Genomic DNA, 109,437 nt, shown 5'->3' with positions numbered 1-109,437 from the left:
CGGGCACTTGCATAGACTCCGCCGGTCAACCCCGCCAAAACAGCAATTTCCGGGGCCGAACGGGCGACCGCCGAGGGGGCCGGTTTGCCGCCGGAAAACAGGCTGGCCGCCAGTTGCCGCTTCGCCGCCGCGTCGAGCAGCACCCCGCCCTGCCCCTGCAAGGCTGCGCGCAGCGCCGGCCAGGCCGCTTCGATAACGACCAGGCTGTTTTCTGACGAGCAACTGGTCGCATTGTCGAAGGTCTTCGAGGCGGCGATGCGTTCGGCCGCCAGCGCCGGGTCGGCCGCCGCCGTCACGATCACCGCGACATTGCCGGCACCGACGCCAAGGGCCGGCGTGCCGCTGGCGTAGGCGGCGCGGACATTGGCCTGCGAACCGGTGGCGACGACCAGGTCGGCCTGCCGCATCAGCGCCTGGACCAGGCTTTTCGAACCGGGTGGCGGCAACTGCTGGACGAGATCGAGCGGCGCCCCGACTTTCCGCAATTCGGCATGGACGAATTCGAGCAGCCGGCGACAGGTCGAGGCGCCCTTCGGCGACGGCGCCAGGATGATCGCATTGCGTCCCTTGAGCGCGTTGATAATGTTGTTGGCCGGCGTCGCCCCGGGGTTGGTCGAGGGCGTGATCGCCGCGACGACGCCGACCGGCCGGGCGACCTCGGTGATGCCGCTGAGCGGGTCGTCGGCGATGATGCCGACCGTGCGCCGGCCCTTCAGGTCGCCGAGCAGGCCCAGCGTCTTGCGATGATTTTTCCGGAACTTGTCCTCGACGACGCCGAGACCGGTATCGCGCACCGCCAGTTCGGCCAGTTCCCGGTTGCGCCGGGGTTCGAGAATGGCCCAGGCAGCAGCGTCTACCGCAGCATCGACCTGGCCCTGCGTCCATCGCTCGAAGACGGCCTGGGCTTGGCGCGCCCGCTCGACCAGGCTGTTGACGACATCTTCTGCATTGTTCCCGCTCACGTCGCCAGCACCACCTCGTTGGACTTGAAAGTGGCCAGCACCTCGGCCCCGATTTCCAGCGGCTGTTCGCTCAGTGAGCGGGTCAGCACGGTCGAGGTGACCAGCCCGGAGGCGGTCAGGATGCGGACTTCGGAGAGCACGCTGTCGACGACGATTTCGCTGATCCGGCCGCGAATCTGGTTGCGGTTGTTGATCGCCTCGACCGTCATCAGGCGTTTCAGGACGCGGCTTTCGCGCTGCGCAAACAGCGCTTCGCCGTGCTCGCGCGGCCGGGCCAGCGCCACCGCTTCATCGAGCGTGATCCGGCCATCCTCGACCAGCACGATGCGGTCGCCGAGCGCCACCGCTTCCGAGACGTCGTGCGTAACCAGCAGCGCCGTAAAGCGGTGCTGCTTCCAGATGCTTTCGATCAGGCGCTGCATCTCGATCCGGGTCAGCGCATCGAGCGCGCCGAGCGGTTCGTCGAGCAGCAGCAGGCGCGGCCGGTGGATCAGCGCCCGGGCCAGGGCGACGCGCTGCCGCTGACCGCCGGACAGGCGGCTTGGCCATTCGTCGGCGCGATCCGCCAGGCCGACCTGGCCGAGCACTTCGAGCGCCCGTTCGCGAATTTCCCGTTGCGAGCCGTCGAGGCCGATGGCGATATTCTGGATCACCGTCCGCCAGGGCAGCAGGCGGGCGTCCTGGAACATCATCCGGACATCGTCCTTGAGCACCTCGGCCGGCTGGCCGTCGAGCAGGATGCCGCCGCTGCTCGCCGTATCCAGCCCGGCCAGCAGGCGCAGCAAGGTGCTCTTGCCGCAGCCGCTGCGGCCGACGATGGCGATGAATTCGCCGGCTGCGATGTCGAGATCCAGGCCGTGCAGCACCTGCCGCTCGCCGAAACGCTTGATCAGCTGGCGGACGCCGATGCTCAGGCCGGGCGCCTGCACTTTCTCCTTGCCCTGGGCCGAGCGGACTTCATTCAATTCACGGTGGTCGATTTGCATGTCTGTTCCGATCAGGCGGCGCTGTAAGAGTTGTTCCACTTCAGCCAGTGGCGTTCGAGGAGCCGGGCGGCAACGTCGGCCAGCTTGCCGAGCACTGCATAGAGCAGGATGCCGAGCAGCACGACGTCGGTCTGCAGGAACTCGCGGGCATTCATCGTCATGTAGCCGATGCCGGCCTGGGCCGAGATGGTCTCGGCGACGATCAGGATCACCCACATGAAGCCGAGGGCGTAGCGCACGCCGACCAGGATGGAGGCCAGCGCCCCGGGCAGGATGACTTCGCGGTACAGCGACCAGCCCGTCAGGCCGTAGCTCCTGCCCATCTCGATCAGCGCCGGATCGACCGAGCGGATGCCGTGGAAGGTGTTGATATAGACCGAGAAGAAAACGCCGAGCGAGATCAGGAAGAGCTTGGCCATCTCGTCGATGCCGAACCACAGGATGACCAGCGGGATCAGCGCCAGCGGCGGAATGTTGCGGATCATCTGCAAGGTGGTGTCGAGGGCGATCTCGACCTTGCGGAACGACCCGGTGAGCAGGCCGAGCAGCAGCCCGAGGCCGCCGCCGATGGCGAACCCGGTCAACGCGCGCAGCGAACTGACCTTGACGTGCTGCCACAGTTCGCCCGTCGCCGCCAGCGCCACACCGGCCTTGAGGACCGCGAACGGCTCGGGCAGGATGCGGCTGGACAGCCAGCCGACGCGGGCGGCAATTTCCCAGGCTGCCAGAATGGCGACCGGCAGCAGCCAGGGAATCAAGGCGCCACGCAGGCGGTTCAGGAGGGTGCTTTTCTGACTCATCATTCAGCTCCGGAAAAGCGCCCGCCTCAGGCCGGCGGCTTCCACAAGGTGACCGCGATCTCGACCTTGCGCGGTAGCAGGCCCTGCGCGTGGAAGGTATCGGCGATCTTTTGTTGTTCGACCAGCGACTCGGCGCTGACTGCGCGCACGTCGTAGCTGCGCCGGGCATTGGCCGCCTCGACCGTGCCGGCATCCAGGCCCCAGACCGGTGCCAGCTGGGCGGCGGCCTCCTTCGGGTTCTGCTTGACCCAGCGCCCGGCCTTCTTCAACTCGTCGTAGAAGACGGCGACGAGGTTGGCCCGCTTGTTGTAGAAGTCGAGCGAGGCCAGGTAGTAGCGCTGGTAATCGGCGACGCCCTTGCCGTCGGCCAGGACGCGTGCCTGCGACTGGCGCTGGACGGCGGCGAGGAACGGGTCCCAGATCACCCAGGCATCGACGCTGCCGCGCTCGAAGGCGGCGCGACCATCGGCTGGCGTCAAGTAAGCCGGCTCGATATCCTTGAAGCTCAGGCCATGCTTTTCGAGCAGCGCGATCAGCAGGTAATGAGCCCCGGCCGCCTTGGCGACGGCCACCCGCTTGCCCTTCAGATCGGCCACCGAACGGATCGGCGAATCGGCCCGGACGACGATGCTCTGCGCCGTCGGCGACGGCGCTTCCTGCGCGACATAGGCTAGTTTGGCACCGGCTGCCAGCGCGAAAACCGGCACCGTATCGGCGACGTCGGCCGAGAAATCGACGCTGCCGACGTTCAGGGCTTCAAGCAAAGGCAGGCCGGAGGCGAATTCGTGCCAGGTGACCTTGGCGCCCAGCGGTTCCAGGCGCTTTTCCAGCGTACCGTTGGCCTTGAGCAGCGTGATCAGGGTCGAGGATTTCTGGTAACCGATGCGCACCGTCACCTCCTCCGCGGCGCGGGCGAAGCCCGGCAACAGCGAGGCAGCGCCGGTGGCGGCGGCCAGGGCAAGCAGTTTCCGGCGTTGGCTGTCGATCGACATGATGCCTCCCTTACAGCTTTGCGATGGAAACTTCGGTCGCCTTGACCAGCGCCAGCACCTCGACGCCGACCTTGAGCTGCAGCTCCTTGACCGAGCGCGTCGTGATCACCGAGGTGACGATGCCGAAAGGCGTATCGACATCGACTTCCGAAACGACCGGCCCTTCGATGATTTCCTTGATCTTGCCCTTGAACTGGTTGCGGGCGTTGATGGACTGGATGGTCATGATGTATTCCTCATTGAATGGATGCGATGGGGAAATTATGCGGACCAGCCCGGCCCTGACTAACGACGAATCCCTTAGAAGCTTATGCGGCGGCTCGTCTAATTAAATAAGCTTGAGGTTGTGGCGAGCTGAATCGGGCTGGATAGCCTCACCAAGGGGCCAGAAAAATAGCCAGGAGCCCTGCCGCAGCAGGGTTCCTGGCCTTGAGACAGCCTCCGGCAAGCTCGTTTAACGGACCAGCGTCCCGTTAAACGAGGTGTCGATCACCTTGCGCACATCGAGCGCCACCGGCAGCACGTTCACCTTGTGCAGGAAATCCGCGGTTACCTGCAGGTCGGCCGTCGCCTTGGCGTCGACCGGGACGACGGTGAGTTTGGCCTGGCCGAGCCAGTGACGGGACACTTCGCGGTCGAGCGCGGCACGGGCGGCCCAGGCGTCGGCGTAGGTGTCGATGTTGGCCTCGACCCAGGCCCGCGCCTTCTTCAGGCGCAGCAGGAAGTCCTCGATCGCTGCACGTTTCTCGGCGACGGACGTAGCATTGGCCGCGATGGCGCTTTGCGCCGGAATGATGCCTTCTGCGGTGAACAGCACGCGGGCGCCGTTTTTCACCACTTGCTGCGAGATGTAGGGTTCCCAGACCGGAAAGGCGTCGATGCTGCCGGTCGGCAAGGCATTGGCGGCATCGAGCGGCATCAGCTTGACGAAATCGACGTGGTTGCTCGGCAGGCCCGCCTTGTCGAGGGCCCCCAGCGCCAGTTGCTGGCTCCAGGCACCCGGCCAGTAGGCGACCTTCTTGCCCTTGAGGTCGGCAATGCTCTTCGCAGTGGATTCCTTCGGCACCAGCAGGCCGACTGTTTTCTGGTTCTGGCGAGTGATGCCGATCAGCTTGGCATTCGAACTCTTGGCGGCGAGGAACAGGAAGCCCGAATCGCCGAGGAAACCGATGTCGATGGCCCCGGCGTTGAGCGCCTCGGCGAGCGGCGCGGCCGCCTGGAACGGCGCCCATTCGACCTTGTAGGGCGCGCCTTCGAGGGCCTTGGAGAGTTCGAGCGAAGCACGGATGTTGTAGTAGTTCTGGTCGCCGATGCGCAGGACCACGGGATCTGCCGCGTTGGCCGTTGCGGCGAAAACCGACAGGCTGGCCAGGGCGAGGACGACGGAGCGGCGAATCTGATTGAAGCGTTTCATGGTGTTCCGATAAAAATGGTTGGGAGGCACATTTTTCAGCGCCGACGCAGCCGGCGAAACGAATTAATCCTGCATTTGATATATGGCCGCGCCCCATAAAAAAAGACCCCGCCGCAGCGGGGTCTCATTACCGACTGGCGCCATCAAGCCGCCAGCAGCTGTTGCGGCCCGCGTCGCCATTGCCATTTTTCCGGCAAGCGCAAGGCATAGGCCCCATTGCCGAGCAGCGACTGGCTGACGGCGATCAGCACCAGAACGAGCGGAAACTCCCAGCCGCCACCGTTCGACGAAAACAGCCAGCCATTGCCAGCATGCACCCACAGCGCCCCGAACAGGATGGGCAGGACGGCCAGCGCCACCCATCGTGACAAGACGCCGAGGATCAGCAGCAGGCCGCCACCGATTTCACCGGCCACCACCGGGTAGGCCAGATAGCCGGGGAAGCCGAGCGAAGCGAAAAAATCCACCGTTCCCGGCAAGGAAAAACCGAGCAGCTTGAGCAGGCCATGCGACAACAGCACGCCACCCAGCGTCAGGCGCAGCAACAAGGCGCCATACCCGGCCAACCGATCTTCAGACGCAGCACTCATGGATAGTTCTCCTGAAAAGACAATGAATGAAAAACCGCGTTTTCAGTTTAGGAGGCTGCGCCCCGGCGACAACGATTGTTTGCCGATATCGACATCGGCCGGCCCGCCATGTCCTTATCCTGCCCGGCTGGAAAAGCTCATTCCGGCGCGGTGCGAATGAAGAACAGCGCCGTCAGGGCGAGCAGCGAGACGGCAAACGACAAGGCGATGCCGCGGACGGCGCCGCCGGCTTCGAGCAGCAGTGCTAACAGGAAAGGCGCCGCAGCCTGCGTCAAGCGCTGGGCGACGGCCAGTCGGCCCTGCAACAGCCCGTAGCCGGCCGGCCCGAAGAGGAACAGCGGTAGCGTCCCCTTGGCGATGGTGATCATGCCGTTGCCGGCACCGTGCAGCAGCGCCAGAGCCACCGCCCCGGGCGGGCCGCCAAGCAGCAGCAGGCCGAGCCCGCCCAGCGGATGCAGGGCGGTCGCCAGTCGTGCGGTGGACAGTGGATTTGTCCGCAATTTGTGGGCGGCGACCAGCTCGGCCAGCCGGGCCGCCACCTGGGCCGGGCCGACGAGGGCTGCCGCAGCAATGGCGACGGTGAGCGGCAGGCCGCTGGCCAGCAACAGGCCAGGCAGATGGGCGGCCATCGCCGAGGTGACGAAGGCCGTCGCCGCCCCGAAGACGAGCAGCGCCAGGAAATTGCGCCGGTTGGCGACCGGCGGCGCCTGTCCGGTTCCGGCCGGCGAGGCGCCGCCAGCCTTTGCCGCCAACCGCAGGGCGGACGGCATGAACCGGTAATTTAGCGGCAAGGCCAGCAGCAGGTTGGCGCCGGCCCAGGCCAGACAGGCCGTCCGCCAATCCCAGTGAGCGACCAGCCAGGCGGTCAACGGCCAGCCGATGGTGCTGGCAAAGCCGCCGAGCAGTGTGATGCCGGTGATCGGCAGGCGGGCCGCCAAGCCATGCTCGCGGACCAGTGCGGCAAAGGCTGCATCGTAGAGGCCAAGGGCCATGCCGACGCCGATCAGTGCCCAGGCCGCGAATACCCCGGCCAGACTGTCAGCCATGCCGAGCAGGCCGAGACCGGCGGCCAGGATCAGGCTGGAAAGGCAGAGCACGCCCTGCCCGCCGCGCCGGTCGATGTGCCGCCCGACGGCCGGCCCCAGCGCCGCCATCAGCAGCAGCGCAACCGAAAAGGCAGCGAAGACCAGCGCGGAATCGAAACCCAGTTCGGCGGCCAGCGGTCGGGCGAGCAGTGCCGGCAGGTAGGTCGACGAAGCCCAGGCAACGGTCTGGACCAGGCCGAGCGCCAGGACTTGCGGCGTTCTAGCCGACACGCTCGAGCCAGACCGCGGTGTCGTGATAGGCCACCCCGGCTGCCGGCCAACCCGGTTCGGCGCTGACCAGAGCGTTGATGCCGATGCCCTCGATGAAGGCTGCGTTCGGCCACTGGCTTTCGACGACCACGGTCTCCGGCTGCAGGCCGGCGACCGGCCTGGCATGCAGGGCGACGCTGCCCTGCGCATTGCCGAGGCGAACGACATCGCCCTCGGCGATGCCCAGGCGGGCGCAGGTATCGCGGTGGATCAGCACGGTCGGCCGCCCCTCGCCATCGCGCGAGCTTGCCGTCTCGGTAAAGGTCGTATTCAGGAAATGGCGGGCCGGTGCGGCAACCAGCCGGAAAGGCTGGGCCGCGGTCGGCGTGTCGATGACGGCCTGGTGGTCGGGGAAAGCCGGCATCGCGGCATGCCCTTCGCCGCGCTGCGCCCAGTCCGGCACGAAGCGGAAGCGCCCGTCCGGGTGGCCGAAGCCGTCGAGAAAATGCGCCTGCTCGAAAGGCTGGGCGCAATCGAGCCAGCCAGCCGCCAACAGTTCGTCCGCCCCGGGCTTGCCGGAAGCGCGCAGTACGCTATCGACCACCTGCCATTCGCTCAGTGCGAATGCCGGGTGCTCGATGCCCAGGCGTTTTGCTAGCTGGCCAATGAAGTCGTGGTTGGAGCGGCATTCGCCGAGGGCCGGGACGAGCGCCCGCGACGCCTGCAGGAAGCTGTGGCCGGAGGCCTGGTAGAGATCATCGTGTTCGACGAAGGTCGTCGCCGGCAGCACGAGGTCGGCCAGTTGCGCCGTCTCGGTCATGAACTGTTCATGGACGCAGACGAAGAGATCCTCGCGCAGCAGGCCCTGGCGAACGCGCCGGCTGTCGGGTGCGACCACGGCCGGATTGGTGCTCTGGATCAGCATGGCGCTGACCGGCGGGCCATCGCCGATGTCGCGCCGGTCGCCGGCCAGCACGGCGCCGAGGCGTCCCATGTCGAGCTGGCGTGCCGGCGGCGGACTGGCATCAAGACCATAAAGGAGGCGCGTGTCCAGCCCGTACAAGCCGCCATTGCTGTACAGCGCGCCGCCACCCCGGTGCTGCCAGGCACCGGTCAACACCGGCAGGCAACTGACCGCATGCATGGCCGCCGAGCCGTTGCGCTGGCGGGTAAAGCCGTAGCCGAGGCGCAGGTAGCTGCGCCCGGTCGAACCGTAAAGGCGGGCAAAGCGGGTTATTTCCTCGACCGACAGCCCAGTGATCTCGGCCGCCCAGGCCGGCGTCCGGCTGGCCAGGTGGGCCTCGACGGCCGGCGAGAAATCGCTCAGGCGGGCCAGATAGCTGCGGTCGACGAGGTTTTCGGCCAATAAAACGTGCATCAACGCGCAAGCCAGCGCGCCATCGGTGCCCGGCTTCAACGCCAGGTGCAGGTCGGCCTTGGCGGCCGTTGCCGTCCGGTAGGGATCGATCACGACCAACGGCACATCGCGCTCGCGCCGAGCCTTCTGCACCCAGTGCATGAAATTGACCTGGGTGTGCACCGGGTTGCCGCCCCAGATGACAATCAGTTCGGATTCGAGCATTTCACGTGGATCGACGCCGCGCTTGGCGCCGACGCCAGCCAGCCAGCCGGCATCGGACAGGGCGACGCAGAAAGTCTCGCGCTGCCGCGACCAGCCGGCCAGATGGCCGAGCCGGCGAATGGCGCCGCGCTGGACGAAGCCCATCGTGCCGGCATAGTGGTAAGGCCAGACCGTTTCCGGGCCGTGGCGGTCGATAGCCTGTTGCAGCCGCCCGGCCAGCAGGTCGAGTGCTTCATCCCAGCCAATCGGCGCAAACTGGCCGCTGCCCTTGGCGCCGACCCGCAGCAGGGGCAGGGTCAGGCGCTGCGGATGGTTGCTCCGCTCGGCGTAGCGCGCCACCTTGGCGCAGATCACGCCGTCGGTATAGGGCTGCGCGGCACCGCGCAGGCGGCCGATACGGCGCTCGGCGGTGATCTCGACGTTGAGGGCGCAGACGCTGGGGCAATCGTGCGGACAGACACTGGGACGAAAATACGAAGACATGCGGTGCGCCAGCAAATGGGGATGGCGCCTATTGTCGCGCCGCAGCCGAGGCCCTGCCAAACCCCTTTGTTATTTTCTTAGAAGGATTTTGTCCTTCCCCGCTGCCGGGCGAATGAATAAGGTCTCGGGCTGCGCAGCACAAGGGGGAAACCATGCCAATAGAGGAGCTTCTGGATTATTTCGTCGAACGGGAGAAAATTCCGTCGACGCCGGTATCGCATCTGCACATCGGCGAGAGCGGTGCCTCCGGGCTTTATCGCGGCCTGCACCTGACCAGCGTTTTTCAGCCGCTATTCGATGCCCGCAGCCTGAAAGCCAAGGCGCACGAAGCCCTGCTCCGCGTCCACAACAATGCCGGCCACAGCCTGTCGCCGGCCGCTGCCTTTGCCCTGCCGGCAACCAGCAGCGAAGTCGTCTATTTCGACCGGCTGTGTCGCATCGTCCATGCCTTGAATTTCGTCCGCCAGGCCGGTTCGGGGGCCGAACTCTTCGTCAATGTCAGCGGCCGCCACCTGCTTGGCGTCAGCAATCGCGGCCACGGCGAAATCTTCGAGCGCCTGCTCCACATGTGCGGCCTGAAGCCCCGCCAGGTCATCCTTGAAGTGCTGGAAGCCAAAGTGGACGACATCTCCCGCCTGAACGAGGCGGTGGCCGCCTATCGCGAACGCGGCTATCGCGTCGCCATCGACGACTTCGGCTGCGAACATTCCAATTTCGACCGCCTGTGGCGCCTGACACCGGATATCGTCAAGCTCGATCGTTCGCTGATCCTGCAAGGGACCAGCAACGAGCGGGCGCGGCGCATCCTGCCCAAGCTTGTCGACATCATCCATGAACTGGGCGCCGAGGTCGTCTGCGAAGGCATCGAGACGCCTGAGCAGCACGCGCTGGCCATTGATGCCGGTGCCGACCTCGTCCAAGGCTATTACTATGCCCGACCATCGGCCAAACTGTTCGCCCAGCTGCCCGCTTCCATCAAGGAAAAGACATGCGTCGCGGCCTGAAAGCTCGAAGGGAGGAGCGCAACATCGCCGAACCCGAACTGCTGCCGGAATTCAACCAGCAGCCCTTGCCGGTGGTCAGTTTTCGCGACCAGATCGCCCAGCTTGGCGTCATCGCCGGCCTGCTCAGTCTGGCCTGTCTGGCCTGGCGCTACCTGCCCTGAGCAGTTGAATGACTCCCCGTTCCCGGAACGGGGAGCTGCGCCTTAGAGCTTGAGCAGGCGCCGGGCGTTGCCGTGCAGCACCTTGTCGAGCACCCCATCCTTCCAGCCGAGCCGGACGAAATCGTCGACCGTCTGGCGCATCGGCCGGAACGGATAGGAGGTGCCGAACAGGAACTGCTCGCGCAGCACGCCGTTGGCCGCCTCGACATAGGTCGTGCTGCCCGGCGCAAACAGGTACATGTCCGGACAGAGATGGACATTCTCGTAGCGGAAGGCGACGCCGACGATCTCGTTCACCCGCGGCCAGAAGCCGTGGTAGCAAACGATGGCGAGCCGGGGAAAAGCCCGCGCCACCCGGCCGACGGCAGCCGGATCGTTATAGGCGAGATCGGGCGTGGTCGGCCCCGACATCAGGCAGACCGGCACCCCGAGTTCCTGGCAAAGATCGTAGACCGGGAAAAACACGGGGTTATCAGCATGCAGGGCCGGCGAACCGAAGCCGGGTTCGAGATTGATCGCCCGCTGGCCGAGCCCCTTGACCGAATGCTCGACGCCGGCCAAGGCCGCCTCGATGCCCCGCCCTTGCGGATCGACCGAACCGAGGCCGATCAGTTCGGGGGTGCCGGCGGTCAACTCGGCAATTTGCTGATTACTGACCACCAGTCCCGGCGTGTCGCGGCCGACCAGCACCGCCCGCGTGATACCGCTGCGGCGGATTTCGTCGAGATAGCCGGCCAGCGTGAAGGAAGCGTGGAAGTGCGTATCGTCCAGCGCACCGGTGCGCCGGCTCAGCCACTTGGCGGTCTCGTAGCCGGCCGTGCCGGGCGTCGAACCGTAGAATTCGGCCAGGAAGGCCGGGCGACTGCGAAAGTCGATGATTTGATCGGGAATATTGCTCATGGTGCTTTCCATCAAGATAAAAAAACGCCCCGCCGTTTGAGCAGGGCGAGGCGTCTGGCCGATTTGCCGGCTTATTGCCGGGCGGCCTGCTTGCCCACCGGGTTCCATGCGGCATCGGCGATGCGCACCTGCTTCGGCACCAGCTTCAGCTCGAAGAACTTGTCGGCAATCTTCTGCTGGGCGGCCAGCACCTCGGCCGTCACCGGCTTGACGCCGTAGCTCAGGCGGCCGGTCGCCACTTCGACGACGGGCAGTTCGATCCCGATCAGCGGCGAAATGAACTTGGCCACTTCCTGCGGATTCTGCTTGCCCCACTGGTCGATCTTGTCGATTTCCTCAAGCAGGATATGGACGATCTCCGGGTACTTCTCGGCATAGGGCCGAGCTGACAGGTAGAACTGGTGGTTGGCGACCGCGCCCTTGCCATCGGCCAGCGCCCGGGCATTCAACTGCTTCTCGGCGGCGGCCAGGAACGGGTCCCAGATCGACCATGCATCGACGCGGCCACTTTCGAAGGCGGCGCGGGCATCGGCCGGCGGCAGGTAGGAGACCTCGACATCCGAATACTTCAGGCCGGCGTTTTCGAGTACCCGGACCAGCAGGAAGTTGGCGTTGGAACCCTTGGCCACCGCGATCCGCTTGCCCTTCAGCTCGGCAACGCTCTTGATCGGCGAATCCTTGGGCACGATCAGCGCTTCGGCCGCCGGAGCCGGCGGTTCGTTGCCGATATAGACGAGGTCGGCACCGGCCGCCTGGGCAAAGATTGGTGGCGACTCGCCGACTGTGCCGACGTCGATGCTGCCGACGTTGATCGCTTCGAGCAGCGGCGGTCCGAACGGGAACTCCGTCCATTTCACCGCGACGCCCTTGTCGGCCAGCCGCTTCTCCAGCGTGCCGCGGGCTTTCAGGATGACCAGCGTGCCGTACTTCTGGTAACCGATGCGCAGTTCCTTCGGCCCGTTGCCTGCCGTCTGCGCCCCGGCCTGGCCGACCAGCGCCCCGCTCGCCGCAGCCGCCAGCGCGAGCAGCGTGCCGATCCGCCGCAGGCCGCGCCACAGGCGGCCCGGTTTCGATACTTGAATTTCGCTCATCGCGCTCGCTCCTCAGAAAGTCCGGTCTTCGCCAAAGGTGACGCGATGCAGCAGGCGATGCTGGTTGTCGTAGTCGGCCGTGGCGTAATGGACGGTGGCGCGGTTGTCCCAGATCGCCACTGTATTTTCTTCCCAGCGCAGGCGAGCCTGGAATTCGGGACGCTGGAACTGCGCGAAGATGAAGGCGAGCAGCGCATCGCTTTGCTGGCGCGAAATGCCCTTGATGCGGTCGGTAAAGTTGGGATTGACGTAGACGATTTTCTTCCCGGTCACCGGATGCGTCTGGATCACCGGATGCACGACCGGCAGATGATCGGCCCGGGCCTTGCGGTAGATCGCCTGGCCGTCTTCCAGTTGTTCAAAATACTGCGGCCAGCCGCTGTGCTCGAAGCTGTGCACCGCCTGCAGCTCTTCGAGATAGAGTTGCAGATGTTTCGGCAGCGAGTCGTACACGGCCGTGGCGCTGGCCCACAGCGTGTCGCCGCCGGCCGGTGGGATGACGTGGGAATAGAGGACGGTACCGGTCGGTGGATTGGCCGAGAAGGTGATGTCGGCATGCCACTGGTCGGTCCCGTAGCGATGGCCGGCTGGTTTGGCTTCCAGCACTTCGATCACGCTGTGCTTTTCATGGCGCGGGAAGAAGGCCTTGGCCTTGTCCGGGTCGCCGAAGACCTTGGCGACTTCGATCTGCTGCTCCGGGCTCAAGGTCTGCTGGCGGAAGAAGAGCACCTGATATTCGGCCAGCGCCTTGCGCAGTTCGCCGCGCAGGCTTTCGTCGGCGACATTCGCCAGGTCGATATCACGAATGGTCGCCCCGATATTCGGAGTATAGGGTTCGATAACCAGGTGTTTGTAGCCGGGAACGGCATTTTCGAGCTTGGACATGCGAGGAATCTCCCTGAAAGATTGGCCGGCGACTGCCGGGGTTCGTCAAATCTAGGGAGTGCCGCCAGCGCTGCCAACGACCGGTTTTTTCTTTGCTTATCAAGCCGGCACCGACAAGCTAATAAACAGGCTTCGCGCATAAGCTTCTAATTTTTTCGTCGTTTAGCCTGCGCTGGCGCCTCGCTAACATGCCGCCCATGAGCGATATCAACACCCTGCGCCGCGTCCTGCGCGAAAGCCGCACCATGGCTGTGGTCGGCCTTTCCGCCGACTGGTTCCGACCCTCCAACTTTGCCGCCAAGTACATGCAGGCGCACGGCTACCGGATCATTCCGGTCAACCCGAAATACGACGAGATTCTCGGCGAGAAGTGCTACCCCAATCTCGCCGCGATCCCGGAGCCGGTCGACCTGGTCGACGTCTTCCGCAAACCGGCCGACGCCTCGGCCATCGCCCGGGAAGCCGTCGCCATCGGCGCCCGGACCCTGTGGCTGCAGATCGGCGTGATCAATGACGAGGCGGTGAAAATTGCCGAATCCGGCGGGTTGTCCGTCGTCATGGACCGCTGCGTCAAGATCGAATATGCCCGCCTGTTCGGCGGCCTCAACTGGTTCGGGGTCAATACCCGGCTGATTTCCTCCCGCCGGCCGACCTGGCTGCCCTACTGAAAGTTTTCCATGGCTGATCACGATTACGGGTTCGACACCCTCTGCCTGCACGCCGGCCAGATTCCCGACGCCGCCACCGGCAGCCGCGCCGTTCCCATCTACCAGACCTCGTCCTACGTCTTCGACAGTCCGGAGCACGCCGCCAGCCTGTTCAACCTGCAGACCTTCGGCAATGTCTATTCGCGGCTCTCCAACCCGACCGTCGCCGTCCTCGAAGAGCGCATCGCGGCGCTCGAAAACGGCCGCGCAGCAGTCGCCACCGGCAGCGGCATGGCGGCCCAGATGATCGCCCTGCTCAACATCTGCGAAGCCGGCGACGAGATCGTCGCGGCACGCACGCTGTACGGCGGCACGCATACCCAGCTCGACGTCAATTTCAGGAAGCTCGGCATCAACACCGTCTTCGTCGATTCCGACGACCCGGAGAACTTTGCCCGCGCCATCACGCCGAAAACCAAAGTGCTCTATGCCGAAACGCTGGGCAACCCGTCGCTCAACGTGCTCGATCTCGAAGCGATCGGCCGCATCGCCGACCAGGCCGGCCTGCCGCTGTTCATCGACAACACTTTCGCCAGCCCCTACCTGTGCCAGCCTTTCAAGTGGGGGGCTGCGGTCAACGTCCATTCGGCGACCAAATTCATCGGCGGCCACGGCACGACGATGGGCGGCATCATCGTCGAATCCGGCAAGTTCCCGTGGGACAACGGCAAGTTCGCGACGATGACCGAGCCTTCGCCGGGCTATCACGGCGTCCGCTTCTACGAGACTTTCGGCGATTTCGGCTTCACGATGAAATGCCGCATGGAAGGCCTGCGCACCTTCGGCCCCGCGCTCTCCCCGTTCAACGCCTTCCTGCTGCTGCAAGGCGTCGAGACCCTGCCGCTGCGCATGGAACGGCACTGCACGAACGCGCAGGCCGTTGCCCGCTTCCTGCAGGATCACCCGAAAGTGGCCTGGGTCAATTACCCCGGGCTGGCCGGCAACCGCTATTACGATCTGGCGGAAAAATATCTGCCGAAAGGCGCCGGCGCCGTGCTCAGTTTCGGCATCAAGGGCGGCGCCGCGGCCGGTCAGCGCTTCATCGACAGCGTCGAGTTCCTGTCACACTTGGCCAACATCGGTGACGCCAAGACCCTGGTCATCCACCCGGCCTCGACCACCCACCGCCAACTGTCGGAAGAACAGCAGATCGCCGCCGGGGTCCCACCCGACCTGATCCGCCTGTCGGTCGGCCTGGAAACGCTAGACGACATCCTGTGGGACATCGACCAGGCGTTGGGCAAAAGCTGAAGTTCATATCCTTCGAAGCCCGCCGCTTCGAAGGATATGAAAACAATGTCATTCCCTCCGCCGGATGCGATCAACAGAATGAGGGTGCATGAACGGTGTCGTCACCACGGGCGGCACCACCATCAAGCCCCCTCATCCCTTCCGGAGATCATCATGGCAAATCCATCCATCGAGCACATTACCGCCGCCAGCGCGGCCAGCCTGGAAACGCTGCAGAGCGCCATCAACCTTACGCTGAACAGCTTCGAGAAACTCGCCTCACACCAGCTGTCGAGCACCCGGAACGTACTGCTGGAACAGCTGGACGGTGTCCGTAACCTGCTCGGCACCAAAACGCCGCAAGAAGCCTTTTCGCTTAACGGCGCCTACTTTCAGCCGCAGGTCGAACAGGCCATCGCCTACTATCGCGGCCTCCACGACATTTCCGCCAACACCCAGGAGGAATACGTCAAATTGCTGGAACAGGGCCATGCCGAACTGAACAAGTCGCTGTCCTCGGCGCTCGACTGGTACGCCAAGTCGGCCGGCAATTCCGAGCTGGCCGTCACCGCGGTCAAGTCGGCCATTTCGGCGGCCAATTCGGCTTTTGAGAACGCCAACAAGGCCGCCCGCCAGGTTGCCAACATCACCGAAGCCAGCGTCAGTGCCGCCAGCAAGGCGACCTCGCGCGCCGTCGAGGCGGTCAATTCCTCAACCCGCCGCAAGGCCGCTTGATCGAACAAGCCCCGGCGCGCTGCCGGGGCGCCAGTGCCGGTTAAAGATAATTTTCTGATAGCCAAATAATCGGTGATGAATTTGGATCGAAACTTTAAGTCGTATGACAGCAGGCGCTCGCCGCCTATAGTCTGCCGACAGCAACCAGGCCGGAACGCATGCATACGGGCCGCCTCTCATCAGGATTCCCCATGCCGCTTAGCGATTTAGTCAGAACGCTCAACCACCCGAAGTCCGGTCTGCCGGCCCACTACTCGCGCTCCGGGCTCGACCAGCCTTTCGTTGCCGCCGATGGCCGCGTCTTTCTGCATTTCGCCAACATCCGGCTCGAATCGCAGTTCCTGCCCATCGTCGAGACCGCCAGCGGCAAGCTGCACGGCCATGCCGCGTCGCTGCAGGCCTTCGGCCTCTCCAACCGCATTCCGCTGCTGCCCGAGTCGGTCTTCGTGCTGCCGACCGACAACGAGGAATTCGTCTATCTCGATCGCCTGGTCCGCACGCTGCACGCCCTGAATTACCTGACCCAGCCGGAACGCGGCAACCTGCTGCTCAAGGTCCATGCCCGCCATATCCTCAGCGTCTCGTCCCAGCACGGCCTCGCCTTCGAGGAAATCCTCAAGCCCTGCGGCCTGCTGCCGGAACAGATCACGCTGGAAATGGACATCAACGGCATCAATGACGCCGAACACCTGATCCGGGCCGTCAACAGCTACCGCTCACGCGGCTACGGCATCGCCATCGGGCAGTTTGGCCGCAAGAAGCTGGATTTCGGACTGCTCCGCGAATTGCAGCCCGATATCGTCAAACTCGATCAGAGCCTGCTCTCGTCAGATCGGCCAATTGCCAGAATCATCGAGACCATCCAGCAGTTGCCGGCCCGGGTCATGGTCGACAACATCGAGCTGACGGCACTGCGCAAACCGATCCTGGCAAGCGGCATCGATCTGCTCGGGGTGAGTTCCAGCTCGAAGATAGGCCTTGATCTTGAGTCGAGACAGGCTGATTTTCGATGTGCCAGCAACAGAAGTGCCGCTTAAAAAAACTAAAAATTGGGGCAACTACTGGGGTCAATGTGAATCACCCCGGAACTCGTTTTGTCGGTTGGGGATTTTTCATGCGCTTGTGTGAAAAACAATCGAACCACTAAGCTATTGATTTTATTGGCGTGCCCGGAGGGACTCGAACCCCCGACCTGCTGCTTAGAAGGCAGCTGCTCTATCCAGTTGAGCTACGGGCACGTGTGCTTGAAGCAAGGAGAAGCGTGGCTCCCTTTCAAACCTTGGCGCAAAGCGTATGCAGGAACATCGGCAAACTGTTTGCGCTGCTTCAAGAATGCTGCTTTGAGGATCACCGCCAGCCATCAGGCAAGCGGTGAAAAAGCTGCAGCGCGGATTTTACAGGGTAATTCTCAAGAACAAGAAGCCGAGGTGATCTCCGGCGCCAATCCGTCCTGAAAATGTGCCAAAAAAGAGCCCCGGAATTTCTTCCAGGGCTAACCGAGGTTACTGCAGAGAGAGACGGTTTGCCGTCAGGCGTAAGTCGGGGCGAAAGCGGCTTCCGGATTGGTGGCCGGGCCCTTGTCGTTCCAGTACGGCGAAAGCTTGCGCAGTTGGGCGATGATCGGCGGTACGGCCTCGATCACCCGGTCGACTTCGGCTTCGGTGTTGTAGCGGGACAGCGAGAAGCGGATGGTGCCGTGGGCTGCGGTATAGGGAATGCCCATGGCGCGCATGACGTGCGAGGGCTCCAACGAACCGGAGGTACAGGCCGAACCGGAGCTGCCGGCAATCCCCATCTTGTTTAAGAGCAGCAGGATGGCCTCGCCCTCGATATATTCGAAGGCGATATTGCTGGTGTTGGGCAGCCGGTTGCTGACGTCGCCGGTTGGGAAGCAATGCGTGATCTGGCTCAGGATGCCGGTTTCCAGCTTGTCGCGCAGGCGCTTGACCGTGGTGTTCTCCTCGGCCATATGCTGCATGGCCAATTCGCAGGCCATGCCGAGGCCGACGATGGAGGCCGAATTCTCGGTACCGGCCCGCCGACCGCGTTCCTGATGACCGCCGCGCAACAGCGGGCGGAAGCGGCAACCGCGACGCAGGTAGAGCACGCCGATCCCTTTCGGCGCATGCAGCTTGTGCCCGGAAAGCGAGAGCATGTCGATCTTGGTGTTCTTCAGATCGATGGGGATCTTGCCGACGGCCTGTACCGCATCGGTGTGGAACATGATGCCCTTGGCTGCCGCCATTTCGGCCATCTGCTCGACCGGGAAGATGGTGCCGGTTTCGTTGTTGGCCCACATCACCGAAACGATGGCGACCCGGTCGTTCAACAGGGAACGATACTCGTCGATATCGATGCGGCCCTTCTTGTCCACCTTCAGCTTGTGGACGATGTAGCCTTCCTTTTCCAGCCATTCGCACAGCGTCAGGATGGCCGGATGCTCGACGACGGTGGTGATCACTGTATTGCGGTCCGGCTGCGCCTTCAGCGCCGACAGGATGGCGGTCGAGTCGGACTCGGTGCCGCAAGAGGTGAAGATGATTTCCGAGTCATGCTCGGCGCCGAGCAGCGCCTGCACCTGGCCCCGGGCCTTCTTCAGGGCCTTGCCGACTTCGCTGCCGAAGGCATGAATCGACGAGGCGTTGCCGAAATGCTCCGTGAAGAACGGGAGCATGGCTTCCACCACTGCAGGGTCGCAGCGCGTGGTGGCGTTGTTGTCCAGATAGATGGGGTCCATGGCGCTGTCCTTTGCGTTTTCGGTCGGGATTGGGGGCTTGCTGGTCAGACTTCGGCCGGCATGTGCGATGACGGCAGCACCTGAACCAGTTCGCCCAGGGTTTCGATCATCTTCTGCTGGATACCGCCCAGGGTCGCTGCTTCCATCATGCAACCGGAGCAGGCGCCCTTCAGATGGACGTAGATTTTCTTGCCCTGCACGTCGGCCAGTTCGACATCGCCGTGGTCGCGCTGCAGCATCGGGCGGACCGACTCCAGCACTTCCTCGATCTTCTTGATCTTCTCGACGATCGACAGCTTCTTGGCCGGCGGCTTCGGGGCTTCCGGCGTCGCCGGGCAGGCTGGTGGCGGCGAGACTTCGCCCGGGCCGGCACGGTCGGCCATGACCTTGGCGAGAATTTCCTCGATCCCCTCGTGGCATGCCGCACAACCGCCGCCCGCCTTGGTGTAGAAGGTCACTTCCTCGACCGTGTTCAGGTTGTTGGCCTTGACCACGTCCTCGATCATCACCGCGTCGATGGCGAAACACTTGCAGATCAGCGCGCCCTCTTCGTGATCGTCCGACCACTCCTCGCCACGGTAGTTGGCGATGGCGGCCTGCAGGGCTTCACGGCCCATTACCGAACAGTGCATCTTTTCCGGCGGCAGACCGTCGAGGTAGTCGGCGATGTTCTGGTTCGAGACTTCGAGCGCCTGATCCAGCGTCATGCCCTTGATCATCTCGGTCAGCGCCGACGAAGAGGCAATGGCCGAGCCGCAGCCGAAAGTCTGGAAGTGCGCATCCTGGATGATCTCGGTCTCCGGCTCGACCTTGAGCATCAGGCGCAGCGCATCGCCGCACTGGATGGAACCGACATCACCGATGCCGTTCGCCTCTTCCAGCGGGCCGGAGTTGCGCGGATTGAAGAAATGTTCACGAACCTTGTCAGAGTATTCCCACATGGCGTGCGCTCCTTAGACCGAGAATGAAGAGCCGCAGGAACACTGCGAGCTGGCGTTGGGGTTGTCGAACTTGAAACCGGTGTGGGTCAGCGTATCGACGAAGTCGATATTGACGTTGTCGATCATCGGGAAAGTCATCGGGTCAACCAGCAGCTTGACACCTTCGACTTCCAGCTCCCAGTCGTCGTCTGCCTTCTCGGCTTCGAGCTTCATGCCGTACTGCAGGCCGGAGCAGCCGCCACCGGAAATGACCAGGCGCAAGCCGGCAACCGGCGTTTCGGAACCACGGATAAAGCGTTGAACAGCTTTTACAGCAGCGGGGGTCAGATTGATCATGGCGATTCTCCCAGAGTAGATGGGCTATTCATTGCAAGCCCTGTGCCATGTTCCAGGAAACAACTAAGCTACTGAATTCATTGAATTGTTGCAGCGCAACGCTTTGTCGCTTTTGCGACAATCACCCCAAAGCGTGTTGGTAGGCCCGACGCAGCAGATTGCGTTCGAGCTCGCTCAACTGACGGGATTCGGTAATCGCGATGAAGCGGCTGCCGATTCGCTCGGCCGCCGCAAAAGGCGGGTCGATACCGGTAAAGGCAGCGAGCAGCACCGGCACATCGCCGGCCGGGGTATCGACCCAGGCCTGGAACTCGGCGATCGGCTCGATGCCGCCTTCCGGCAGCCCGAGATGGATTTCCGCCTGGCGGACAAGCGCCGTCGGATGGAACTGCAGCGTCGGCGAATAGTCCTCGTCGCGCAGCGCCGCCAAGGCCGGCAGCGGCTGAAAAGCAACGACGCCCGAACTCAGGCAGAGGAAACGGAGACGACCGCTGGTGCCATGTTTATGGAGCAGGATCAGGCGGGGCGAGGCGGGCATCGCTTAGGTCGCGTACTCGGCCAGCACGGCCTCGCCGCGCAATTGCTGCGGTCGCCCCCAGATTTGCACGGAATCCACGTAACTGCCCGCCTTTTCAGGATGTGGCAACAAGACCTGGTACTCGGCAAAGATTCGACCATCGGGAAAGAAGGTCGCCTTGCCGAAACGCGCCCCGCCGCGCCAGTAGGCGATCACGCTGATCTCCTGCGAAAACGGGTCGGTCGTTTCCTCGAAGGCCGCCTCGGCCCAGACCGGCTCGTCGCCGATGCTCAGTCCGAGCTTGCTCACCTGGCTGCGCAGCGCATTACAGACCGCTTCGCCGATCGATGAATCAGGAATCCCTGGGTTCATATTTGCTTCCCTTCGCCATTCATCAGGCACCGCCAACGCCGAGGCCCGGGGCGTTCCAAGCGAGCGGAAACCCCGAAACCCCAGTGCCGAACAGCGCCCGCCGACTCAGGCCGGCGCGTAGGTGTAGCAGTCTTTTGGACAGACGCGACCGCAGGAGCCGCAGCCGATGCAATCCATCGCATTGGCCAGCGACATCACCATCATGTTGTCGTCTTCGTCATCGTTGTCATCATCGAGTTCGCGCTCGACCAGATCGAGGACATTGCGCGGGCAGACCTTGTAGCAGCGGCCGCAGCCGATGCACTTGGACTGGTCGAGATGGGTGGCGAATTGCGGCGTCCATTCGGCGCCGCCGCGGGTGAGTCCGGTAATCATGCGGGGAGTCCTTTCTGCGCGGCGGCCAGGCGCTTGTTGGCCTCGGCCCAGGCCTTGCAGGCGTCAAAGGTGGATTGGGAAAGTTCGGGAATCTCGTGGTAGGCCGCCGGCAGGCGGTCCTCCACCAAATCGTGCATTTGCGAGGCCCATTCGGAAGCGATGCGCTTCAACTTCTTCACTTCCTTGTCGAGGGCGGCGAGCTCTTCATCGGTCATGCCGCCCTCCCCTTACAGACCGGCGACGGCCGAGTTCTGGCCGATGCGTTCGATGGCGACGCCGAGGATCTTGTCGGCTTCGTCCTTCATCTTGGAGAGGCTGGCAAAGCCGAAGCGATGCACGTCGCGCAGGGTGCGATCGACGGCGACCAGCTTGCCGACGGTGATCAGCGCCCGACCGAAACCTTCGTGGGTCAGATGGACCAGCGGCACCGCCAGCAGCTTGCATTCCTTCTCGATCAGCACGGCGATGGCGTTGTAGAACGCCTTGACGCGGGAAATGGTTTCATCGTCCGGGTCGCCGATCAGCGGAATTTCCGCCTTGCGTTCCTTGGTCAGGACATACGGATCGAGGATTTTCTCGACCGTCCAGCCGGTGTAGGTGCCGTAGGTGTCCAGCGCGCGCATCTGGCGGGCCATTTCCTTGACGAAGTCGGTTTCGAAGATGGGATCAGCGCTCATGGTGGAACTCCTGTTGTGAAGCATTGGATTGGTTTGAAACGGGAATGAGTTGCGGCGCCGGCAAAAGCCCGGGAATCAGGCCGATGACGACCCGGGCGATGGCCAAGGCCCCGAGGAAGCCGGCAATGCCGCCGACTGCCGTCGCCGCGTCGCTGCCTTGCAGCGTCGCGCCGAGTCCGGCGCCGAGCAGCATGGCAAAGGCCGGGAAGAGATAGCCGAGCAGCGCGGAAAGGGTCAGCCGGCTTTGCGGCAAGCTGATGCAGACGACGTCGCCAGCCTTCAGATTGGCCGTCGTCGGCAGCGACAGCAAGGTGGCGGCGCGGCCGCTGGCCATCTTGCCGATGCCGCAGTTGCCGCCCTGGCCGCAGGACGAGCAGCCGGCCGTTTCCATGGCGACAATCGCCTTGCCGCCTTCGATACGCTGGACGATGCCGCGGTGTTCGATCAGATGGGCGCTCATCCTTCCCACCCCTCTTCTTCCATACTGGCGAAGCGGTCCTCGGTCTTGGCCTTGGTCTGGGCGGCAATAGCGCGGTCGATCCAGGCCACGCCACCTTCGCTCATCGCCTTGGAAATCTCGCCCAGCAGGTCGTCGACCGCATCAACCTCGTTGATCCGGATCGGCTGCACGCCCTTGGCCATCAATTTCTTGATCGCCGAGGCGCCAATCGCCATGACATAGACGGCGGCGCAGCCTTCGAGAAAATCGACTTTGACGGCGAGCTTGTCTTCGTTGCCATCCATCGCCTCTTCGGCGAATTCAGCGACGCCGACCAGCGTCGCCTTTTCCGGTGTCACGTCATAGACGACAAACCCCTCGGCGGCACCGAAGTGCTGATTGACCCGGGTCCGGTCGGTCGAGGCGAAAGCGACCTTGATCACGGCTTCCGGCTCCTGCTTAATGGACCAGACCAGTTGCAGACGACGAGAGGACATGTTGTTTGCCGGCGCCGAGTTCATCCCGGTCAGCGGCCCAGTAGATTGATCGATAGGGTTCGAGTTCATGGTGTTGTCCCAGCATCAGGTTGGCGAGATCGAACAGGGCTTGCCGCGTGCCGCGGTAACCCACCCAGGTGCGGGCATAACCGCCCACGTGGTCGTACTGCGGGAAGCCGGCGCGCAGCAGCGGCAGGCCGAGTCGGTGCGCCGTTTCGGCGGCGTGCGAGTTGGCGATGATGAATTGCGCATCAGCCGCCCTCGCCTGCTTTTCCATGTCTTCCAGATCGCCGATGACGACTTTCTCGATCGGCAGGCTGGCCAGGCTTTCGTGTTTGTGCGGGCTGACCGCGCTGACCACTTCGGCTCCCATGCCGGTCAGAAAACGAACCTGCATGCCGAGCAGATCGGGGTCAGCGGCCAGCGCAACGCGGGCGAAACCGACCATGAAATGGCAATCGACCATCGCATCCTGCAACTGGGCACGATGGCGCTCGACCTTCGCCGGCACCGGCTTGCCGGAAATCTCGGCCAGTGCCTGCGTGAAGGCGTCGCAATCGTCGAGGCCGAGCAGGCCGGCGAAACGGTAGTCGGGCACCCCGGTCCGCTTCTTCAGGATGTCGGCCGCCTTGTTCAGGGAGGGGCCGACCACCAGGCTGGCGGTCGACTCGCCCATGATCTCGATTTCCGAGCGTGGCGTCCCGCCGAGGGTCAGCGAAGAGGTCTCGGCTTCGACCAGATGACCATCGAGCGAATCGCCGATGTCCGGCACGACGATCGGACGCAGGCCGAAAGCCTCGACCCACTCCTTGATCGCCTCGATATCGCCCGGCGTCAGCATGGCCGAGGCCAGTACATTGACCTGCTTCGGCCGCTTGCCGACGCAATTGCTTTCCGGGACCAGCGTTTCGATCAGCGATTCGATGGCCAGCGCATAGCCGCTCTCCAGGCAACCTACATAATCCGGCGTATTGACCGGGACGACGGCGACGTGGGCGAATTCCGGGTGCGCCGTGCGGAAGTCGCGCAGTGCCCGGCGAATGTCGGTGCCCTGGGTTTCCGAGAGACCGGTGGTGACCAGACCGATGATGTCCGGCTTGCTCTTGTCGGACAGCGTGCGCAGCGCCTCGATGATGTTCTCGTCGGCGCCCATGATGGTCGATACCTGATCCATCGCCGTCGTCTGCAGCGGAATCGGTTCGCGGAAGTGGCGCACGAAGAAGACCTTGCCGAAGGCGGTGCAGCCCTGCGAACCATGCATCAGCGGCAGGCTGCGGGCGAGGCCGAGGAAGGCGAGCGAAGCACCGATCGGCTGGCTGACCTTGAGCGGATTGACCGCCAGCGCTTTCTTGGATTGGACGATTTCTGCCATGTCGTTCTCCTCAAGCCGCCAGCACGCTGCCTGGACCGCTCTGCTTGGCCCACGGTGCCGGTTTGCGCACCGCCTGCCAGACCGGGCTTTCCATCGACAGGGCCAGTTGCCGTGCCAGTTCGACCATGCCGCTGTAGCCGGCGTAGCCGAATTCGCGCTCCTGGTTGATGTCGAGGAAGGGAATCCGCGCCTTGAGCGCCGTATAGAGATTGCGGCCACCGGCGATCAGGATGTCAGCCTGGTACTCGTGGTAGGTCGCCAGCAAGGCTTTCGGGCTACCGTCGGTAATCATCTTGGTTTCCTCGCCCATCAGCTCGCGGATGCGCGCCTTGTCCTCTTCGGTTGACTTGTTGGTGCCGGTGGCGACGACTTTCAGACCGAGATCCTGCAAGGCCGAAACGATGGACCACGACTTGACGCCGCCGGTGTAGAGCAGCACGCGCTTGTCTTTTAGGCGGGCGCGCCAGGGTTCGAGGGCGGCGTGCGCCCTGGCTTCCTCGCGGGCGATCACCGCCTCGGTCCGCGCCGTCAGATCCGGGTCGCCGATCAGGCGGGCGAAGTCGCGCAGCGCGTTGGAAACGTCCTGCACGCCGTAGAAACTGCCTTCGAAGAAAGGAATGCCGAAGCTGTCTTCCATCTTGCGCGCCACGTTGAGCAGCGCCTTGGCGCAGACCACCATATTGACCCGGGCCCGATGCATGGTCTGCACTTCATGGAAGCGCGAGTCGCCGGACAGCGTGCAGAGGATGCGCAGGCCGAGTTCGTCGAAGAGCGGCGCCACGTGCCAGAACTCGCCGGCAATGTTGTACTCGCCGATCAGATTGACATCGTAGGTCGGCAGGCCGTCGGCACGCGGTGCGGCCGGGGCCGGTTCGGCGGTGCCGATGACGTGCTTGAACATCGCCTCGCCGGCCAGCCGGTTGCCGAGATTCTTGGTGCCGTAGAAACCGGCTGCATCGACCGGCACGACCGGGATGCCGCTCCGTTCAGTGGATGCGCGGCAGACGGCCTCGACGTCATCGCCGATCAGCGCGGTGACGCAGGTGTTATAGACGAAGACTGCGGCCGGCGAATAGCTGTCGATGGCCTGCTTGATGGCATGGAACAGCCGCTTCTCGCCGCGCCCCATGACGACATCGGTTTCCGAGAGGTCGGTAGTCATGCCGATGCGGTACAGGGTGGCGCCGGAAGAGCGCGTGCCGCGGTTGTCCCAGGAGGAACCGGCACAGGCGATCGGGCCATGGACGATGTGGGCCACGTCGGCAATCGGCAGCAGCGCGATCTGCGCGCCGTCGAAGGAGCAGCCACCGGCCGTGGCACCGGGTTTGGGCTTGGCGCACCCGGACTTTTCCTTCTTGTTGTGGCTACAGGCTGGCTCGTCGAGCAGAGCCTGGATTTCGCTGGCTTTCATGCTGTTCTCCAGAGGTCTGGTTAGCAATTAGCAAGACGAGTGCCACCTTTAATTCATTGTTTTATTGGAATAAAAATAAGAAAAAGTTTGTCGCAAAGGCGACAAGCGCCGCTCTCCCCCGACAATTGCCCCCTGCCGACTGGCGTTCTACAGTGAAAGCAAGGGCTGGCAGATTTGCCGCCACGCCCGAACCAGGAGGAGGACATGCGCAAGGTGCTATTACCGGTCGATGGCTCAAAGCACTCGTTTGCCGCCGCCCGTTACCTGATCGATTTCGTCCAGATGCACGGGCCGCTGGAGGTGCATGTCGCCAATATCGAGCCCGAACCGCTCAAAGGCCAAGCCCACGGCCTGGAACCCGAAGCGATCGAAACCCGGCTGGCAGCCCGGGCCAACATGGCCATGAACAGCGTGCGGCACGCCCTCACAGCAGCCGGCATCGCCCACCATGTCCATGTCAGGCTGGGCGATACGGCACGGAGCATCGTTGCGCTGGCCAATGAACTCGGCTGCGACAGCATCGTGATGGGGACGCGAGGCCTGGGCGGCATTGCCGGGCTGGCGCTTGGCTCGGTGACCCGAAAAGTGCTGCAAATGACCAGTGTCCCGGTCATTTGCGTGCAAGCCGACAATCCATGATTCACCCTGCCCCGCTACGCCGTGCAGCCAGGCCGGGCATTTCAGCCAGCGCCTAGAGCACCAGCAGGTCACGCAGCTTGGCCAGCATCTTCGGCCCCATGCCCTTGGCCTTGCACACCTCGTCCAGCGAGGCGAACGGGCGGGCGGCGATGATGGCGCGGGCAACGCTGGGCGGCAGGCCCTTGACGGCAAGCAGTTCGGCCTCGCTGGCGCGGTTGACCGAGACTGCCTTGGCCGCCGGCTTGCTGGCCGCGACTTTGCGGGCCGGCTTCTTGACGGCTTCCTGAGCTGGCTTTTCCGGCTTGGCCGCTGGGGCCGGGGCCTTCGCCGCCGCCTTCTCGACCGGTTGCGGTTTGGTTTTTGCCGTTTCGGCGATGTCGACCGCAGGCATCACCGTTTTTTCGACTTGAAGCGACGGCGCAGCGATATTGCGGTAATCGCGCGTCACGTAGCCGGCCGGCGTCCATTCGCGCAGCATCACGGTCAGCGCAGCCCCCGCCGCAGGCAGCGCGGCCGGGACGTTGAACAGGCAGTTCGTCCACTCGTTGCCACCAGCCAGCACGCCGACAATGAGGCTGGCGACCGGGCTGCCTGCCCAGGCGCCGCCGGCATAAGGCGCTTCCAGCGCCCAGACTTCCAGGGCCAGCGTACCGCTCAGGTTGTCGGCGGCGCGCGGGTTGGCGATCGCGTCAATAGCGATGACCGCCGCCCCATCGGCCAGCGTGCAACTGACATGGCCACTCAGGCGCGGCTGGTAAAAGCTTTCGCGCGTCGCGTAAACCGCCAGATCGCGGACTTGCGGCGGCGCCTCGGCCGCGTAACTGACCAGCGCCAGCGCCAGCGTCTGATCGACTGCCCCGGCTGGCGGCATGGCATTGCAGCACGCTGTCGCCAGCAGCCCCGCCTGCGGCCGAATCGCCATTTCGGCCACCTTGACACCGTTCAGTTCGCCACTGGCGAAACCGTTGTCGCTCGCCCACAACTGCAAGGCCCACGCCTGGCCGGCACCCAGATCGGCGGCAGAAAAATCGACCTCGGCATTGAGATGAACGAAATCGCCGTCGAAGCGGTAACCATGGTTGGTACCGAGACGGCTGGAAGTAGGAGCGGGGGAAATGGATGTCATGAACGCGGCCTGTTTTTCGGTAGGAAAGGCGCGCATTATATGAGTTATTTTTCGTTCTTTATCATACAGTTAGTTAACATTCTCAGGGCACCGTCATGGTGCAAAAACACGTCGTTTTTTGTCGTAAACCCGACATGAAAAAGGGGCTCTGACGAGCCCCTTTTTGTGATTCCGAAGAAAAATCGATTTAGTGCGCTGGCGCCCCGACCGCAGCCGGTGCGGCGACCGTCTTGTGTGCCGCTTCCGGATGCCAGCCCAGCGTGCCCAGCAACACGGCGAAACCAACGACATAGGCCAGCACAACGTGCCAGCCATGGCGCAGCCATTGCACCGCGGACTTGGCTTCCGGGAACATGCTGGACAGCGCAACACCGGCCGACGAACCGAACCACAGCATCGAACCGCCAAAACCGACGGCATAGGCCAGGAAGCCCCAGTCGTAGCCGCCCTGACGCAAGGCCAGCGCAGTCAGCGGAATGTTGTCGAAAATGGCGGAAATGAAGCCGAGGGCCAGGGCCGACTGCCACGAGGCTTGCGGCAACTGCTCGACCGGCATCATCGACGCGCAGAGCACGAGCGAGAGCAGGAAGACCGAGCCCTTGATGGTTTCCGGCAACAACTCCCAATCATGACGGCGCACCGGAATGGTCAGGATGATCGCTACCCAGACCGCCACGCCGATGAAGGGGAAATGTTCAGCCAGTTCCGGAAACTTCAGATTGATGGTGACATTGGTCGCCACGGCGAAGACCAGCATCAGGCCGACGATTAAAATACGGCCCCAGTCTATATGGGTATGGGCGTGTGCATTCTTGATGATCGGCGAGTAGGCATGCTGCTGCTTGGCCGCAAAGTAACCAATGATCAGCAAGGCAACGAAGGCAGCGACGTAGGCGTCAAGCACGACCAGCGGGCTGATGCCGTCGATCCACATCATCGTCGTCGTCGTGTCGCCGACCACCGACCCCGAACCACCGGCATTCGAGGCGGCAACGATAGCTGCCAGATAACCGATATGCACCTTGGCCTTGAACAATTGGTGCGCCATCGCGCCACCGATCAGCGCCGCGGCGATGTTGTCGAGGAAACTGGAGAGAAAGAAGACCATCACCAGCATCAGGAAGCCGCCCTTCCAGTCGTCCGGCAGGAACTTGGGCAGGATGACCGGGACATGGCTCTTTTCGAAATGCCGGGCAAGCAGCGCAAAGCCGGTCAGCAGGCAGAACAGGTTGGCCAGCGTCACCCACTCATGGCCGAGATGGCCGGCAAAGCCGGCGAAGCCGAGTCCGGTCTTGAACCCGGTGAACAGAATTTTGTACAGGCTGATCGTCGCCAGACCAGTCAGGGCGACATACAAGGTCGCATTGTGAAAGAGAGCGACACCGAGCAGGGTCAGGCCGAAAAGAATGAAATCGACGGGAATGCCGCCAACCATGGGCAGTGTTTCGGCAGCCTGAGCGACGGCTGGAAACAGGACAAGCAAGGGCAATAAGCGATACATGCTGGATGATCCACAAAAAGAAAATCTGAAAAAAGCCCGGCTAGGCCGGGCTTTTCGAGGGGCCGGAGTTTAGCCCATGGCCTTCAATTGCTGAATGATTTCCCCGGCCATAGGCTGGGCATCGCCATACAACATCCGGCAATTGTCCGTGTAGAACAGCGCATTCTCAACCCCGGAATAACCCGTACCCTTGCCGCGCTTGATGACGATGACGTTTTGCGCCATGTCGGCATTGAGGATGGGCATGCCGTAGATCGGGCTCGACTTGTCGGTACGCGCCGTCGGATTGACCACGTCGTTGGCGCCGATGATCAGCGCAACGTCGGCCTGACCGAATTCGCCGTTGATTTCCTCAAGGTCGAAAATCTTGTCGTAGGGCACGCCGGCTTCGGCCAGCAGCACGTTCATGTGACCCGGCATCCGCCCCGCCACCGGGTGAATGGCGAACTTCACCTCGACCCCGGCTTCTTCAAGCAGCGCCGTCATTTCCCAGACCTTGTGCTGGGCATGCGCCACCGCCATACCGTAGCCCGGCACGATGATGACTTTGCTGGCGTAACGCATCATCGCCGCCGCGTCGATCGCGCCGACTTCCTTCATCGAGCCGGAGATCGCCTCGCCGGGACCGCTCGCCACCATCGGCGTAAACAGGATGTTGCTCAGCGGGCGGTTCATCGCCTTGGCCATCAGTTGGGTGAGCAGCGTACCGGCCGCACCGACGACGATACCGGCGATGATCAGCGCCGGATTACCGAGTACGTAGCCTTCGAAACCCACCGCCAGGCCGGTAAAGGCGTTGAACAGCGAGATCACCACCGGCATGTCGGCGCCGCCGATCGGCAGCGTGACGATCAGGCCGAGCACCAGCGCAATGGCAAAGAAACCGAAGATCAGTTCGGGTTGCGCCGGGGCGAGCACGACCATGGCTGCGCCCAGACCGACAGCAACCAGCGCCAGCACGACATTGACCGCATTCTGCGCCGGCAGCCGGTGCGCCTTCTTCAGCACGCCCTGCAGCTTGGCCCAGGCGACGCAGGAGCCGGTGAAGGACACGGCACCGATCAGTGCGCCAAGCACCGCCAGGATGGTGGTGACGACGCTGTGCGCGTCGCCCTTGGCGAACTCGATGGCCGCAATCGCCGCCGCTGCACCGCCGCCCATGCCGTTGTAGATGGCGACCATCTGCGGCATATCGGTCATTTTGACCTTCTTGCCGGAGATCCAGGCCACCGCCCCGCCGACAACCAGCGCCAGAGCCATCAGCGCCAGGTTCTGCAGGCCGGGAATCAGGAAAGTGGCGGCAATCGCCAGCAGCATGCCGTAGCCGGCGATGACGATGCCCTTGCGGGCGCTGGCCGGCGAGCCCATGCCTTTCAAACCGAAGATGAAAAGCAGTGCGCCGAGGTACCAGGCGCCTTGAACGTAGATCGGCAACGTCATGATCAAGCCTCCTTCTTCTTGAACATGGCGAGCATGCGCTCGGTGACCACGTAGCCGCCAGCCGCATTGGCCGCGCCAAGGGCAACGGCGAAGAAGCCGATGGCTTGCTGGACGACGGTGTCGGCGGTGCCGAGCATCAGCATGGCGCCGACCACGACGACGCCGTGCACGAAGTTGGAACCGGACATCAGCGGCGTGTGCAGGATGACCGGCACCTTGGCGATGATCTCGTAGCCGGTGAAGGCGGCGAGCGTGAAGATATATAAAGCGAGCAAACCGTCCATCATGCGTCTCCCAGAACCTGTTTCACGGTGGCATGCACCGTCGCGCCGTCCTTGCACAGCAAGGTGCCGGCCACCACTTCGTCGCTCCAGTCGAACTCGAGCTGGCCGTCCTTGATCCACGGCGACAGGAAGTTGTAGAGGTTCTTGGCGTACAGCTCGGAAGCATGCGTCGGCATGCGCGAAGGGAGATTCAACGGGCCGTGGATATTCACGTCGTTGGCGACGACATGCTCACCGGGCTGGGTCAGCGCGCAGTTGCCGCCGGATTCGGCGGCCATGTCGACGATGATGGCGCCGTATTTCATGCGTTTGATCATGTCGACCGTAATGATCACCGGTGCCTTCTTGCCGGGAATGGCCGCCGTGGTGATCACGACATCGGCCATGGCGACCGCCTTGGCCAGCTTCTCGGCCTGCTGCGCCTTTTCCTCGGCGGATAGTTCGCGGGCATAACCCCCTGCCCCGTCGGCCGAGACACCGGTATCGACGAACTTGGCGCCGAGCGATTCGATCTGCTCCTTGGCGGCGGCCCGCACGTCGTAGGCTTCGACCATGGCGCCGAGGCGCTTGCAGGTGGCGATCGCCTGCAGGCCGGCGACGCCGGCCCCAATCACCAGCACGCGGGCCGGCCGGATGGTGCCGGCGGCGGTGGTCAGCATCGGGAAGAACTTGGTGCAGCGGGCCGCAGCGATCAGGCCGCACTGGTAGCCGGCGCACGAGCCCTGTGACGACAAGGCATCCATGCTCTGGGCGCGCGAGATGCGCGGTAGCAGTTCGAGGGCGAAGGCAGTGATCTTGCGGGCATTGAGCGCGGCAAGACGGGCCTTGTCTTCAAACGGCTTGAGCAGGCCGATCAAAACCGAGCCTTCCGGCATTTCGGCGATTTCTTCCGGCGTCGGCGGGGCGACGCGCAGAATCAGGTTTGAATTACGGTAAATCCCCGATTTTTCCTGGTCGAAAGTCGCGCCTTCATAGGTTGAATCCATGAAGTGGCTTTCCAGCCCCAGGGTGTTCTCAAGGACGAGTTTGGCCCCGAGGGCCTGAAACTTCTTGGCCGTTTCCGGCACAAGCGCGACGCGATGTTCTCCTGGCGCGCTTTCGCGCACCACACCTATCGTTAAAGACATATTGTTTATTCTTCATCATCCATGTCCCGACGCGGGACGGTTGCTGGGTCGGCAATGATTGCCCGGTATATTTCAATACGGTCGCCCGGTTTCAAGGCGGCTTCCAACTTTACCAGACGACCGAAGACTCCGACTTTCTGTGTTGACAGATCAATATGTGGAAACTGTTTGAGCAAGCCTGACCGCTCGATGCCGTCTGCTACGGTCGACTCGTCAGGAACCTCGATATTCAGCCAGATCTGTTGTCCCGGCTCGGAATAGGCGATACCAATCTGCACGGTTTTCTCCTTAGGCGGCGACAGGTGCTGCATCACCCGTCTGTTGCTTTGCTCGTTCGTCCAGCCTCCTTTCCATGACACGCTTGCCGGCCAGCAGGAAGCCGAGAATGGCGAAGCCGCCCGGCGGCAAAATCATCAGCAAGGCGCCGCCGTAGCCGGGCACCTTCATTTCGAGAAAGGCGAAGGACGGCCCAAGCAGGTTGGAAGCCTGGGCAAACAAGGTGCCGGACCCAAGAAACTCACGGATCAGACCGATGAAGGTCAGCGCTCCGGTAAAGCCGAGGCCCATCGCCAGCCCATCGACCGCCGACGCGGCCACCCCCGACTTCACGGCAAAGGCCTCGGCCCGCCCGAGAATGGCGCAGTTGACCACGATCAGCGCGATGAACAGGCCGAGTACCTTGTACAGATCATGCAGCCAGGCATTCATCGCCATATCGACGACGGTGACCAAGGTCGCAATCAGCACGACGAAGACCGGAATCCGCACCTGCGAGCTGACCGTATGGCGGATCATCGAGACCAGGATATTGGAAACGATAAGCACTGCCGTCGTGGCCAGCCCCATGCCAAGGCCGTTGGTGCCGCTGGTGGTAACCGCCATCGTCGGACACATGGCGAGCAGTTGCGAGAAGACGACGTTCTGCTCCCACAGGCCTTCCTTCATGATGTTGCCGTAGTTGTTCCCCGAGGGGACTTCTTTCAGGGCGCCCCCCAAGGGGACTTCTTTCAGGGCGTCGCTCATGACTTGTCTCCGAGAATTTCCTTGCGATGCGCGGCATAGAAATCCAGCCCGCCCTTGACTGCCTTGACCACGGCACGTGGCGTGATGGTCGCCCCGGCGAACTGGTCGAAAATACCGCCATCTTTCTTGACGCCCCATTTCTCGGGGGCCGGATTGCCCAGTCCCTTGCCGTCGAAATCCTTGATCCACGGATCTTTCTTGACTTCGATCTTGTCGCCCAGGCCGGGCGTTTCGGCATGCTTGATGACACGGACGCCCAGGGTTTTCCCCTCGGCATCGACCGCCATCAAGACCTGGATTTCCGCCGCATAGCCACGCTCGCCGACCTTGAAGACGGCCCCCTTGACTGTCTCGCCCTGGCGGGCGCGGTAAATGGTGACCATTTTTCCGTCACGCTCGATTTCCAGCTTGTCGTTGAGAAAATCGTTATCGGCGAAACCTTGTGGCAGCACTTCCGACAGCGAGTCGCGCAAGTCCTTGGCTTCGGCGGCGGCAATCGCGCCGCCGGTGGCATTCGAGGCCCAGGCCAGCGCGCCGCTGGCGAGCAGCGCGAAGGTGCCGAGCAGGATGGGCTGGTAGCCCATCTTTTCGCGGAAGGATTCAAAGTTCATCTCAGGCTCCCTTGTTTTCCGGAATATCGAGCGGCTTGCCCTTGCGGTCGCGGCCGAGGATGCGCGGCTTGGCGAAACGGTCGATGACCGGGGTCAGCGCATTCATCAGCAGCACGGCGAAGGCCATGCCCTCCGGGTAGCCGCCGTAGCTGCGGATGATCCAGGTCAGCAGGCCGACGCCCAGGCCGAAGACGATCTGCCCGCTGCCGGTATTCGGCGAAGTGACGTAATCGGTGGCGATGAAGAAAGCGCCGAGCATCGCCGCCCCGGACAACAGGTGGGCGGAAACGCTCAGGTAATGCGCCGGATCGACGGCATGGCCGATCGCCGCCGGGATCGCCAGGCCGGCCAGCACCGCCAGCGGGGTGTGCCAAGTGATGATGCCGCTGACCAGCAGGTACAGGCCGCCGCCGAGGATCAGCAGTGAGGCCGATTCGCCCAGGCTGCCCGAGCGGGCGCCGATCCACGACATGGCCGGGGCATGGGCGCCGGCCAGCGAATTGAGCAGGTCGATGCCGCGCGACATTTCGGTCTTGGTATAACCGAGCAGCGAGGCGCTGGCCATCGCATCCGGCAGCGGCAGACTGGTCAGGAAGATGCGCAGGCCATGAACAAAATCAGGCGCCCCGACCGACATCAGCGGCAATGGTGTCACCCACTGGGTCAGCGGCACCGGGAACGAGACCAGCAGCGCCACCCGCGCCACCATCGCCGGGTTGAAGACGTTCTGCCCCACTCCGCCAAAAACCTGCTTGCCGATCACGATCGCGATGAAAGCGCCGATCACGGCCACCCACCATGGCGCCCAGGGTGGCAGCGTCAGGGCCAGCAACCAGCCGGTGAGCAGCGCCGAGCCATCCCACAAGGTGCCCTTGATGCGCCGGCTCCCCATCAGCTTCAGCGATAGCAGCTCGAAACCGAGGCAGGAAAGAATGGTCAGCAGCCAGAGAAAGAAGGCCGGCCAACCGAACAGCCAGAAACCGAAGGCGGTGGCCGGGACCAGTGCCATCTGGACCCGGAACATCGTCCGCGCCACCGAATTGCCGCCATGGGCATGCGGCGAGGCAATTGTTTCGACAGCGAGCGTCGCGCTATTCATGCCGATTCTCCTTGTTTTACGGTGTCGACCGTAGCAGTGGTGGTTGCCTGGGCTGCCGCCGCAGCAGCCGCCTGTTGCGCGGCCCGTTCCGCCTTGCGCTTGGCGGCAGCCTCGGCCTTTTCACGGGCTTCGCGCTCCAGCCGTTCCTGGCGTTGGGTGGCGAGTTTCTTGGTTGCCTCGGTACGCAACTGGGTGCGCTGCCGCGCCGAGAGTTCGCCCTTGGCGTGATAGAAATACTGGACCAACGGGATGTGCGATGGACAGACGTAGGCGCAGCAGCCGCAGGCGATGCAATCGGAAAGCCCGAGATCGACCGCGGCATCCATGTCGTCGTTGCGGATGCGGGCGCTCATTTCGAGCGGCAGCAGCCCCATCGGGCAGGCCTTGACGCAACTGCCGCAACGGATGCAGGCCTCCGGCTCCAGTTCCGCCGCCTCGCCGGCATCGAGCAGCAGAATGCCGCTGGTGCCCTTGATCACCGGCACCCGCAGATGCGGCAGCACGGTGCCCATCATCGGGCCGCCCATCACCAGCTTGGCAGCCGAAGTCTTGAGGCCGCCAGTGAAGGCCACCAGATCGCTGATCAAGGTACCGAGCGGCACCTCGTAATTGCCGGGCATCGCCGCCGCCCCGCCGTTCAGCGTCATCAGCCGGCTGACCAGCGGCCGGCCGAGACAGACAGCCTGCTGTACCGCGTAGGCGGTGCCGACGTTATGAACGATCACGCCGACATCGGCGGCACGGGCATCGGACGGCACCTCGCGGCCAGTCAGTTCGACGATCAACTGGCGGTCGGATCCCATCGGATAACGAGCCGGCACCGGCACGATGCTGACCTTGTCGAAGCGCGCCGCCGCCTCCTGCATCGCGGCAATCGCTTCCGGCTTGTTGTCCTCGATACCGACCTTGGCGACCTGGGCGCCGGTCGAGATCAGCATCAGCCGGATGCCGGTCACGATATCGGCGGCGCGGTCGCGCATCAGGCGATCGTCGCAGGAAAGATAGGGTTCGCACTCGCTGCCGTTCATGATCAGCGTGTCGATTTTCGAACGGCGCCCAAGGTTGAGCTTGACCGATGAGGGGAAGGTCGCTCCCCCCAACCCGACCACCCCGGCCGCCGCGACGCGATTGGCGATTTCCTCGGGGCTCAGGGCAAAGGGATCGGCGACCGGCTCGCTGTCCAGCCAGGCATCTTCACCGTCGCTATCGATCGAAATCGCCATGCCGGGCAAACCGGAGGTATGCGGCGCGGTGATTTCGCCGATGGCGCTGATCGTGCCGGAGGTCGAGGCATGCAGCGGCGCCGAGATATTGCCGTGGGCTGCGGCGATCAGCTCGCCCTTCTTCACCTTCTGACCAACCAGCACGACTGGCCGCGACGGCGCCCCGACGTGCTGCGACAACATCAGATGGAGCCGCGGCGGAATCGGCAGCTTGCGGGTCGGTGCAGCGGCGGCCGGGTGCTTGTGGTCGGCCGGATGCACGCCCCAGTCGTTACCGAGGAAGTGCTTGAAGAGGTTCATGAATCCCATGGTGATCTCACGCGGCAAGAGGTTTGGGCATGACCCAGTGTTGCAGGGTGACCGGCACCGGCGTCATGACCAGCGCCTCGGTCGGGCATTTTTCGACGCAACTGCTGCAGCCGGTACAGGCTTCGCGCAGCACGTTGTGGATCTGCTTGGCGGCACCGAGGATGGCATCGGTCGGACAGACTTTGCTGCACCGGCAGCAGCCGATGCACAGCTCTTCAGCCACTGTGGCGATCTTCGGACCATCATCGGCCAGGGCCGAAAGGTCGATGGTGATGCCGAGCTTGGCGGCAATCGCCGTCGCCAGTGTCTTGCCGCCCGGCGGGCAGCAGGCCGGCGACGCGGAACCATCGGCAATCGCCGAGGCGGCGCCGGAACAGCCGGGGAAACCGCATTGCCCGCAGTTGGAGCCGGGCATCATGGCGATCAGTTCGTCGACCAGCGGGTTGCCTTCGACCTGCAGGAACTTGTTGGCAACGCCAAGGATGATACCGAGCGCGGCACCGAGAATGGTCAGACTAAGAATGGCGGCGATCATCGTTTCTCCCCTTAAACGTTGAGGCCCGAGAAGCCCATGAAGGACAGCGCGAGCAGGCTGATGGTGATGAAGGCGATCGGCGCCCCGGCGAAGGCGGCGGGCACGCGGGCCAGCGCCACCCGTTCGCGCAGGCCGGCGAAGATGAGCAGCACGATGGTGAAGCCGAGCGCCGAGCCGAAACCGTAGAGCAGGCTCTTGAACAGGCTGAACTTCTGTTCGACGTTGAGCAGCGCAACGCCGAGCACGGCGCAGTTGGTGGTGATCAGCGGCAGGTAGATGCCGAGCGACTGGTAAAGGCCGGGGCTGGCCTTCTTGATGAACATCTCGGTGAATTGGACGACGGCGGCGATGACCAGGATAAAGGTCAGGATGCGCAGGTAGCCCAGGCCGAACGGGGCGAGCAACCAGTTGTCGAGCATCCACGAGGCACCGGCGGCGAGCGTGATGACGAAGGTGGTGGCCAGGCCCATGCCGAAGGCGCTGTCGACGCTCTTCGACACGCCCATCACCGGGCAGAGGCCGAGGAACTTGATCAACACCACGTTATTGACCAGCGCAGTGGAGAGAAGCAGCAGGATAAATTCGCTCATGGCGGTAAGGAGTTCGAGTTGACCTGCCGCCTTCACTGCACAAGCCGTGCCAAACCGGGCGAACACCCGGCAAACCCGCATCGATGCACGCTCCGGCGGTCGACGCACCAAAACAGGGCAAAACCAGGAGTAGCGCAATGTCGCAAACGCGACAGAAATTTCGTCGCATTTGCCCCGAAAGCCTGACGGCTGGCCGCCGCCGTCTGGTCATTCGGCAAAAGGCACGGAAGCTGCTTTAACCAGACACAAGGAACTACCGCAACCCGCCCAACGTACTACTCAGGAGCAAGTCCATGTCGGCTGTTAACCGCGCCCCGGCGCCCACTGTTCAGCAGAAAACAGAGCTGCCATCCGAAGCCTACCGCCAGGCGGTAGACCAGGCCGACCTGGCGATCTCGATCACCGACCCCAAGGCGAACATCCTGTTTGCCAACGAAGCCTTCACCCGCGTCACCGGTTACGCGGCGGATGAAATCATCGGCCAGAACGAAGCGGTACTCTCCAACCACACGACGCCCGACGAGCTCTACCGGACGATGTGGGGCGAACTGTCGAGCCAGCGGCCGTGGTCGGGCAAGCTGCTCAACCGCAAGAAGGACGGCGATCTCTACCTGGCCGAACTGACCATCTCGCCGGTCGTCGACAGCACAGGCAAGACCACGCACTTCCTCGGCATGCATCGCGACGTGACCGAGATGCACCGCCTGGAACGCGTCGTCCGCAACCAGAAACACCTGATCGAGTCGGTCGTCGATGCGGCGCCGATGGCCTTCGCACTGCTCGACCGGAACGGCCGCCTGGTCCTCGACAACCAGGAATACAAGAAGCTGGTCAGCGACCTGCACCTGAAGGAACCGGCCCACACGCTGCTCGACAGCCTGTTGCCGGCCTGGGCCAGGACACTGGCTGAAACACCGGAGAAATGCAGCTTTACCAACCGCGAAGCGCGCATCGACCGCGCCGCCGGGCGGCCGCGCTGGCTGTCGGTCAGCGCCTCGCTGATCGACATGCACAGCGACTGCGCCGACAGCTATTTCTGCGCCGAGGGCCAGCCCGGCCTGCTGCTCGCCATCGCCGACATCAGCTCCCTGCGCGAGGAACAGGAACGGGCCCGGGCCGCTGCCCTGCAGGCGGTGCTGGCCGACGAGGAACGTACCGCGGCGATCCGCGAGGGGCTGTCGGCCGCCATTTTCCGGCTGGAAGAGCCGATGAACGTGATGGCTTCGGCCGCCTCGGTACTGCAACGGCGCGACCCGGCCAGTGCCGGCGTGCTGACGCAGGCGCTGGCGGCTAGTCGCGAGCACATGGAAGCGCTGCGCCAAGTCATTCCGCAAAGCCCGCAGGAAATCGTCGTCAGCATCAATCTCAACGAAATCCTCCGTGACGTGCTGGAAATCTGCACGCCGCGCCTGCTCGCCGCCGGCATCGTCGTCGACTGGCAGCCGGCCGCCACCCTGCCGGCTATCCTCGGCCGACCGCTGCAACTGCGCATGCTGTTCAAGGCCCTGGTCGATAACGCCATCGAAGCAATGAACATCAAGGGCTGGAAGCGTCGGGAATTGAGCCTGACCAGCGCGGTCGACCACGACTGCATCATCGTTTCGGTGCTCGACAGCGGCCCCGGCATTCCGCCGGACTGGCGACACAAGGCTTTCGAGCCTTTCTTCACGGCCAAGAACGGCAGCGGCCGCCATATCGGCACCGGCCTGTCGCGCGCCCAGCAGGTGGTGGCCGACCACGGCGGCATCATCGACCTTGAAGAAAGCCCGAGCGGCGGCTGCGCGGCGATCGTCGAATTCCGCCTCGACGGCGACCCGATCTAAGAACAAGACGAGAACAGCATGCACGAACACATCATCCATTCCGCAGACGAGTGCGTTCCGGCCAACGGCTACTGCCGAACACATGAGTTGAACATCCTGCTGCTCGCCGCTTTGTACGCGGTCAGCCGCGTCCTCAGCCGCTCGCTTGCCTTCAATGAGACGCTGCGCGACGTGCTGCGCGTCCTGCACGACGAAGCCGGCCTGAGCCGCGGCCTGATCGGTGTCGTCGACGCCGAGACCGGCAAGCTGGCCATCCACACCATCTACAACCCGGACGGCCCGAACTCGGACGACGCCCAGTACGGCCCGGGCGAAGGGGTGATCGGTCTGATCCTAGAAAAACCACGCACCATCAAGCTGCCGCGCGTCGCCGACGAGCCGCGCTTCCTGAACCGAACCCAGCTTTATGACCCTGAACTGCCCTTCATCGCCGTGCCGATCAAGGTCGGCGGCAACCTGCAGGGCGTCCTCGCCGTCCAGCCGGAAGGACCGGAGGACGGCCTGCTCGAAGAGCGCGCCCAGTTCGTCGAAATGGTCGCCAACCTGATCGGCCAGAGCCTGCGCCTGTCGCTCGAAGTGGCGCAGGAAAAATCGACCCTGCTCGAAGAGCGCGACTTGCTGCGCCGCACCGTCCGCCACCAGTTCGGCTTCGACAGCATGGTCGGCCGCTCGGCGGTGATGCGACGCGTTTTCGATCAGGCCCGCTTGGTCGCCAAGTGGAACACCACAGTGCTGATCCGCGGCGAAACCGGCACCGGCAAGGAGCTGATCGCCAACGCCATCCACTACAACTCGCCGCGCGCCAGGAATGCGATGGTGCGCCTGAACTGTGCGGCGCTGCCGGAAAACCTGCTCGAATCGGAACTCTTCGGCCACGAACGCGGCGCCTTCACCGGCGCCGTCGAGTCGCGCAAGGGGCGTTTCGAGCAGGCCCATGGCGGCACGCTGTTCCTCGACGAAATCGGCGAAGTCTCGGCCCCCTTCCAGGCCAAGCTGCTGCGCATCCTGCAGGAAGGCGAATTCGAGCGGGTCGGCGGCAGCAAGACGATCAAGGTCGATGTGCGGATCATCGCCGCCACCCACCGCGATCTGGAAACCGCCGTCGATATGGGCGATTTCCGCGAGGATTTGTTCTACCGCCTGAACGTCATGCCCCTCTTCCTGCCGCCGCTGCGCGAGCGGATCGAGGACATCCCGGAAATTGCCCGCCACCTGCTCGGCAAGATCGGCAACGATCAGAAACGCAAGCTGAGCCTGACTGACATGGCGCAACGCCGGCTGGCCAATCACGACTGGCCGGGCAATGTCCGCGAACTGGAAAACTGCCTGGAGCGCGCCGCCGTCCTCTCCGAAGACGGCAAGATCGACGTCGATCTGATCCGCTTTCCGAGCGCCCGTGAGCGGACGCCGCCACGCGCCCAGCGCAGCCTGGCCAATCCGGCGGTCAACCCGGTTTTCAGCCCACTTTCCGGAACGACGCCCGGCGCGCTGTCCGAAGTGGATATCGACGATCCCAACCTGTCGGAAAAGGAACGGGTCATCGCCGCCCTCGAACAGGCGGGCTGGGTGCAGGCCAAGGCGGCCCGCATCCTCGGCATGACGCCGCGCCAGATCGCCTACCGGATCCAGACCCTGAATATCGAGGTCAAGCAGTTCTGAGCCGTCATTCGCCGCTGTTTGCCTACTGGCCAGGCGAACAGCGGCAAAGACGAAGGAGAGTTGTCGCGGACAGCGCCAAAGCCCGATATTCGCCATAAATCCCTAAAAACCGGTATTCGAAACCGCATGCTTGCGGTGCACACTGCCCCCTGCTGCCGACCAAACAAGGCGGAACTCGACAACCCGGGAGACGGAGTGTGGCGCCATGCACAGGACGATCAAAGGATTCGACGGAATACGCGGGCTGGCGGTGATTGCCGTCGTGCTGACCCATCTCGGGGTGTTTGGCGCGCTGCTTGAGCAGAAGCTGCTCCCCCCGGCAATACTTCCGATGATCCATGGCGGCACCGGCGTCCTGGCCTTCTTCGTGCTGTCGGGCTTCCTGATCACGACGCTGCTGATCAACGAGTTCAATCACACGAGCAGCATCTCGATCCGGCATTTCATCCTGCGCCGGACACTGCGGATCTTCCCGCTCTACATACTTTTTCTGATCGTCGTCAGCCTGCTCCACATCGCCGTGCCCAATCTCACCTCGTGGGATTCGCTGTTCTACGCCTACATCTACTCCTACAACTTCATCCCGACCGACATCTACACCTCCTTGATCGGCCACACCTGGTCGCTGGCCGTCGAAGAACACTTCTATCTGGTCTGGCCCACGGTCTTTCTGCTGCTCTTCGGCCAATACCGATTCGCCCTGCTCGGGCTGCTCCTGACTTTCATCGTCAGCGCCCCGCTCCTACATCTCTATCTGGTCAGGGCAGGCCTGGCGGCCGGCTATTTCGTCGAGCGCTGGTCCTTCATCGCTGGCTACGCCATCGCCATCGGCTGCCTGAGCGCCCTCCTGATCGGCAGCCAGCGGACTGCCCGAACGGCCCGCCGGCTGGCCCAACATCCGGCCTGCCTGGCCCTCGCCGCCCTGTTTTACGCCAACTCACTGTATCTGACGGGCGACTCGTGGTTCCTGCACAACATCGGGGCTCATTTTCTGCGCACCATCGGCATCGCACTGGCCCTGACCTGGCTCTACTTCAACCAGGACAGCCGCCTGGCCAAGGGTCTGGAGTTTCCGCCGCTCAAGTACATCGGGCTGATTTCCTACGGCATCTACATGTATCAGGGCCTTTTCCTCGACACCGGCCCCGATCGTGTCCCCGGTCAGATCTGGCCGCCGTCCCCGGGGATCGGCCTCGCACTGCTGGTGCTGGTCGCGCCGCTTTCCTATCATTTTTTCGAAAAACCTTTTCTCCGCCTGAAGAATCGCTACTCGCCGTCGAAAGGCGAGACAATTCTGGCAACCGGCAAGGCCCCCGCCTGAACACAGCGGCATAAATGTTCGAATGGCATTTTTTTCACCTGGCAATTTGTCGTCCGATCTCTATACTGGAGAATCAGAACTTGCCATCGCACGACCGGAACTCGCCCGTTGACTGAAAAGGAGCCATTGATGAACCAAGAAACCGCTGCCTTCCTGCCCAGCGCCCTGGTCGTCAATATTCAGGAAATTGACGACCAGCATGCCGCCCTCTTCTCCCGGTTAGCCGCACTCAAAGAGCTCTGTCTCGACACCACGGACCTGCCGCTGGCCGAGGCCGAGGCTTTGATGAACCAGTTGCGCGAGCATTGCGCCACCGAAGAGCGCCTGGCCGGCGAAAACGGGCTGATTTTTTCCGCCCATGCCCGCAAGCACCAAATGATGCTCAAGTCCATCGCCAAGGCCATCGACGAGGTGCATCACCAAAAAATCGATGTCTTCGGCGTCCTGCGCTATATCGAATACTGGTTTGAACGGCATATCCGCGAAGAAGACCTGAACCTCGGCCGCGACCTGCAACAGGTGTCGTCCAGCCTCTACGATCCGGAAAAGCCGTTCACGCTAGCGCGCGCTGCAGCAGCGTAGCGACGTGCATCGCCTGGCGGCCGGTGCCGTCGAGGATCTGGTGACGGCAGGAAAAACCGTCGGCGATGATCGGCGCGTCGCTCGCCGCGGCCCGCACCGCCGGCAGCAAAGCCAGTTCGCCCATGCATACCGAGGCTGCGTAGTGTTCGGCCTCCAGCCCGAAACTGCCGGACATGCCGCAGCAACTGGCATCGACAATCTCGAACTCGAAATCCGGAATCCAGCCCAGCACCTTCTTCACTGACTTCATCGCCCCGAAGGCTTTCTGGTGGCAGTGGCCATGCACCACCGCCTTGCCGCCGGGCAGCGGCTTCAGGTTCAGCTGCAAGCCCTTGTTCGCCTCGCGCATCAGGAATTCCTCGAACAGGAAGGCCTGCTTGCCCAGTTGCCCAACCGCCGGGCCCAGCCCCAGGCTGTAGAACTCGTCGCGCAAGGCGAGCAGACAGGACGGTTCGAGACCGACGATGGGCGTCCCTTCGGCCAGCGCCGGCCCGAGCGCCGCCATCACCCGCCGCGCCTCGACTTTGGCCGCCTCGACCTGGCCCTGCGACAGGTAGGTTCGACCACAACAGAGGGGCCGCGCCGGTTCGGCAGCGCCCGCCGCCGGGCGCAGCACCTCGACGCGGTAGCCGCCGGCTTCGAGCACGGCAATCGCGTCCTCGGCCACTTCCGGCGTGTAGTAATGGCTGAAGGTATCGACAAAAAGGGCCACTTTGCCGCGTTGACCGGCGGACTCGGCTTTCGCCTCGCGAAACGGCCGGCTGACGATCTCCGGAATCGGCCGCCGGGCTGAGATGCCCAGCCAGCGTTCGACCAGCGCGGCCAGCCACGGCGAGGCATTGCGCCAGCGGACCAGTACGGCCAGTGACTGGCGGTATTGGTGCAGCCAGGCCGGCAGCGCGGCAAACAGCCGGGTCCGGCGCGAGATGCCGAGGCGCTCGTTTTTCTGGGCCAGATACTCGGTCTTGATCAGCGTCATGTCGACGGCGCTCGGGCATTCCTTCTTGCAGCCCTTGCAGGAGACGCAAAGATCCATCGCCCGCGCCAGGTCAGGATGGGCGAAGGGATCGTCGCCCAATTCCCCGTTCAGCGCCGCCTTGAACGCCTTGACCCGGGCCCCGGTCGAATGGGCCGGGTCGTGCGTGATGCGGTAACTCGGGCACATCACGCCCTTGCCGTCGCGCTGGCACTGGTGATTGTTCATGCAGACGGCAACCGCCTTGGCGTAGTTGCCGCCGGTGGCGGGAATGCCGGCGTAGGCATCGCCCACGCCATAGGTGTCGTAAGCCGACCAGTCGAGATGGGTTTTCATGGTCTAGCCCTAGCAAGAGCGGCGCCAGAAAAACCTGCTTAATTATCAACACCTTGAAAAAGCCTGCTTTGTCGCAAGCCCGACAAGCCGGCAGTTCGGCGACACTTAGGGCCGGGCCGCCGGCCCCAGCACCAGGACGCGGCCCTGGGTCGCCGCATTGAAGCCGATCCGTTGATAATTGACCGGCCAGTCGAGCCCGCCCTGCGCCCAGCGATGTTCACCGACTGCGCCGCCGATGATGTCGAGCAGGGCCGGCGGCAGCACGGCCTGGGCAAACGAGCCGATCAGCGGCGCGCCCTGGCCGAACAGCCGGTCGGCCTCGGCGTTGGCGAAAACGACCATGTCGTCATCGTCCAGACCGATGATCGGCAGCGGCACCAGTTGCAGGATTTCCTGGCCGATACCGAGCACGACTTCGTCGCGCTGCAACTGGCGCTGCTTCTCGTCGAGCACGACGCGCAACTGCTGGTTGGCGAGCAGCAACTCGTCGCTCAGGCGCCGGTTCTCGTCGGCCAGCGCCTTGATCCGGAAGGCTTCCAGGATGCTGGCCCGCAACTGCTCGTCGTCCCACGGCTTGGTCAGGAACTTGTAGATCGCCCCTTCGTTGATGGCGTCGGTAATCGACTGGAACTCGGTGTAGCCGGAGAGAACGAGGCGCACCGTATCGGGGTAAAGCGTCTTCACCCGGCGCAGAAATTCGACCCCAGTCATGTTCGGCATGCGCTGGTCCGAGATGATCACATCGACCGCGTTGGCCGCCAGGATCTCCAGCCCGGCCTCGCCGCCGCTGGCGGTCAGGATGCGATAGCCGTCCCGCCGCAACAAGCGCTTCAGCGACGACAGGATGTTCTCTTCGTCATCGACCAGCAGGATGGTGCGCGAATCGGGCGACTCCGGTAGCGGCGTGTTCAGGTTTTCATTCATGGTGCTCTCCCCGTCTGCTTCCCAGTTTAGTGCCAGCCAAGGCCGGGAGCCACTCCCCGTGTGAAACAGTGCCTTGTCGAGTTCACGACAAGCCACCAACAAGAGCCCGGCCAAAAACCGACAAGCGCTTGTTTTAACAAGACTTTAGCCCCTGGCATACCGATTGCTGAAAAGACCCCGCACAGCTATCGAGGAGCCTTCATCGTGGAACTTCCAGTCATCAGCAACACCCCGTCGGAATCGGAAGGCGGCGGCTGCTCATCCAGCGGCTGCGGTACGGCCCCGGATGCATTGGGCCATCTGCCGGACCACATCCGCGCCAAGGTGCAGGACCACCCCTGCTATTCGGAAGAAGCGCACCACTACTTCGCCCGCATGCACGTCGCCGTGGCGCCCGCCTGCAACATCCAGTGCAACTACTGCAACCGCAAGTACGACTGTTCGAACGAATCCCGCCCGGGCGTCGTTTCCGAACTGCTGACGCCGGACCAGGCGATCAAGAAGGTCCTTGCCGTCGCCGCCGAGATTCCGCAGATGACGGTGCTCGGTATCGCCGGCCCCGGCGACCCCCTGGCCAACCCGGGCCGCACTTTTGAAACCTTCGAACAGCTCTCCGCGCGCGCCCCGGACATCAAGCTGTGCGTGTCGACCAACGGCCTCAGCCTGCCGCAGTACGTCGACGAAATCGCCAAGCACAACATCGATCACGTGACGATCACCATCAACTGTGTCGATCCCGAAGTCGGCGCCAAAATCTATCCGTGGATCTACTGGGAAAACAAGCGCATCTTCGGCATCGAAGGCGCGAAGATCCTGATCGAGCAGCAGCAGAAGGGTCTGCAGATGCTGACCGACCGCGGCATCCTGGTCAAAGTGAATTCGGTGCTGATCCCCGGCGTCAATGACGAGCATCTCAAGGAAGTCTCGAAGATCGTCAAGGCCAAGGGTGCCTTCCTGCACAACGTCATGCCGCTGATCGCCGAGCCGGAACACGGCACCTACTACGGCATCATGGAACAGCCGGAACCGACCCCGGAAATGCTGCAGGACCTGCAGGACGCGTGTGCCGGCGACATGGCGATGATGCGCCACTGCCGCCAGTGCCGGGCCGATGCGGTCGGCCTGCTGGGCGAAGATCGCGGCGACGAGTTCACGCTCGACAAGATCGACGTCATGGATGTCGATTATGAAGCCGCCATGGTCCGCCGCAAGGAAGTGCACGACTCGATCATCGAGCAGCTCGAAGCCAAGCGCGGCAACGCCAAGCCGAAGGTCGAGGACCTCGGCATTCCGGCCGAATCGCGGCCGGTGCTGATGGCGGTGGCCGGCAAGAACGGCGTCGTCGCCGAGCACTTCGGTCATGCCAAGGAGTTCCTGATCTACGAAGCCTCGCCAGCCGGCGTTCGCTTCATCAGCCACCGCAAGACCGAGCTGTACTGCGGCGGCATGGACTCCTGCGGCGATGGCGACGTGGTCGATGCAGGGGCGACGGAATCCCTGCTCGACAGGAATATCCGCATCCTCGAAGGCTGCGAGGTCGTTCTCTGCTCGAAGATCGGTTACGAGCCCTGGGCCAAGCTGGAAGCCGCAGGCATCGCGCCGAACGGCGAACATGCGATGGAGCCGATCGAGGACGCCGTGCTGGCGGTGTACAAGGAAATCGCGGCGACCGGCAAGTTGCTGCCCGCGGTCGACAGCAAAAAGGTGGCATAAATGGCTCTGCAAATCACCCAATCCTGTGTCAATTGCTGGGCCTGCGTTGATGTCTGTCCGAACGACGCGATCTTCCAGGACACCCCGCATTTCCTGATCGACGACGGCAAATGCACCGAGTGTCTGGGCGATCACGGCGTGCCGCAGTGCGCCGCGATCTGCCCGATCGAAATGGCCATCGTCGATGAACTGGGCGAGTTCCTGAACCCGCCCGGCCGCTGAGTCAGCGGTTCCGACTGGCCAGCAGGGCCGGCACCTGCGCCGCCGGCAGCGCCGGGCTGCAGTAGAAGCCCTGATATTCGTCGCACTGGTGGCGTTGGAGGAATTCCAGCTGTTCGATGGTTTCAACGCCCTCGGCAATCACCTTGTGCTCCAGTTCGGCCGCAATGCCGATCACCATGCGAATGATTGCCGCATCATTGACGTTGCGTTCGAGGTCGCGAACAAAGGAGCGATCGATCTTGATCTTGTCGATCGGGAAGCGTTTCAGGTACGACAGGCTGGAATAACCGGTGCCGAAATCGTCGATCGACAAGCTGACCCCAATCGCCTTCAGCTCCTCCATGATCCGGATCACCCGCTCCGGGTCTTCGACAATCACGCTCTCGGTAATTTCCAGCTCCAGATAGCGCGCCTCCAAACCGCTGAGGCGAAGTGCCTGCGACACGGTCGCCACGACATCGCTGCCGTGGAACTGCACGGCCGACAGATTGACGGCGACAACTTTCGGCGCCATGCCGGCATCCTGCCAGGCCTTGTTCTGGCGGCAGGCCTCTTCCAGTACCCAGATGCCGATCGGCAGGATCAACCGGCTCTCTTCAGCCAACGGAATGAACTTGACCGGCGACACCATGCCCAGTTCCGGGTGCTGCCAGCGCAACAGGCTCTCGAAACCGACAACCTCGCCACTCGGAATATCGACCTGCGGCTGGTAGTGCAGCGCCAGTTCGCTGCGCGTCAGCGCCCAGCGCAAATCGCTCTCCAGGCGCAAACTCTCGGCCATCCGTACATTCATGTCGGCCGAAAAGAAACGGAAAAGATTCTGCCCGGCATTCTTGGCGTTATGCAGCGCCGCATCGGCATTGCGCAGCAGGGTCGCGACATCACCGCCATCCTGGCTGAGCAGACAGATGCCGGCGCAGGCGGTGGTCACGACATCGCTGCCTTCGATCGTCACCGGCCGGGCTATGCTGTCGAGCAGCTTGCGGGCAAACGCTTCCGCACTTACCGGCACAGCCCCCTGGGCGATCAGCACCCCGAATTGGTCGCCGCCGAGGCGGCCGAGTGCATCCTCCTGACGCACAGCCTTGCGCAGCCGGGTACCGATCCGGCGCAGCATGGTATCGCCGGCAACGTGGCCGAAGGCATCGTTGATGCGGCTGAGTTGATCAAGGTCGATGACGATCAGCACCCCTGGCTGGCCGGAGGCCAGCCATTCGGCAACAATCCGGGCAAACCCCGGGCGATTCGGCAACTCGGTCAGCTGATCGACGTGGGTCAACGATTCGATGCGAGCCTCCGCCGCCTTGCGCTCGGAAAGGTCGGTGACGAAGACCGCCCAGTTGAGCGCCCGCCCGGCATCGTCACAAATCGCGCTGACGTTGCAGTAGATCGGCAACTGCTGGCCATTTTTGCTCATCGCCAGCAGTTCACCGCGCCACACGCCCTGCTCCTCCAGCGTCTGGACGATACCGTCGAGCATTTGCGGGTCGTGACAGGCCTCGACCATGAAACGCGGCAACTTGCCCTTGAGATCGGCGATTTCGTAACCGCTGATCGCCGTCACCGCTTTGTTCAGGGTGACGACGCGACGCTCGGCATCGAGGATCAACACGGCATCGTTGGCGTGATCAAAAAAGTGCGTGATCAGGCGCTGCCGTTCCTCAGCCTCGTAACGCTCGCTCATATCCCAGGCCACCCCGGCCAGCCCGTTTGCCTGCCCGGCTTCGCCATAGACCGGTACGCGCAGGAATTCGAACGGACGTTGCCGCCCGCTCAGATCCAGCCAGACCAGTTGGCGAACCGGCTCGCCCTTGCGGTAAACCTCGAGTTGCCCGGCACGCAGACGCTGGGCTTCCTCGGCCGGGAAAAGATCGTCGACCGTACGCTCCAGAACCTGCTCCATCGGTAAGTTTCGGAGACGGCAAAAGGCTTCATTGACCGCCAGGAAGCGACCGTCGTTATCGAGCAACCAGGCCGGGTCGGGAATGGAGTCGAGCAGAGCCCGGCCCTGACGCGATTTCTCGGCAAAAGCCCGCGTCATCTTCTCGGCCAGCGTCTCGGCCTGACGATAGCCCCGCGACCAGGAGCGGATCAGGGCAATCAGGGCGACGATCAGCACGAGGCCGAGTACGCCATAGATCAGGGCGCGATGCTGCCACTCGGCCAGCACGTCGCTTTCGGCAAAGCCTACCGAAACGACAAAGGGAAACTCATCGACGGCGCGAAAGACGAACAGGCGCTGCTCGCCATCCAGGCCACCGGCCCGCCGGAAGCTGCCGGCCGTTTGCCCAGCCTGCAAACGCTCCGGAATCGGGCTGTCATCGAGCTTCTTCCCCTGCCACGCCGGCAACTGCGGCCAGCGGGCGAACAGTTCCAGATCGCGGCTCCATAAAGCAATGACCCCGTGCTGCCCAACATCCAGGCTGCGGTAATAGCGCTCGAAATAATCGGCCCGCAAGGTGCCCAGCACGATGCCGCCGAAATTGCCGAGCCGGTCCTGTAGGCGACGGGCAAAGACGATCACGACATCGTTGGTCACACGGGAAATCAACGGCGGCGAAATAACCAATTGAGCTGCCGGGTCGTCGCGTAGGCGGGTGAAATACGGGCGATCGCTGATATTGGCTTCGCCCAGCAAGCCGCTGGCGTCGTAGAGGTAGTTGCCCAGGGCATCGGCCACGCGGAAACTGTGGGCTTCGGGAAAACTGTTCAGATAGTGCTGCAGTTCAGCCTCGATACCAGCCCGCGGAACACGGTCGGCCACGTCGAACTGGAAACGCTGCACAAACTCGAACAGACGCTGATCGACCTTGCGCGCCGCTCCCTGCATGTGCCCTTCGAGCAATTTGACCAGCGTCCCGCCGGCCCGCTCGGCGGCCTGCAGTTCGCGCTCGCGCGAGTGCTGCAAGTCGAGGCCGACCCAGCCGAACAGGCATAGGCACAACAACATGACCAGCAACGCCCCGAAACGCATCGACCATTTCGTCGCCACGACTTCCCCCCTGCGAGTTTATGCTTGTTTTCTCGCAGTCTAACACGGCGAAATATCGGCTTTCCGCTTGAAAGCCCCTGTTTACGCGGCTTTACAAGCGGGCCGACAGGAAATCAGGCGGGCATTTTCTGCTTCAGGCAAGCGGCCAGTGCCGAATCCATCGTCGCCAGATGGCTGCCAAACCAGTCCGGCAAGCCCTTGGCGTAGGCCCGGGCACTGCCCAGGCGACCGGCGGCCACGCCGCGGGCAAAGTGCGCCAGTTCGCCGAGCACGCGCAGGTGTTCGCTGTTGTGCTCGCCGATGGCGGGAAAACGGCAGGCTTTCATCAGCTTGCCTTCATGCTCGAAATGCAGCCGGGTATGCTCGTGCAGCTTGGCGAAAAGCGTCGGGAACTCGTCGTCGCTGGCCGCCTGCAGGGCATCGGCCAGCGCGACGAATTCCTGATGGGTGGCATCCATCTCCGCCACCCCGAGCGTATAGCGCTCGTTCCAGGGCATCAGATCGCTCCGTGGTTCTCGCGCTTGGCGTTGTTGGTCTTGCTCATCGCCTCATCCAGGCTGACTTCCGGATACTTGAACTTGGTCTCCTTCAAGGCGTTATAGACCGTCACCACCTTGTCGGCCGAGCTTTGGCCCTTGAAGTCGCCCTTTTCCAGCGCGACGAGGTCGATCAGTTCGTTCCAGGCCATGCCCTGGACCAGCGGCACGAAGGCGACCGGCACGCCATTGATCGTGGACACGAAGGGCTTGTCGATATTGACCGTGAAAAAGATGCCCTGGGCGCCCGGCTTGAGGTCAGCGCCGTATTTTTCGAGCAGAGACGGGAAGTGCTGCAGGGCGTCGAGCGAACCGGTGATCAGCTTCAGCTCGTCGCCCTCTGCCAGCAGGGCAGCCTGCTTGAGGACTTCGTGCGGCGGCTTGCGGCGGCCCTGGGCATCGGCGACCTCGCCTTCCTTGAGGACCAGTTCGCCGCGGTAGGCAACCCAGCCGGCTTCGCTGGCGGCTTCCTTGAAATTGGCGTTGAAAAAGAGCGATTCGTAACGATCGAGCAGCATGGTTTTACTCCCTGTTTTATGGATGGTTCAGGCCGGCTGTGCCGCGCCAATGAATTCGAAGACGTCAGCGTCGATGATTTGCAGGCCGATCTTCTTGCAGTAGCGCTTTTCCTTTTCGGTCGGCTCGCTGATGAAGACCCAGCCGGCAGGCTGGCTGGCGCTGTAGATGATGTCGGCCATCACCATGCGCTCGGTGTCGCGGTTCAGGCGCAGGCCCATCAGCAGGTATTGCTTGCCCTTGCGCAGTTCCTTGACGGCCGGCGGAATGGAAAAGCCGCCCATCAGCTCGGTGATGAAATCGACGTAATCGGCATCGGAGGCGATGTAGGTCGGTTCCGGCTTCGGCGTGCCCATCGGCTTGAAGAGCACCGGGATGGCCGGATTGACGGCATCGGTTTTCTGGTAGGCCGTGCCGTCCCAGAAATACAGCTTGTAGCGGAAATCGGTGCCGCCGAGGCGGGCGATGCCGACGATCAGGTTGTGCGGGACGGCGGCGTAGGAGTCCTGCAGTTGCGTATCGCGGTTGATGTCGATGACGTAGTGCGGACAGATTTCCTTGAGCCAGTCGTGCACCGCGCCGCGCGTCCAGGCGGTGTCGCCGTAGGTGCGGGTCAGGAACTTGGTGACGGCGCTGCGCCCGCGCTTCAGTTCGACATTCATCGCGGCGCGCGGGAATTCGTACATAAGCTTCGGCGCCATCGGCTTGCCGTCGTTCATCGCATAGATCAGCGAATTGCTGTCGGCGGGAATCGGGGCGCCGGTGGCGGCATTCTTGACGTCGGCCAGGACGCCCGGGCCAAGGTAGGGAACGATGCTGCCGTCCTTGAGGCCTGCAATCAGCGAAGCACGCAGTTCTGGGGTCATGTTGTTTGCTCTGAAGTGGGGTACGGACCCCTCACAGCAAATTCCACGCCCGAGACGAAAGCCTGCACTGGTGGGCCTTTCGGCGCGCACCTGTGGGCCATTGTCGGGTTTCCTACAGCATTTTTGGCGGTTTGCCCGCCAGCGGTGGGTGCTTAGGCGGCGCGGCCGAGCATGCCCTGCTCGAGGATGAAGTCGATCACCGTCTGCAGGCCGTGGCCGGTTTTCAGGTTGGTGAAGACGAAGGGGCGGTTGCCGCGCTGCACCTTGGCGTCGGCCGCCATCACCTCGAGCGAGGCGCCGACCATCGGCGCCAGGTCGATCTTGTTGATGACCAGCAGGTCAGACTTGGTGATGCCCGGCCCGCCCTTGCGCGGGATTTTCTCGCCGGCGGCGACATCGATGACGTAGAGCGTGAGGTCGGAGAGTTCCGGCGAGAAGGTGGCGGCCAGGTTGTCGCCACCGGATTCGACAAGGATCAGCTCGACGCCGGGAAAGGCGCGTTGCAGGCGGTCCACCGCTTCGAGGTTGATCGAGGCATCCTCGCGGATCGCGGTATGCGGACAACCGCCGGTCTCGACGCCGATGATGCGCTCCGGCGCCAGCGCCGAGTGATTGACCAGGAACTTGGCATCCTCGGCGGTGTAGATGTCGTTGGTGACGACGGCCATGTCGATCCTGTCGCGCAGGGCCTGGCACAGGGCCAGGGTCAGGGCGGTCTTGCCGGAACCGACGGGGCCGCCGATGCCGACGCGCAATGCTTGTTTGCTCATGTTTTTACGATCTGAATAAACGGGAATATTGGGTTTCGTGCCGGGCCGAGGCGATGGCGAAGGCCGGCGTGAAGTTGGACCATTCGGTTTCGGGCAATTTCAGGGCGTCGACCGCAGCACTCGGGATCGCCGCCCCCAAACTGGCCAGGAGACGCTGACCGGCGGCCTGGCCGAGCGGCACGGCTTTCAGCGCCGCCATCACCTGATTTTCGGCCCACGACCACAGGTAGGCAGCAACCGCCGCTTCCGGCTCGATCTGCCAATAGGCGGCAAGGCCGGCCCAGCCAGTCGGGAAGGCGATTTCACCGAGCCCGGCCAACGTACTTTCGACGTCCGACAAACCGGGATCGCGCAAGTCGCGGACCAGCCGGTGCAGCGAAAAGCCCATCTGTGCCGTTTCGGCGCGCAGTTCGGCGGACTCGCGACTGGCCAGGAACTCTTCGTTTAGGCGGGCGATTTCGGTCACGTTTCCTGCGGTCCACGCTGTCATCAGGGCAAAAACCAGCGGCGCCTCGTAGCGGCCGATACCGTGTTGGAGCAGGTCACCGATCCAGCGTCCGGCACTCGCTTCGTCGAGGATAACGCCGGATTCGACCGCCCACTCCAGGCCCTGCGAATAGGTGTAGGCGCCGACCGGCAGCGCCGGACTGGCCAGTTGCAGCAGGCGGGCGAGTTGCAGACTGCTGCTCAACGCGGCTTGAACTCGTGGATTTTCGGTACGGAGCGGTGCGGGCCGTGGCCGGGGTCGTGCAAATCCGGTGCCTCGTCGGCCGCATCGCCATGCCGATGGCCACCGCCGTAGGCGCCGGATTCCGGCTGGAACGGCGCTTCGGCCTCGCTGACCGTACAGCCGAGACCTTTCACCATCTCGGCCAGCACGTGGTCGGTCTGGAAACGCAGCTTGCCGCCGTTATCGGTCGGCAGGATCTGCACCGGCACGTGGCGATTGCCGAGGTGGTAAGCGGCACGGGCGAAGAGCAACGGACTGTCGGCCACCGCCTCGATCAGCTTTTCCGGCGCGGCAAGGATTTCGACGACAGCACTTCCCTCCTCCGCCAGCAGCTTGTCGCCGCCGTGCAGATGGTCGCCGCGTTCGAGGAAGATGCCGGCCTCCAAGCCGGAGGCCAGCCGGACCTTGAGGCGGCTGCGCTTGCGTTCGTCGTAGGCAAGCGCTACCGAGTCGGTGGCAGGGGCTAGGGTGCGTCGGTTGAGGATCAGCATGTCAGAAAAGGAAGTAGCGTTGGGCCAGCGGCAATTCGGTCGCCGGCTCGCAGACCAGATGCACGCCGTCGGCCTTGACGACGTAGGTTTCGGGATCGACGGTGATCTCCGGCGTGGCGCCGTTGTGCACCATGTCCGACTTCTTCAGCGTGCGCGTGCCGGACACGGCAACCAGCGGTTTTTGCAGTTGCAGCGCGTTGACCGCCGGATTGTTCAGCGCCGCCTGCGAGACGAAGGTCACCGAGGTCTTCAGCGCCTTGCCGAAGCTGCCGAACATCGGCCGGTAATGCACCGGCTGCGGCGTCGGGATCGAGGCGTTGGGGTCGCCCATCGCGGCGGCAGCGATCATGCCCCCCTTGAGGATCAGGCTCGGCTTGACGCCGAAGAAGGCCGGCTTCCAAAGTACCAGGTCGGCCAGCTTGTCGACTTCGATGGAGCCGACGGTATGGGCAATGCCGTGGGTCAGCGCCGGATTGATGGTGTACTTGGCGATGTAGCGTTTGACGCGGAAGTTGTCGTTGCGGGCGCTGTCTTCCGGCAAGGCGCCGCGTTGCAGCTTCATCTTGTGCGCCGCCTGCCAGGTGCGGATGATGACTTCGCCGACGCGGCCCATGGCCTGCGAGTCGGAGCTCATCATCGAGAAGGCGCCGAGGTCGTGCAGGATGTCTTCGGCGGCGATGGTTTCGCGGCGAATGCGGCTCTCCGCAAACGCGATGTCCTCGGCGATGCTCGGGTCGAGGTGGTGACAGACCATCAACATGTCGAGATGCTCGTCGATGGTATTCACCGTGTAGGGCATGGTCGGGTTGGTCGAACTGGGCAGCACATTAGGCAGCCCGGCCGCCTTGATGATGTCCGGGGCGTGGCCGCCGCCGGCGCCTTCGGTGTGGAAGGTGTGGATGGTGCGGCCCTTGAAGGCGCCCAGCGTCGCTTCGACGAAGCCCGATTCGTTGAGGGTGTCGGAGTGGATGGCGACCTGCACGTCCATCTCGTCGGCCACCGTCAGGCAGCAGTCGATGGCGGCCGGTGTCGTGCCCCAGTCTTCGTGTAATTTCAAGCCCATGGCGCCGGCCGCAACCTGCTCGCGCAGGGCTTCCGGCAGGCTGGCGTTGCCCTTGCCGAGAAAGCCGAGATTCATCGGGAAGGCATCGGCCGCTTCCAGCATGCGGTGGATGTGCCACGGTCCCGGCGTGCAGGTCGTGGCAAAGGTGCCGGTGGCCGGCCCGGTGCCGCCGCCGATCATCGTCGTCACGCCCGAATACAAGGCCTCGTCGATCTGCTGCGGGCAGATGAAATGGATGTGGCTGTCGATGCCGCCGGCCGTGACGATCATGCCTTCGCCGGCGATGACTTCGGTGCCGGGGCCGATGACGATGGTCACGCCGGGCTGGATGTCCGGGTTGCCGGCCTTGCCGATGGCTGCGATGCGGCCGTCCTTGAGACCGATGTCGGCCTTGATGATGCCGGTGACCGCGTCGACGATCAGCGCGTTGGTGATCACGGTATCGACGGTTTCGGCCGAGACGCGCTGGCCCTGGCCCATGCCGTCGCGGATGACCTTGCCGCCGCCGAATTTCACTTCCTCGCCGTAGATCGTGTGGTCCTTCTCGACCTCGATGATGAGGTCGGTGTCGGCGAGACGGAGACGGTCGCCGGTGGTCGGGCCGAACATTTCGGCATAGGCCTGACGGGAAATTTTCGTACTCATCACAGTGCTCCCTGAATCAGGCCACGGAAACCATAGACCTTGCGGTCACCAGCCAGCGCGACCAGTTGCACGGTGCGCGTCTGACCCGGCTCGAAGCGCACGGCGGTACCGGCGGCGATGTCGAGGCGGAAGCCGCGCGCCGCTTCGCGGTCGAAGCTCAGACCGGCATTGGTTTCGTGAAAGTGGTAGTGCGAGCCGACCTGGATCGGCCGGTCACCGGTATTGGCGACGACCAGCGTGATGGTCGGCCGGCCGGCATTGAGTTCGAGTTCGCCGGGTTCGGCGAGGAGTTCTCCGGGGATCATGTCAGCTCCTCAAACAATCGGGTTATGCACGGTGACCAGCTTGGTGCCGTCCGGGAAGGTCGCTTCAACCTGGATTTCCGGGATCAGCTCGGCGATGCCGTCCATGACGTCGGCGCGGCTCAGGACCTGCGTGCCGGCGTGCATCAGCTCGGCGACGGTCTTGCCTTCGCGGGCGCCTTCCATGATGGCGCAGGTGATCAGCGCCACGGCTTCCGGGTAGTTGAGCTTCAGGCCTTTGGCCAGGCGCCGTTCGGCGAGCAGGCCGGCGGTGAAGATCAGCAGCTTGTCTTTTTCTCTTGGTGTCAGTTCCATGAAGACTCCTTCAGGTATTCCAGATTCTTGGGCTTACCGCCGGTCGACCGCAGCAAGCAGGGCGCAGGATCGCCCACAGGTCGGTGAACCACAGGCGGGCCGCCTCGCTGTTGTCGCCGAGATAGCGGGCGACGAGCAGGCCGGGCAAGGCGGTCAGCGCGTGGCTGGCGGCATCGGCCGGCACCAGTTCGCGGCAGGCGGCCAGCACTTCAGGGGTATGCGGGAAGGCGGCGAGCAGCGTGCCGCACACTGTCGCCCCGGCCCAGCCGGCCGGACTGTGCAGCATGGCGTCGTTACCGGAAAAACCGCCGCGCTCCAGCCAAAGCGGCCGGCTTGAATCGCCACTCCGGCGGTCGACCCGGTAAAACAGGTCAAAACGGCCGTGCTCGAAACGCTCGCCTGCCGCCGCCCGGCCGAGGCAGAGAATGTCCCAGCCGAGGTAACGGCTGTCTTCAGCCAGCGCAACGCGGGTTTCCATCCGCGCACGCGCCCCGTCGAAAACGATGGTCTCCTGCGGCAACCATTCCAGTGTGGCGCCCTCTTCCACCGTCCAGGCAATCTTCTGCGACGCTTCCGCCCCGGCCGAGCGATACCACTTGCCGGCGCCCGGCGTCGTCAGTTGAGCGTGCGCCCCGGCGCCGACCACGGCCGAAATATTCAGATGATCGCCACCGGCGATGCCCGATGGCGGGTGCAACAGGATGGCCTGGCAAACCGTCTCGCCTTCCGGGTAAAGCGCCTTCTGCACGCGCAACGGCCCCTGATGGCGATTTTCACGCAGCACGGTGCGTTCACCAGCGCAGGCGAAAGCCAGGTGCAACGAGGCATGCCAGCTTGGCAAAGTCAGGGGAAGGCGCGAATTCATGCGGCGATTATGGCGAGAAGGCCGAGCGATGGGAATACGCAAGAGTACGCAGGGAGGGCGTTTCGAAGGAAATGGGCGGCCTGCCGACGGTCGACATGTCGCAGGGGGCGACCAACGAATTTCGCAGCATGGCGGACCAGCACACCGCCAAACGCACTTCAAGCAGCCCGGCCTTAATTGCCGGCCAGCGCTTTCTCGATGCGGCGGTCCGGAATGAGCCAGATCAAGGCGACCAGGACGTACATGGCCTGCGCCAGCGATGGTGACCAGAAAGCCAGCAACACACCGATGGCGTAAGCCACCGGCGAAGCCTTCCCCTTCCAGTCGCTGCCCAAAGCTTCCCGCAACAGGGAAGCGCTGCCCTGCGCCGCGATGATGGTCTGCTCCAGGATCCAGTAAGCCACCGCCGCCATGAATAGCACCACGCCATAGACGGCCGACGGCATGGCCGCGAAGTGGTTCTCCCCCATCCAGCCGGTGACGAAGGGAAACAGCGAGAGCCAGAACAGCAGGTGCAGGTTGGCCCACAGGATCGGCCCGGTGACGCTGTGCGCCGTGTGCAGCATGTGGTGATGGTTGTTCCAGTAGATGCCGACGTAGACGAAGCTCAGCACATAACTGAAAAAGACCGGAACCAAAGGGGCCAGCGCCTCGATCTGCTCGCCATGCGGCACCTTCAACTCAAGCACCATGATGGTGATGATGATGGCAAGAACGCCATCGCTGAATGCTTCCAAACGCCCCTTGCCCATCGTGTTCTCCCCGATCCCCGTATTCGCACTCCGGTAAAGACCGCAGGGCCGGCAATTAGTGCCCGCCAGGAAAGTCGGCGGCAGTCCGCTTAGCCTTCCTGACGCGGCGGGCGGTGCTGCTTCAGGCGCCGGGCGACCGCTTCCATGCTGTTGAGGACCGGCTCCAGTTCCCGGCTCAACGCGGTCAGGGAATATTCGACCTGCGGCGGATTGCTGGGCAGAACCTGGCGCACGAGCAGACCGTGCGCCTGCATGACGCGCAGGCGATTGGTCAGCACCTTGGTCGACACCCGCGCCAGATCCCGGCGCAGGTCGCCGAAGCGGCGCGGGCCGGCGCGCAGGAACCACAGAATCTGCACGGTCCACGCACCGGCCAGCAGGCCCAGCACATCTTCCAGCGGGCAGTCATGGGGCAGCGGCGGCTGGATCGCCGGTTTGGGTCGCAAGGGCATGATGGATGGCTAATAGTTACCGTCAGGAACCTACTTTTAATAAAAATTCTTGCAACTAGACTGGGGGCTCGCACTCACAACGAGTGTTCCACAAGCGAAGGAGAATGACCATGCCCCAAGCCACGCCGACCCCGGGAAAAACCCTCCTCAACCCGAGCAACCACCTGCTGATCATGATCGATCACCAGTCGCAGATGGCCTTTGCCACCAAATCGATCGACGCCATCACGCTGCGCAACAACGCCGCGCTGGTCGCCAAGGCGGCCGACGAATTCAAGGTGCCGACCATCCTGACCACGGTCGCCGAAAAATCCTTTTCCGGACCGATGTTCGATGAAATCAAGGCGGTCTTCGCCGACGCCCCGGTGATCGACCGGACGACGATGAACACCTGGGAGGACGCGCGGATTGCCGAGCGGGTCAATCAGATCGGCAAGGCCAAGATCGTCTTCGCCGGGCTATGGACCTCGGTCTGCATCGTCGGCCCGACACTGTCGGCACTCGATCAGGGTTTCGAGGTTTATGTCATCGCCGATGCCTGTGGCGATGTCTCGGACGAGGCCCATCAGCGCGCCATGGAACGCATGATCCAGGCCGGCGTGCGGCCGATGACGGCGCTGCAGTACCTGCTCGAACTGCAACGCGACTGGGCGCGCGGCGAAACCTACGACGCAACGGTCGCCACCTCGATTGCCCATGGCGGCAGTTATGGCCTCGGCCTGATCTACGCCAAATCGATGTTCGGCGGCAGCGAAGCCCACTGAAGCCCCCCTGCCCGACGCCCACCACCTATCACCCCATCGAGGTTGCCATGATTACCCTGCGCAAAAGTTCCGATCGCGGCCAGGCCGACCACGGCTGGCTCCACAGCCAGCACAGCTTTTCCTTCGCCGATTATTACGATCCGCGGGAGATGGGCTGGGGAGCGCTCCGCGTCATCAACGAGGACCGGGTTGAGCCCGGCCAGGGGTTCGGCACCCACGGCCACCGCGACATGGAGATCATCAGCTACGTCCTGGCCGGTGAGTTGGAGCACAAGGACAGCATGGGCAACGGAACGCTCATCCGCCCCGGCGACGTGCAGCGGATGAGCGCCGGCAGCGGCGTCCGGCACAGCGAGTTCAACCCCTCGCCCCGTTCGCCGGTGCATTTCCTGCAGATCTGGATCGAGCCGGCCACCCTGGGCATGGCGCCGAGCTACGAGCAGAAATTCTTCGCGCCCGAAGACAAGCGCGGCCGGCTGCGCCTGGTCGCCTCGCGGGACGGCCGCGAAGGCAGCGTCACCCTCCATCGCGACGTCGACCTCTACGCCAGCCTGCTCGCCCCCGGCGAACAGGTCTCGCACAGCCTGGCCGCCAAGCGCAGGGCTTACCTGCATCTGGTGCGCGGGGCGGTACGCGTCAACGGCGTTCAGCTCGAAACCGGGGATGCCGCCAAGATTGAGATGGAACAGAAACTGACGATCGCGGCCGACGCCGATTCGGAAGTGCTGTTGTTCGATCTGGATTGAGCCCTGACGGCCGAACGGCCGTCAAACCCGACGCAGGAGGCAGCATGGCGAAAATCACCAACGATCAGGCAGCGGCTGATCTCATCCTCCACAACGGCCGGATCGCCACCAACGACCCGACCCAGCCTTTCGTTTCCGCCCTGGCCATCGGCGCCGGCCTGATCCAGGCGAGCGGCGACGACAGCGAAATCATGGGTCACCGCGGTCCGCTGACCGAGGTCGTCGATCTCGGCCGGCGCACGGCCATCCCCGGCCTCAACGATTCGCACCTGCACCTGATCCGCGGTGGCCTCAATTACAACCTCGAATTGCGCTGGGACGGCGTGCCCTCGCTTACCCTGGCGCTGCAGATGCTCAGAGAGCAGGCCCAGCGCACGCCGCCCGGGCAATGGGTGCGCGTCGTCGGCGGCTGGAGCGAATTCCAGTTTGCCGAACGCCGCCTGCCGACGCTGGAAGAACTCAACGCGGCAGCACCCGACACCCCCGTCTTCATCCTGCATCTCTACTGCCAGGCCATGCTCAACCAGGCGGCCTTGCGTGCCGTCGGCTACACCCGCGACTCGCCCGACCCGCCGGGCGGCATGATCGCCCGCGACAAGGCCGGCCATCCAACCGGGCTGCTCCTCGCCAAGCCGAATGCGATGATCCTCTATGCAACACTGGCCAAGGGGCCGAAGCTGCCGCTCGAACAGCAGATCAACTCGACCCGCCATTTCCTGCGCGAACTCAACCGGCTCGGTGTCACCAGTTGCATCGACGCCGGCGGCGGCTTCCAGAATTACCCGGACGACTACCAGGTGGTGGAGGAACTCGATCGCCGCGGCGAACTGACGGTACGCATCGCCTACAACCTGTTCACCCAGAAACCCAAGGAAGAAAAGCTCGATTTTGCGCGCTGGATGAAGTTGACCGCACCCGGTGCCGGCAGCGACTTCTACCGGAGCAACGGCGCCGGTGAAATGCTGGTCTTTTCCGCCGCCGATTTCGAGGACTTCCTGGAGCCGCGGCCCGACCTGCCGGCGGTCATGGAAGCCGAACTCACCGAGGTGGTCAGCCTGCTCGCCGCCAACCACTGGCCGTTCCGGCTGCACGCCACCTACGACGAATCGATCAGCCGCTTTCTCGATGTGCTCGAGTCGGTGCACCGCGAAGTGCCGATCGACCGGCTGGGTTGGTTCTTCGACCATGCCGAAACGATCAGCGACCGCAATATCGAGCGCGTCCGGGCGCTAGGCGGCGGCATTGCCGTACAGCATCGGATGGCGTTCCAGGGCGAGTATTTCGTCGAGCGCTACGGGGCCCGGGCGGCCGAACGCACGCCGCCGATCCGCCGCATGCTCGAGCTGGGCATCCCGGTCGGCGCCGGCACCGATGCCACCCGCGTCGCCAGCTACAACCCGTTTGCCGCCCTCTACTGGCTGGTCAGCGGCCGCACCTGCGGCGGCCTGGCGCTCTACCCGGCCGCCAACCGGCTGCGTCGTGAAGAGGCGCTCCGCCTGTACACCGTGGGCAGCGCCGGCTTCTCCGGCGAGGCAGAAAAGAAGGGGCGACTGGTCGCCGGCCAGTTGGCCGATCTCTGCGTGCTCTCGGCCGATTACTTCGCCATCCCGGAAGCCGAGATCAAGGCGCTGGAATCGGTCTTGACCATCGTCGGCGGCAAGCCGGTCTACGCGACGCAAGAGTTCCGGCGACTCGATCCGCCCGCCCTGCCGGTCCTGCCCGAGTGGTCGCCGGTCGCGACCTTTGGTGGCTACGGCGCCCCGCTCGCGTATGATCACGCCGCCGCCCGGCCAGCGCCCTGCCGGGCCCACCCACACCCGGTGCCACACCCACATGACGGGCTGGGCGGCTGCATGTGCTGGGCATTTTGAAGGCATTTGGAGGAATGATGAGCGACGAAGTGGCTTCAATGCCGGTACGCGGCAAAGCGTCAGACGAGAGCGTCACCCTGCATATCCAGCAGCGGGTGCGGCCGGAGGCCCTAGGCCGCTACGAGCAATGGCTGCGCACCATCGCCGCTCGGGCGGCGGCCTATCCGGGGCATCAGGGCGTGCATATCATCCGCCCGACGCCCGGCCACAACGAATATACGATCCTGATCCGTTTTGCCAGCCTCGCCGATGCCGAGCACTGGACCGGCTCGACCGAGCGCCAGGATCTGCTGGCCGAGATTGCCGATGCCTTCGAACACGAAGACCGCTTTCACATCCAGCCCGGCATCGAGTTCTGGTTCACGCCCTCGTCCCCGGCCCAGAAGAAGCCGGCGCCGTGGAAGCAGTGGCTGATCACCACTTCGGTAATCTGGCCGCTGACCATGCTGATTCCACCGCTCTTCAAGCCCTTGTTCGCAGCCGTCCCGCTCCTGGGCACTTGGGGAATCAGCCACGGCATCATCGCGGCGACCATCGTTGCGCTGGTCGTCTTCGTGATCATGCCGCGCTACGTGCAAGCGGTCTCCCGCTGGCTGTTCGAGCCGCGCTGAGCGGCTCGCTTACCTGCTTTGGCTCAGTCCTGGCGGACCAGCAGATAGGGGCTGTGAAACTTCGCCCCCTTGATGTCGGCAACCGCGAAGGAACTGCCGGGTGTCGGCATCTTGATGCGGCCGATCACTTCGCCATCCGTCGTGGTTTCCTTCATTTCGACAATCAGCGGTTCCGGAGCGATCAGGCGAAATTCGAGCGTCGTATTTGGCACACCGGCCGCAGCCACCTTGACGCTGGCGTTCGGCCCGACCAGCGACACTGACTGTTTCAAGTTGCCCGCCAGGTAAATATCGATTTTGACTGCATCCGCCGCAAATGCGTGGAAGGGAGCTGCCAGCAAGGCGGCAATCAGCAGGGGTTGATATTTCATCATCTCATTCCGGTTATGAAGAGCAATCGGCACGATGCTCATGTAAACCATAAATGGTAACGCCAGAACAATATTTGTTCAGTTACAAATTGTATTCATGCGCTCAAGCACCGCGCCCGGCCGATTCCCAACCCGCGAACCACTCGGTCAGCGGCCGGCTTTCGCCGAGGCCGGCGAGTCGATGATCGATGGCGTCGTGGTTGCCCCAGACCACATCGGCCAGGCGGCCATCGTCAACGCGGGATTCGATGTCACGGCAATAAAGCCCCAGCTCGCGTTGCGCATAGAAGCCGTAAGTGCGGCAGGCGACCGGGCGCTGGGCATAGACGGGACAGGCGCCGGTAGATGAGTCGAGCAGCGGGCAGACAATGGGGCGCGCTGCCGATGCGGCCAGCGCAGCCATCTTCCGGCTGACTTCCTGCAGGCATTCCGGCGTCAGCGCGGCCAGGCCGTCGCGCAGCAATGCCCATTCCGTAGCGGTCAGTTGCGGCACCTCGGCGAGCCGCCGACAGCACTGGTCGCAGCCCTTGCCGCACAGCCAGTCGGGGTGGTTCTCGCGGATATTCTGGACGCGGGCATCGATCTCAAGATGCAGCCGGGAGAGCGCGGTCATTTTCTCCACCGACAGCCTTACTGGCGCACTTCCCGCGTATTGTCGGGTGCCGCAAATTCGCCGCTACTGCGGAAAGGATTGATGTCCAACCCGCCGCGCCGGGTGTAGCGGGCGTAGACGGCGAGCGCCTCGGGCGCGCAGTGCTCGGTGATGTCGCAGTAGATGCGTTCGACGCACTGCTCGTGGAATTCGTTGTGTCCGCGGAAGGAGACGATGTAGCGCAGCAGGCCGGCACGATCGATCGGCCGGCCCCGATAGCGGATGACCACCATCGCCCAGTCCGGTTGGCCGGTAACCAGGCAATTGGATTTCAACAGGTGCGAATAGAGCGTTTCCTCGACCAGTGGGCCATCGGTGGCGTGCAGCAGCTCCGGTGCCGGCTGGTAGCTGTCGCAGGCGATGTCGAGTTCATCGAGCAGTTCGCCGACGGGATAAGCAACCGAGACCTGCGGTCGACTGCCCAAAACGGCCACTTTTACCCCGATCTCAGCCCCGGCCGCAGCCGACAGATCGCGCGCCAGCGTCGCCTCGACGGCCTCCGTATCGGCAAAGACCGACTGGTTGAACGAATTCAGGTAGAGCTTGAAGGATTTCGACTCGACCAGATTCGGGCTGTCGGCCGGCACCCGGAAAGTGGCCAGCGCGACGACCGGCTTGCCCTTCGGGTTCAGCCAGGAGACTTCGTAGGCGTTCCACAGATCCTCGCCGACGAAAGGCAGCGCCGCACCACTGATCCCCAATTCGTCCCGCTTTAGCTGACGGGGAATCGGGTACAGCAGTTCGGGCGCGTAGTCGGCACGGTACTCGGTCGGCTTGCCGAGCGGGGAAAGGATGCTGGGGTCGTTGGCTGGGCTCATGAGGCCGGATTTTACCGGAGCCAGGCCCCGCCGCCGAAATCAGCGTGCAATGCCGACTTGCCAGCCGGTGATATCGACCGCCTCGCAGTTGTCGCCGGGGCCGAGCCGGTCGGCGACCAGGAAATCGCCGGTGCTCAGCGCGAGCAGCGGATGGTGCCAGACGCCCCGCCGAAAATTGATGCCCTGCCGGCCGTTGCTGACGAAAACACGCAGGCTTTCCGGTGCCGCCTGCGCGGGCAAAGGCCTCCTCTCGGCAACAACGACCAGAAAGGCCTGCCCGTGCAACGGCATGAAGGCCTGCGAGCCAAGCGGGTGGCGCTCCAGGCAACTCAGCGCAAACGGCGCCTGGCGGGCTTCGGCCCGAAAGATGCTGAGTGCCAGCCGGCCCTCGGCATCGGCTTCGAGCTGGGCGAGATCGGTAAAGCGCTGGCTGCTGCCTTCGTTGATCGCATAACCGGCATGGCCGGCGCATTCGATGACCTGGCCGAATGGCGCGAAGGCCTCGGCGCTGAGCGGCAGCGCCGCCAGCAGGGTAAGCCCGCCGTTCATGCCGGGCCGACCTCGCCCCACAGGCGCAGGCGGGAAATGCCGCCGTCCGGGTGGAGATTGAGCCGGACGTGGCTGACCGTACCGAGGGCGACCACCTGGTCGAGGAAGTTGTGGATGTGGTCGGCCTGCAGCTTCACTTCCGGCAGCAGGGTCGGCCAGAACTGCGCCTGGGCAACCAGCGCCTGGTCGCTCAGGCCTGGCGCGTAGCCGGCCTGCAGCGAGCAACGATCCGGGAAGTTGCCCTTGAAATGGGCGGTATCGACCTCGATGCGTCGGATCGTGCCGGGCTGACCGAGAGCGATGAGGCACCAGTCGAAGCCCGGCTCGCGCCGCCGGCGGGTTTCCCAACCATCACCCATGTCCACGCCGCGTCCGGGCAGCAGCAGGTTGCCGGCGACACCGAAATGAGCGTCGTTCCACGCCACCGGGTAGCCGCCATTGAGCGCGGCGCCCAGGTCGACCATGCCGTTCTCGCCGGCAACAGGCGCCCCGCCCGGCCGCCCATAGACGCGCAAGCGAGCAACGCCGCCGTCCGGCAGGATGTTGAGGCGGAGATGGCTGAAGCAGGCCGTACTGTCGAGCGCCAGCAGATGGTGCTGGTTGCCGCTGAGGGCGGTCGGCGGCAGCAGGCTTTGCCAGCTTTCGGCCAGCGCCGGGTCGCGGCCCTCCGGGCAGCCGTCGAGCGAGGCGGCCGGCGGATAGTTGCCGGTAAAGAAGCTGGTATCGATATCGACGCCGGCGATGCGCCCCGGCCGGGCCAGGCGGACGATGCACCAGTCGTGGCCGGGACCGCGCTTGCGGCGCGATTCCCAGCCGTCCATCCACTTGCCGTTGGCGTCGTACTTGCCCGGCACGAAAATGGCAGCCGAAGCCCGCAACAGGCGCGCCATCGGCGCAAAGAAGTCGTCGGAACAGGCGATCGCCTCGGCGCCCAGGCGCGGGTCGGCCAGGTTGATCTGCTGGCGTGCCCAGTCGGGCAGCGCGACGGCCGGAGCCGTCAGGATATTGGTGTGATCCATGGTGAAAACTCAGTTGATGGAGCCGATGAAACCGGCCAGTTCGGGCGTTTGCGGATTGCTGAACAAGGTCTGCGGATCGCCGGCTTCGTGGATGCGGCCATGGTGCATGAACACCAGCTTGTCGCCGACTTCGCGGGCAAAGCGCATTTCGTGGGTGACCATGATCAGCGTCATGCCTTCGGCGGCCAGCGTCTTGACCACGGCCAGCACCTCGTTGACCAGTTCGGGATCGAGCGCCGAAGTAATCTCGTCGCAGAGCAGCACGCGCGGCTGCATGGCCAGCGCCCGGGCAATGGCGACGCGCTGCTGCTGGCCGCCCGACAGCTGATCCGGATAAGCGTCGAACTTCTCGTAGAGCCCGACTTTCAGCAGCATGGTGCGGGCGATGTCCTCGGCCTCCTTGTTGCCGATCTTCTTGACCACCGTGGTCGCCAGCATGACGTTCTGGCCGACCGACAGATGCGGAAAGAGGTTGAACTGCTGGAAGATCATGCCGACTTTCTGGCGCAGCGCACGCAGATCGGTTTCGTGCGGATGCAGATGTTCGCCATCGACCTGGATTTCTCCCTGCTCGAAGGTTTCGAGGCCGTTGATGGTGCGCAGCAGCGTACTCTTGCCCGAGCCGCTGCGGCCGATCAGCGCGATGACCTGCCCTTCCTCGATCTCGAGATCGATGCCCTTCAGTACGTGGTTGCTGCCGAAATGCTTGTGCAAGCCGTTAATGCGCACGAGAGCCATGAATGTTCCTTTCGAGATAGCGGGAGTAGGCGGAAAGCGGGTAGCACAGCGCGAAGTAGCCGAGCGCCACCAGCCCGAAGACCATGAAGGGCTGGTAGGTGGCGTTGGCCAGCATCGAGCCGGTCTTGGTCAGTTCGACGAAGCCGATGATCGAGGTCACCGCCGTGCCCTTGACCACCTGCACCGAGAAACCGACGCTGGGCGCGATGGCGATGCGCAAGGCCTGCGGCAGGATGACGTGGCGCATCTGCTCGAAATGGGTCAGTGCCAGACTGGCCGAGGCCTCCCACTGCCCTTTCGGCACCGACTCGACGCAGCCGCGCCAGATCTCGCCGAGGTAGGCGCTGGTGAACAAGGTCAGACCCAGGGCTGCGGCCAGCCAGGGCGAAACTTCCAGCCCGAGCAGGCTGCTGCCGAAGAAGATGATGAACAGTTGCATCAGCAGCGGCGTGCCCTGGAAGACCTCGATATAGCCCAGAGCCAAACGCCGCGGCAGCGGGTGCTTGGCGATCCGGGCGAAGAGGACGAGCAGGCCGGCGCAGCCGCCGAGGACGAAGGCGGTCAGCGACAGCCCGAGCGTCCACAACAGGCCGTCGAACAGATTGCGGACGATGTCCCAGTAGGAAATATCGCTCATCGGGCTCTCCGGGCGATCAGTCGCTGGCCGGCCTGGATCATCGCCTGGCGCACGGCGATGGCGAGCAGGAAATAGATGCCGGTGACGATGAAGTAGGTTTCGAAAGCGCGGAAATTGCGCGACTGGATGAAGTTGGCGGCAAAGGTCAGTTCTTCGGCGGCGATCTGCGAACAGACCGAGGAGCCGAGCATGACGATGACCACCTGGCTGCACAGCGACGGCCAGACTTTGAGCAGCGCCGGCGGCAGCACGACATGGCGAAAAAGCTGCGCCCGGCTCATCGCCAGCGACTGTGCCGCCTCGATCTGGCCGCGCGGCGTCGCCTCGATGCCAGCGCGGATGATCTCGGTGCTGTAGGCGCCGAGATTGACCACCATGGCCAGGATGGCGGCCTGCCATTCATTGATCTGGACGCCGAGCGACGGCAGCCCGAAAAAGATGAAGAACAGCTGGACCAGGAAAGGCGTATTGCGGATCAGCTCGACATAGGCCGTGAAGATGCGGTCGAACGGGGCCAGCCGCCAGGCACGGGAAACCGCCCCGAAGATGCCGATGGCCAGCCCGCAGACGGCGCCGACGGCAGTCAGCCCCAGCGTCTTGACGGTACCGGCGAGCAGCGCCTCGCGGTATTCGAGGACGGATGAAAAATCGAAAGCGTAAGCCATGGGCGGTTCTCCGGCGCCGCCACACGGGCGGCGCCATTAGCGTTATCAGAGATCGGCGGGCAGCGGCGCCTGCAGCCAGCGTTGCGACACCTGGTTGAGATCGCCGCTCTTCTTCAACTTGGCGATCACTTCGTTGACCTTGGCCAGCAAAGCCCCCTCACCCTTGTTCACGCCAACGTAATTGGGCGAGTTCTTGATCAGGAATTTGGTGTCGAGGCGGCGGATCTTGGTCCGTTCATTGACGGCGGCGGCGACCACGTTGCCGGTGGCGATCAGTTGCACCTGGCCGGACAGGTAGGCCGAAATGGTCGCGTTGTTGTCCTCGAAACGCTTGATGGTCGCCGTGGCCGGGGCGATCTTGCTGAATTCGAGATCCTCGACCGCGCCACGGGTGACGCCCACCGTCTTGCCGGCGGTCTCGGCGGCGCTCTTGATGGCGATATCGGGCGGCCCGAAGATGCCGTTGTAGAACGGCGCATAAGCACTCGAAAAGTCGATCACCTTCTCACGCTCGGCATTCTTGCCCAGCGTCGAAATGACCAGGTCAGCCTTGCCGGTCGTCAGGTAGGGAATGCGGTTGGTGCTGGTGACCGGGATCAGTTCGACCTTGAGTTTCAGTTCGCGCCCGATCAGGTTGGCGACGTCGATGTCGTAGCCGCGCGGCTTCATGTCGGGACCGACCGTGCCGAAAGGCGGAAAGTCCTGCGGCACGGCAATGCGCAGCGTGCCGCTCTTTTCGGCATTGGCCAGCGCGTCGGCTTGCACGTTGGCCGAGAGGACGGCGCTGCCGATCAGCGAGGCGCCGATCAGGGCATGGAGGAATTGGCGTTTTTTCATGGCGGGACTCCAGGGAAGGAACGAGGTCAGGGTTGGGTAAAGCTGATACCGACCCGGCCGGCGGCCGAGCGCAGATGTTGTTGCATGGCCTTGCGGGCTGCGGCGGCATTGCCTGCCGCAACGGCGGCGAGAATGACGTTGTGTTCGTCGGCCGGATGCCAGATATGGCTGCGGTCGGCGAAGGGCAGACGCAGGCTATAGGCGAGTTGGGCCTGGAACTGCTGGGTGATCGCGGCGAGCGCCGGGTTGCCGGAGAGTTCGGCCAGCGCCAGGTGAAAGCGCAGGTCGCAGTCGGCAGCGGTGACCAGATCGTTGGCGCCGAGCGCCTTCTGCATTTCGCTCATGCACTCGCGCAGGGCGTCGAGCCCTTCGGCACTGCGGGCGCGCGCCGCCAGGCTGGCATTGGCCGGTTCGATGACGAAGCGCATCTGGAAGATGGCATCCGGCGGCATCGCGCTCGGCCCGGCCGGCAGATCGCTGGCGCTGAGCTTGCTGCCAGCCGTGACGAAAACCCCCTTGCCGGGAAAGGAGCGCAGCAGGCCGAGCGCTTCGAGCGTGGAGATCGCTTCACGCAGCGAGGCGCGGCTGATGCCGAGGTTTTCGGCCAGCTCGCGCTGGCCGGGAAGTGCCGCCCCGGCCGGGTATTGCCCGTCGAGAATGCGGCGTTGCAGGGTTTGGGCAGCGATGTTGGAAACACTAGGCATTTTGTTTAACAGTTCAGACCGGTCCGACCAGATGAGAGCCATTAAGCGTTATTCGTGCCAGGTAGATTCCGGGCAAAATTCATTCCGTAAACAATTGTTTTATCAACAAAATAACTGGAAACACCGAACCGGGCATGCCTCTCGACAATGCCCCGTTCCAGGGAATATTTCCGACAATGCGGTTGTTTTTGGTGCGTTGCCGGAGCGAATTCTGTCTGTTGGCGAGGACCTCTTTTCCGGTTTTCCCTTTTTGCTGCAGGCAGCCGTTGAAAAAATTGGATACAAACCGTCGCACAAAGACAACTTGAAAATTTCGGCTTTTGCATAAAACTAGGGCTCGAAACGAGACACAAGGAGCTTCCCATGCCAAACAATAAAACCCTTCAAGCCCGCGTCATCACCGGTTTCCTAATGACGGCCCGTCATCATTTCGGTTTGTCTTCCGTGGCACCGAGCAACATTCGCCTTCCCGCCCCGTTGAGCCGGCTGCGCCCCATGCTGCGCTCATTACTGGTAGTCGGTTCACTCGGCACCGTCATGACACCACCGACATTCGCCGCTGAACCGGTCTTCCCGGTGAATGAGTGCAAGGGCTCGGATGGTTCGTGCAAACGTGAAGGCGGCACTTTGAAGATGCCGGCATTGCAGGCCGGCGCCGAAAAACCTTCCGAACACTGATTCCAGATTAAGGAGGAGCACAGATCATGAAAGCATTGAAGATGACTGTTGCAGCAATGGCCGTGGCTGCCGCGATCGGTGGCGCCTATTCCTTCGGCCATTTGCAAGCCCTACCCAGTGCCCTGGCGGCAGGGTCGGTGACCAGTCCGGCTCCAGCCGCGCCAGCTGCCTTGCCGGACATGCGCAGCATCATCGCTGCCAATGCACCGGCCGTCGTCAATATCAGCATCACCGGTACGCGCAAGACCGCGGCCGCCTTGCCCCAACTGGACCCGGATGATCCGCTCTATCAATTCTTCCGCCGCTTCGGCGGGCAGATGCCGCAAGAATCGACACCGACCCGGGGCCAGGGCTCGGGTTTCATCGTCGGCGCCGACGGCACGATCCTGACCAACGCGCATGTTGTCGAAGAGGCCAGCGAAGTTACGGTCAAACTGAACGACAAGCGCGAGTTCAAGGCCAGGGTGCTGGGTGCCGACAAGGCGAGCGACGTGGCCGTACTGAAGATCGACGCGAAGAATCTGCCCACGGTGCGCATCGGCACCTCGCTGCAGACCCAGGTCGGCGAATGGGTACTGGCGATCGGCTCGCCGTTCGGCTTTGAAAGCAGCGCCAGCGCCGGCATCGTCTCGGCCAAGTCGCGCACGCTGCCGGACGGCAGCTACGTTCCCTTCATCCAGACCGACGTCGCGGTCAATCCGGGCAACTCGGGCGGGCCGCTGTTCAACATGAACGGCGAGGTGATCGGCATCAACTCGCAAATCTATTCACGCAGCGGTGGCTACCAGGGGCTTTCCTTCGCCATCCCGATCGAGGTGGCGATGAACGTCGAGCACCAGATCGTCAGCACAGGCAAAGTGCAGCGCGGCAAGCTCGGCGTCAGCATCCAGGAAGTCAATCAGGCGCTGGCCGACAGCTTCGGCCTTGCCAAGCCGGCCGGCGCACTCGTTTCTTCCGTTGAAAAAGGCAGCCCGGCGGCCAAGGCGGGGCTGGAACCGGGCGACGTGATCCTCGGCGTCGATGGCAAGACCTTGAATTCAGCGGGCGATCTGCCGGCCACCGTCGCCCTGAAAAAGCCGGGCGAATCCACCCGCTTGCAAATCTGGCGCAAGGGCGGCACCCACGACATCGACGTCAAGATCGGCAGCTTCAACGAGGAGAAGCTCGCTAGCGCGGAAACGCCGAGTGCCGACAAGGGCCGCCTGGGTGTCGCCGTGCGTCCGCTGACACCGGACGAAAAACGTCAGGCAGAGGTCAATGGCGGCCTGCTGATCGAACAGGCCGGAGGCGCCGCTGCCCGGGCCGGCATCCGGCCGGGCGACATCATTCTCTCGGTCAATGGTCAGCCCATCGACAGCGTCGATCAGTTGCGCGGCGTCATCGCCAAGTCGGGGAAAAAGGCGGCCATTCTGCTCGAACGCGGCAATGCGCGCCTTTTCGTGCCGGTCGACCTCGGCTAAGCGCCAACATGCGAAACGGCGCTGACGGCAGTTTTCAAACCGCCAGCGCCTCCCGCACCCCATCCTGCGGCATCGTTTCTCCCCTGCCCCGCATGATGAACTCGCCACGCTCCATCAGCAGGTACTGGTCGGCCAACGATTCGGCGAAATCGTAGTACTGCTCGACGAGCAGGATCGCCATTTCGCCGGTTTCGGCCAGCATGCGGATGGCACGTTCGATATCCTTGATGATCGAGGGCTGGATGCCTTCGGTCGGCTCGTCGAGTATCAGCAGCTTCGGACCCATGGCCAGCGCCCGGCCGATGGCGAGCTGCTGTTGCTGGCCGCCGGACAGGTCGCCGCCACGGCGGTGCATCATCTGCTTCAAGACCGGGAACATGTCGAAGATGCGCTGCGGAATCGGCGTGCTGCCCGGCTTGGTAGCCAGGCCCATCAGCAGGTTTTCCTCGACGGTCAGGCGCGGAAAGATTTCACGGCCCTGCGGCACGAAGCCGATGCCGGCCTTGACCCGCTCGTGCGGCGGCAGGTGGGTGATGTCCTTGCCGTCGAAGCTGATGCTGCCCGATTTGGTCTTGACCAGCCCCATCAGCGACTTGAGCAGGGTCGTCTTGCCGACGCCGTTGCGGCCGAGCAGCGTGGTCACTTCGCCGGTTTTGACCTCGAAGGACAGGCCACGCAGGATGTGGCTGCCGCCGTAGGCCTGGTTCAGGGTGTCTACTTTCAGCATGATGGTTTTTCCGGTTGCACGGGCGATTGCTGCGGTCGACCCGCGAAAAAGCCCAAAAATGAAAGGCGCTCAGCGGCCAAGATAAACCTCGATCACCCGCTGGTCGTTCTGCACGGTGGCAAGGTCGCCTTCGGCCAGCACCGAGCCTTCGTGCAGCACAGTGACCAACCCGCCCAGCTTCTCGACGAAGGCCATGTCGTGTTCGACGACGACCAGCGAATGCTTGCCGGCCAGCGAGACGAACAGTTCGGCGGTGCGCATCGTTTCGTCATCGGTCATGCCGGCGACTGGCTCGTCGAGCAGCAGCAGCTTCGGCTCCTGCATCAGCAACATGCCGATTTCCAGCCACTGTTTCTGGCCATGCGAGAGCAAACCGGCCGGGCGGTCCGCTTCCTTGTCGAGGCGGATCAGGCGCAGGGTTTCGGCGATCTTGTCGCGTTCGTCGCCGGCCAGCCAGGCCATCAGGCTTTTCCAGACGCGCTTGTCGGTCTTCATCGCCAGTTCGAGGTTTTCGAACACCGTGTGCTGCTCGAAGATGGTCGGTTTCTGGAACTTGCGGCCGATGCCGACGTGGGCGATTTCCGGTTCGGTCAGGCGGGTCAGGTCGATGGTCTGGCCGAAATAGGCCTTGCCGGAATCAGGCCGCGTCTTGCCGGTGATGACGTCCATCATCGTCGTCTTCCCTGCCCCGTTCGGGCCGATGATGCAGCGCAGCTCGCCGGCGTCGATGGCCAGGTTCAGATTGTTCAGCGCCTTGAAGCCGTCGAAGCTGACGGTGATGTCTTCGAGGTAGAGCGCGACGCCGTGCGAGAGATCGAGTTCGCCGGTGACGAAGTGCCCCATCTGGTCGGCGCCGTCGCTGCCTTCCGGGCGGTCGTCGAGGGTGGTTTCGAGGATCATGCTGCTGCTCCTTCTTTTTTGGCCATCAGTTTCTTCCACAGGCCGACCAGGCCTTGCGGCAGCATCAGCGTGACGACGATGAAGAGCAGGCCGAGGAAGAACAGCCAGTATTCGGGGAAACTGACGGTGAACCAGCTCTTGGCCAGATTGACGACGAAGGCACCGATGATCGGGCCGATCAGCGTGCCGCGCCCGCCGACCGCGACCCAGATGGCGATCTCGATCGAGTTGCCGGGGCTCATTTCGGACGGGTTGATGATGCCGACCTGCGGCACGTAGAGTGCGCCGGCGATGCCGCACAGTACGGCCGAGATGACCCAGATGGTCAGCTTGTACCAGAGCGGGTTGTAGCCAATGAACATGACGCGGCTTTCGGCGTCGCGGATCGCGGTCAGCACCCGGCCGAACTTCGATTTGACCAGCCAGGCGGCGAAAACCAGCGTCGCAGCGAGCATCACGGCGGTCAGGCCAAACAGCACCAGCCGTGTTTCCGGCGAGGTGATGCTGTAGCCGAGCACGCGCTTGAAGTCGGTGAAACCGTTGTTGCCGCCGAAGCCGGTCTCGTTGCGGAAGAAGAGCAGCATCGCGGCGTAAGTCAGGGCCTGGGTGATGATCGAGAAATAGACGCCCTTGATCCGCGAGCGGAAGGCGAAGTAGCCGAAGACGAAGGCGACGACAGCCGGCACGGCGAGGACCAGGAAACTTGCCCAGCCGAAGCTGTCGCTGCCGAGCCAGAACCAGGGCAGTTCCTTCCAGTCGAGGAAGACCATGAAGTCCGGCAGGTCGGCGCCGTAGGAACCGTCGCGGCCGATCTGGCGCATCAGGTACATGCCGAAGGCGTAGCCGCCGAGCGCGAAGAACAGGCCGTGGCCGAGCGACAGGATGCCGCCGTAGCCCCAGATCAGGTCCATCGCCACCGCCACCAGCGCGTAGCACATGATCTTGCCGATCAGCGTGATGGCGTAGGTCGAGACGTGGAAAGCGCTATCTTCGGGAAAGTTGAGGTGGAGGACCGGGACGACGAGCAGCGCCAGGGCGAGGAAGACGCCCAGCGCCAGCCAGCTTTTCGTGTCCAGCGCGGACAAAATTCGAAGGGTGAGAGGTTTGCGCATGGTTCAGCCTTACTCGACGAAACGGCCCTTGAGAGCAAAGATGCCCTGCGGCCGTTTCTGGATGAAGATGATGATGCAGACGAGGATGCTGATCTTGGCGATGACTGCCCCGGCCCAGCCTTCGAGCAGCTTGCTGAAGATACCCAGACCAAGCGCCGCCCAGACCGCGCCGGCCAGTTGCCCGACACCGCCGACGACGACGACCATGAAGGAATCGACGATATAGCCCTGCCCCATGTCCGGGCCGACGTTGGAGATTTGCGACAGCGCGACGCCGCCCAGCCCGGCGATGCCGGCACCGAGCGCGAAGGCCATGGTGTCGATACGCGCCGTCGGCACGCCGACGCAGCCGGCCATCGCCCGGTTCTGCGTCACGGCGCGGACGAACATGCCGAGGCGCGTCTTGTTCATCAGCACCCAGACGAGGAAAAGAACGAACATCGCGAAGCCGACGATGATGATGCGGTTCCACGGCAGGATCAGGTTGGGCATGACTTCGATGCCACCCGACATCCAGCTCGGGTTCGACACTTCGACATTCTGCGCGCCGAACAGCACGCGCGCCGACTGGATCAGCACCAGCGACAGGCCCCAGGTGGCAAGCAGGGTTTCCAGCGTGCGGCCGTAGAGCCAGCGGATCACCGTACGTTCCATCACCACCCCGACCAGCGCGGCGGCGAAGAAGGCAACCGGGATGGCGGCCGGCAGGTACCAGTCGATGTAGTCCGGTGCAAAGGCGCGGAACAGGCTCTGCATGCCGTAGGTCGCATAGGCGCCGACCATCAGCAGCTCGCCGTGCGCCATGTTGATGATGCCCATGACGCCGTAGGTGATGGCCAGCCCGAGTGCGCCGAGCAACAGGATGCTGCCGAGCGACAGGCCGGAGAAGGCGCGACCGACGTTCTCGGCGATAGCCAGCCGGCTGTCGATGGCCTTCACGGCGGCGATGGCTTCGTAGCGCACCTTGTCGTCGGGTTCGCCCGCCTTTTCGGTGAGCGGCAGCAGCACGCTCTTGATGGTCGGCGAGGAAGTTTCGGCCAACGCCTTGACCGCCTCCAGCCGAGCGGCCGGATCGGTATTGGCCAGGTTGGCCTGGGCGTGGGCCAGGGTCAGCAGCGCCTTGATCTGCGCATCACTTTCTTTCTCCAGCGCCCGCGCCAGCAGCGGCGCCATTTCCGGCGTCACCTGGCTTTGCAGTTTCTGGGCCGAGGCGAGGCGGACGCCAACATCGGCGTCGAACAGTTTCAGGGCCGCCAGTGCGCTGGCCAATTCGCCCCGAATCCGGTTGTTGACCGTAGGACTCTCCGGGTTGGCCGGCATCTTGATCGCTTCACCGCTGGTCGCGTCGAAAGCCTGCTCGCCGTCGATGATGACGACCTTGTCACCGGCCAGGAACAGGCTGTCCTCGGCCATCGCTTTCAGGACGCGCACGGCGTCCGGGTCGGCGGTCTGGGTCAGTTGCCGGATGGCCGCGACCTTGGCGCTGGAGTCTTCGGCCGCCAGCTGGCGCACCGGCGCCGGGTCGAGCGCGGCCTGCGCCGGCAAAGTCGCGGCGCAAAGCAGTAAGGCTATTAAAGTTTTTTTCATCAAGGGTCCGTCCGCAATTTGTGCAGTGCAGCGACAGATTACGGGGCGGACCGGCGAGCGGAAATACGATGAATTGCGTAGTGCACCGCGGCACTGGGATCACGGCTTCATGCCGCGCCTGCGCCAGCCTTCAGCAATATTCCGGGCAAAGCGCCAGCCCGGCCTTCAGCGCCTCGATCAATAAACGCACCTTGGGCAAGGCATAACGCCGCTGCGGGTAGACGGCCCACACGGCGGCATTCGGCGGCTGGTTGGCATCGAGCAGCGAGATCAAGTCGCCGCGCCGCAGTAGATCGAGCACGTAATAATCGGGCAACTGACACAGGCCGAAGCCGCGCAATGCTGCATCAAGCACTGCCTGCCCACTGTTGCAGCGCCAGTTGCCGCTCGGCCGGAACTGGAATTCGCGGCCATCCTGCTGAAAGCTCCATGTGTCGCTGGTACCGATCAGGCAATTGTGGCGGCCGAGTTCCGACAGCGTGTGCGGCCGGCCGTAGCGTTCGAGGTAGGCCGGGCTGGCGCACAGGTACATGACGCGCGGCGCGATGCGGGTGGCGACCAGGCTGGATTCGTTGAGGCGACCGAGGCGGATGGCTAGGTCGAAACCCTCCTGCACCATGTCCAGCGTCCGGTTGGTCAGTTCGATCTCCAGCTTCAGTTGCGGATGGCGGGCCATGAACTCGTTGGCCAGCGGCACAATGAAGCGCTCGCCGTAAGCCACCGCCGCGGTCATCCGCAACAGGCCGCTCGGCGCGCTCTGCAGGTCGCCGATGCTCAGGAAAGCTTCGTCACGCTCCTCGATCAGGCGCTGGCAGCGGGCGAAAAAGCTCTGCCCGGCTTCGGTCAGCGATACGCGGCGCGTCGTCCGGTAGAGCAGGCGCGCCTGCAAACGGTCTTCGAGCAACGCCACCTGCCGGCTGACATGCGAGGACGACAGGCGCAGACGCTCGGCTGCCCGGGAAAAGCTGCCGCACTCGGCGACGGCGACAAACTCGTCCAGCCCTTCCCAACGACTCATTTTTGGTGCTCCTGGTTGCGGACGGCGATTATCCCCATACAGCAACAATCAATCCTTGAATGGCGATTTATTCACCCGGCAGCACTAATTATACTCAGCCCCATTGCCACCTTTTCGAGAGCCTGCCCATGTCCATCAAGTCACGCGCCGCCGTTGCCTTTGCCGCCAACCAGCCCCTGCAGATCGTTGAAGTCGATGTCGAGCCGCCGAAAGCTGGCGAAGTCCTCGTCCGCATCGTCGCCTCCGGGGTCTGCCATACCGACGCCTTCACCCTGTCCGGCGACGACCCGGAAGGCATCTTCCCATCCATCCTCGGCCACGAGGGCGGCGGCATTGTCGAAGCGATCGGCGAAGGCGTCACCTCGCTGGCTGTCGGTGACCACGTCATTCCGCTGTACACGGCCGAATGCCGCGAGTGCAAGTTCTGCAAGTCGGGCAAGACCAATCTCTGTCAGGCAGTACGCGCAACCCAGGGCAAGGGCCTGATGCCGGACGGCACCAGTCGCTTCTCCTACAACGGCCAGCCGATCTATCACTACATGGGCTGCTCGACCTTCTCCGAATACACCGTGCTGCCGGAAATCTCGCTGGCCAAGATCGCCAAGGAAGCGCCACTCGAAAAGGTCTGCCTGCTCGGCTGCGGCGTGACCACCGGGATCGGCGCCGTACTCAACACCGCCAAGGTGGAAGAAGGTGCCACCGTCGCCATCTTCGGCCTGGGCGGCATCGGCCTGGCGGCAATCATCGGCGCCAAAATGGTCAAGGCTTCGCGCATCATCGCCATCGACATCAACCCGGCCAAGTTCGAGATCGCCCGGCAACTGGGCGCCACCGACTGCGTCAATCCGAAGGATTTCGCCAAGCCGATCCATGAGGTCATCATCGAAATGACCGATGGCGGCGTCGATTACTCCTTCGAGTGCGTCGGCAACGTGAACCTGATGCGTGCCGCCCTCGAGTGCTGCCACAAGGGCTGGGGCGAATCGACCATCATCGGCGTCGCCGGCGCCGGCCAGGAAATCAGCACCCGCCCCTTCCAACTGGTGACCGGCCGCGTCTGGCGCGGTTCGGCCTTCGGCGGCGTCAAGGGGCGGACCGAACTGCCGGGCTATGTCGAAAAGGCGCAGAAGGGTGAAATCCCGCTCGACACCTTCATCACCCACACCATGCCGCTGGAGGAGATCAACCGCGCCTTCGACCTGATGCACGAAGGCAAGAGCATCCGCACCGTGATCCATTTCTAAGCGAGGCGAGGCATGACGCTCGAAAACATCTCCTGCCAGAAAAGCTTCGGCGGCTGGCACAAGCGCTACCGGCATCGCTCCAGCACGCTCAACTGCGACATGGTGTTCGCCGTCTATCTGCCGCCGCAGATCGAGCAAGGCGAAAAGCTGCCGGTGCTGTACTGGCTGTCCGGCCTCAGCTGCACCGATGAAAACTTCATGCAGAAGGCCGGCGCCCAGCGCATGGCGGCCGAACAGGGTATCGTCATCGTCGCCCCCGATACCAGCCCGCGTGGCGCCGAGGTGCCAGGCGATCCGGATGGCGGTTGGGATTTCGGCCACGGCGCTGGGTTCTACCTGAACGCGACGCAAGCCCCGTGGGCGCAGCATTACCGGATGCACGACTACGTGGTACATGAACTGCCGGCGCTGATCGAGGCCAGCTTTCCGGTGTCCGAGCAGCGCGGCATCAGCGGCCATTCGATGGGCGGCCACGGCGCGCTGGTCTGTGCCCTCCGTAATCCCGGGCGCTACCGGTCGGTCTCGGCCTTCGCCCCGATCTGCAACCCGATGACGGCACCCTGGGGCGAAAAAGCGTTTTCCCGTTACCTCGGCGAAGAACGCTCGCAATGGCGCGCCTGGGATGCCAGTGCCTTGCTGGCCGAGGCGACTGAACGCCTGCCCATCCTGATCGACCAAGGCGACCGCGACGATTTCCTGATCACGCAACTGAAACCGGAAACCCTCGAAGCCGCCGCCAAGGCCAGCAGCCACCCGCTGACCCTGCGCCGGCAAGCGGGCTACGACCACAGCTATTACTTCATCGCCAGCTTCATCGAGGATCACCTGCGCCATCACGCACTGGCACTGGGCCGGTCGGTCGACTGAATCTGCGACCGACTCAGGCGAGGCCGGGGGGCATCGAGCCCTCCGGCTGCGGCAGGTACAATGGCGGACTTATCCCAGCCCCCGCATCGCCATGAACACTGATATAAATTACAAGAACAACCCGCTCCACGGTCTTAGCTTAAAAAACCTGTTAACGGAAATAGTTAATTACTACGGTTTTGAGATCCTCTTTGCCTACTTGAATATCAATTGTTTCAAGAGCAACCCCAGCATCGACTCCAGCGTGAAATTCCTTAAAAAAACGGATTGGGCACGTGAGAAAGTCGAAGCCTTCTACTTGTACCAGTTCAAAAGCCTGCCGCGAGCCTCGGCCGAGCAGTTCGAACTGCCGCCTCGGGACCGCATTGTGCCGCCGGATCAAATACCGGGCGAGCCCGCTGAGTTAAGCCTGGAAGATGCCGAGCGATTGCGCGAAAAGCGGGCCAGGAAAGCCGCTCTGCATGATTCGGGAGCAGCCTATCCTTCCGGCTCAGGCAAGCGTCGGTCGAGTTATTCGAATCCCTCTGCTTCCAGCGACTCAGACCCGTGGGCGAAGTGGAAAAAATAAATCAGGCCTCGAAGCGCTAAAACAACTCAATCAAGTTCTCCCCACGGCCGGCACTCAAGGCCTGCATGACCTGGGCGAACAGGGTATCGAAATCACCGCCTCTGCCCAGCCGGCCGAGAACGCGTTGCACCGCATGCTCCATCGTCGAATTTATCGTCGTTTCTTGTGCCTGGCTGGTATTTAGCCAGGTATAGGTTTTCTCGATATCGTCAATCAACTCCTGCAACAGCAAGCGGGTGTCCATCAGCATCGCGCGCTGGTTTTCAGCGAGTTCGTTCAAGGCGGCCTCTGCCCCGCTCAGCGCAATTTGCAGTTGTTCGGCACGCTTCTGTGCCTCCAGGCGCATATCCACATTCACAGCAAAAGCTTCAGCTGCTTCAGACAAAATGACCAGGTCATCGCGTAACCCGCCAGCATGCACCGGATCGTCTGCTTCGTTCGGCATATCCTGAACAACGATAGAGACCCTATCGTTATTCACTACCAGACGCTGCTTGAACTGGAATACCCGCCCCATTTCCGAAGCGTTTTCAAGAATGGCGATCTCCAGTGGCGACAACGCGCCACGCGCCGTCACTGCCGTGCAGTCACCTTGATGCCGGATCTGGACGAGACAGCTCAGGCCAAAGTCCCGGGTGGCCGCCAAAAGTTCGTTGGCCAAGGCGTGGTAATCCTGGCAGACGATGCTTGACCGCATGAAATTCATCAGGGTGCCACTCTGGCTCGCGCTTGACAGAAAAGCCATGGCCATTTTTTCAACGGCCTTCTTTTCCTCGACCAGCGATTCCGCAGCCCGGTATTGGGAAATTGCAACGCTAACCTTGCGCAGCAGAATCTCGCTGCTGACCGGCTTGGTCACGATGTCGTTGCCGCCGACATCGTATGCTTTCAAGTGTTCTTCAAGGGATTGGTGCGAAGTTGCGAAAATGATCGGGATGCCCGTCCATTTGCGCAACAGGCGGCAGGTCTCGTAACCGTCAAGCACCGGCATTTCAACATCGAGCAGAACCAGATCGGGGAGCTGCTGCTGGCACAGAGCCAGCGCTTCGCTGCCCGTAGACGCGGTCAGGACATCGAAACGCCTGGCCAAAATGGCCCGATGCATCGCCCTGCTGACCTGATCATCATCAACCACCAATACCCGACCACTTAGCGCCAGTTCGTCGTTGGCAGGATTGCCTTTGCCATGATTACCACGGGGTGCAAACCTCAACATATATGCTTATCTCACCTTGGCTAAAACCACGAGTTAATTGAAATTAATATTACAAATGATAATTTTACGATATCGATCGCGGATGACTTTATGACAAAAATCAATAGTTAATTATCACGACAATTAACTTGCAGGAGCTCCTGCTCCAGTCAGAAGTAGCCGTTTCGAATGGCACACTTGCAGTGTAATGATCGGCGCACGCTTGGCACCCCATCGCTGGCGACAGGAGTCAGTTAAAAGCAGCTAATTTGCCACCAAAAACACCCCCAAACAGGTATACCGGCGTATATTCCGCCGTCGCCTGACTGTCCGCATCTCCGGGCAAGCTGATTTCCGCTCACTGTTTCAGGCTTTTCGGCCGAAAACCGCTTCATACCGCTCAAACCATGCCATTACCCAGCATCGACCCCACCAATTACGCCATCCAGCTCGCCGACAAGGTCGCCCAATTCAAGCGCGACTTCGCACCGTTTGCCATCCCGGAGCCGGAGGTATTCGCCTCCGCCCCCGAGCATTACCGGATGCGTGCCGAATTCCGCATCTGGCATCAGGGCGATGACGTGAATTACGCGATGTTCGACCCGGAAAACCCGAAGCAGCCGGTGATGATCGAGCATTTCCCGATGGCGTCGGCGTCGATCTGCGGCTTGATGCCGCGCCTGATGGAGCGTCTGCGCGCCAGCCAGATGCTGCGCGGCGGGCTGTTCCAGGCCGATTTTCTCTCCACCTTGAGTGGCGAACTGATGGTCACGCTGATTTACCACCGCCGCCTCGGCGAGGGCTGGGAACTGGCGGCCCGCGATCTGGCGGCCGATCTCGGCATCCAGGTCATCGGGCGCAGCCGCGGCCAGAAGGTGGTGCTCGACCGCGACTGGTTGCTGGAGGAGTTCGAACTAAGCGGGCGCCAGTTGCGCTATCAGCAGATCGAGGGCAGCTTTACCCAGCCCAATGGCAGCGTAAACCGGCAGATGCTCGGCTGGGCCTGCGCCCGGGCAGCAACGCTGGGCGGCGACCTGCTCGAACTGTATTGCGGCAACGGCAATTTCACGATGGCCCTCGCCCCGCTGTTCGACAAGGTACTGGCGACCGAAGTCAGCAAGTCATCGGTTCATGCGGCGCAGTACAACATCGCTGCCAACAGCGTCGACAATGTCGCGCTGGTCCGGGCCTCCAGCGAGGAAATCAGCGATGTCCTGGCCGGTCGCGAAGTGCTCAAGCGCATGAAGGACATCGACCTTTCCAATTACCGCTTTTCGACGCTTTTCGTCGATCCGCCGCGTAGCGGGCTGGATGCGACGACCCTCGAATTCGCCAGCGGTTTCGACAATATCCTGTACATCTCCTGCAACCCGCAGACCTTGCAGGAAAACGTCGCAGCGCTACAGGCTACGCATACGGTCAGTGCCTCGGCCGTCTTCGACCAGTTTCCCTATACGCACCATCTGGAGTGCGGCCTGCTGCTCACCCGGCGCCAGGCCTAGGTCTGCAAGACAGGCTCGGCCGCGCCCTGGTTGGGCGCCCGTGCCTGCTCGTCACAGACCACCCGGTTCCGCCCCTGCGTCTTAGCGGCATACATCGCCAGATCGGCCCGATGCATCAGGCTGGACAGGCTGCTGTCGCCGGCTTGCAGCAGCGTAACGCCGATGCTGATCGTCGGTCGCACGATATTTCCCTGCACCGTCAGCACCAGCGCCTCAGTCGCCTGGCGCAGCCGTTCCGCTGTTTCCAGCGCTTCGGGCAATGAGGAATCGGGCAAGAGCAGCGCGAATTCCTCGCCGCCCAGACGGCCGAAACAATCGCCCGTCCGCAGATGCTGGACACAGGCATCGACGACCGCCACCAGCACTTCATCGCCACCCAGATGGCCGTATTGGTCATTGACCTGCTTGAAGTGATCGAGATCGATGATCATTAGCACCAGCGGATTGCCATGCTCGCGCGCCGCCTGCAAATGCTTGTCGGCGGCGGCCAGAAAATAGCGTCGATTGACGATACCGGTCAGCGAATCGCGCGAGGCCTGCGACTCCAGTTCCTTGATCAGAATCTCGTTACGCTGGCGCAGTTGCAGGGCTTCCGTCGAGTAGGCATTGATCTGCCGGCCGACCTGAATCATCAGGGCGGTAAAGCCGCCGCCAAGCAGGCTGAGGCCAAGATTGAACCAGTTCAGTTCGAGCAGCGGCGGCCCAAGCAGCGCGAGTACTGGAAAAATCATGTCGAGCGAGAGCAGGCGTAGATGGGCGTTGCTCATCGAGGTGGTGAGCGCGATCAGCCCAATGTGCACCAGCATGATGAAGACCAGGCTGGGGAAACTGCCCGGCTGCCAGGCCCAGAAGACGAGCGATGACCAGGCCAGCATGTGCGCCCCGTGTGCCAGCGCAATGCGGTTTGCCCATTGGGGCTCGTCACGCGGCTGTACGTCGCTGCGCTTGAAGGCCCGATAAACGCGGATGTAGTTGGCAATGATCAGCAGTTCCAGTCCGGCCCAAACCACTGCGTGAAGTACCGGCACCCAGTTGGTGAGCAGCGCGGCAACCACCAGAGCCAGCGGTGGCGCCAGGTAACGGTCGTGGAGATGGATATCGACGTAAAGATGCAACTGAGCCAGCCGAATGCCCATCCTTGAGTCCGTCGTCATAAACCGCGTCTTTGATCCGAATTAAATATGCGCCGACTATGCCTCATCGGCTTGATATTGTCATCGCTCAAGCTGCCCTCCCCCTTGCCCGCACTGTTTTCAAACGCAAAAACGGGGGCCAGGGCCCCCGTCGATCGCGACTGACATTACATCCGGATTACTTCACTTCCGGCTCGTCCTTCTTCTTGTCGTTGCCTTGAATGAACGGGCTCCACGGCTGGGCCTTGACCGGGCCAGGGGTCTTCCAGACGACGTTGAACTGGCCGTCGGCCTTCACTTCGCCGATGAATACCGACTTGTGCAGGTGGTGGTTCTTTTCATCCATCTTGGAGAGGATGCCGGACGGCGCCTTGAAGGTCTGGCCGGCCATGGCGGCGATGACCTTGTCGGTGTCGGTCGACTTGGCCTTCTCGACCGCCTGCTTCCACATGTGGATGCCGATGTAGGTCGCTTCCATCGGGTCGTTGGTGACGACCTTGTCGGCGTTCGGCAGCTTCTGCTTCTTGGCCCAGTCGCGGTACATCTTCACGAACTTGTCGTTTTCCGGGTTCTTCAAGGACATGAAGTAGTTCCACGAAGCCAGGTGGCCGACCAGCGGCTTGGTATCGACGCCGCGCAATTCCTCTTCGCCGACCGAGAAGGCGACGACTGGCACATCGGTGGCCTTCAGGCCGGCGTTGCCGAGCTCCTTGTAGAACGGCACGTTGGAGTCACCGTTGATGGTCGACACGACGGCGGTCTTCTTGCCTTCGGAGGCAAACTTCTTGATCTTGGCGATGATGGTCTGGTAATCGCTATGGCCGAACGGCGTGTAGTCTTCCATGATGTCGGCGTCGGCGACGCCCTTCGACTTCAGGAAGGCGCGGAGAATCTTGTTGGTGGTGCGCGGATAGACGTAGTCGGTGCCGAGCAGCACGAAGCGCTTGGCTTCGCCGCCGTCCTTCGACATCAAGTACTCGACGGCCGGGATGGCTTGCTGGTTGGGGGCGGCGCCGGTGTAGAAGACGTTCTTTTCCAGTTCTTCGCCTTCGTACTGGACCGGGTAGAACAAAAGGCCGTTCAGTTCTTTGTACACCGGCAGCACCGACTTGCGGGACACGGACGTCCAGCAGCCGAAAGTGACGGCGACCTTGTCCTTGGTCAGCAGCTGGCGGGCCTTTTCGGCGAACAGCGGCCAGTTGGAAGCTGGGTCGACGACGACCGGCTCGAGCTTCTTGCCGAGCACACCGCCCGACTTGTTGATTTCCTCGATGGTCATCAGCACGGTTTCCTTGAGCGCGGTCTCGGAAATGGCCATGGTGCCGGACAGCGAATGCAGCACGCCGACCTTGATCGTGTCGGCGGCATGGGCAGCCATGCCGATGGAAGACAGGGCAGCGGCAAGAACGGTTGCCTTGATGAAGTTGCGACGATTGCTCATGGAAGCTCCTCGGAGGTTGGGAAATCTGGTCTGCGTTGTTGCAGTGCAGCGTCAGATTAAGTTCGCAGCCCCCATGGCGAAATACGTTAGATTGCGTAGCTGCCGATTCGGCAATCGGCATATCGTCTTCGCATAGACCTGCAGAATCCAGCCCCGTTAGGCTAAGCAGTTTCCCCTTATCTTGATCCTTGAGTTATCAGCGCTGGCACCTATGGTGAAGAAGTGTGCACTGTCGATTATCAAGGAGTCCGTCATGTCAGATCATGTTTACAAGCTTATCGAAGTCGTCGGCTCCTCCCGACTGGGTACCGATGATGCCATTCGCAACGCGATCGAAACCAGCGCCAAATCGATCCGCAATATCGACTGGTTCGAAGTGATCGAAACGCGTGGCCACGTGGTGGATGGCAAGGTCGGCCACTTCCAGGTCACGCTCAAGATCGGTTTTCGTCTAGAAGCCAACTGAAACTTGCTGTCATTAATGGAGGGAAATGCCATGAAGCTGAACCATATTTTCGCCATCGCAGCACTAGCCATCCTCTCGTTCACTACGACTGGCGCAATCGCGCAGTCCGAGAAGGAAAAGAATCAGGCCGAGGTCCAGGCCAAGGTCGAACAGACCCTTGCCGAGTTCTACAAGGCCAAGCCGAAACTGAAAGCTGAAGTCGAAAAAGCCGCCGGGTATGGTGTTTTTACCAGCTACGGTCTGAGCTTCCTGGTCGGCGGTAGCGGCGGCAAGGGCCTAGTCCATGACAACAAGACCAAGCACGTCACCTATATGGCCCTGGCGCAGGCCAGCGCCGGTCTGCAGATCGGGGCTGCGGAGACGCGCTACCTGTTCGTCTTCAAGGACGCGAAAGCCATGCAGTCCTTCATCGAATCGGGCTGGGAGGCCGGGGCTGAAATCGGCGCCGGGGCCGGTGCCGGCAAGAGCGCTGCCGGCGGTTCGGTCGGCCAATTCACCGGCGGTAAACTCTACAGCCTGACGAAAAATGGTTTTCAGGCAGGCGGCGCAGTGGCCGGCACCAAGTTCTGGAAGGACGCGGATCTGAATTAAGCCGCGTCGTTAAGGCAGAGGCGACAAGCGGTGGCCGCCGGGCTGACGGCCACCCGATTTACTGGCGCCATCCGACAAGAGGCGGGCGGGCAACTCAGCGCTGCTCGGTCAGCGCCGCCCTGGCCTGGAGAATGCTGGGCAGATTCAGTTCAATCCAGTCGGCCAGCCCCTGTACCCGCAGACCCACCTCCTGGCCCAGCTGCGTCAGGGAATATTCAACATGGGGCGGCACAACCGGGTAAGAGCGGCGCAGCACGAAGCCATCCCCCTCCAGCCACTGCAGCGTCTGGGCCAGCATTTTCTCGCTCACCCCGCTGACCTTGCGGCGCAGATCGCTAAAGCGGTGGGTGCCGGCCAGCAAGGCCACCAGGACCAGGACTCCCCAGCGACTCGTGACATGCTTCAGTACCTCGCGCGAAGGGCATTGTTCGGCGAACAGGTTACCGCGCAGCATTTGTGCCGAGAGGGTCAAGGGTGCTTCCGGTGCGGTCTCGATTTGAGCGCTCATACACTAACCTTTAGGTGCGTACTTACTAAATGTAAGTTAAGCGGCTATTCTGCCCCCTCTCCCCGCAACCTACCAAGGAAATTCTGATCATGATCGTCGTCACTGGTGCTACCGGCCAACTGGGCCGTCTCGTTATCCAATCCCTGCTGACCAAGCTGCCCGCTGCGCAAATCGTCGCCGCTGTGCGCCAGCCTGAGCGGGCGGCAGATCTCGCCGAATTGGGCGTCCAGGTCCGTCAGGCCGACTATACGAAGCCTGCCACGCTCGATGCTGCGTTCCACGGGGCCGAAAAGGTTCTGCTCATTTCATCCAGCGAAGTTGGCCAGCGCACGGCGCAACACAAGAACGTGATCGATGCGGCCAAGCGCGCCGGCGTCTCACTGCTGGCGTACACCAGCCTGCTCCATGCTGATCGCTCGCCATTGGGTCTGGCTGCCGAACACCAAGCCACCGAGGCCTTGCTCCAGGAGTCCGGTGTGCCCCACGTCTTGCTGCGGAACGGCTGGTACACCGAAAACTACCTGGCCAGCATCCCGCCGGCCCTGCAGCATGGCGCCTATATCGGCAGTGCCGGTGACGGTCGAATCGCCTCGGCCGCCCGTGCCGACTATGCCGAAGCAGCCGCAGCCGTACTGACCCTTGCCGGGCAGGCTGGCAAGGTCTACGAACTGGCCGGCGACGAGTCTTACACCTTGGCGGAGTTTGCTGCCGAATTGAGCAAGCAAGCCGGCCAGAGCATCCCTTATGTGAACCTGCCCGAAGCCGACTTCAAGGCAGCTCTGGTCGGCGCCGGCCTGCCTGAGCCGCTGGCTGGCTTGCTGGCCGACTCGGATACAGGCGCCGCCAACGGGGGCTTATTCGATGATCAGCGTCAGCTAAGCCACCTGATTGGCCGCCCGACCACCGCATTGGCGGTGCTGATCAAGGCAGCGCTGCACTGAGCATCGGCACGAGAATCTGGCAGCCAGGAGCGTTCCGCTCCTACGTCAGGATTCGATTGCTCAAGACCACCACAGGCAAGCTCACCATTTTCGGCAATCTGCATGTGTGGACCGCCGGTGCGGGAAGCATGACTAGCAACAGCCATCCAACAACTTTGATCGCCCCGAAACCATGACTACAACAACCCTGCATTACATCCACGACCCATTGTGCGGCTGGTGCTACGGAGCCGCCCCGCTGGTCAAGGCAGCCCGCGCCGTTCTCGACGTGCGTCCGCACGGTGGCGGCATGATGACCGGCGCGCACCGCCAGGCTGTGACGCCGCAGTTGCGGGCGTACATCAAGCAGCATGACGAGCGGATCGCGCAATTGACCGGCCAGCCTTTCGGTTTGGGTTACATCGACGGCTTGTTGTGCGATACCGGCGTGGTGCTGGATTCGGAGCCGCCGACCGCCGCCATGCTCGCCGCGGAAGAGATAGCCGGCCGCGGGCTGGACATGCTGGCGCAGCTGCAAATTGCCCACTACGTCGAGGGCCGCCGCATTGCCGAGCGCGCCACCTTGATTGCCGTGGCCGCAACGCTAGACCTCGATCCAGCCGCTTTCGCCGAGGCGCTGGATCGCCAGTTGGGCGAGGCGGTGCAAGGACATATCCGCGCAACCCGCGAACTGATGGCTCAGGTCGGCGCCCAGGGTTTTCCCAGCTTTGTGCTTGAAAGCAAGGGCATCTTGCAGGGCATAGACATCGCGGGCTATCTCGGCCGTCCGCAAGATTTTCAGGACTGGCTGCGCAGCCAGACAAATGTCCTTTCGAGCAGCACCGAAGCTGGCAGTTTTGCTTGCGATGCCAATGGCTGCGCCATCTGAATCAGGAGCAAGCCGGGCTATTGAAGCGCCGGGGCAACAACGGGCTCGACCTCCTGGCGGACCGTCTCAACATCCTTGTTGTAACCACGGAAGTCAGACGTATCCTGATAGACGGGCTGGGCGCGGGGGGCGAAGGCATCGCGAGAATCGTAGCGGTCCCGCGCATCGTACTGACTCAGGCTGCGGTTCGGATCGTTCGCCTTTTCCATCTCTTCAATCTGTTTCTGCAAAATCCAGCTCAGGGCGTTGATCAGGATCTTGTCTACCTGGGCATGTGCAGCCGAGCAGGAGAACACACCGAATCCCAGAGCAATCGAAACAACCAGTAGTCGCTTGAGCATGATCGTCATCTCCATGGCTGGTTAAACCATGATAGAGCAGAAAACGCTTACTCGGGGGCTGCACCAGCCGCCAAAAACAGCCCATTCCTGCGGTCGACCGCAGGAATCCGGCAATTTCCGCCTGCGGCGTGCCATCGATATGCTTGACGAGCGACGGCGAAGGCATCGACCATGAGCCCGGAGCCCCCGCCATTCATCCCCCTACTTGAAAGGACCCAGCCATGTTCGACCTCTATATCGGCAACAAGAACTACTCTTCGTGGTCGCTACGCCCCTGGCTGCTGCTCAAGCATTTCGGCATTCCGTTCCGCGAGCACATGGTTTCCGTCGCCGGCCGCGACTACAACGCCGCCCTCAAGCCGCTGGCCGGCAACGCCCGCGTTCCCTGCCTGCACGAAGACGGCTTTCAGGTCTGGGAGAGCATCGCCATTGCCGAAACCCTGGCCGAACGCCATCCCGCGATGTGGCCGGCCGATGCCCGGGCCCGCGCCCGGGCGCGCAGCATTTCGGCCGAGATGCATGCCGGCTTCACGGCTCTGCGCACGGCAATGCCGATGAACCTCAAACTCAAGCTCAAAGGCAAGCCGCCAACGCCGGCGGTGCAGCGCGATATCGACCGCATCGTCGAAATCTGGGAAGAAGCCCGCATGCAGTTCGCCACCGCCGACGGCCCCTGGCTGTTTGGCGCCTTCTCGGTGGCCGATGCCATGTTCGCGCCGATCGGCTGGCGCTTCCACGTGTACAACGTCGCCCTGCCGCCGCTTGCCGCGACCTATCGCGACGTCCTGCTGGCGCATCCGGCAATGCAGGAATGGTACGCGGCTGCCCTTCTGGAAACCGAGGCACACGCCCACTACGACGGCTTGGCCGACGAATACGGCGGGCCGCGTGCAGCCTGATTGCCGGTTAACGGCAAAGCCGACGGAACCGACGGTGGCAATTGCGCTCTGATCAGTCCTTCCAGCCCGAACCAGCCTTGATGCCCGAGTTTTCCATCACCACCGTCGCCCGTGCCGAGGATATCGACCGCTCCGCCTGGGCAGCCCTGACGCCGGCCGGCCATCCCTTCCTCAATGCCGATTTCTTCGCCATCCTCGAACGCCACCACACCGCCGGGCCGGCCAGCGGCTGGCAGGCCCGGCACTGGCTGGCGCAGGCGGCGGACGGCACGGTACTCGGCCTGCTGCCGACCTACCTGAAAAGCAATTCGCACGGCGATTTCGTCCGCGACTGGTCATGGGCGGCCGCCTATGCCCAACTGGGCAAACCCTATTTTCCGAAACTGCTCAGTGGCCTGCCGCACACCCCGGCCGCCGGCCCGCGACTGCTGGTCAAGGCCGGCGCGCTGGCCGAGCAGGTTCGCGATCGCCTAATCGAAACGGCCAAGGCGGCGGTCGGCGAACTGCAACTTTCCTCGTGGCATGTCGCCCTGCCCGCCCCCGAAGATGCCGCAGCCTTTCAGGCGCACGGGCTTTTGCTCAGCCACGACGTGCAGTTTCACTGGCGCAACCGCGGCTATGAAAACTTCGAGCATTACCTGGCTGCCTTTCCGTCCGAAAAACGCCGCAAGGTCAAGGCGGAACGGCGCCGGGTCGCCGAAAGCGGCCTGAGCATCGAAGTCCGTCACGGCGACGAGATCGACCCGGCGGAATGGCCAAGGCTCTACCACCTGTACGCCTCGACCTTCGACAAATACGGCAACCATGCGGCATTCTCGCCGGCCTGCTTTGCCGATCTCGGCGCCGCCCTCGGCCGGCGGATGGTGCTCTTCATCGCTCGCGAAGACGGTGAGGCGGTCGCCCTGTCGCTCTGCTTCCGCAGCGCCGACACCCTCTACGGCCGCTACTGGGGCAGCAGCGGCAATTACCACAGCCTGCATTTCGAACTGTGTTTCTACCAGGGCATCGCCTATTGCCTGGCCCACGGGCTGCAGACCTTCGAGCCGGGTGCCGGCGGCGAACACAAGGTGGCGCGCGGCTTCGAGCCGACCGTGGTCAGCTCATGCCACTGGATCGAAGATCCCCGGATGCGCCAGTTGATCGGCCAGCACCTGGAGCGGCAGCATCACCATGTCGTCGCCTATGCCGACGAAGCGGCAACCCACCTGCCCTTTCGCGCCACTCCCTGATCAGCCGCGCAGCAACTGGCGGAGATCGGCCACGATGTCCTCGACCGACGCCGTATCCTTGACATAGAGGCGCAAGTGGCCGGCCGGGTCGAAGACATAGGCGCCCGACGAATGATCGAGGACGTAGCCCAGTTCGCCACCAACCTCCTTGCGCGCACTGAAGACGCGAAACTCCTCGGTCACAGTCTTAATCTGCCCGGCATCGCCGCGCAGGCCAAGGAATGACGGATGAAACCAGGGTACGAAGGCTTTCAGCCGTTCTGCGCTGTCCCGCTCCGGATCAAGCGTGACGAACAGCACCTGGACGCGCCCCGCCTCGTCCCCCATCACTTTCATCACCTCGGCCAGACGCGCCAGCATGGTCGGGCAGATATCCGGGCAGGAGGTGTAGCCAAAGAAAACGACCACCGCCTTGCCGCGAAAATCGGCCAGCGAACGGGGGTGACCGTGGTGATCGCTCAGTTCCAGCCCCCGCGCGAAGCTGGCCCCGGTCAGGTCGGTATTGCGCAAGGCCACCGGCGCCGGTTTGCAGGCGCCCAGCAGGGCGAGCGGGAGAGTTAGAAAGAGGCGTCGGCGCATGATGTTAAATATTATGGAACTAATTACGTAATACCGATTCTCAACGCATAAGTCGGTTCTCACAAGGGGAGGGAACAGAATGGCGAGAACACCGCATCATTCACTGGCTGGCAGGCAGAGCCGTGTGTACGCTTGTGCCTGTCGAACAGGCCGCCTCGCTCTGGCCCCGGCCCTGCTCCTGCCGACGGTTGCCAGCGCAGCCTACAGCTTCAACTTCCCCGAACCGGTCACCCCGATTGCGCGGGAAACACTGCATATCCACAACGAGTTCATGCTGATCATCACCATCCTGTTCGTGGTGGTGTTCGCCATCATGATCTACTCGATGATCAAGCACCGGAAGAGCATCGGCCACCAGCCGGCCAAATTCGTCGGCCCGACCGGCGCGCTGCAGTGGTTCTGGGCGCTGATTCCCTTCGCCATCCTGCTCTTCATCGACTTCGTGCTGATGGGCATTCCGGCGGTGCAGGCCATCATCAATATGGAAGACACCAAGACCAAGGCGGACATGGTGCTCAAGGTGACCGGCATGCAGTGGAAGTGGCAGTACGAATACCCCGTATCCGGCCTCAAGTTCATCAGCACGCTGTCCACGCCGCGCGACCAGATCGCCAACGCCGAGGCCAAGGGCGAGCACTACCTGCTCGAAGTCGACAAGCCGGTCGTGCTGCCGGTCGGCAAGAAGGTGCGCATCCTGCTCACCTCGACCGATGTCATCCATACCTGGTGGGTACCGCAATTCGGCGTCAAGCGCGATGCCATTCCCGGCTTCCTGCGTGAAACCTGGGTGCTGATCGAAAAACCCGGCATCTACCGCGGCCAGTGCGCCGAATTGTGTGGCAAGGACCACGGCTTCATGCCGGTAGTCGTCCATGCCGTGCCGGAACCCGAGTATCTCGCCTGGCTGGAAGCTCAGAAAGCCGAGGCCAAGACAGCGGCCGGTGGCGCCGACCGGACCTGGAGCAAGGACGAACTGGTCGCCGAAGGCAAGGCGGTCTACGAAAAGGTCTGTGCCGCCTGCCACCAGCCTGACGGGAAGGGTTTGCCGCCGGCTTTCCCGGCGCTGGCCGGCAGCAAGGTTGTGAATGCGCCGCTGCTCGACATGAACGGCAAGGTGATCAAGGACAGCCATGTCGACCGGGTGCTGCACGGCAAGGCCGGCACGGCGATGCAGGCCTTCAGCGCCAGCCTGTCCGATGTCGAACTGGCCGCCGTCATCACCTACGAACGCAACAGCTTCGGCAACCAGATGGGCGACATGATCCAGCCAGCCCAGATCAAGTCCCTGCGTTAGGAGACGAGCGATGAGCACAGCCACCACCCACGCCGCCGAACACCCGGCCGAACATTATCCCGGCGGCCTGATGCGCTGGCTGACGACGACGAATCACAAGGACATCGGCACGATGTACCTGACCTTCTCGCTGATCATGTTCTTCGTCGGCGGCCTGATGATCCTCGCGGTACGCGCCGAACTGTTTCAGCCCGGCCTGCAGTTGATGCGCCCGGAATTCTTCAACCAGCTGATCGGCGTACATGCGCTGGTGATGATCTTCGCGGCGCTGATGCCAGCCGCCACCGGCTTCGCCAACTGGATGCTGCCGCTGATGATCGGCGCCCCGGACATGGCGCTGCCCCGCCTCAACAACTGGGGTTTCTGGCTGCTGCCGCCGGCCGCCATTTTGCTCACCCTGCCCTTCACGCTCGCCCTGTTCGGCATCGGCGACGGCGCGCTGGCCACCGGCTGGACCTTCTACGCACCGCTCTCGGTGCAGGGCGGCATGGGGGTCGATTTCGCCATCCTCGCCGTGCACATCCTCGGCATCTCGTCGATCATGGGCTCGATCAACATCATCGTCACCATCTTCAACATGCGCGCCCCCGGCATGACCATGATGAAGCTGCCGCTCTTCGCCTGGGGCTGGCTAATCACCGCCTTCCTGCTCATCGCCACGCTGCCGGTGCTGGCCGGCGCGGTGACCATGCTGCTCACCGACCGCCATTTCGGCACTCACTTTTTCGATGCGGCCGGCGGTGGTGACCCGATTCTCTTCCAGCACCTGTTCTGGTTCTTCGGTCACCCCGAGGTGTATATCCTGCTGCTGCCGGTCTGGGGGTTGATGCCGCATGTCCTGTCCACCTTCTCGCGCAAGCCGGCCTACGGCTACACCGCGCAGGTGTACAGTTTCATCGCCATCGGCCTGCTCTCGGTGGTGGTCTGGGCGCACCATTTCTTCACCGCCGGCATGCCGATCCCGGCCTTGGTCTATTTCATGTTCAGCACCATGGCGATTTCGATACCGCTGGCCGTGCTCTTCTTCTGCTGGATCGCCACCATGTGGAAGGGGGCGATGACCTTCGAGACGCCCATGCTGTTCGCCGTCGGCTTCATCGTGCTGTTCGGCATCGCCGGGCTGACCGGACTGATCCTCGCCGACGTCGCGGCCGACGCGCAGTATCACCACAGCTATTTCGTCGTCGCCCACTTCCATTACGCGCTGTTCGCCGGCGGCATCATGGGCGTGATGACCGGCGTCTATTACTGGCTGCCCAAGTGGACCGGCCACATGTACAGCGAAAAGCTCGGCAAGCTGCATTTCTGGCTGACCGTCTTTTCCTTCAACCTGACCTTCATTCCCCAATTCTTCCTCGGCCTTGCCGGGATGCCGCGACGCATTCCCGACTACGCACTGCAGTTCGCCGAGTTCAACGCGATCTCGACCTTGGGCGCCTTTGTCCTTGGACTTAGCCAGTTGCTCTTTGCCTGGAACATCTGGTGTTGTGTAAGGGGCGGCCCAAAGGTCGAGAGCCGCGTATGGGAGGGGGCGGAAGGGCTGGAATGGGAGCTCTCGTCGCCACCACCCCACCATAGCTGGGAAACCCAGCCCACCGTCAAATGAGCGAGAACGACATGGCCCCCGCCTTCTCCGACGCCGACCTCGCCCGTCGCCGTAACGCCGCCCGCCGCCTCGGCTGGCTGCTCGGGGCGGCCGTACTGGCGCTCTACCTTATCGGGCTGTTCATCAAGCGCTAGCGCCATGGAACAGGTCCAGCCCACCTCCCCCAGCCACAACCGCCTGATCGGCAAGCTGTTGCTGATGGTGGCCGGGGCCTTCGCCTTTGCCTTCGCGCTGGTACCGCTCTACAACGTGCTTTGCGAAGCGACCGGCTTCAACGGCAAGACGGCCGGGCCGACGGTGATCCGCGACGGCTTCGGCATCGGCGGCCTGCAAACCGGCAGCGCTCCGGCCCCGAAGGTCGATCTCGGGCGGACCGTCCGCGTCGAATTCACCGGCACCGTGATGCCCGGCCTGCCCTGGGACATGCGGCCGCTGACGATCAGCCTCGACATCCACCCCGGCGAGCTGCAGCAGGTCAGCTACCTGGTGCGCAACACCTCGGACCGGCCGATTACCGGCCAGGCGGTGCCGAGCGTGACGCCGGGCCAGGCGGCGCAGCATTTCGACAAAATCGAATGCTTCTGCTTTTCGCAACAGACCCTGGCTCCGGGTGAAGCGCGCGAGATGCCGCTCGCTTTTATCGTCAAACCGGAGGTCGACCGCAGCATTAGCCACATCACGCTGTCCTACGCCTTTTTCAGCATTGACGGACAACGCCAGACACTGACCAGCAGCGGGGAGGCACGATGAAAGCAAATCCAGCCCATGCCACAGCCGGGGAACACTACTTCGTTCCGCAACCCAGCCTCTACCCGGTGATCCTGTCCGGCGGCATGTTCCTGCTCGCCCTCGGCTTCATCCAGTTGATCAACAACTTCGGCCCCGGCAAGTGGGTGATGCTCGGCGGCACGGCAGTCATCCTCTACGTGCTTTTCGGCTGGTTCGGCAAAGTCATCTACGAATCGCAGAGCGGCGCCTATCGCGACTGGGAAGACCGCTCCTTCCGCTACGGCATGATCTGGTTCATCGCCACCGAAGTGATGTTCTTCGCCGCCTTCTTCGGCGCCCTGTTCTACGTCCGGGTGATTTCGGTGCCGACGCTGGGCGGCATGCTTCCCGAACATGGCTTCAGCCTATGGCCGGAATTCGCCGGCACCTGGCCGACCAGCGGGCCGAAAGGGGCGGCTTTCACACCGATGGGGGCCTGGGGCATCCCGGCCCTGAACACCGCCCTGCTGCTCAGTTCCGGCGCCACCGTCACCTGGGCGCACTGGGGGCTGCTACGCAACAAGCGCCGCCAACTGGCGCTCGGTCTGGCCGCCACGGTCTTGCTCGGCAGCATCTTCCTCGGTTTTCAGGCTTACGAATACCACCATGCCTACAACGAACTCGGCCTGACCATGGGGGCCGGCGCCTACGGGGCGACCTTCTTCATGCTGACCGGCTTCCATGGTTTTCACGTCACGCTCGGCACCATCATGCTGCTGGTCATCCTGCTGCGCAGCCTGAGCGGCCACTTCAGCGCCGAGCGCCATTTCGCCTTCGAGGCGGTGGCCTGGTACTGGCACTTCGTCGATGTGGTCTGGCTGATCCTCTTCGTCTTCGTTTACTGGGTGTAGCCGGGAATGAGACCGAACCTGAAACCGGCCAGCAGCAACAGGAAGAGCGCGATCGACAGCCCGATGCGCAGGGTCAGCGCCCGCACCGTCCGCTCGCCGGCTCCCTGGTCGCGGTAGAGATAGAAGAGCCCGGAGAACAGGCTGCCGACGATGGCCAACAACAGCAAAACGACCAGCAGTTTGAGCATCGGCGACGCCTCCGAAGGAATTTCCGTGTCTCAGTATGCGCGCCGGCCGGGCAGAGCGGCAAGGGCCAGCCGCCGACAGGTCGCGCTGCTCGGCGGCCTGCTGCTCGCCTTCCTATTGCCGGCCTTCATCTCGCTCGGCTTATGGCAATGGCGCAAGGCCGAGGCCAAGACTGCCCTGCAAACAGAGTTGGACAGCCGCAGCCACGATGCCGCCATCGCCATGCCGATGACCCTGCTCAATGCGGCCGATATCGAGTCACTGCGCCACCACCGGATCATGCTGCGCGGCACCTACGATGCCGCGCGCCAGGTGCTGATCGACAATCGCCTGTATCGGGAACAGGCTGGCTACCACGTCATCACCCCGCTCCACCTGGCCGGTTCCGACCTGCACGTGCTGGTCAACCGCGGCTGGCTGCCGGCCCCGGCCGATCACCGTTTGTTGCCGGTCGCCGAAGTGCCGGCCGGCGAGGTCGAACTGACCGGCATCGCCGTGCAGCCCAGCCAGCGCTTCTTCAACCTGACGCCGCAGCCGACCAGCGGCTGGGCAGCGGTCTGGCAGAACCTCGATCTAGAACGTTTCCACGCCGCCGTGCCCTACCCGCTGCCGCCCATCGTCATCCAGCTCGACGCCACGGCACCGGGCGGCTTCGTCCGCGACTGGCCGCGTCCGGACGAACGAGCCGACCGGCACCGCAGCTACGCCCTGCAATGGTTCGGCTTCGCCGCCGCCAGCCTCGGTATCTGGGTCTTTTTCCTGAGCCGCAAGCCATGACCGCCGCCACCCTGCCCCCGCCCCGCCACAACGGCCGCTTGATGCTGGCCCTGGTCGCCAGCCTGCTCGCGCTGCCTTTCGCCATCGCCGCCGGCCTCTATTTCGGCGGCTGGAAACCGGCGCGGACCATCCAGCACGGGCAACTCTTCGAGCCGCCGCTGGCCCTGCCGGCCAGCGGCCTGCTCACCGGCGACGGGCATCCCCTGCCAACGGCCGACCTGCACGGCAAGTGGCTGCTGATCCTTGCGGTCGACGGCCCCTGTGACCAGAAATGCAGCCAGCGGATCGACGAAATGCGCCGTATCCAGGTTTCCCTGAACAAGGAGATGGGCCGCCTGCGCCGCGTCGTGCTGAGCAATAGCGCCGGCGACCCGGCACTCGCCGCCGCCGGCCGGCAGCAGCCCGACCTGCTGATCCTCGGCGCCCCGGCCGGCTGGCTGGCCGGGGGCAACAACGAGCCACTGTACATCATCGACCCGCTGGGCAGACGGGTCATCGCCTACCCCGCCGAAGTCAGCGCCCGGGAAGTGCGCACCGACCTCGACCGCCTGCTCAAATTTGCCTGGACCGGTTAGATCATGTCCAGATCGAAAAAAACCGTCATTCCCGCGCAAGCGGGAATCCAGTTTGTTGATTTTCTGGATTCCCGCCTACGCGGGAATGACAAATAGGACAGAGCCTGCTTAGCACCTTCGGGGAGAATAATCATGCACACCGTCGCCACACCAAGCCTCTCCTTCGGCCAACGCCTGACGGCCTTCAGCCACCTGTGCAAGCCGCGGGTCAACAGCCTGATCGTGTTCACCGCGATGATCGGCATGTGCCTGGCGACGCCGGATTTCCCGCCGCTACTGCGCTTCACTGTCGCCTCGCTCGGCATTGCGCTGGTTTCCTTCGCTGCCGCCGCCCTGAACTGCCTGGTCGAACGCACCGTCGATGCCAAGATGGCACGCACCAGTTGGCGGGCAACGGCGCGCGGCGACATCTCGCCGCTGGAAACCGTCACGCTGGCCACCACCCTCGGTGCCGCCGGTCTCTGGCTGCTGCACAGCTACATCAACGACCTGACGATGTGGCTGACGCTGGCCACCTTCGTCGGCTACACCGTCATCTACACCCTGATCCTCAAGCCGGCGACGCCGATGAATATCGTCATCGGTGGCGCCTCCGGGGCGATGCCGCCGCTGCTCGGGTGGACGGCGATGACCGGCCAGGTCTCGGCCGAGCCGCTGGTCCTCTTCCTGATCATCTTCCTGTGGACGCCGCCGCACTTCTGGGCGCTGGCCTGCTACCGGCGCGACGACTACGCCCGCTCCGGCCTGCCGATGCTGCCGGTGACGCACGGCATCGCCTTCACCTGCCAGCACATCCTCTGGTACACCGTGATGCTCGCCGCCGCCAGCCTGATTCCGGTCTCGCTCGGCATGAGCGGGACGCTCTACCTGATCGCCATCAGCCTGCTCGACCTCGTCTTCCTCGGCTACGCCATCGCCCTCTGCCGCAATTACAGCGATGGACTGGCCCGCCGTACCTTCCGCTACTCCATCCTCTACCTGACCCTGCTCTTCGCCGCGCTGTTCGCCGACCGCCTGATCGTCTTCTGAACCCCATGCGCCTCTACCGCCGCCTGCTGCTTGCCGCGACGCTGCTCGCCGTCATCGTCATCGGCCTTGGCGCCTACGTCCGCCTGTCCGATGCCGGCCTCGGCTGCCCGGACTGGCCGGGCTGCTACGGGCATTGGCTCGGTGTGCCCGAGGCGGCGCACGAACAATTGGCGGCCAGCCAGGCCTTTCCGCAGCAGGCAATCGATACCGGCAAGGCATGGAAGGAGATGATTCATCGCTATTGCGCCGGCACACTGGGCCTGCTCATCCTCGCCCTCTGCCTGCTCTCCTGGCGCGCCGAGTTTCGCCAGCGGCAGTCGCCGGCCCTGCCGACGCTGCTGCTCGGCATCGTCGGCCTGCAAGCGGCGCTCGGCATGTGGACGGTGATCCTGCAACTGAAACCGCTGATCGTCACGCTGCATCTGCTCGGCGGCATGACAACGCTGGCCCTGCTGGTCGCCCTGCTGCTGCGCAGTCAGGCCGGCGCAGCCAGGCCGCCGACCAGAGCCGCCCTCCGCCTGAGCGCGGCCCTCGCCCTCGCGGTCGTTGTCGGCCAGATCGCCCTCGGCGGCTGGGTCAGCAGCAATTACGCCGCCCTCGCCTGCCCGGACTTTCCGCAGTGCCAGGGCCAATGGCGACCAACCATGGATTTCGGCCAGGCCTTCAGCCTGCACCGCGAGTTGGGCCAGAGCGCCGACGGCAACCAGATTTCCGGCGCGGCGCTGACTGCCATTCACTGGAGCCACCGCCTCGGCGCCCTCGCCGTACTACTCGCCGTCGGCGCCCTGGGCGCGGTGCTGGTCAAAACCGGCTGCCGTCAATGGCAAGTTTGGGCGGCGCTGCTCTATGGTCTGCTCGGCCTGCAGATCGGACTGGGTATCGCCAATGTGCAGTGGTCGCTGCCGCTGGCCCTGGCCGTCGGCCACAACCTGGGCGCCGCCTGCCTGCTGACCGCCGTGCTGACCATCAACCTGCGCTGCCAGCCGAGCCGAACAACCGATCCGACGACCAAGGGAAACGCTGATTTATTCAAATATGTCATTCCCGCGAAGGCGGGAATCCAGAAAAATCAACGAACTGGATCCCCGCTTTCGCGGGGATGACCAATATTTCAGTGTTTCCCAAGAGCGACCTGCTGCTGAACACCAGCTCCGGTCGCGGCTGATCGGCTCGGCCAAGTGCGCCGACAGTCTTGCCAATGGAATACAAAACCCGCACCATGTCGGCCGCCCCAGGCTACGCCCTGCTTCAACGAAAGAGATTACCGATGGCTCACCCTCTCGCCGGCCAGCCGGCCCCCCTGACCAGCCTGACCGACATTCCCGCGCTGCTCGCGGCTTACCGCACGCAGCCCAACGTCAGCCGGCCGACCCAGCGCGTCGCCTTCGGCACCAGCGGCCATCGCGGCTCAGCCTTCAACGGCAGTTTCAACGAGGCGCACATCCTCGCCATCACCCAGGCTGTCGCCGAATACCGCGCCCAGGCCGGCATTCGCGGCCCGCTGTTTCTCGGCATGGACACCCACGCCCTCTCCGCCCCCGCCCAGCAAAGTGCCCTCGAAGTGCTCGCCGCCAATGGCGTGCTGACCCATCTGCAGGCCAACGGCGGCTACACGCCGACGCCGGTCATCTCGCGCGCCATCCTCGCCCACAATGCCGACGCCACCGCCGAACGGGCCGACGGCATCGTCATCACGCCTTCGCACAACCCGCCGCAGGATGGCGGCATCAAGTACAACCCGCCGCACGGCGGCCCGGCCGACACCGATGTCACCGGCTGGATCGAACAGCGCGCCAATGCGCTGATGGCCGACGGCAACAAGGGCGTCAAGCAGCTGCCGTATAGCCAGGCGCTGGCCGCCGCGACGACCCATGCGGTCGACCTGATGAAACCGTACATTTCCGAACTGGGCAGCGTCATCGACATGGAGAGCATTCGCCGGGCTGGCCTCCGCATCGGCGTCGATCCCATGGGTGGCGCAGCCGTCGCCTACTGGCAGCCGATTGCCGAGATGTACGGTCTGAACATCGAGGTCGTCAATACCGCGGTCGATCCGGCCTTCGCCTTCATGTCGCTCGACCATGACGGCAAGATCCGCATGGATTGTTCCAGCCCGTACGCGATGGCCGGCCTGGTCGCGCTGAAAGATCGCTTCGACATCGCCTGGGGCAACGACGCCGACGTCGACCGCCACGGCATCGTCACGCCCTCGCTCGGCCTGATGAACCCGAACCATTACCTGGCGGTGGCGATCAACTACCTGCTGACCCACCGGCAACACTGGCCGCGCAACGCGGCGGTCGGCAAGACGCTGGTCTCGAGCGGCCTGATCGACCGCGTCGTCAATGGCCTGGAACGCCGCCTGCTCGAAGTGCCGGTCGGCTTCAAGTGGTTCTCGGCCGGCCTGCTCGACGGCAGCATCTGCTTCGGCGGCGAGGAAAGTGCCGGCGCCAGCTTCCTGCGCCGCGACGGCACGGCATGGACGACCGACAAGGACGGCATCATCCTCGGCCTGCTCGCCGCCGAAATCACCGCCGTCACAGGTCGCGACCCGGGCCGCCACTATCTGGACCTCGCCGAGCGCTACGGCACGCCGCACTACCTGCGTATCGACGCCGCCGCCAGCCCGGCCGAAAAGGCCGCTTTCAAGCAGTTGACCGGCGACCGGGTCAGCGCCGCGACGCTGGCCGGCGAAACAATCACCGCCCGCCTGACGCGCGCCGCTGGCAACGACGCGCCGATCGGCGGCCTAAAGGTGACGACGGAAAACGGCTGGTTCGCCGCCCGCCCGTCCGGCACCGAAGACATCTACAAGATCTACGCCGAGAGCTTCAAGAGCGAGGTACACCTACAACAACTGGTCGGCGAAGCACGCGATCTGGTCAGCGCCGCCCTCGCCGGCTGAGCCTGACTGACGAGGGCTGCCAGGGCAGCCTTCAGTTGCCGCTGGCCGGAAACAATAAAGTCTGTCGGGCATTCAAATAAACAAGACCCGGCAAATGCCGGGCTTTTTAATTTTCAATATTCAGCTATTCGGCCTTTGCGATCATTGGGCGGAGGTGCTCAGTCAGACAGCAACCCGCTGGTTAGCTGCCGTTCAGCCTTGACAGGTCGCGAACGACAGCTTTCCATTCTGGCGAATGGGTACTCCGTGTCTATTCCGGCCATTGGCCGACGACCCAGAATTCACCTTTTCAACGTCCGATGTGGTCAATAACCGTGTTGCTTAATGCCTTGGCGTATGCCAGTTCCAACTCGTCTCGACTTAGGGCGCTCATTTCCAGATCAATTAGGCGACCATCTCGTAAGCCATAGATCCAGCCATGCAAAAACAACTCCTGACCGGATTTCCAGGCGTCACTGACAGGTGTTGTCCGGGCCAGATTGCGTACTTGTTCAATCACATTGAGTTCGCACAGTTTTGCCCATTTGCTGTCGTAGTCTGGAGTGTTCTCCAGCAGATCAGCATGTCGGTCGCGCACATCCTCAATGTGCCTCAGCCAGTTGTCGATCATTCCATTAGACTGCCCATCAAGGGCTGCGCGCACGCCGCCGCAGCCGTAGTGGCCGCAGACGATGACATGCTGCACCTTGAGGACCTGGATGGCGTAATGCACTACCGAGAGGCAGTTGAGGTCGGTGTGCACGATTACATTGGCGATGTTGCGGTGGACAAATACCTCGCCCGGATTCAGGCCAGTGATCTGGTTGGCCGGCACACGGCTGTCGGAGCAACCGATCCAGAGGTATTTCGGGGCCTGTTGCTTGACTAAGCGCTGGAAGTAATCGGGATCTTCCTGCAATTGTTGCAGCGACCACACACGGTTCTTTTCGAAAAGTTCAGATAAGTATTTCATCGCTCGTCCTGTTTGAAAGTTTGTCTTTGGCCGCTGGTCGCGGAACGGCGGGCTCAATCACGGCAGGCGCTGATTCCGATCGCCGCGCGCGCCTCCATCGCGAACCGGCAAGGCCGCTCTAGCGTTTTATCGAGTACCGTCATATGTCCCATCTTGCGCCCCGGTCTAACGTAATGCTTGCCGTACAGATGGAGTTTCAGATCTCGATATGCACATGCAGGCATCGGCTGTGGTCACAGGACACGTTTTTCCAATGCCGCCTTGGAACGGGCATCTTTTTTTAAGGAAAGAATGATTGATGTGGCAATGATTGCTGCGACCACGCCGAGCGAGACTGCTACCGGAATCTTGAAGAGGTCAATGAGCACCATCTTGACGCCGATGAACATGAGGACAATGGCCAGCCCGTACTTGAGTAGCGAGAAGCGTTCGGCCATGTCGGCGAGCAGGAAGTACATGGCGCGCAGGCCGAGGATGGCGAAGATGTTCGAGGTCAGCACGATGAACGGGTCGGTGGTGATCGCAAAGATGGCCGGAATCGAGTCGACCGCGAAGATCAGGTCGGTGATCTCGACGAGGACCAGAACGAGGAACAGCGGTGTGGCGTAGCGCACGAGCTTGCCGGCTTCTTCCTTCATGATGAAGAAGCGCTCGCCATGCAGTTCGTCGCTCACCTTCATGTGCCGGCGTATCCATTGGATGGCCGGATTGTTGGCGAGGTCCGGTGTTTCGTCGGCGAACCACCACATCTTGATGCCGGTGATCAGGAGGAAGGCGCCGAATACATAGAGCAGCCAGTGGAACTGGGTGATGAGCCAGACGCCGGCGAAGATCATGACGGTACGCATGACGATGGCGCCGAGCACGCCGAGGATGAGCACGCGCTTCTGGAGTTCGAGCGGTATGGCGAAGAAGCTGAAGAGCATGAGCCAGACAAAGACATTGTCGATGGCCAGCGATTTCTCGATGAGGTAGCCGGTGATGTACTCCAGCGTTTTCTGATTGGCCAGTTCCCGCCCGGCCGTGCCGTCGAGGTACCACCACAGGGCACCGGCGAAGAGGAAGGAGACGCCGACCCAGATGCCTGACCAGGTGGCCGCTTCCTTGAGCGTGACGCGATGTTGCTTGCTGCCGCCGACGACGAAAAGGTCGATGGCGAGCATGATGAGGACGATGACTAAAAACCCGGCCCACATCCACCATGTGCCGATTGTTTCCATGAGAATTCTCTCCCTGTCAGTAAAACCTTGGGTCAGCGCCGTGCGTGTGCATTTTTATACGCCACGCCTGCGGAGCTGCAAAGGTCTTGCTCGCGGCCCTGTTGCCAGAACCACCCGTGACGCCGGGAACCGATGAATCATTCCGTGCTGACGACGCCGCGGCGGAGAGCTACTCCCCCTTGTATTCGATCCGGACTACAAAGATCCGGAGCTGTTCAGCAGTCAGGCATGGGTGGGCTCAAATCGACGCTGAGACCGCATGCGCAGGGTTGGAACCGAGCTGTCAGCGACTTCGTGGAGGTCGATTTCCCAGAACTTCATGGCCTCGGAAACCAGGACAGCTTCACCACCGGACAGTTCGCTGTCGGCATTGACGACATCGAGCATCATGCGCAGAAGCTGTTTTTGCAGCAAGGGGTGCTGAACTTCGGCGAGCAGAAGGTCAATGCCCTTCACATCGAGTTCGAGGTGTCCGGCCGGGGTTCGATGGGCGCTGCTCAGCATGTCGTCGCAAAGCTCATGGATCACCTTATCGAAACTGGCTTGGCTGAGACCCAGGCGGCGAACGGTGTCGGTGTGGTCGAGTTGCCTCAATTCGCTCGCGTCGATGGCGCCGTCAGCCATCAGGGTCAGAGCAATAAGGCGGCCCATGGCTTCAGGGCTGTCGGAAGGGTAGTGACGCATTATGAATCTCCTTGAAAGTCGGGTTGGTGTTTCTGATTCGCCCCTTTGCTGTGGGGACGTAGTCACTGTGATCGCATCTGGATATTTAATCCAATCAAATAAATTGTTAAAAATCATTTGTAGAAACTTATGTGTTGCCAGGCGCGCATTTCATAAGGCGGCAATCGCCAGATAGGAGCGCAGCTGCAGTTCTCTCGCACTCTGTTCATTACTCGGCCGGGCTTTTTGTAAAACGCTTCGTGCGCCTTCAGCGGATGCTGCCAACGCGGCATCGCTGAAACTGACGCGGAAGGATTCCTGTATCTCCGGCAGATCGACTCGTTGGTCGCGGGCCGGTCTTTCCTGGCGCATGACGAATTCACGGAGAACGCCACTGCCTACGACCGTTGCAGCAGGATTGGTCGGCAGTCTATCCAGTAGCAACATGGTGGCTTCCTTCGCTGTTACAAGCTGTCGAGCCGCGATAGATCGGCGTTTCCATTGGCGGACAATGGCGTGGGCTGGACGACTCGATCATCCCGCACAAATCGATTCCCCAGCGCTCGAGTGCCAGCGCAATCAATGAGGCTTCGCCGGCAGTCAGGCGATGATCGGCATTGACGATTTCGAGCATGATGCGCATGAGTTTCTTCTGCAGACCGGGATCACTGATTTCGTCCAGCAAGGCGGTGATGCGGTGCTCATCGAGTTCGAGCAAGCCTGACGCACTGCGGTTGGCGCTGGCCAGCATGTCCGTGCAGTATTCGTAGTAGATCGAGTCGAACTGCTCATCGTCGAGGCCAAGCCGACCGACCACGTTCTGGCGCTCAAGCAGCAGGATTTCACTGCGATCAATTGCACCGTCGGCCATCAATGCCAGCGCCACCACACGGGCGCCAGCTTCGGGACTATTGTTGCTGTATTTGCGCACTTCAGATCTCCTTCAAAGGCTTGTTCGAAATTTGCTGTGACTACAATTCCACTATCGTTACCCAAGCATATAAAATCCAATTAAAGAGTCAGCGCCTTTGAATTTGTCAGGACTTATATGCCACGTCGCCGCATTACCTTTCGCCAGCTGGAAACCTTTGCTGCTGTCTCCCGGCTGAACAGCTTCACCAAAGCGGCAGATGCCCTGCACCTGACGCAACCCGCTGTCTCGATACAGATCAAGCAGATTGCCGACACCATCGGCCTGCCCCTTTTCGAGCAGACTGGGCGCGATATTGCATTAACTCCTGCTGGCGAGGAGTTGCTCAAGACGGTGCGCAGCCTCGATGACATTTGGAATCGATTCGAGTCGGCAGTCGACGAGTTGAAAGGGCTGAAGCGTGGCAAATTGCGTGTCGCCTTGGTCACCACCGCCAAATATTTCCTCCCCCGCATGCTGGGCGCCTTTTGCCAGCGCTATCCAGATATTGATATCGAACTGGAGATCGCCAATCGTGCAAAAATCGTCGAGCGCCTGCGCAACAATCAGGACGATCTCTACGTGATGTCCTATCCACCCGATGATCTGGATATCGTTAGACTTCCCTTTCTTGATAACGAGTATGTCGTCATTGCCCCGAATACCCATTGGTCGGTCGGCAAGCCGGTTTCCATTCAGGAACTGGCCAGCGAAGCATTTCTTCTGCGCGAACCTGGTTCCGGGTCACGTCACGTTATCGATCAGCACATGCAGGCGCTTGGCATGAAGCTCAAAGTGCGTCTCGCACTCGCCAGTAATGAGGCTATTCGCGATTTGGTCGCTAGCGGCATGGGATTGTCCGTTCTCTCGCGCCACGCGCTGGGCAATGATTTCGCACGGTATGGCCTGGCTATCCTCGCGGTTGAAGGATTCCCGCTCAAGCAGGCGTGGAACGTGGTGCACCTAAGCAGCAAGATTCTCTCGATACCGGCTCAAGCTTTCCTTGATGAATTGCTTAAGGAAGGCCTTGGTGGAGCACAAAAATTCACTACGCAAGAGTGTTGAATGCAATTAAGTCGGTGCATTACCATCAGCAGGTCATAGCCTACAGGGTGAGGCCGCCAACGGCAGTTTGAAGCAGTTCAATTCGCTGAACCTGAGTTTGGTAAGACGACCGCTATTTGGAATAGCTGGCTGGCCAGATTAGGGGAGGAGTACTCATTCGAAAGTAACGGTTGCGCCTATTCAAATGGTATGCCGATTCAACGGCAGAAACCAGTACGACACCGGCCACTTAATTGAACCACTCCCACTGACCACTTTGACCGAGGTCCAGCTCGTTGTCGCCGGGATGAGGCCGAATTTCGGCCTAAGCAGTCTCTCGTCGATACGGTAAGCAAAGGTTGCTTTACACAAAATTCCGGAGTCGCCGGTTTTAAATGAGTGATTTTGATTCTGCGTTACGTTGTTCGAGTAGCTTTACCAAGGCAAGGATGGTGCGATTAGCTGGCGTCCGGATTCCATGAATCGCCGCCCGGCGCACGACATATCCATTGATGTAATCGATTTCGCTTAGCCGGCCACGCGCGACATCGTGAGCAGTTGAAGAAATTTGCGTGGCCATCGATTGCGCAATGCCGGCTACGGCGGAACGAATGTCATTCTGCACGCTCACCCCGTCGGCCTTGGCAACTTCCAGGCATTCATTGACGACGTCGTCGATGACCTCTCTCATCCCATCCCCGGCGACAATCTGTCCGTAGGGCATTTGCGTTATCGCGGAGAGCCCGTTATAGGCGCAATTGATAATCAGTTTTGCCCAGAGTTGACCGGCCACATTGTCGGAGACACTCACAGGGACGCCTGCGAGTGCAAATTCGGCGACAACCTCTGAACTCCCGGCAAATTGACCAATGACCAGTTCGCCGCGTCCGTGATGACGTAGATGTCCGGGGCCGGCCATTTCGGTGGCGACATAAACAACGGCCGGATATACAAGCCGACCGAGGGACTTCTGGAGGCGTTCGGCGTTGTCGTAGCCATTTTGCAGGCTCAACACGATCGCGTCAGGGTCGAGATGGGGAGCCATGTCTTTGGCTGCTTGCAAAGTATCGTTTGATTTGACACAGCAAAGTACCAACTTTGAACCAGCGACAGCAGCAGCATTAGTAAAGGCGGAAACCAGCACCTGTTCGTCAAAACTTTGCGTTTGCATGCGCAACCCGCCGCAACGAATAGCTTCGATATGGACAGCGCGGCCAATCAGGACAACCTCCCGTCCAGCGCGAGCCAGCATTCCGCCATAAAAGCAGCCGACTGCACCAGCACCAAGTATTGTGGTCTTCATAGCGTGTTCTCTGTGTATTGCATCGTCGTCACGGGATCTGCTCTATGTAGGAGGGAAGCATGGCCAGGCAATTTTGCATAGCGGATAGTACCTACAAGAAGCCAATTCATTGCGGTGGCTCAACGTCAGTTGTCGTAGCCATTGTTGACGTAGAACCAAGTGAGTCTCAAGGTCCGCAAAGGCCGAAAAACAGGCGCCCAGAATGCTGAGCCATATCCGGCCCCTACAAACATTATTCTTCGCAATCACCCCTTTAATTGCCACGCATCTTGCTCATCGCCAGATTGGCCGCCGCGGTGCGCGTTTCGACGCCGAGCTTCTCGAAAACATGCTCCAGGTGCTTGTTCACCGTGCGCGGGCTGTTGCCGAGGATGTCGCCGATGTCGTTGCTGGTCTTGCCCTGCACCACCCAGTAAAGCACTTCGGCCTCGCGCTGGGTCAGCCGGAAGGCGGCGATCAGCGATTCGATGGCCGAGGCGTCGTTTTCCTCGCGCAGCACGACCAGCCACTCGTCATCGCCGGTCTGGTCGTGGAAGGAAGCCAGTAGCCGGCGGTTGCCCTCGGCGACCAGCAGGGTATTCGGCTCGCGGCTGTCGCGGCGGGCCAGGTTGGCGCTGGCGATCCACTGCAGCAGCTCTTCCGGCGCCACTTCCTCCGGGTTGGCGAAGTAGGCCTTGAGCAGTTTCCTGGCCAGCGGTGTCTGCCAGACCAGCTTGCCGTCGGCGGCCCGTACCGCCACCGTGGCCTGGCCGAAGGCATCGAGCGCACTCCGTGCCTGCTTCATCTGACGGGCGTTCTGCATGTGGGCGGCGATGCGGGCCAGCACTTCCGGCGGGCGGATCGGCTTGGTGACGTAATCGGCGCCGCCGGCCGCGAAGGCGGCGACGACGTGCTCGGTTTCGGTCAGCCCGGTCATGAAGACGATGGGAATGTGCTGGGTCGCGAAATCGGCCTTCAGCCGACGCGCCACCTCGAAGCCGTCCATGCCCGGCATCAGCGCATCGAGCAGGATGACGTCGGGCAGGCTCTGCCGGGCGCGCTGCAGCGCCGATTCGCCGTTGGTGGCGACGAGCACGGTATGGCCGGCTTCATCGAGCGCATCGTGCAACAGCGAGAGGTTCTCCGGAATGTCATCGACGATCAGGACGATGTCCGAAATGCTGTGGCCGAGGGGCATCGGCGGTTGGCTGCGGTCAACGGTTGGCATGGCTCATTTTCCTGAGAATTTCCTTCATGGCATCGAACTGGAATTGTCGCGCCAGATCGCGCAGCACACGGACAAATTCGCCATGTTTCGGGTCCAGACGTTCGATTTCGGCCAGCTTGGTCAGCATGCCGCGCAGGTAGCCGAGGCCGATCAGCTCGTCGAGCGCCGCCAGGTGTTCGCTGCCCGGCGCCACCAGCGGCGGCGGCTCAGCCGGGGCTGGCGGCGGCACTGGCGCATCGGCCGCCACCCATTGCAGGCCGAGCTTGCGGCCGATCCAGTCGAGCAGTTCATGGACGCGTAGCGGCTTGACGATGAAGTCCTCGGCGGCGACGCCGGCATCGTTCTCCAGCCCCTTGTCGAAAGCATTGGCCGAGAGCACGGCGATGTGGGCTTGGCTCAACTGCTGCCGGCGAATGCGCCGGATCGTTTCCCAGCCGTCGATGCCGGGCATGCCGAGATCCATGAAGACCAGGTGCGGCGCGAAGCGCGGGATGACCTGCAGCGCCTCGTAGCCGCTGGCCGCCTGTTCGACGATGAAGCCGAGCGGGTCGAGCACGCTCTGCAGCATGTCGCGATCGACCTTTTCGTTATCGACGACCAGGATGCGCTGGCGCACGCCGACGTAGCCGACCCGGTTGAGTTTCGGCAGTTCGCGCGCCGCCTGCGCCGAATGGACCTGCGGCAGGAAGAGCCGGATGCGGAACAGCGTGCCCTCGCCCGGCGTGCTGGTGACCTGCATCTCGCCGCCCATCAGGTCGGTCAGCATGCGGGCGATGGTCAGGCCGACGCCGCTGCCGCCGGCCTGCACCGTGCTGCCGCGGACGAAGGGCTCGAAGATGCGGTCGAGGTCGGCGGCCGGGATGCCGGGGCCGCTGTCGCGGATTTCGAAAACCGCCATTTCCCGCCGGCACTCGACCTTGAAGCCGACGCCGCCGCGCACGGTGAATTTGATGGCATTGCCCAGCACATTGATCAGGATCTGGCGCAGCCGCTTCTCGTCGGCCCGCACCACGGCCGGCAGTTCGCCGGTCGGCTGGTAGTCGAAGGACAAGCCCTTGTTGCGCGCCTGCAGTTCGAACATGCCGACGATCTGCTGCATGAAATCGGGGAAATCGAGTGCCTTGACGTCCAGCGTCAGCTTGCCGCCCTCGATGCGGGCGATGTCGAGGGTGCCTTCGATGACCGACAGCAGATGGTCGCCCGATTTGCGGATGACGCTGACCGCCTGCTTGCGATGCGGCGGAACGGTTTCGTCGGCGTCGAGAATCTGCGCGTAGCCGAGAATGCTGTTCAGTGGCGTCCGCAGCTCGTGGCTGATCGCCGTGATGTAGCGGCTCTTCGCCTGGTTGGCCTGCTCGGCGACCAGCTTGGCCTTTTGCAACGCTTCGTCGGTGCGCTGGTGCGATTCGATTTCCTGCATCAGCAACTGCGTCTGGCGGTTCGATTCTTCCTGCGCCACTTG

124 protein-coding genes and 1 tRNA gene (2 of these 125 only partly in view) are annotated in these 109,437 nt (G+C 63.0%); 42 read left to right on the top strand and 83 right to left on the bottom strand.

Features of this window, described 5'->3' with window-relative positions; translation table 11 throughout:
* The 9 genes from sauS to GH663_RS06295 form a co-directional block, all read right to left on the bottom strand.
* Positions 1–962, bottom strand: partial view of an acylating sulfoacetaldehyde dehydrogenase gene (gene sauS / locus GH663_RS06335; RefSeq protein ID WP_153130796.1) — the 5' portion only. It extends 445 nt beyond the left edge of the window; only the first 962 of its 1,407 coding nucleotides appear in the window; the start codon lies at positions 960–962; the stop codon falls past the left edge of the window.
* On the bottom strand, positions 959–1,948 hold the full coding sequence (locus GH663_RS06330) for an ATP-binding cassette domain-containing protein (protein ID WP_153130795.1): 990 nt from the start codon (positions 1,946–1,948) through the stop codon (positions 959–961). Before GH663_RS06330 ends, sauS begins: the two co-directional genes overlap by 4 nt.
* A gap of 11 nt (positions 1,949–1,959) precedes the next feature.
* Positions 1,960–2,751 (bottom strand): aliphatic sulfonate ABC transporter permease SsuC, encoded by a 792-nt coding sequence (gene ssuC / locus GH663_RS06325; protein WP_153130794.1) that lies wholly within the window; start codon positions 2,749–2,751, stop codon positions 1,960–1,962.
* Between the two features lie 23 nt (positions 2,752–2,774).
* Entirely contained in the window at positions 2,775–3,740 is a 966-nt protein-coding gene (locus GH663_RS06320; RefSeq protein WP_153130793.1) for an aliphatic sulfonate ABC transporter substrate-binding protein, read from the bottom strand.
* Between the two features lie 10 nt (positions 3,741–3,750).
* On the bottom strand, positions 3,751–3,966 hold the full coding sequence (locus GH663_RS06315) for a TOBE domain-containing protein (protein WP_153130792.1): 216 nt from the start codon (positions 3,964–3,966) through the stop codon (positions 3,751–3,753).
* A 228-nt stretch (positions 3,967–4,194) separates the two neighbouring features.
* The gene (locus GH663_RS06310; protein WP_153130791.1) at positions 4,195–5,154 is read right to left on the bottom strand and encodes an ABC transporter substrate-binding protein; all 960 of its coding nucleotides are present in this window, start codon (positions 5,152–5,154) and stop codon (positions 4,195–4,197) included.
* A gap of 143 nt (positions 5,155–5,297) precedes the next feature.
* The gene (locus tag GH663_RS06305) at positions 5,298–5,744 is read right to left on the bottom strand and encodes a DoxX family protein (protein ID WP_153130790.1); all 447 of its coding nucleotides are present in this window, start codon (positions 5,742–5,744) and stop codon (positions 5,298–5,300) included.
* A 137-nt stretch (positions 5,745–5,881) separates the two neighbouring features.
* The gene (locus GH663_RS06300) at positions 5,882–7,060 is read right to left on the bottom strand and encodes an MFS transporter (RefSeq protein ID WP_153130789.1); all 1,179 of its coding nucleotides are present in this window, start codon (positions 7,058–7,060) and stop codon (positions 5,882–5,884) included.
* Complete coding sequence (locus GH663_RS06295; RefSeq protein ID WP_153130788.1) at positions 7,050–9,104, bottom strand: molybdopterin-dependent oxidoreductase; 2,055 nt, start codon at positions 9,102–9,104, stop codon at positions 7,050–7,052. Before GH663_RS06295 ends, GH663_RS06300 begins: the two co-directional genes overlap by 11 nt.
* A gap of 152 nt (positions 9,105–9,256) precedes the next feature.
* Between GH663_RS06295 and GH663_RS06290 the strand changes: the two genes are divergently transcribed.
* Entirely contained in the window at positions 9,257–10,108 is an 852-nt protein-coding gene (locus GH663_RS06290) for an EAL domain-containing protein (RefSeq protein ID WP_153130787.1), read from the top strand.
* Positions 10,093–10,269 (top strand): hypothetical protein, encoded by a 177-nt coding sequence (locus GH663_RS06285; protein ID WP_153130786.1) that lies wholly within the window; start codon positions 10,093–10,095, stop codon positions 10,267–10,269. The genes GH663_RS06290 and GH663_RS06285 overlap by 16 nt, the downstream gene beginning before the upstream one ends.
* A gap of 42 nt (positions 10,270–10,311) precedes the next feature.
* Here the strand turns inward: GH663_RS06285 and GH663_RS06280 are convergent, their stop codons facing one another.
* The 3 genes from GH663_RS06280 to GH663_RS06270 all read right to left on the bottom strand — a co-directional run bounded on the left by GH663_RS06280 (position 10,312) and on the right by GH663_RS06270 (position 13,145).
* Positions 10,312–11,169, bottom strand: coding sequence for an amidohydrolase family protein (locus GH663_RS06280; RefSeq protein ID WP_211371068.1), 858 nt, complete (start codon positions 11,167–11,169; stop codon positions 10,312–10,314).
* A gap of 71 nt (positions 11,170–11,240) precedes the next feature.
* Complete coding sequence (locus GH663_RS06275) at positions 11,241–12,260, bottom strand: sulfonate ABC transporter substrate-binding protein (RefSeq protein WP_153130785.1); 1,020 nt, start codon at positions 12,258–12,260, stop codon at positions 11,241–11,243.
* A gap of 12 nt (positions 12,261–12,272) precedes the next feature.
* A complete protein-coding gene (locus GH663_RS06270) occupies positions 12,273–13,145 on the bottom strand; it encodes a TauD/TfdA dioxygenase family protein (protein WP_153130784.1) in 873 nt (290 codons plus the stop codon).
* Positions 13,146–13,342: 197 nt separating this feature from the next.
* On the opposite strand from GH663_RS06270, the gene GH663_RS06265 reads away from it, so the two are divergent.
* The 4 genes from GH663_RS06265 (at position 13,343) to GH663_RS06250 (ending at position 16,854) form a co-directional block, all read left to right on the top strand.
* Positions 13,343–13,813: a CoA-binding protein gene (locus GH663_RS06265; RefSeq protein WP_153130783.1), complete on the top strand. Its 471-nt coding sequence runs from the start codon at positions 13,343–13,345 to the stop codon at positions 13,811–13,813.
* A gap of 9 nt (positions 13,814–13,822) precedes the next feature.
* On the top strand, positions 13,823–15,103 hold the full coding sequence (locus GH663_RS06260) for an O-acetylhomoserine aminocarboxypropyltransferase/cysteine synthase family protein (RefSeq protein WP_153130782.1): 1,281 nt from the start codon (positions 13,823–13,825) through the stop codon (positions 15,101–15,103).
* Positions 15,104–15,256: 153 nt separating this feature from the next.
* Positions 15,257–15,817, top strand: a complete 561-nt coding sequence (locus GH663_RS06255) for a phasin family protein (RefSeq protein WP_170291350.1) — start codon at positions 15,257–15,259, stop codon at positions 15,815–15,817.
* Positions 15,818–16,008: 191 nt separating this feature from the next.
* Positions 16,009–16,854: an EAL domain-containing protein gene (locus GH663_RS06250; protein WP_170291349.1), complete on the top strand. Its 846-nt coding sequence runs from the start codon at positions 16,009–16,011 to the stop codon at positions 16,852–16,854.
* A 124-nt stretch (positions 16,855–16,978) separates the two neighbouring features.
* Here the strand turns inward: GH663_RS06250 and GH663_RS06245 are convergent.
* Positions 16,979–17,055, bottom strand: a tRNA-Arg gene (locus tag GH663_RS06245).
* A 6-nt stretch (positions 17,056–17,061) separates the two neighbouring features.
* Here GH663_RS06245 and GH663_RS06240 point away from each other — a divergent pair.
* Positions 17,062–17,271, top strand: a complete 210-nt coding sequence (locus GH663_RS06240; RefSeq protein ID WP_153130779.1) for a hypothetical protein — start codon at positions 17,062–17,064, stop codon at positions 17,269–17,271.
* Positions 17,272–17,345: 74 nt separating this feature from the next.
* Here GH663_RS06240 and nifS read toward each other — a convergent pair whose 3' ends face one another.
* The 12 genes from nifS to nifE all read right to left on the bottom strand — a co-directional run bounded on the left by nifS (position 17,346) and on the right by nifE (position 25,491).
* Entirely contained in the window at positions 17,346–18,554 is a 1,209-nt protein-coding gene (gene nifS, locus GH663_RS06235) for a cysteine desulfurase NifS (RefSeq protein WP_066881947.1), read from the bottom strand.
* Between the two features lie 44 nt (positions 18,555–18,598).
* Entirely contained in the window at positions 18,599–19,495 is an 897-nt protein-coding gene (gene nifU / locus GH663_RS06230) for a Fe-S cluster assembly protein NifU (RefSeq protein ID WP_153130778.1), read from the bottom strand.
* A gap of 12 nt (positions 19,496–19,507) precedes the next feature.
* The gene (locus GH663_RS06225; RefSeq protein WP_066881943.1) at positions 19,508–19,831 is read right to left on the bottom strand and encodes a HesB/IscA family protein; all 324 of its coding nucleotides are present in this window, start codon (positions 19,829–19,831) and stop codon (positions 19,508–19,510) included.
* A gap of 121 nt (positions 19,832–19,952) precedes the next feature.
* On the bottom strand, positions 19,953–20,369 hold the full coding sequence (locus GH663_RS06220; RefSeq protein ID WP_153130777.1) for a hypothetical protein: 417 nt from the start codon (positions 20,367–20,369) through the stop codon (positions 19,953–19,955).
* Between the two features lie 3 nt (positions 20,370–20,372).
* Positions 20,373–20,720 carry a hypothetical protein gene (locus GH663_RS06215; protein WP_153130776.1) on the bottom strand — a complete coding sequence of 116 codons (348 nt, stop codon included), beginning with the start codon at positions 20,718–20,720 and terminating at the stop codon, positions 20,373–20,375.
* 105 nt (positions 20,721–20,825) lie between these two features.
* A complete protein-coding gene (gene fdxB, locus GH663_RS06210; RefSeq protein WP_066881937.1) occupies positions 20,826–21,095 on the bottom strand; it encodes a ferredoxin III, nif-specific in 270 nt (89 codons plus the stop codon).
* Positions 21,092–21,310 (bottom strand): CCE_0567 family metalloprotein, encoded by a 219-nt coding sequence (locus GH663_RS06205; protein ID WP_153130775.1) that lies wholly within the window; start codon positions 21,308–21,310, stop codon positions 21,092–21,094. Before GH663_RS06205 ends, fdxB begins: the two co-directional genes overlap by 4 nt.
* A gap of 12 nt (positions 21,311–21,322) precedes the next feature.
* Positions 21,323–21,772, bottom strand: a complete 450-nt coding sequence (locus GH663_RS06200) for a NifX-associated nitrogen fixation protein (RefSeq protein ID WP_205629847.1) — start codon at positions 21,770–21,772, stop codon at positions 21,323–21,325.
* Positions 21,762–22,232: a SoxR reducing system RseC family protein gene (locus tag GH663_RS06195; protein WP_153130774.1), complete on the bottom strand. Its 471-nt coding sequence runs from the start codon at positions 22,230–22,232 to the stop codon at positions 21,762–21,764. The genes GH663_RS06200 and GH663_RS06195 overlap by 11 nt, the downstream gene beginning before the upstream one ends.
* The gene (locus GH663_RS06190) at positions 22,229–22,708 is read right to left on the bottom strand and encodes a NifB/NifX family molybdenum-iron cluster-binding protein (protein ID WP_153130773.1); all 480 of its coding nucleotides are present in this window, start codon (positions 22,706–22,708) and stop codon (positions 22,229–22,231) included. Before GH663_RS06190 ends, GH663_RS06195 begins: the two co-directional genes overlap by 4 nt.
* Entirely contained in the window at positions 22,671–24,080 is a 1,410-nt protein-coding gene (gene nifN / locus GH663_RS06185; RefSeq protein WP_153130772.1) for a nitrogenase iron-molybdenum cofactor biosynthesis protein NifN, read from the bottom strand. The genes GH663_RS06190 and nifN overlap by 38 nt, the downstream gene beginning before the upstream one ends.
* A gap of 10 nt (positions 24,081–24,090) precedes the next feature.
* Positions 24,091–25,491, bottom strand: a complete 1,401-nt coding sequence (gene nifE / locus GH663_RS06180; protein WP_153130771.1) for a nitrogenase iron-molybdenum cofactor biosynthesis protein NifE — start codon at positions 25,489–25,491, stop codon at positions 24,091–24,093.
* A gap of 204 nt (positions 25,492–25,695) precedes the next feature.
* On the opposite strand from nifE, the gene GH663_RS06175 reads away from it, so the two are divergent.
* Positions 25,696–26,130, top strand: coding sequence for a universal stress protein (locus tag GH663_RS06175; RefSeq protein ID WP_153130770.1), 435 nt, complete (start codon positions 25,696–25,698; stop codon positions 26,128–26,130).
* A gap of 52 nt (positions 26,131–26,182) precedes the next feature.
* On the opposite strand, the gene GH663_RS06170 is transcribed toward GH663_RS06175, so the two are convergent.
* The 12 genes from GH663_RS06170 to rsxA form a co-directional block, all read right to left on the bottom strand.
* Positions 26,183–27,256: a ComEA family DNA-binding protein gene (locus tag GH663_RS06170; RefSeq protein WP_170291348.1), complete on the bottom strand. Its 1,074-nt coding sequence runs from the start codon at positions 27,254–27,256 to the stop codon at positions 26,183–26,185.
* A 187-nt stretch (positions 27,257–27,443) separates the two neighbouring features.
* Positions 27,444–28,757 (bottom strand): citrate transporter, encoded by a 1,314-nt coding sequence (locus GH663_RS06165; RefSeq protein WP_211371067.1) that lies wholly within the window; start codon positions 28,755–28,757, stop codon positions 27,444–27,446.
* Between the two features lie 69 nt (positions 28,758–28,826).
* Positions 28,827–30,197, bottom strand: a complete 1,371-nt coding sequence (locus GH663_RS06160; RefSeq protein ID WP_153130768.1) for an NAD(P)(+) transhydrogenase (Re/Si-specific) subunit beta — start codon at positions 30,195–30,197, stop codon at positions 28,827–28,829.
* A 2-nt stretch (positions 30,198–30,199) separates the two neighbouring features.
* Complete coding sequence (locus GH663_RS06155) at positions 30,200–30,481, bottom strand: NAD(P) transhydrogenase subunit alpha part 2 (protein WP_205629859.1); 282 nt, start codon at positions 30,479–30,481, stop codon at positions 30,200–30,202.
* The gene (locus tag GH663_RS06150; protein WP_153130767.1) at positions 30,481–31,608 is read right to left on the bottom strand and encodes an NAD(P) transhydrogenase subunit alpha; all 1,128 of its coding nucleotides are present in this window, start codon (positions 31,606–31,608) and stop codon (positions 30,481–30,483) included. The genes GH663_RS06155 and GH663_RS06150 overlap by 1 nt, the downstream gene beginning before the upstream one ends.
* A gap of 5 nt (positions 31,609–31,613) precedes the next feature.
* Positions 31,614–31,886, bottom strand: a complete 273-nt coding sequence (locus tag GH663_RS06145; protein WP_066882325.1) for an RnfH family protein — start codon at positions 31,884–31,886, stop codon at positions 31,614–31,616.
* Between the two features lie 10 nt (positions 31,887–31,896).
* On the bottom strand, positions 31,897–32,631 hold the full coding sequence (locus tag GH663_RS06140; protein WP_170291347.1) for an electron transport complex subunit E: 735 nt from the start codon (positions 32,629–32,631) through the stop codon (positions 31,897–31,899).
* On the bottom strand, positions 32,628–33,242 hold the full coding sequence (locus GH663_RS06135; RefSeq protein ID WP_066881913.1) for an RnfABCDGE type electron transport complex subunit G: 615 nt from the start codon (positions 33,240–33,242) through the stop codon (positions 32,628–32,630). The genes GH663_RS06140 and GH663_RS06135 overlap by 4 nt, the downstream gene beginning before the upstream one ends.
* Before the next feature lies 1 nt (position 33,243).
* Entirely contained in the window at positions 33,244–34,341 is a 1,098-nt protein-coding gene (locus GH663_RS06130) for an RnfABCDGE type electron transport complex subunit D (RefSeq protein WP_153130766.1), read from the bottom strand.
* Positions 34,338–35,873, bottom strand: coding sequence for an electron transport complex subunit RsxC (gene rsxC, locus GH663_RS06125; RefSeq protein ID WP_153130765.1), 1,536 nt, complete (start codon positions 35,871–35,873; stop codon positions 34,338–34,340). Before rsxC ends, GH663_RS06130 begins: the two co-directional genes overlap by 4 nt.
* 7 nt (positions 35,874–35,880) lie before the next feature.
* Positions 35,881–36,408: an RnfABCDGE type electron transport complex subunit B gene (locus GH663_RS06120; RefSeq protein WP_066881908.1), complete on the bottom strand. Its 528-nt coding sequence runs from the start codon at positions 36,406–36,408 to the stop codon at positions 35,881–35,883.
* Between the two features lie 11 nt (positions 36,409–36,419).
* On the bottom strand, positions 36,420–36,998 hold the full coding sequence (rsxA, locus tag GH663_RS06115; protein WP_066882323.1) for an electron transport complex subunit RsxA: 579 nt from the start codon (positions 36,996–36,998) through the stop codon (positions 36,420–36,422).
* A 293-nt stretch (positions 36,999–37,291) separates the two neighbouring features.
* Between rsxA and nifL the strand changes: the two genes are divergently transcribed.
* The 4 genes from nifL to GH663_RS06095 all read left to right on the top strand — a co-directional run bounded on the left by nifL (position 37,292) and on the right by GH663_RS06095 (position 42,383).
* Positions 37,292–38,821, top strand: a complete 1,530-nt coding sequence (nifL, locus tag GH663_RS06110) for a nitrogen fixation negative regulator NifL (RefSeq protein ID WP_153130764.1) — start codon at positions 37,292–37,294, stop codon at positions 38,819–38,821.
* 18 nt (positions 38,822–38,839) lie between these two features.
* A complete protein-coding gene (nifA, locus tag GH663_RS06105) occupies positions 38,840–40,480 on the top strand; it encodes a nif-specific transcriptional activator NifA (protein ID WP_153130763.1) in 1,641 nt (546 codons plus the stop codon).
* 205 nt (positions 40,481–40,685) lie between these two features.
* Positions 40,686–41,801, top strand: a complete 1,116-nt coding sequence (locus GH663_RS06100; RefSeq protein ID WP_153130762.1) for an acyltransferase family protein — start codon at positions 40,686–40,688, stop codon at positions 41,799–41,801.
* A gap of 129 nt (positions 41,802–41,930) precedes the next feature.
* Positions 41,931–42,383, top strand: coding sequence for a bacteriohemerythrin (locus tag GH663_RS06095; protein WP_153130761.1), 453 nt, complete (start codon positions 41,931–41,933; stop codon positions 42,381–42,383).
* On the opposite strand, the gene GH663_RS06090 is transcribed toward GH663_RS06095, so the two are convergent.
* Both GH663_RS06090 and GH663_RS06085 read right to left on the bottom strand, forming a co-directional pair.
* On the bottom strand, positions 42,355–43,695 hold the full coding sequence (locus tag GH663_RS06090; RefSeq protein WP_153130760.1) for a (Fe-S)-binding protein: 1,341 nt from the start codon (positions 43,693–43,695) through the stop codon (positions 42,355–42,357). The two genes, GH663_RS06095 and GH663_RS06090, sit on opposite strands and share 29 nt — an antisense overlap.
* Before the next feature lie 105 nt (positions 43,696–43,800).
* Positions 43,801–44,619 carry a response regulator gene (locus GH663_RS06085; RefSeq protein ID WP_205629846.1) on the bottom strand — a complete coding sequence of 273 codons (819 nt, stop codon included), beginning with the start codon at positions 44,617–44,619 and terminating at the stop codon, positions 43,801–43,803.
* Positions 44,620–44,823: 204 nt separating this feature from the next.
* Here GH663_RS06085 and nifB point away from each other — a divergent pair, with 204 nt between their 5' ends.
* On the top strand, positions 44,824–46,332 hold the full coding sequence (gene nifB / locus GH663_RS06080) for a nitrogenase cofactor biosynthesis protein NifB (RefSeq protein WP_153130759.1): 1,509 nt from the start codon (positions 44,824–44,826) through the stop codon (positions 46,330–46,332).
* Positions 46,333–46,554 carry a 4Fe-4S binding protein gene (locus GH663_RS06075; protein ID WP_153130758.1) on the top strand — a complete coding sequence of 74 codons (222 nt, stop codon included), beginning with the start codon at positions 46,333–46,335 and terminating at the stop codon, positions 46,552–46,554.
* A gap of 1 nt (position 46,555) precedes the next feature.
* Here the strand turns inward: GH663_RS06075 and GH663_RS06070 are convergent, their stop codons facing one another.
* The 13 genes from GH663_RS06070 to GH663_RS06010 all read right to left on the bottom strand — a co-directional run bounded on the left by GH663_RS06070 (position 46,556) and on the right by GH663_RS06010 (position 57,849).
* Complete coding sequence (locus GH663_RS06070) at positions 46,556–49,546, bottom strand: bifunctional diguanylate cyclase/phosphodiesterase (RefSeq protein WP_153130757.1); 2,991 nt, start codon at positions 49,544–49,546, stop codon at positions 46,556–46,558.
* A 113-nt stretch (positions 49,547–49,659) separates the two neighbouring features.
* The gene (locus GH663_RS06065; RefSeq protein ID WP_153130756.1) at positions 49,660–50,043 is read right to left on the bottom strand and encodes a bacteriohemerythrin; all 384 of its coding nucleotides are present in this window, start codon (positions 50,041–50,043) and stop codon (positions 49,660–49,662) included.
* Positions 50,043–50,600, bottom strand: a complete 558-nt coding sequence (locus GH663_RS06060) for a hypothetical protein (protein ID WP_153130755.1) — start codon at positions 50,598–50,600, stop codon at positions 50,043–50,045. The genes GH663_RS06065 and GH663_RS06060 overlap by 1 nt, the downstream gene beginning before the upstream one ends.
* Before the next feature lie 27 nt (positions 50,601–50,627).
* Complete coding sequence (locus GH663_RS06055; protein WP_153130754.1) at positions 50,628–51,464, bottom strand: SIR2 family protein; 837 nt, start codon at positions 51,462–51,464, stop codon at positions 50,628–50,630.
* Between the two features lie 152 nt (positions 51,465–51,616).
* The gene (gene ureG, locus GH663_RS06050) at positions 51,617–52,234 is read right to left on the bottom strand and encodes an urease accessory protein UreG (RefSeq protein ID WP_153130753.1); all 618 of its coding nucleotides are present in this window, start codon (positions 52,232–52,234) and stop codon (positions 51,617–51,619) included.
* A gap of 4 nt (positions 52,235–52,238) precedes the next feature.
* Positions 52,239–52,925: an urease accessory protein UreF gene (locus GH663_RS06045; protein ID WP_153130752.1), complete on the bottom strand. Its 687-nt coding sequence runs from the start codon at positions 52,923–52,925 to the stop codon at positions 52,239–52,241.
* Positions 52,922–53,455: an urease accessory protein UreE gene (gene ureE / locus GH663_RS06040; protein WP_153130751.1), complete on the bottom strand. Its 534-nt coding sequence runs from the start codon at positions 53,453–53,455 to the stop codon at positions 52,922–52,924. The genes GH663_RS06045 and ureE overlap by 4 nt, the downstream gene beginning before the upstream one ends.
* 1 nt (position 53,456) lies before the next feature.
* On the bottom strand, positions 53,457–55,163 hold the full coding sequence (gene ureC / locus GH663_RS06035; RefSeq protein WP_153130750.1) for an urease subunit alpha: 1,707 nt from the start codon (positions 55,161–55,163) through the stop codon (positions 53,457–53,459).
* Positions 55,163–55,468, bottom strand: coding sequence for an urease subunit beta (locus GH663_RS06030; protein ID WP_153130749.1), 306 nt, complete (start codon positions 55,466–55,468; stop codon positions 55,163–55,165). The genes ureC and GH663_RS06030 overlap by 1 nt, the downstream gene beginning before the upstream one ends.
* Before the next feature lie 9 nt (positions 55,469–55,477).
* Positions 55,478–55,780, bottom strand: a complete 303-nt coding sequence (gene ureA, locus GH663_RS06025) for an urease subunit gamma (protein ID WP_153130748.1) — start codon at positions 55,778–55,780, stop codon at positions 55,478–55,480.
* Positions 55,781–55,790: 10 nt separating this feature from the next.
* Positions 55,791–56,645, bottom strand: coding sequence for an urease accessory protein UreD (locus GH663_RS06020; RefSeq protein WP_153130747.1), 855 nt, complete (start codon positions 56,643–56,645; stop codon positions 55,791–55,793).
* A 173-nt stretch (positions 56,646–56,818) separates the two neighbouring features.
* Positions 56,819–57,397 carry a TMEM175 family protein gene (locus GH663_RS06015; RefSeq protein WP_066881856.1) on the bottom strand — a complete coding sequence of 193 codons (579 nt, stop codon included), beginning with the start codon at positions 57,395–57,397 and terminating at the stop codon, positions 56,819–56,821.
* Positions 57,398–57,486: 89 nt separating this feature from the next.
* Positions 57,487–57,849, bottom strand: a complete 363-nt coding sequence (locus GH663_RS06010; RefSeq protein ID WP_153130746.1) for a winged helix-turn-helix transcriptional regulator — start codon at positions 57,847–57,849, stop codon at positions 57,487–57,489.
* A gap of 110 nt (positions 57,850–57,959) precedes the next feature.
* Here GH663_RS06010 and GH663_RS06005 point away from each other — a divergent pair, with 110 nt between their 5' ends.
* From GH663_RS06005 to GH663_RS05990, 4 genes are read left to right on the top strand one after another with little or no spacing between them, the layout of a single operon-like run.
* A complete protein-coding gene (locus GH663_RS06005; protein WP_153130745.1) occupies positions 57,960–58,613 on the top strand; it encodes a hydrolase in 654 nt (217 codons plus the stop codon).
* Between the two features lie 47 nt (positions 58,614–58,660).
* Positions 58,661–59,359 carry a pirin family protein gene (locus tag GH663_RS06000; protein WP_153130744.1) on the top strand — a complete coding sequence of 233 codons (699 nt, stop codon included), beginning with the start codon at positions 58,661–58,663 and terminating at the stop codon, positions 59,357–59,359.
* 44 nt (positions 59,360–59,403) lie between these two features.
* Entirely contained in the window at positions 59,404–61,230 is a 1,827-nt protein-coding gene (locus GH663_RS05995; RefSeq protein WP_153130743.1) for an amidohydrolase, read from the top strand.
* A gap of 17 nt (positions 61,231–61,247) precedes the next feature.
* The gene (locus GH663_RS05990) at positions 61,248–61,841 is read left to right on the top strand and encodes an antibiotic biosynthesis monooxygenase (protein ID WP_211371066.1); all 594 of its coding nucleotides are present in this window, start codon (positions 61,248–61,250) and stop codon (positions 61,839–61,841) included.
* A 23-nt stretch (positions 61,842–61,864) separates the two neighbouring features.
* On the opposite strand, the gene GH663_RS05985 is transcribed toward GH663_RS05990, so the two are convergent.
* From GH663_RS05985 to GH663_RS05940, 10 genes are all read right to left on the bottom strand, one after another.
* Entirely contained in the window at positions 61,865–62,212 is a 348-nt protein-coding gene (locus tag GH663_RS05985; RefSeq protein WP_153130742.1) for a hypothetical protein, read from the bottom strand.
* A 103-nt stretch (positions 62,213–62,315) separates the two neighbouring features.
* A complete protein-coding gene (locus GH663_RS05980) occupies positions 62,316–62,825 on the bottom strand; it encodes a YkgJ family cysteine cluster protein (protein ID WP_153130741.1) in 510 nt (169 codons plus the stop codon).
* Positions 62,826–62,842: 17 nt separating this feature from the next.
* Positions 62,843–63,682 carry an NADPH-dependent 7-cyano-7-deazaguanine reductase QueF gene (queF, locus tag GH663_RS05975; protein WP_153130740.1) on the bottom strand — a complete coding sequence of 280 codons (840 nt, stop codon included), beginning with the start codon at positions 63,680–63,682 and terminating at the stop codon, positions 62,843–62,845.
* Positions 63,683–63,721: 39 nt separating this feature from the next.
* Positions 63,722–64,231: an ureidoglycolate lyase gene (locus GH663_RS05970; RefSeq protein ID WP_153130739.1), complete on the bottom strand. Its 510-nt coding sequence runs from the start codon at positions 64,229–64,231 to the stop codon at positions 63,722–63,724.
* Positions 64,228–65,250 carry an allantoicase gene (gene alc, locus GH663_RS05965; RefSeq protein ID WP_153130738.1) on the bottom strand — a complete coding sequence of 341 codons (1,023 nt, stop codon included), beginning with the start codon at positions 65,248–65,250 and terminating at the stop codon, positions 64,228–64,230. The genes GH663_RS05970 and alc overlap by 4 nt, the downstream gene beginning before the upstream one ends.
* A 9-nt stretch (positions 65,251–65,259) precedes the next feature.
* Complete coding sequence (locus tag GH663_RS05960; RefSeq protein ID WP_153130737.1) at positions 65,260–65,988, bottom strand: amino acid ABC transporter ATP-binding protein; 729 nt, start codon at positions 65,986–65,988, stop codon at positions 65,260–65,262.
* On the bottom strand, positions 65,969–66,625 hold the full coding sequence (locus GH663_RS05955; RefSeq protein WP_066881834.1) for an amino acid ABC transporter permease: 657 nt from the start codon (positions 66,623–66,625) through the stop codon (positions 65,969–65,971). Before GH663_RS05955 ends, GH663_RS05960 begins: the two co-directional genes overlap by 20 nt.
* Positions 66,622–67,290, bottom strand: a complete 669-nt coding sequence (locus GH663_RS05950) for an amino acid ABC transporter permease (RefSeq protein WP_153130736.1) — start codon at positions 67,288–67,290, stop codon at positions 66,622–66,624. The genes GH663_RS05955 and GH663_RS05950 overlap by 4 nt, the downstream gene beginning before the upstream one ends.
* A 45-nt stretch (positions 67,291–67,335) precedes the next feature.
* Positions 67,336–68,127, bottom strand: coding sequence for a transporter substrate-binding domain-containing protein (locus GH663_RS05945; RefSeq protein WP_153130735.1), 792 nt, complete (start codon positions 68,125–68,127; stop codon positions 67,336–67,338).
* A gap of 26 nt (positions 68,128–68,153) precedes the next feature.
* Positions 68,154–68,831, bottom strand: a complete 678-nt coding sequence (locus tag GH663_RS05940; protein ID WP_153130734.1) for a FadR/GntR family transcriptional regulator — start codon at positions 68,829–68,831, stop codon at positions 68,154–68,156.
* On the opposite strand from GH663_RS05940, the gene GH663_RS05935 reads away from it, so the two are divergent.
* The 3 genes from GH663_RS05935 to GH663_RS05925 are packed head-to-tail and all read left to right on the top strand — an operon-like array spanning position 68,812 to position 70,969.
* Positions 68,812–69,159 (top strand): hypothetical protein, encoded by a 348-nt coding sequence (locus GH663_RS05935; RefSeq protein ID WP_153130733.1) that lies wholly within the window; start codon positions 68,812–68,814, stop codon positions 69,157–69,159. The genes GH663_RS05940 and GH663_RS05935 overlap by 20 nt on opposite strands.
* 35 nt (positions 69,160–69,194) lie before the next feature.
* On the top strand, positions 69,195–69,509 hold the full coding sequence (locus tag GH663_RS05930; RefSeq protein WP_153130732.1) for a hypothetical protein: 315 nt from the start codon (positions 69,195–69,197) through the stop codon (positions 69,507–69,509).
* Between the two features lie 26 nt (positions 69,510–69,535).
* Positions 69,536–70,969: a DegQ family serine endoprotease gene (locus GH663_RS05925; RefSeq protein WP_153130731.1), complete on the top strand. Its 1,434-nt coding sequence runs from the start codon at positions 69,536–69,538 to the stop codon at positions 70,967–70,969.
* A 34-nt stretch (positions 70,970–71,003) separates the two neighbouring features.
* On the opposite strand, the gene urtE is transcribed toward GH663_RS05925, so the two are convergent.
* The 5 genes from urtE to GH663_RS05900 all read right to left on the bottom strand — a co-directional run bounded on the left by urtE (position 71,004) and on the right by GH663_RS05900 (position 76,313).
* Positions 71,004–71,696 (bottom strand): urea ABC transporter ATP-binding subunit UrtE, encoded by a 693-nt coding sequence (gene urtE / locus GH663_RS05920; RefSeq protein WP_066881824.1) that lies wholly within the window; start codon positions 71,694–71,696, stop codon positions 71,004–71,006.
* A 69-nt stretch (positions 71,697–71,765) separates the two neighbouring features.
* A complete protein-coding gene (urtD, locus tag GH663_RS05915) occupies positions 71,766–72,539 on the bottom strand; it encodes an urea ABC transporter ATP-binding protein UrtD (protein WP_211371082.1) in 774 nt (257 codons plus the stop codon).
* Positions 72,540–72,592: 53 nt separating this feature from the next.
* Positions 72,593–73,708 (bottom strand): urea ABC transporter permease subunit UrtC, encoded by a 1,116-nt coding sequence (urtC, locus tag GH663_RS05910; RefSeq protein WP_153130729.1) that lies wholly within the window; start codon positions 73,706–73,708, stop codon positions 72,593–72,595.
* A 9-nt stretch (positions 73,709–73,717) separates the two neighbouring features.
* Positions 73,718–75,295, bottom strand: a complete 1,578-nt coding sequence (gene urtB / locus GH663_RS05905) for an urea ABC transporter permease subunit UrtB (RefSeq protein ID WP_153130728.1) — start codon at positions 75,293–75,295, stop codon at positions 73,718–73,720.
* Positions 75,296–75,425: 130 nt separating this feature from the next.
* On the bottom strand, positions 75,426–76,313 hold the full coding sequence (locus GH663_RS05900) for a LysR family transcriptional regulator (RefSeq protein ID WP_153130727.1): 888 nt from the start codon (positions 76,311–76,313) through the stop codon (positions 75,426–75,428).
* A 128-nt stretch (positions 76,314–76,441) separates the two neighbouring features.
* Between GH663_RS05900 and GH663_RS05895 the strand changes: the two genes are divergently transcribed.
* From GH663_RS05895 to GH663_RS05885, 3 genes are all read left to right on the top strand, one after another.
* Positions 76,442–77,557: an S-(hydroxymethyl)glutathione dehydrogenase/class III alcohol dehydrogenase gene (locus GH663_RS05895; RefSeq protein ID WP_153130726.1), complete on the top strand. Its 1,116-nt coding sequence runs from the start codon at positions 76,442–76,444 to the stop codon at positions 77,555–77,557.
* Between the two features lie 12 nt (positions 77,558–77,569).
* On the top strand, positions 77,570–78,424 hold the full coding sequence (gene fghA / locus GH663_RS05890) for an S-formylglutathione hydrolase (protein ID WP_153130725.1): 855 nt from the start codon (positions 77,570–77,572) through the stop codon (positions 78,422–78,424).
* Between the two features lie 91 nt (positions 78,425–78,515).
* Complete coding sequence (locus tag GH663_RS05885) at positions 78,516–78,992, top strand: VF530 family protein (protein ID WP_153130724.1); 477 nt, start codon at positions 78,516–78,518, stop codon at positions 78,990–78,992.
* A gap of 16 nt (positions 78,993–79,008) precedes the next feature.
* Here the strand turns inward: GH663_RS05885 and GH663_RS05880 are convergent, their stop codons facing one another.
* Positions 79,009–80,208 (bottom strand): response regulator, encoded by a 1,200-nt coding sequence (locus tag GH663_RS05880; protein WP_153130723.1) that lies wholly within the window; start codon positions 80,206–80,208, stop codon positions 79,009–79,011.
* Between the two features lie 386 nt (positions 80,209–80,594).
* On the opposite strand from GH663_RS05880, the gene trmA reads away from it, so the two are divergent.
* A complete protein-coding gene (trmA, locus tag GH663_RS05875; RefSeq protein WP_153130722.1) occupies positions 80,595–81,689 on the top strand; it encodes a tRNA (uridine(54)-C5)-methyltransferase TrmA in 1,095 nt (364 codons plus the stop codon).
* On the opposite strand, the gene GH663_RS05870 is transcribed toward trmA, so the two are convergent.
* Positions 81,686–82,843 carry a GGDEF domain-containing protein gene (locus GH663_RS05870; protein ID WP_153130721.1) on the bottom strand — a complete coding sequence of 386 codons (1,158 nt, stop codon included), beginning with the start codon at positions 82,841–82,843 and terminating at the stop codon, positions 81,686–81,688. The genes trmA and GH663_RS05870 overlap by 4 nt on opposite strands.
* A 157-nt stretch (positions 82,844–83,000) precedes the next feature.
* Positions 83,001–84,263, bottom strand: a complete 1,263-nt coding sequence (gene urtA / locus GH663_RS05865; RefSeq protein ID WP_153130720.1) for an urea ABC transporter substrate-binding protein — start codon at positions 84,261–84,263, stop codon at positions 83,001–83,003.
* 253 nt (positions 84,264–84,516) lie between these two features.
* On the opposite strand from urtA, the gene GH663_RS05860 reads away from it, so the two are divergent.
* Both GH663_RS05860 and GH663_RS05855 read left to right on the top strand, forming a co-directional pair.
* Positions 84,517–84,729 (top strand): dodecin, encoded by a 213-nt coding sequence (locus GH663_RS05860; RefSeq protein WP_153130719.1) that lies wholly within the window; start codon positions 84,517–84,519, stop codon positions 84,727–84,729.
* 30 nt (positions 84,730–84,759) lie between these two features.
* Positions 84,760–85,320, top strand: a complete 561-nt coding sequence (locus GH663_RS05855) for a lipid-binding SYLF domain-containing protein (protein ID WP_170291346.1) — start codon at positions 84,760–84,762, stop codon at positions 85,318–85,320.
* Between the two features lie 94 nt (positions 85,321–85,414).
* Here the strand turns inward: GH663_RS05855 and GH663_RS05850 are convergent, their stop codons facing one another.
* Entirely contained in the window at positions 85,415–85,828 is a 414-nt protein-coding gene (locus GH663_RS05850) for a winged helix-turn-helix transcriptional regulator (protein WP_153130717.1), read from the bottom strand.
* Between the two features lie 89 nt (positions 85,829–85,917).
* Here GH663_RS05850 and GH663_RS05845 point away from each other — a divergent pair, with 89 nt between their 5' ends.
* Both GH663_RS05845 and GH663_RS05840 read left to right on the top strand, forming a co-directional pair.
* Entirely contained in the window at positions 85,918–86,769 is an 852-nt protein-coding gene (locus tag GH663_RS05845; RefSeq protein WP_153130716.1) for an SDR family oxidoreductase, read from the top strand.
* Between the two features lie 172 nt (positions 86,770–86,941).
* Entirely contained in the window at positions 86,942–87,637 is a 696-nt protein-coding gene (locus GH663_RS05840; protein ID WP_153130715.1) for a DsbA family protein, read from the top strand.
* 17 nt (positions 87,638–87,654) lie between these two features.
* Here the strand turns inward: GH663_RS05840 and GH663_RS05835 are convergent, their stop codons facing one another.
* Positions 87,655–87,978: a hypothetical protein gene (locus GH663_RS05835; protein ID WP_153130714.1), complete on the bottom strand. Its 324-nt coding sequence runs from the start codon at positions 87,976–87,978 to the stop codon at positions 87,655–87,657.
* A gap of 221 nt (positions 87,979–88,199) precedes the next feature.
* Between GH663_RS05835 and GH663_RS05830 the strand changes: the two genes are divergently transcribed.
* Together GH663_RS05830 and GH663_RS05825 are read left to right on the top strand one after the other, a co-directional pair.
* Entirely contained in the window at positions 88,200–88,877 is a 678-nt protein-coding gene (locus tag GH663_RS05830) for a glutathione S-transferase (protein ID WP_153130713.1), read from the top strand.
* 80 nt (positions 88,878–88,957) lie between these two features.
* Positions 88,958–90,106 (top strand): GNAT family N-acetyltransferase, encoded by a 1,149-nt coding sequence (locus GH663_RS05825; RefSeq protein WP_153130712.1) that lies wholly within the window; start codon positions 88,958–88,960, stop codon positions 90,104–90,106.
* Here GH663_RS05825 and GH663_RS05820 read toward each other — a convergent pair whose 3' ends face one another.
* The gene (locus tag GH663_RS05820) at positions 90,107–90,685 is read right to left on the bottom strand and encodes an SCO family protein (protein WP_153130711.1); all 579 of its coding nucleotides are present in this window, start codon (positions 90,683–90,685) and stop codon (positions 90,107–90,109) included.
* Between the two features lie 79 nt (positions 90,686–90,764).
* On the opposite strand from GH663_RS05820, the gene coxB reads away from it, so the two are divergent.
* The 5 genes from coxB to GH663_RS05795 are packed head-to-tail and all read left to right on the top strand — an operon-like array spanning position 90,765 to position 95,204.
* Positions 90,765–91,979, top strand: a complete 1,215-nt coding sequence (gene coxB / locus GH663_RS05815) for a cytochrome c oxidase subunit II (RefSeq protein ID WP_246181507.1) — start codon at positions 90,765–90,767, stop codon at positions 91,977–91,979.
* A gap of 10 nt (positions 91,980–91,989) precedes the next feature.
* Positions 91,990–93,585: a cytochrome c oxidase subunit I gene (gene ctaD, locus GH663_RS05810; protein WP_153130710.1), complete on the top strand. Its 1,596-nt coding sequence runs from the start codon at positions 91,990–91,992 to the stop codon at positions 93,583–93,585.
* Complete coding sequence (locus GH663_RS05805) at positions 93,582–93,719, top strand: hypothetical protein (RefSeq protein WP_153130709.1); 138 nt, start codon at positions 93,582–93,584, stop codon at positions 93,717–93,719. Before ctaD ends, GH663_RS05805 begins: the two co-directional genes overlap by 4 nt.
* A gap of 4 nt (positions 93,720–93,723) precedes the next feature.
* Complete coding sequence (locus GH663_RS05800; protein WP_153130708.1) at positions 93,724–94,335, top strand: cytochrome c oxidase assembly protein; 612 nt, start codon at positions 93,724–93,726, stop codon at positions 94,333–94,335.
* The gene (locus GH663_RS05795) at positions 94,332–95,204 is read left to right on the top strand and encodes a cytochrome c oxidase subunit 3 (protein ID WP_153130707.1); all 873 of its coding nucleotides are present in this window, start codon (positions 94,332–94,334) and stop codon (positions 95,202–95,204) included. Before GH663_RS05800 ends, GH663_RS05795 begins: the two co-directional genes overlap by 4 nt.
* Here the strand turns inward: GH663_RS05795 and GH663_RS05790 are convergent.
* Positions 95,192–95,392 carry a twin transmembrane helix small protein gene (locus tag GH663_RS05790; protein WP_066882311.1) on the bottom strand — a complete coding sequence of 67 codons (201 nt, stop codon included), beginning with the start codon at positions 95,390–95,392 and terminating at the stop codon, positions 95,192–95,194. The two genes, GH663_RS05795 and GH663_RS05790, sit on opposite strands and share 13 nt — an antisense overlap.
* A gap of 25 nt (positions 95,393–95,417) precedes the next feature.
* Here GH663_RS05790 and GH663_RS05785 point away from each other — a divergent pair, with 25 nt between their 5' ends.
* The 5 genes from GH663_RS05785 to pgm all read left to right on the top strand — a co-directional run bounded on the left by GH663_RS05785 (position 95,418) and on the right by pgm (position 100,676).
* Positions 95,418–96,167 carry an SURF1 family protein gene (locus tag GH663_RS05785; protein ID WP_246181506.1) on the top strand — a complete coding sequence of 250 codons (750 nt, stop codon included), beginning with the start codon at positions 95,418–95,420 and terminating at the stop codon, positions 96,165–96,167.
* Positions 96,164–96,742 carry a redox-active disulfide-containing membrane protein gene (locus GH663_RS05780; protein ID WP_153130705.1) on the top strand — a complete coding sequence of 193 codons (579 nt, stop codon included), beginning with the start codon at positions 96,164–96,166 and terminating at the stop codon, positions 96,740–96,742. Before GH663_RS05785 ends, GH663_RS05780 begins: the two co-directional genes overlap by 4 nt.
* A gap of 132 nt (positions 96,743–96,874) precedes the next feature.
* Positions 96,875–97,771: a heme o synthase gene (gene cyoE / locus GH663_RS05775; RefSeq protein ID WP_153130704.1), complete on the top strand. Its 897-nt coding sequence runs from the start codon at positions 96,875–96,877 to the stop codon at positions 97,769–97,771.
* A gap of 5 nt (positions 97,772–97,776) precedes the next feature.
* A complete protein-coding gene (locus tag GH663_RS05770) occupies positions 97,777–98,874 on the top strand; it encodes a COX15/CtaA family protein (RefSeq protein WP_153130703.1) in 1,098 nt (365 codons plus the stop codon).
* A gap of 164 nt (positions 98,875–99,038) precedes the next feature.
* A complete protein-coding gene (pgm, locus tag GH663_RS05765; protein WP_153130702.1) occupies positions 99,039–100,676 on the top strand; it encodes a phosphoglucomutase (alpha-D-glucose-1,6-bisphosphate-dependent) in 1,638 nt (545 codons plus the stop codon).
* A 289-nt stretch (positions 100,677–100,965) separates the two neighbouring features.
* Here pgm and can read toward each other — a convergent pair whose 3' ends face one another.
* The 6 genes from can to GH663_RS05740 all read right to left on the bottom strand — a co-directional run bounded on the left by can (position 100,966) and on the right by GH663_RS05740 (position 104,442).
* Complete coding sequence (gene can / locus GH663_RS05760; RefSeq protein WP_153130701.1) at positions 100,966–101,628, bottom strand: carbonate dehydratase; 663 nt, start codon at positions 101,626–101,628, stop codon at positions 100,966–100,968.
* 53 nt (positions 101,629–101,681) lie between these two features.
* Positions 101,682–101,852 carry a hypothetical protein gene (locus GH663_RS20955; RefSeq protein ID WP_170291344.1) on the bottom strand — a complete coding sequence of 57 codons (171 nt, stop codon included), beginning with the start codon at positions 101,850–101,852 and terminating at the stop codon, positions 101,682–101,684.
* Between the two features lie 9 nt (positions 101,853–101,861).
* Entirely contained in the window at positions 101,862–102,848 is a 987-nt protein-coding gene (locus GH663_RS05755; RefSeq protein WP_153130700.1) for a TerC family protein, read from the bottom strand.
* A gap of 222 nt (positions 102,849–103,070) precedes the next feature.
* Entirely contained in the window at positions 103,071–103,532 is a 462-nt protein-coding gene (locus GH663_RS05750) for a hypothetical protein (RefSeq protein WP_153130699.1), read from the bottom strand.
* Between the two features lie 150 nt (positions 103,533–103,682).
* Entirely contained in the window at positions 103,683–103,958 is a 276-nt protein-coding gene (locus GH663_RS05745; protein WP_153130698.1) for a hypothetical protein, read from the bottom strand.
* Entirely contained in the window at positions 103,942–104,442 is a 501-nt protein-coding gene (locus tag GH663_RS05740) for a TerB family tellurite resistance protein (RefSeq protein WP_153130697.1), read from the bottom strand. Before GH663_RS05740 ends, GH663_RS05745 begins: the two co-directional genes overlap by 17 nt.
* A 117-nt stretch (positions 104,443–104,559) precedes the next feature.
* Between GH663_RS05740 and GH663_RS05735 the strand changes: the two genes are divergently transcribed.
* Positions 104,560–105,486, top strand: a complete 927-nt coding sequence (locus GH663_RS05735; RefSeq protein WP_153130696.1) for a LysR family transcriptional regulator — start codon at positions 104,560–104,562, stop codon at positions 105,484–105,486.
* Between the two features lie 370 nt (positions 105,487–105,856).
* Here the strand turns inward: GH663_RS05735 and GH663_RS05730 are convergent, their stop codons facing one another.
* From GH663_RS05730 to GH663_RS05720, 3 genes are all read right to left on the bottom strand, one after another.
* Positions 105,857–106,768, bottom strand: a complete 912-nt coding sequence (locus GH663_RS05730; RefSeq protein ID WP_153130695.1) for a ketopantoate reductase family protein — start codon at positions 106,766–106,768, stop codon at positions 105,857–105,859.
* 253 nt (positions 106,769–107,021) lie between these two features.
* Positions 107,022–107,975, bottom strand: coding sequence for a response regulator transcription factor (locus tag GH663_RS05725; protein ID WP_246181505.1), 954 nt, complete (start codon positions 107,973–107,975; stop codon positions 107,022–107,024).
* Positions 107,962–109,437, bottom strand: the 3' end of a protein-coding gene (locus GH663_RS05720) for a hybrid sensor histidine kinase/response regulator (RefSeq protein WP_153130694.1). Its footprint extends 1,911 nt past the window's final position; the window shows 1,476 of its 3,387 coding nt (coding positions 1,912–3,387); its start codon lies beyond the right edge, outside the window — the gene reads right to left on this strand; its stop codon occupies positions 107,962–107,964. Before GH663_RS05720 ends, GH663_RS05725 begins: the two co-directional genes overlap by 14 nt.

This window comes from Dechloromonas hortensis, from assembly GCF_009469765.1.
GTDB classification, from domain to species: domain Bacteria; phylum Pseudomonadota; class Gammaproteobacteria; order Burkholderiales; family Rhodocyclaceae; genus Azonexus; species Azonexus hortensis.
This window is presented reverse-complemented; position numbering and strand designations above follow the sequence as displayed.

Coding starts and splice junctions, on each gene's coding strand:
- GH663_RS06330 (WP_153130795.1), bottom strand. CDS start 1,948: ATGCAAATCGACCACCGTGAATTGAATGAAGTCCGCTCGGCCCAGGGC.
- ssuC (WP_153130794.1), bottom strand. CDS start 2,751: ATGATGAGTCAGAAAAGCACCCTCCTGAACCGCCTGCGTGGCGCCTTG.
- GH663_RS06320 (WP_153130793.1), bottom strand. CDS start 3,740: ATGTCGATCGACAGCCAACGCCGGAAACTGCTTGCCCTGGCCGCCGCC.
- GH663_RS06315 (WP_153130792.1), bottom strand. CDS start 3,966: ATGACCATCCAGTCCATCAACGCCCGCAACCAGTTCAAGGGCAAGATC.
- GH663_RS06310 (WP_153130791.1), bottom strand. CDS start 5,154: ATGAAACGCTTCAATCAGATTCGCCGCTCCGTCGTCCTCGCCCTGGCC.
- GH663_RS06305 (WP_153130790.1), bottom strand. CDS start 5,744: ATGAGTGCTGCGTCTGAAGATCGGTTGGCCGGGTATGGCGCCTTGTTG.
- GH663_RS06295 (WP_153130788.1), bottom strand. CDS start 9,104: ATGTCTTCGTATTTTCGTCCCAGTGTCTGTCCGCACGATTGCCCCAGC.
- GH663_RS06290 (WP_153130787.1), top strand. CDS start 9,257: ATGCCAATAGAGGAGCTTCTGGATTATTTCGTCGAACGGGAGAAAATT.
- GH663_RS06285 (WP_153130786.1), top strand. CDS start 10,093: ATGCGTCGCGGCCTGAAAGCTCGAAGGGAGGAGCGCAACATCGCCGAA.
- GH663_RS06280 (WP_211371068.1), bottom strand. CDS start 11,169: ATGAGCAATATTCCCGATCAAATCATCGACTTTCGCAGTCGCCCGGCC.
- GH663_RS06275 (WP_153130785.1), bottom strand. CDS start 12,260: ATGAGCGAAATTCAAGTATCGAAACCGGGCCGCCTGTGGCGCGGCCTG.
- GH663_RS06270 (WP_153130784.1), bottom strand. CDS start 13,145: ATGTCCAAGCTCGAAAATGCCGTTCCCGGCTACAAACACCTGGTTATC.
- GH663_RS06265 (WP_153130783.1), top strand. CDS start 13,343: ATGAGCGATATCAACACCCTGCGCCGCGTCCTGCGCGAAAGCCGCACC.
- GH663_RS06260 (WP_153130782.1), top strand. CDS start 13,823: ATGGCTGATCACGATTACGGGTTCGACACCCTCTGCCTGCACGCCGGC.
- GH663_RS06255 (WP_170291350.1), top strand. CDS start 15,257: ATGGCAAATCCATCCATCGAGCACATTACCGCCGCCAGCGCGGCCAGC.
- GH663_RS06250 (WP_170291349.1), top strand. CDS start 16,009: ATGCCGCTTAGCGATTTAGTCAGAACGCTCAACCACCCGAAGTCCGGT.
- nifS (WP_066881947.1), bottom strand. CDS start 18,554: ATGGACCCCATCTATCTGGACAACAACGCCACCACGCGCTGCGACCCT.
- nifU (WP_153130778.1), bottom strand. CDS start 19,495: ATGTGGGAATACTCTGACAAGGTTCGTGAACATTTCTTCAATCCGCGC.
- GH663_RS06225 (WP_066881943.1), bottom strand. CDS start 19,831: ATGATCAATCTGACCCCCGCTGCTGTAAAAGCTGTTCAACGCTTTATC.
- GH663_RS06220 (WP_153130777.1), bottom strand. CDS start 20,369: ATGCCCGCCTCGCCCCGCCTGATCCTGCTCCATAAACATGGCACCAGC.
- GH663_RS06215 (WP_153130776.1), bottom strand. CDS start 20,720: ATGAACCCAGGGATTCCTGATTCATCGATCGGCGAAGCGGTCTGTAAT.
- fdxB (WP_066881937.1), bottom strand. CDS start 21,095: ATGATTACCGGACTCACCCGCGGCGGCGCCGAATGGACGCCGCAATTC.
- GH663_RS06205 (WP_153130775.1), bottom strand. CDS start 21,310: ATGACCGATGAAGAGCTCGCCGCCCTCGACAAGGAAGTGAAGAAGTTG.
- GH663_RS06200 (WP_205629847.1), bottom strand. CDS start 21,772: ATGAGCGCTGATCCCATCTTCGAAACCGACTTCGTCAAGGAAATGGCC.
- GH663_RS06195 (WP_153130774.1), bottom strand. CDS start 22,232: ATGAGCGCCCATCTGATCGAACACCGCGGCATCGTCCAGCGTATCGAA.
- GH663_RS06190 (WP_153130773.1), bottom strand. CDS start 22,708: ATGTCCTCTCGTCGTCTGCAACTGGTCTGGTCCATTAAGCAGGAGCCG.
- nifN (WP_153130772.1), bottom strand. CDS start 24,080: ATGGCAGAAATCGTCCAATCCAAGAAAGCGCTGGCGGTCAATCCGCTC.
- nifE (WP_153130771.1), bottom strand. CDS start 25,491: ATGAAAGCCAGCGAAATCCAGGCTCTGCTCGACGAGCCAGCCTGTAGC.
- GH663_RS06175 (WP_153130770.1), top strand. CDS start 25,696: ATGCGCAAGGTGCTATTACCGGTCGATGGCTCAAAGCACTCGTTTGCC.
- GH663_RS06170 (WP_170291348.1), bottom strand. CDS start 27,256: ATGACATCCATTTCCCCCGCTCCTACTTCCAGCCGTCTCGGTACCAAC.
- GH663_RS06165 (WP_211371067.1), bottom strand. CDS start 28,757: ATGTATCGCTTATTGCCCTTGCTTGTCCTGTTTCCAGCCGTCGCTCAG.
- GH663_RS06160 (WP_153130768.1), bottom strand. CDS start 30,197: ATGACGTTGCCGATCTACGTTCAAGGCGCCTGGTACCTCGGCGCACTG.
- GH663_RS06155 (WP_205629859.1), bottom strand. CDS start 30,481: ATGGACGGTTTGCTCGCTTTATATATCTTCACGCTCGCCGCCTTCACC.
- GH663_RS06150 (WP_153130767.1), bottom strand. CDS start 31,608: ATGTCTTTAACGATAGGTGTGGTGCGCGAAAGCGCGCCAGGAGAACAT.
- GH663_RS06140 (WP_170291347.1), bottom strand. CDS start 32,631: ATGAGCGACGCCCTGAAAGAAGTCCCCTTGGGGGGCGCCCTGAAAGAA.
- GH663_RS06135 (WP_066881913.1), bottom strand. CDS start 33,242: ATGAACTTTGAATCCTTCCGCGAAAAGATGGGCTACCAGCCCATCCTG.
- GH663_RS06130 (WP_153130766.1), bottom strand. CDS start 34,341: ATGAATAGCGCGACGCTCGCTGTCGAAACAATTGCCTCGCCGCATGCC.
- rsxC (WP_153130765.1), bottom strand. CDS start 35,873: ATGGGATTCATGAACCTCTTCAAGCACTTCCTCGGTAACGACTGGGGC.
- GH663_RS06120 (WP_066881908.1), bottom strand. CDS start 36,408: ATGATCGCCGCCATTCTTAGTCTGACCATTCTCGGTGCCGCGCTCGGT.
- rsxA (WP_066882323.1), bottom strand. CDS start 36,998: ATGAGCGAATTTATCCTGCTGCTTCTCTCCACTGCGCTGGTCAATAAC.
- nifL (WP_153130764.1), top strand. CDS start 37,292: ATGTCGGCTGTTAACCGCGCCCCGGCGCCCACTGTTCAGCAGAAAACA.
- nifA (WP_153130763.1), top strand. CDS start 38,840: ATGCACGAACACATCATCCATTCCGCAGACGAGTGCGTTCCGGCCAAC.
- GH663_RS06100 (WP_153130762.1), top strand. CDS start 40,686: ATGCACAGGACGATCAAAGGATTCGACGGAATACGCGGGCTGGCGGTG.
- GH663_RS06095 (WP_153130761.1), top strand. CDS start 41,931: ATGAACCAAGAAACCGCTGCCTTCCTGCCCAGCGCCCTGGTCGTCAAT.
- GH663_RS06090 (WP_153130760.1), bottom strand. CDS start 43,695: ATGAAAACCCATCTCGACTGGTCGGCTTACGACACCTATGGCGTGGGC.
- GH663_RS06085 (WP_205629846.1), bottom strand. CDS start 44,619: ATGAATGAAAACCTGAACACGCCGCTACCGGAGTCGCCCGATTCGCGC.
- GH663_RS06075 (WP_153130758.1), top strand. CDS start 46,333: ATGGCTCTGCAAATCACCCAATCCTGTGTCAATTGCTGGGCCTGCGTT.
- GH663_RS06065 (WP_153130756.1), bottom strand. CDS start 50,043: ATGCCCTGGAACGAGCGCTATACGCTCGGGGTGGCGGAGATGGATGCC.
- GH663_RS06060 (WP_153130755.1), bottom strand. CDS start 50,600: ATGCTGCTCGATCGTTACGAATCGCTCTTTTTCAACGCCAATTTCAAG.
- GH663_RS06055 (WP_153130754.1), bottom strand. CDS start 51,464: ATGACCCCAGAACTGCGTGCTTCGCTGATTGCAGGCCTCAAGGACGGC.
- ureG (WP_153130753.1), bottom strand. CDS start 52,234: ATGAGCAAACAAGCATTGCGCGTCGGCATCGGCGGCCCCGTCGGTTCC.
- ureE (WP_153130751.1), bottom strand. CDS start 53,455: ATGCTGATCCTCAACCGACGCACCCTAGCCCCTGCCACCGACTCGGTA.
- ureC (WP_153130750.1), bottom strand. CDS start 55,163: ATGAGTACGAAAATTTCCCGTCAGGCCTATGCCGAAATGTTCGGCCCG.
- GH663_RS06030 (WP_153130749.1), bottom strand. CDS start 55,468: ATGATCCCCGGAGAACTCCTCGCCGAACCCGGCGAACTCGAACTCAAT.
- ureA (WP_153130748.1), bottom strand. CDS start 55,780: ATGGAACTGACACCAAGAGAAAAAGACAAGCTGCTGATCTTCACCGCC.
- GH663_RS06020 (WP_153130747.1), bottom strand. CDS start 56,645: ATGAATTCGCGCCTTCCCCTGACTTTGCCAAGCTGGCATGCCTCGTTG.
- GH663_RS06015 (WP_066881856.1), bottom strand. CDS start 57,397: ATGGGCAAGGGGCGTTTGGAAGCATTCAGCGATGGCGTTCTTGCCATC.
- GH663_RS06010 (WP_153130746.1), bottom strand. CDS start 57,849: ATGCCCTTGCGACCCAAACCGGCGATCCAGCCGCCGCTGCCCCATGAC.
- GH663_RS06005 (WP_153130745.1), top strand. CDS start 57,960: ATGCCCCAAGCCACGCCGACCCCGGGAAAAACCCTCCTCAACCCGAGC.
- GH663_RS06000 (WP_153130744.1), top strand. CDS start 58,661: ATGATTACCCTGCGCAAAAGTTCCGATCGCGGCCAGGCCGACCACGGC.
- GH663_RS05995 (WP_153130743.1), top strand. CDS start 59,404: ATGGCGAAAATCACCAACGATCAGGCAGCGGCTGATCTCATCCTCCAC.
- GH663_RS05990 (WP_211371066.1), top strand. CDS start 61,248: ATGAGCGACGAAGTGGCTTCAATGCCGGTACGCGGCAAAGCGTCAGAC.
- GH663_RS05985 (WP_153130742.1), bottom strand. CDS start 62,212: ATGAAATATCAACCCCTGCTGATTGCCGCCTTGCTGGCAGCTCCCTTC.
- GH663_RS05980 (WP_153130741.1), bottom strand. CDS start 62,825: ATGACCGCGCTCTCCCGGCTGCATCTTGAGATCGATGCCCGCGTCCAG.
- queF (WP_153130740.1), bottom strand. CDS start 63,682: ATGAGCCCAGCCAACGACCCCAGCATCCTTTCCCCGCTCGGCAAGCCG.
- GH663_RS05970 (WP_153130739.1), bottom strand. CDS start 64,231: ATGAACGGCGGGCTTACCCTGCTGGCGGCGCTGCCGCTCAGCGCCGAG.
- alc (WP_153130738.1), bottom strand. CDS start 65,250: ATGGATCACACCAATATCCTGACGGCTCCGGCCGTCGCGCTGCCCGAC.
- GH663_RS05960 (WP_153130737.1), bottom strand. CDS start 65,988: ATGGCTCTCGTGCGCATTAACGGCTTGCACAAGCATTTCGGCAGCAAC.
- GH663_RS05955 (WP_066881834.1), bottom strand. CDS start 66,625: ATGAGCGATATTTCCTACTGGGACATCGTCCGCAATCTGTTCGACGGC.
- GH663_RS05950 (WP_153130736.1), bottom strand. CDS start 67,290: ATGGCTTACGCTTTCGATTTTTCATCCGTCCTCGAATACCGCGAGGCG.
- GH663_RS05945 (WP_153130735.1), bottom strand. CDS start 68,127: ATGAAAAAACGCCAATTCCTCCATGCCCTGATCGGCGCCTCGCTGATC.
- GH663_RS05935 (WP_153130733.1), top strand. CDS start 68,812: ATGTTGGAAACACTAGGCATTTTGTTTAACAGTTCAGACCGGTCCGAC.
- GH663_RS05940 (WP_153130734.1), bottom strand. CDS start 68,831: ATGCCTAGTGTTTCCAACATCGCTGCCCAAACCCTGCAACGCCGCATT.
- GH663_RS05930 (WP_153130732.1), top strand. CDS start 69,195: ATGCCAAACAATAAAACCCTTCAAGCCCGCGTCATCACCGGTTTCCTA.
- GH663_RS05925 (WP_153130731.1), top strand. CDS start 69,536: ATGAAAGCATTGAAGATGACTGTTGCAGCAATGGCCGTGGCTGCCGCG.
- urtE (WP_066881824.1), bottom strand. CDS start 71,696: ATGCTGAAAGTAGACACCCTGAACCAGGCCTACGGCGGCAGCCACATC.
- urtD (WP_211371082.1), bottom strand. CDS start 72,539: ATGGGGCACTTCGTCACCGGCGAACTCGATCTCTCGCACGGCGTCGCG.
- urtC (WP_153130729.1), bottom strand. CDS start 73,708: ATGCGCAAACCTCTCACCCTTCGAATTTTGTCCGCGCTGGACACGAAA.
- urtB (WP_153130728.1), bottom strand. CDS start 75,295: ATGAAAAAAACTTTAATAGCCTTACTGCTTTGCGCCGCGACTTTGCCG.
- GH663_RS05900 (WP_153130727.1), bottom strand. CDS start 76,313: ATGAGTCGTTGGGAAGGGCTGGACGAGTTTGTCGCCGTCGCCGAGTGC.
- GH663_RS05895 (WP_153130726.1), top strand. CDS start 76,442: ATGTCCATCAAGTCACGCGCCGCCGTTGCCTTTGCCGCCAACCAGCCC.
- fghA (WP_153130725.1), top strand. CDS start 77,570: ATGACGCTCGAAAACATCTCCTGCCAGAAAAGCTTCGGCGGCTGGCAC.
- GH663_RS05885 (WP_153130724.1), top strand. CDS start 78,516: ATGAACACTGATATAAATTACAAGAACAACCCGCTCCACGGTCTTAGC.
- GH663_RS05880 (WP_153130723.1), bottom strand. CDS start 80,208: ATGTTGAGGTTTGCACCCCGTGGTAATCATGGCAAAGGCAATCCTGCC.
- trmA (WP_153130722.1), top strand. CDS start 80,595: ATGCCATTACCCAGCATCGACCCCACCAATTACGCCATCCAGCTCGCC.
- GH663_RS05870 (WP_153130721.1), bottom strand. CDS start 82,843: ATGACGACGGACTCAAGGATGGGCATTCGGCTGGCTCAGTTGCATCTT.
- urtA (WP_153130720.1), bottom strand. CDS start 84,263: ATGAGCAATCGTCGCAACTTCATCAAGGCAACCGTTCTTGCCGCTGCC.
- GH663_RS05860 (WP_153130719.1), top strand. CDS start 84,517: ATGTCAGATCATGTTTACAAGCTTATCGAAGTCGTCGGCTCCTCCCGA.
- GH663_RS05855 (WP_170291346.1), top strand. CDS start 84,760: ATGAAGCTGAACCATATTTTCGCCATCGCAGCACTAGCCATCCTCTCG.
- GH663_RS05850 (WP_153130717.1), bottom strand. CDS start 85,828: ATGAGCGCTCAAATCGAGACCGCACCGGAAGCACCCTTGACCCTCTCG.
- GH663_RS05845 (WP_153130716.1), top strand. CDS start 85,918: ATGATCGTCGTCACTGGTGCTACCGGCCAACTGGGCCGTCTCGTTATC.
- GH663_RS05840 (WP_153130715.1), top strand. CDS start 86,942: ATGACTACAACAACCCTGCATTACATCCACGACCCATTGTGCGGCTGG.
- GH663_RS05835 (WP_153130714.1), bottom strand. CDS start 87,978: ATGCTCAAGCGACTACTGGTTGTTTCGATTGCTCTGGGATTCGGTGTG.
- GH663_RS05830 (WP_153130713.1), top strand. CDS start 88,200: ATGTTCGACCTCTATATCGGCAACAAGAACTACTCTTCGTGGTCGCTA.
- GH663_RS05825 (WP_153130712.1), top strand. CDS start 88,958: ATGCCCGAGTTTTCCATCACCACCGTCGCCCGTGCCGAGGATATCGAC.
- GH663_RS05820 (WP_153130711.1), bottom strand. CDS start 90,685: ATGCGCCGACGCCTCTTTCTAACTCTCCCGCTCGCCCTGCTGGGCGCC.
- coxB (WP_246181507.1), top strand. CDS start 90,765: ATGGCGAGAACACCGCATCATTCACTGGCTGGCAGGCAGAGCCGTGTG.
- ctaD (WP_153130710.1), top strand. CDS start 91,990: ATGAGCACAGCCACCACCCACGCCGCCGAACACCCGGCCGAACATTAT.
- GH663_RS05805 (WP_153130709.1), top strand. CDS start 93,582: ATGAGCGAGAACGACATGGCCCCCGCCTTCTCCGACGCCGACCTCGCC.
- GH663_RS05800 (WP_153130708.1), top strand. CDS start 93,724: ATGGAACAGGTCCAGCCCACCTCCCCCAGCCACAACCGCCTGATCGGC.
- GH663_RS05795 (WP_153130707.1), top strand. CDS start 94,332: ATGAAAGCAAATCCAGCCCATGCCACAGCCGGGGAACACTACTTCGTT.
- GH663_RS05790 (WP_066882311.1), bottom strand. CDS start 95,392: ATGCTCAAACTGCTGGTCGTTTTGCTGTTGTTGGCCATCGTCGGCAGC.
- GH663_RS05780 (WP_153130705.1), top strand. CDS start 96,164: ATGACCGCCGCCACCCTGCCCCCGCCCCGCCACAACGGCCGCTTGATG.
- cyoE (WP_153130704.1), top strand. CDS start 96,875: ATGCACACCGTCGCCACACCAAGCCTCTCCTTCGGCCAACGCCTGACG.
- GH663_RS05770 (WP_153130703.1), top strand. CDS start 97,777: ATGCGCCTCTACCGCCGCCTGCTGCTTGCCGCGACGCTGCTCGCCGTC.
- pgm (WP_153130702.1), top strand. CDS start 99,039: ATGGCTCACCCTCTCGCCGGCCAGCCGGCCCCCCTGACCAGCCTGACC.
- can (WP_153130701.1), bottom strand. CDS start 101,628: ATGAAATACTTATCTGAACTTTTCGAAAAGAACCGTGTGTGGTCGCTG.
- GH663_RS20955 (WP_170291344.1), bottom strand. CDS start 101,852: ATGCCTGCATGTGCATATCGAGATCTGAAACTCCATCTGTACGGCAAG.
- GH663_RS05755 (WP_153130700.1), bottom strand. CDS start 102,848: ATGGAAACAATCGGCACATGGTGGATGTGGGCCGGGTTTTTAGTCATC.
- GH663_RS05750 (WP_153130699.1), bottom strand. CDS start 103,532: ATGCGTCACTACCCTTCCGACAGCCCTGAAGCCATGGGCCGCCTTATT.
- GH663_RS05745 (WP_153130698.1), bottom strand. CDS start 103,958: ATGTTGCTACTGGATAGACTGCCGACCAATCCTGCTGCAACGGTCGTA.
- GH663_RS05735 (WP_153130696.1), top strand. CDS start 104,560: ATGCCACGTCGCCGCATTACCTTTCGCCAGCTGGAAACCTTTGCTGCT.
- GH663_RS05730 (WP_153130695.1), bottom strand. CDS start 106,768: ATGAAGACCACAATACTTGGTGCTGGTGCAGTCGGCTGCTTTTATGGC.
- GH663_RS05725 (WP_246181505.1), bottom strand. CDS start 107,975: ATGCCAACCGTTGACCGCAGCCAACCGCCGATGCCCCTCGGCCACAGC.